Below are 115343 nucleotides of genomic sequence, written 5' to 3'. Positions count from 1 at the left end.
CCTTGGTGAAAGACGTTAAACTGCCAAATGCCGCAAACGAAGATTTGAGTCAGGTATTTGCGAATACAGACCAATTTTATGATTTTATTATCAACCGCTATACCACATATAAACAGGCACAAGAAACCATGCAATATGGTTGTAATCTAAAAGCCGCACTAGCAGATTAAAAAAAGCCCCTCAATGAGGGGCTTTTTTTACAGAAATTAGCAGCCCGTTAACTTTTCCGGTTGTGGACGTTCGCCAGGGAAGAAGATTGGACGTAGTTTGACGCCGATACCGTTCCCAATGAAGGCAAATACTAACCATAACCAGCCGTGTAAACTCCCTGAAGCAATACCGCTGAAATACGCACCAATATTACAACCGTATGCTAAACGTGCGCCATAACCCAACATCAAACCACCGATCACAGCTGCTAGCAGTGAGCGTTTTGGGATATTAAAGTTCGGTGCAAATTTACCAGCAAGGCTCGCTGCGAGTAATGCACCGAGCATGATGCCGAAATTCATCATTGACGTGATATCAAACCATAATGACTCGGTCAGTGCTTTTGCATTTGCAGGTTGCTGCCAATATGCCCAAGATGCAACATCAATCCCCATAACACTTGCTGATTTTGCGGCCCAAACGGCTAAGGCAGAGGTCACGCCCCAAGGACGGCCCGCAAGTGCGAGTGTGGCAAAGTTCAGTAAAGTCAGGATAATTCCACCCCAAACCAATGGCCATGGACCACGTAGAAAGCGTTTCCAGCCGTATTGGTTAGCTTGCGGCTCTACTTCAAGCTGACCATGGCGTTTCTTTTCAAAGTAAACTGTTGCTGCGGCAATCAATGCAAAGAACACAAAGTTTAAAACCAGTGCAGGGACTACACCAAAGCTTTTGACTAAAGAAATCGGTTCAAAGTGGGGAAGGTCAAACCACCATTGAATATGTGAAGTTGCAATCAATGAACCTGTACAGAAGAAGATCAGCGTTACAATCATACGTGCGCTACCTGCGCCCACAGTGTACAGGGTCCCTGATGCACAGCCACCGCCAAGTTGCATACCAATACCAAAAATAAAGGCACCGATCATCACGGACATTGAAACAGGATTAACGTTACCTTTGACTGGGTTGCCAAATAATTCACCCGCACCTAAAGCAGGGAAGAAGAGCAATACAGCCAAAGCCAACATGATCATTTGTGCACGTAAGCCACGACCACGGCGTTCTTTAATGAAGACACGCCAACTCGAGGTAAAACCAAAAGATGCGTGATAAAGGGTCATACCCAAAGCACCACCAATTAAAAATAGCAATGCTTGGTTAACGCCCACAACCAGATAAGCACCAATGGTGCCTAAAATTAATAAAACAAAAGCCACCCAAATCGATACATTGGATCGATTGGCTGGCGCAGCAATAACAGACATGGAGAAAAAAGCTTAAAAAATGTAGCTCTATTTTACGGTTTTTATATATTGTAAAAATGAATATTGTTGAAAAATCACACAATCATTGCTGCGTATAATTGATTTAACATATATAAAAAACTGATAAAACGAGCGTTAAACTGGATTTACATTAAATAAAGAACCAATCCAACTTGAAAATAGCATGGCTGCAATGCCCCAGAGTGCAACACGTAGACTGCCTTTCAACATAGAAGTACCTGCTGCATAACTGGCTAAGGCACCGAGGAGTGCTAGAGAAATCACACCAACGGCCATAACGGTTTTTTCAATATGCATGTCAGCACTGATCAAGATCGCAACCATCGGAAATATTGCACCAATTGAAAAGGCTAAAGCCGATGATAGCGCTGCTTGAACGGGTTTTGCTGCGGTATTGTCATGGATTCCAATTTCATCTCGGGCGTGGGCTTCAAGTGCATCATGTGCAGTTAATTGGACTGCGACTTCATGGGCCAGTGTAGGCTCTAAACCACGTTGAATATAAATTTGGGTAAGTTCTTTAAGTTCTAGCTCAGGGTTCTTTTGCAGTTCTTTATGCTCCATGTGAAGATCTGCTTTTTCGACGTCTTCTTGAGATTTCACAGAGATATATTCGCCCGCCGCCATAGAGGTTGCACCAGAGATGAGTCCTGCAATGCAGGTAATGAGTAAGGTATGGCTAGAAGCACCACTTGCAGCCATGCCCATAATTAAACTAGTGACGGAGATAATGCCATCATTTGCACCGAGTACAGATGCACGTAGCCAACCCGTACGTTCCATAAAATGTTTTTCGGCATGATGTGAGTAAGACATTATTTTCTCTAAGTTTGTTATTTATATGACCTCATAAGATTGACCTGACATCGGTTAAATTTCAAGTTAAAAATAGATTGAAACAGTAAGTTGAATAAAATACAGATATAAAAAAAGCACCCGAAGGTGCTTTTTTTATAAAATGCTTATTGCTGCGCTTTTTCTTTCACGTCAGCTGCACCTTGTTCAACAGCACCTGCTGTTGCAGCAGTTGCGTCTTTAGCTGCTTCTTTGGCATTGTGTGCAGCAGCTTCAGCATTTTCTGCAGCATTTTCGGCTGCTGTCGCAGTTGCAGTTGCAGCATTATCAACAGCAGTAGCTGTCGCAGTTGCCGCATCTGAAGTTGCATCAGCGATGTCATGGCCTGCTTGGTCAGCAGCGTTTTCTAAGTGTTCACCAGTTGTTGCACCTGTTTCTGGCGCTTTGTCTTTATTACAGCCAACAAGTGCAACAGTTGCAGCCAAACCTAAAGCAACAAGTAATTTATTCATTTTGATCTTTCCTTTTTTTGTTATGCCCGTAGCATGGGCTGAATTTATATTAGCTGAAAAAATATTCAAAAATCGATCAAAAATTGTTGATTTAGTGTTATTTTATCTAGCTTATTTTGTAGTTTGAAAGGCTTTATATCTGCTTATGGCGTTAAGGGTTTTGAGTAAATAATTCTTCAATTGAGTTAACAAGTAGATAGATAAATTCACTGTCTTCATGGCGCCATAAATATATTTCTTCCCCCAATTGTGTGTCGTCTACCGTACGCAGCAATAAATAATCGCCATCGCCGTTATGTGCAATAGCAATGCTGTTTTCAGGGAAGTCTTCAATTTCACTTATGGATTGATGTTCTGCGGCTAGATGATTCATTGTACGTTTTATTCTTTTCACATCGCTGCTGTCTTGGAAGGGAAAAAGCCACCATGCTTCGATGTCATCACCATCTTTAAATTCATCCGTGCTAGAAAAGCTAATGCCGAATTCGCCACCATTTTCAATTTGCATTTTGGCTTTATATTTATCTGGAAACTTAAATCCTAATTGTTCTTCAGTTGCAGTAATAAATTTTAAGTCTAATGGAAAGGGCATGATGTTGTTCTTAAATGATTTTGGTGATTTATGAATAAGCTAGGCGTAAATTTTAGTCAATATTTTTTTACACTCGTTATTTTTATCCTAGATGATTTAGTTATGGACATATGGGGCATAAAAAAGCCTGCAATCAATGCAGGCTTTTTTGAGAAATTAATCTATTAAGATTAAAGACCAGCAGATGCTTTAAGCGCTTCCACTTTGTCAGTTTTTTCCCATGTAAATGCGGTATCAGAACCTTCACGACCGAAGTGACCATACGCAGCAGTTTGTTGGTACATCGGTTGGATCAAGTTCAACATACGAGTAATACCGTATGGACGTAAGTCAAAGTGTTCACGTACAAGTGCAATAATCAAATCTTCAGATACTTTTGCAGTATTGAATGTGTTGATCGAGATAGATGTTGGTTCTGCAACACCAATCGCATATGACACTTGAATTTCACATTTGTCAGCTAGACCAGCAGCCACAATGTTTTTAGCAACATAACGGCCTGCATAAGCAGCAGAACGGTCCACTTTTGATGGATCTTTACCAGAGAACGCACCACCACCGTGACGAGCCATACCACCGTAAGTATCTACAATGATTTTACGGCCTGTTAAACCACAGTCGCCTACAGGGCCGCCAATCACGAACATACCTGTTGGGTTGATGTGGAATTTAGTGTCTGCATGGAACATTTCAGCAGGAATCACTTTTTTCACGATTTCTTCAATTACCGCTTCTTTCAATTGAGCTTGAGTAATTTTTGGATCGTGCTGGGTCGAAAGTACAACTGCGTCTAAACGAACTGGCATGCCGTTTTCATAAGCAAATGTTACTTGGCTTTTTGCATCAGGACGTAACCAAGCAAGTTTGCCTTGTTTACGTAGTTCAGCTTGTTTTTCCATTAAGCGATGCGCATATGAAATAGGTGCTGGCATAAGCACATCAGTTTCACGGCTTGCATATCCAAACATTAAACCTTGGTCGCCTGCACCTTGATCTTCAGGTTTTTGACGGTCTACACCTTGAGCAATTTCAGGTGATTGTTTACCGATCATGTTGATCACGGCACATGTTGAGCCATCAAAGCCAAGATCTGAATGATGATATCCGATACCATTTACGGTATTACGAACAATCGCTTCAAAGTCAACATTTGCAGTTGTTGTGATTTCACCGGCAAGTACAACCGCACCCGTTTTTACAAGCGTTTCACAAGCAACCCGTGCATATGGGTCTTCTTTTAAGATTGCATCCAAAATAGCATCACTGATTTGGTCAGCCATTTTATCCGGATGGCCTTCGCTTACAGATTCCGAGGTAAATACAGCGTACTCGCGCATAAGTCCTATCACAGTTAAATTTAAAGACGCAATATGTTACATCGAGAAAGCGTTTAGGACTAGCTCAACATGACCAAATTGGATGAAATTAATTCATTTCAATGACTTTTTAATTGATATAGGCATCTAAAAAATTGATATAAGCTATGGATTTATCAATTTAATTTTTTATGATGAGATAAAACTGAGATATTTTGTTTTGGCACAAGCAACAATGTGATTAGGCGTTAAAATGCCTAAAGTGGCATTTTAAGTGAATCAATTATAAGAAAAAATCAAATCAATATCCTGAGATTTATCAATAATGAATGTCATGAACTGCCAGAATATGACTGTAAACGACAATTATTCGTTTAATTTGAAAAATAAAACACAATAAGTGTGGGCTTTTGAGACTTGGTATGCAAATTGCCTATTTGTCATTACGTTGAATGGGGAAACGTAATGAAACAGTCTGGTTTTACACTCATTGAAATTATGATCGTGGTGGCAATCATTGGTATTTTGGCTGCAATTGCTACTGTATCTTACAATGGCTATGTCGCTCGGGCGCAAGTAGCTGAAGTATTAACAATGATTTCACCCTATAAAATTAAATTGGTGGAAAATTATTCAGCTGAGCAAAGCTGTGTAGATTTGAATACAGCGCTGAATGAAAGTATCAGTACCAAGTATATTGCAAGTAGTGAAATTACTGATGTGGCAGGAACGTGTTCAGTGGTTTTTACGTTTAAATCAACAGATGTCAATTTTGCTCTTCGCTCAAAGCAGATCTATTTTAATATTCCTGATGGTTTAAATGGTGCTTGGAATTGTCAATCGGATGATATTTCGCAGCGAAATTTACCTGCTACATGTCGTGGTATCTAAAGTTCTGTATCTAGGGTCTCGAAGATATTGGATCAGTGCTGATTTCACAGGGATGAGTATGCTCTTAGAGTTTAATAAACATTCATAAGTTTCTTTATTGATTATATTTCATATTTCTAATGGTCATTTATTTGGATCGGCTTTGGCTGCTATTTATATTCACAATTTCCATTCGATGTATTGGACTTTTATCAATTACGAAGCGTTTGCTTTCGCCACTAAACTCTAAATATGCATTGCGCTGTCATTGATTCGCCATATAAAAGCGTCACTGTATACAAAATAAACGACATGCATAGGCTTGAAATTGAGCAATAAGCGCCCAAAATACAGGTGGTGCAGGAATAATTAGCGAAAATTTGCCCCTGAGGCTTTACCCATTCCGCTTTTTTTAAGACAATATGCGCATCTTTGAATTCTTATTCATCTTACTCTTTTAAACCATTTGTTTGGACTCTGACCTATGACAACCCCGCTTAACGAACGTCGTATTGCAAACGCAATTCGTGTATTGGCAATGGATGCTGTGCAAAAAGCAAATTCAGGACATCCAGGTGCTCCAATGGGGATGGCAGATATTGCTGATGTGGTATGGCGTGAATTCCTCAACCACAACCCTGCAAACCCACAATGGGCAAACCGTGACCGTTTCGTATTGTCAAACGGCCATGGCTCTATGTTGCAATATGCGCTATTGCACTTAACAGGTTATGACCTGTCTATTGAAGATTTGAAATCTTTCCGTCAATTGCATTCTAAAACGCCAGGTCACCCAGAATTGGGCTATGCACCGGGTATCGAAACAACGACTGGTCCATTGGGTCAAGGTATTGCAAACGCTGTAGGTTTTGCACTTGCTGAAAAAACTTTAGCGGCTCAATTCAACAAAGAAGACATTACAGTTGTAGATCACAACACTTACTGTTTCTTAGGTGACGGCTGTTTAATGGAAGGTGTTTCTCACGAAGCATGTTCATTGGCTGGTACTTTGGGTCTAGGTAAATTAGTTGTTTACTACGATGACAACGGCATCTCGATTGACGGTGAAGTAGAAGGCTGGTTCTCTGATGATACAGAACAGCGTTTCCTTGCATACGGCTGGCAAGTACTTAAAGTTGACGGCCATGATGCAGACGCAATCCGTGCGGCAACTGTTGAAGCAAAAGCTGAAACTGCGAAACCAACCTTAATTATCTGTAAAACCATTATTGGTTTAGGTTCGCCAAACAAACAAGGTAAAGAAGATTGCCACGGTGCGCCGCTTGGTAATGATGAAATCGCTTTAACTCGTGAAGCTTTGGGCTGGACAGAAGGTCCATTTGAAATTCCTGCTGATGTTTATGCAGCTTGGGATGCAAAAGCCAAAGGTACTGCTTCTGAATCTGCTTGGAACGACACATTTGCTGCTTATGCTGCTAAATATCCAGCAGAAGCAGCTGAACTAAAACGTCGTCTTTCTGGTGACCTTCCTGCTGACTTCGCAGCAAAAGCGGATGCTTATATTGCTGAAGTAAATGCTAAAGCTGAAACAATCGCTACTCGTAAAGCTAGCCAAAATGCCATTCAAGCATTTGCACCACAGCTTCCAGAAATTCTAGGTGGTTCTGCTGACCTTGCAGGCTCTAACCTGACTTTATGGAAAGGCGCAGAAGGCGTTGAATCTAACCCAGCGGGTAACTACGTTCATTACGGTGTACGTGAATTCGGTATGACTGCAATTGCGAACGGTGTAGCGCTGCATGGCGGTTTCGTTCCTTATGTAGCAACATTCTTGATGTTTATGGAATATGCACGTAATGCAGTACGTATGTCAGCATTGATGAAACAACGTGTGATCCATGTGTATACCCATGACTCAATTGGTCTAGGTGAAGATGGTCCTACACACCAACCTGTAGAGCAAATTGCATCTTTACGTGGTACACCAAACCTAAATACTTGGCGTCCATGTGACACTGTAGAAGCGTCTATTTCTTGGAAATCTGCGCTACTTCGTTCAGAAGGCCCTACAGCGTTAATCTTCTCTCGTCAAAACTTGCCATTCCAAACACGTACAGCAGATCAAATTGCTGATGTTGCGAAAGGCGGTTATGTACTTGCAAAAGAAAAAGGCGAATTGAAAGCAATCATCATTGCGACTGGTTCAGAAGTTTCATTGGCAATGGATGCTTATGCACAGCTTGAAGGCGTACGTGTTGTTTCTATGCCATGTGCTGAAGAATTCGTAAAACAAGACGCTGCTTACCGTGAAGCGGTTCTTCCTGCTGCGATCCGTGCGCGTGTTGCTGTTGAAGCTGCGCATGTGGACTACTGGTGGAAATTTGTAGGTCTTGATGGCCGTGTAATCGGTATGACGACTTACGGTGAATCAGCTCCAGCAAAAGACTTGTACCAACACTTCGGTATCACAGCTGATGCTGTTGTTGCTGCTGTGAAAGAAATTACCGCTTAATCTATAAAGATTAACAGTAAAAAAGACGCCCCAGAGAAGGGGCGTTTTTTATTGCAGAGATTAAATATATTTTTTAATTGTGAAATAACGATTTGTAACGAATGAATTAAAGCATTGGTTTAAAATTAATTCATTCATGCAGTATTCAGCCACGGGTGCAATGTTGCCCCAAGTGAGGAAACGATGAGCCTTTACGATCAGATAAATGATGAAATTGTACTGATGGATGCTGGTGAACAGAAATGGATAGGCACGGACTTAGAGCTTGAAGCCATGGTTGCAGTAGAATTGATGTTGCAAGATTTGCAAGAAGACAAAGTGATTAAGATTCGCCGTAAGAACCATGAAAAGCATACAGGTTTAAAGCAGGTAGATCGGATCTTGGTTGAAAAGCTATAAGCTGAATGGTTAAAAAGTCCGAATCTTCGGGCTTTTTATTTGTCTATTGTATTTATAAAACAGATAAGAAAACGTTCTTTCAAGACTCATCATGTTTAAAAAGAGCGCATAAAATACAGTGTTTTCAACACAAAAAGCTTTATTTCAGTTATAAAAATCCAGTGATCATTTAAAAAAGACATTGAACGTGCAAATACAAATTAAAAATTTAACTGAAATTTCAAAAAGCCAATGGCAGCCGCTCTGGGAGCTGTATTTAGAATTTTATAAAAGTCAGGTGGCGGATGCAGTGACCGAGCGAACATGGCAAAGGTTACATGCTGCTGAGTGCGAACATGTGTATGGCTTTGCAGCCGTAATTGAACATCAAGTGGTTGGGATCGTGCATGTCATTGAACATGAGAGCTGCTGGACATTGCAGCCTTATGCCTATTTGCAAGATTTATATACGCTTGAAGAATATCGCGGGCAGGGTATTGGCAAGGCGCTGATCGCGAAAGTGAAAGAATATTGTGATCAGCGGCAGTGTGACCGTGTGTATTGGCTTACGCATCAGGACAATGAAACAGCACAAAAGCTGTATGATCAAATCGCGAGAAAAACTGGGTTTATCCAATATCGCTGTCATTAACTTAATGTAAAAGGCCATTCCAAATCAACAGCAGCTCTTGCGTGAAGAGCTGCTGCATCTAAGTATTAAGCTGAAACTTTAAAGTTTTTAGCTGAGTCTGCATCTTGCTGAATGATCCATTCTCCGCCTACGCGGAAAGATGATGCTGAGGCATAGGTATCTTCCATGAATTGGAAATAGCTGATTAAACCATTTTGAACTTTGGCTTTGATTGAAAAAGGCGAGGTAAATGTATTTTTAGCATACACTGAGGTGTAGGTGAATTGACCAAATACAGCTACGGTTTCATCTTCAGCGATCATATCCGTGATTTGAAAGTCGTCGATATTCCAGTAGGTCCCGACGTTGGCAAAGGTATAAATATAAATGTCTCTGCCTGTGCCAGACCCAGCCCACGGCTCAATTTGTTTCAGTTCTGGGTTGCTAAAGTTAAGGGAAACATATGCTGCGTCTTCGGCTACCAGTAGCTGAGTTGCATTTTCGACGAGTTCTTTTGAAGTATTCATAAGAAATGCCAAAACGACATCTTTGGGCATTTTAGTATTTAAGGCTTTTTCAATAGCCAGCGATTGTTCTGTCATTTTTGGGTACTCAGATTTTTATGATGTCTAAAAATCTTAAGTGGATTTGTTTAGAAAACCTACGACTCAGATAGGTTGATGTTTCCTAAATTTAGGATAAATAACTCATGGATCAATTAAATTATTAATTATTTGAAATATATGGGAAATTTAATAATTGAGAGTGGTTGTAGATGCTGCTACAGATTTTACAAAACTATCGTTCTAAACATGCAACAAAACGTTTTATCTTTAAAGCTGTAATACGGCTAAAAACCTATAGACTTAATAGTATTCGATAGTGAGATAAAAACATGAACTTTAAAGCATTAACAATCGGTTTGGCGGTAGCATCAGTTACAACAATTTCTATGGCAAAACCTGTTGCCTATCAAATTGATCCTACTCATACAGCAACAGTATTTACTTGGAATCATTTTGGTTTCTCAACGCCTTCTGCAAACTTTAGTGACATTCAAGGGACAATTAATGTCGATAATGCAAAACCTGCAAATTCGTCTGTAAATGTGACGATTCCATTATCGAGCTTAAATACCAATGTCAAAGCATTAGATGATCATTTAAAAACAGCTGATTTCTTTGATGCTGAAAAATATCCAAATATCACGTTTAAAAGTACAAAAGTTCAAGCGATCAGCAAAACTAAATACAAAATCACGGGTGATTTAACAGTTAAAAATGTGACTAAACCAGTGGTATTGGATGCTGTATTGAACAAGCAAGCCGTTCACCCAATGACTAAGGCGGAAACGATTGGTTTTAATGCAACGACTTCTTTTGATCGTTCAGCATTTGGTGTCGGTGCATATGTACCAAATGTAGGCGACAAAATTACGGTAAATATTACGACTGAAGCCGCTGTGTCTACAGCAAAGGCAGCAGCGAAATAAGATTTAGCTCCCTCAGCTAAGTTAGGAAAGCACCCATTTGGGTGCTTTTTTATGTCTCGTAGATGAGTATTTGATGAGTGGTCAATCGCGATTGAGCAGCAATAGGCAGCCAAAACTGATGAAAATTCCACCGGTAATGGCGTCAATTTTTTTACTAAATTTTTGATAGTAATGGGTCATTTTAGGTGCTGAGAATAAGACCGCAACCAATGCAAACCAAATCAAACTTTCAATAAAGACTAAAGCCAATAAAGAGCTTTGATCAAAAATACTGACCTTTGCACTGATTCCAATAGAAAATACACTACTGAAATAAACCAATGCTTTTGGATTGGCCATATTGGTCAAGAAACCTTGGAATAACAGCGTCAAAGGCGATTTTTTCTGTACAGCTTGCTCGGTTGGTTTCGTTATTGTGCCGAGGTCTTTACTCCATGCAGATTTTAATAACTGAGAGCCTAAATATAAAAGATATAAGCCACCCAAAATCATGAGGCATTGTTGTAACCAAGCCATTTTTTGAAATAGAAAATGTAAGCCACTTATTGCACAAATTGACCAAACTAAAATACTAAGTGATATACCTAATGCGGCAAATAATGCATGTGATCTGGATTGTCGAATAGCACTTTGAGTGACAAAAAAGAAGTCTGGGCCTGGGCTGATGAGAGCAAAAAAGTGGATGAGCGCAATGCTGAGTAAGGGAGTCATTCTAATGGCTTATACGTTTTGAAGTGCAACCGTTATAAGCCATTTAGCTTTAAATTAATAGCTGTTTTAAAGCTCAAGCTGTTGTAAGAATTGTTGCAAAATAAGGGGAGCAACACGTTCTAAATGAGGTGCATGTTGTTGGCTTTCCATGCGTAAATTTGGGATGTTAATTTGTGCTTTATGCAGTTCACATGTATGCCCAATTAGCCATTTTTCCATGGCCTGTGTTTCTGCTTCAATATGAAACTGTAGAGCTAGAATATTGGGCCCATAGCTAAACGCTTGATTTGGATAAATTGCTGAGCTGGCGAGTAACTGTGCATTTACAGGTAAATCAAAGGTATCACCATGCCAATGCAGTACAGGCACTTGATCTAATGGCGCTAATATATTGTCAGTAATAGCATCAAGTTCTAAGTTACTCCAACCGATTTCTTTGCTATGACCTGCATAAACTTTCGCTCCCAATGCATGCGCAATTAGCTGAGCACCTAAGCAAATGCCTAAAGTCGGTAAATTACTCTCTAAACGTACTTTAAGTAAGTCTATTTCTTTTTGTAGGAAAGGGTAGTCATTAGTTTCATAGACTCCGATCGGGCCGCCCAAAATGATGGTAAGCCCTGTATGTTGCATAGCTTTACTGAGGTCATCGATACCAGCTTCGAAGTATCTCACCCGATAACCCAGTTGATAAAATACATCTTCCAATGAACCCAAATCTTCAAATGCAAGGTGTTGAATGACGTAAATGTTTTCGTTTAATGCAGTACTCATAGGGATTTTTCAGGATTAAAATTTCAAAATAGAATGTAGCTTGAATTGTCGGAGATTAAAAAGGAAAACTGTAAATTTTTCACAATTGCGAAAAGAGATAAATATAGAAGTTGGCTGAAGCGTATTGTTTTTTTCTTTGAATGATTAGGTCTGAAAATTGAACTTAGCATTTAAAACTTTTGTATTGTGAAGTAAGGGATTCTCGAAAGGCTTTATTGGCAAAATTTATGAGAAAAAGTGCATGATATTTTGATAAAGCTTTGGTTTAGTATAAAAAAAAGATGAAAAACCAATGGAAAAGCGTTTAGAGATGCGTATGATGAAATCTTCGACAAACAACAGTTCATTTTTCTTTTAATATCATCACATAATTAGATAACTGATTTTAAAAGTAAAAAAATATAAGCCAGGGAACTTGTATGCAGTCAAAACATAATCGAGATGCCAGTCTCTTGCATGCGATACATAAAATTTTATGGAAGGAATGGGACCCGTTAGGGATTCGCCGTATTCCTGCTTTACGTGATGAATATGATGATTATTTGCCCAATATTTTTAAATTAATTCAAGAGGATTCAAGTGAATCAGAAATTTTTGAATATTTATGGTGGGTTGAGCAAAAGGTCTTAGAGAAAAAAGGGCAGAAGGAACATACCCTAAAAATTGCGAAAATGTTGAAGGCAATTGAGCGCTAGTTTGCGGTCATGTAGCTAAAAAAACCGATACGTTGTCAGTATCGGTTTTTTAGTTTAAATCTCATTGGAAGCTCTTAGAAACGGTTTAGAATTTCTTTTCTAAGGTAAACATAAAGCTTGGAATTGATTCATTGATGCGAGATTGGTATAGCGCGCCAGAACTTTGTTCTTTTAACACTTCTTTATAATCTGAGCTGAGAATATTACGTGCATTGACCGATGCAGACCAATTTTGATCAAAGCGTTTAGTAAAACTCACATCCATATTGATACGTTCATTGCTGGTGCGATTGTAAGGTTCGTTACTCAGCGCACGCGTATATTCAGGGGTGTAATTGAGGTTCACACTTGTTGCAATACGCCACGGTTGATAGTTATAAGATAAACCAGCACTTGCGGTATAAGGTGCAACATCACTTGCCAAACGATCAGAGCCGTCAGTTTCTTCAATTTTTGCACGTACAGTTGAAAGCTGAGCATTCAACATAAAAGAATGATCATTCTCCGTTTGTTTCAGTGCATAACGTCCAGCAATCTCCACACCATAAGTAGTTGCACTGTCTTGGTTATATGGACGTTCTACAAAACGGCAATCTGTATCTCCTGTTTCACAACGACTACCTGTAGCATTTTCTGACAGGATCGATTTTTCGATATAGTCATTAATTTCTCGATAATATGCAGTGATATTTACACCGCCAGCAGGGGTGTTATAACCTAAGGTTGTTTCGTAAGCATTAATAGTTTCAGGTCTTAGGTCAGGATTACCACCACGATCAGGATTGTTTAGTGTCCCTGCATCGCTATCTGTAGAAACTGAAATCGTCGGCATTAATTGATTGCTACGTGGGTTTTTAAAAGCCTGACTCAAATTGGTTTGAAGTGACCACTGGTCATTAAAGTCAAAACGGTGTGCTAATACAGGACTTAAATGCTGATCTTGATAATCCACTAAACCTGAACGATCAATCCACTCTTGGCGTACACCTAAAGTTAAGGTTTGGCGCGGCGTATATTTCCAACTTCCTTCAACATAGGCTGCATATAATTGTTCATCTAAGGTCTCTGCAATATTGCTTTCAAGTTTATTGCTTCGTAGGTCGGTACCAAATTTTATTTGGCGTTTTGAGTCGAACTTGCGGACACCGTCGTAGCCTAAACCATATTCATTAATTTGTTCATCAATATATGATTGGGAATCTCTATACTCTGTTAATTCGGTTTCATTTTGCTGCTCGATTGATAAGCGAATTTTGTCTGAATTTCCTTGGTCTTTACGCTCATATCGTGTGTTGAGTCGAATGCTGTCATTTTTATCTTTTTGGACTTGGGAGCCACTTGTGCCTTCGCTTTCATTGTTGCGATAAAACATTTCAGCGACCAATTTTTGTTGATCATCAAGTTGATATTCAACACGTGGGGTTAACATTTGCGACGTACGATTGGTGATGCGTTTCTGGGTTTTCGTTCCTGTTGCATCTTGTGTACGGATGAGCGTATCTGAGTCATTCCACATTTGGCTCCCAGATAAACTATAGATCCAAGGGTCTGAACGACCATCCATTTGAAAGTTTAAATTAGTGCGTTCTTCTTCACGTGTATTTGATTTGGTTAGGCCATAACCAGCACGTACAGATCCACTCAAGCGCGTGCCATTCAATGGTTCTTTTAAAATAATATTGATGACTGCAGAAGAAGCAACCGAGCCTTGAGCAACGCTCGGTTGTTTGGTGATTTCAAGGCGTTCGATCATTTCCGGTGTAATGCTATCAACAACTGACATGCCCCCACGAGGACCACCTTGTACAGGTTCACCATTGATTAAAAACACGGGTGCGCCACCACCACGAAAACGCATGCCGCCAGCACCTGCACCACCACGTGGACCACCGCCAGCACCGGGCAGTTGAAACCCTGCAGCACGACGCAGCGCATCATTGATTGACTGATCTCCAAATTTCAACATTTCATCACGGCTTATGATGGTTTTTGCGACAGCACTGATATCTGGGTCTTTGGGCTTAGTGCTTGCTGTTGGAACTTCAAATGTTAAAGCTTCCATTTGCTGAACTGCTGCAGATTCTTGGGGATTTTGAACAGTATCTGCGGCCCAAATTGATGTTGAGATCGTAAGTAATGCGTAACTTAAGCTGGTCAGTTTGAGTGTGGTGTGCGCGCCGTGCATTATTTGGTTGTCCAAATGTAATTTTGGCAAAGAATAACGGAAAATTATGGAGAAAAATTGAGGAAAATAACCAAGATGAGCATTTCATCAGATTATTTTTAACAGGTAGGCGAAAGGTCATTTTGCAATAAGGAAAGCCTTATTCGTTGGGGGAAAATTAAGGCCTATTAACGTCGCTACAATATAATAAATAACAGATGTTACGCAGTAGCATCAGAAGCGTACTTTGCTTCAAATAATAAAGATACGCGGTAATGTCATCCGCAATGGTTTGAGACAGGACGACTTCTAATCAAAAATGTTTTTGCGATACATTGAATCATTTGACGGTAGTGAACGAGTTTTGTCTGTGAGGTGCATTGCACCGCAAGATGGTTTCCTTGCGAAGCTTCGCATCTCATTATGCCGAATGAGCAACAACGTTTCGTAAGAGTACTTCCAGCCGAAAGCTAGTCCCTGTATTTAATACCTAAATGTAAGACTTCGTCGAATAGATTTAAATATTATTTTAAAAATGTGAAATGGCTTTCATGTGCATAACATGAGTAAATAAATCTAAAAATAAGCCTTTGAAGAAAAATTTAGACATAAAAAACCCTCATCTTTCGATGAGGGTTTTTCGTATTCTGGAGCGGGAAAGGAGACTCGAACTCCCGACCCCAACCTTGGCAAGGTTATGCTCTACCAACTGAGCTATTCCCGCAATGAGGTGAATTATAGAGAATTTCACACAACTGTCAACTCTCTATGCTTCTGTTTGCTTAATTAATCAGCACGGCGCCAAATAGTGCCTTGACGAGTATCTTCAAGAACAATCCCTTGATCTAACAAAGATTGACGAATGTCATCTGCTTTGGCAAATTCTTTGGCTTTTTTCGCATCTTTACGTTGTTGAATTAAATCTTCAATTTGCTCTTCAGAGAGACCTAGTGCTTCTTGACCAATATCTGATTTTAAAAATTCATCAACATTGTGCTGAACCAAACCTAAAATATTGGTCAAGTGACGCAATGTCGAATAATACACAGCCGCTTGTTCAGCATTTTCATCTTTTACGGCACGGTTCAATTCTTTGTTGACTTCAAACAATACCGCAATTGCTTCTGCCGTGTTGAAATCATCACGCATAGCGGCATTAAAGCGCTCAACTAAAGCATCATCCAAAGTTTCTACGGTTTTTTCACCATAGACTTGCTGATAAGCTTTAAATGAATGATAGAAACGGGAAAGGGTATTTTTCGCTTCTTTTAAAGCAGTGTCAGAGAAGTTTACTGGGCTACGGTAATGTGATGACACAATAAAGAAGCGAATCACTTCAGGGTGGAATTTATCCATCACATCACGAATAGTGAAGAAGTTACCTAAAGACTTCGACATTTTTTCGCCATCGACATTAATAAAGCCGACATGCATCCAGTAATTAACATACTGTTCGCCAGTAGATGCCTCAGATTGCGCAATTTCATTTTCATGATGCGGGAAAGTTAAGTCTGAACCGCCACCATGAATATCAAAATGGTTACCTAAGCAGCAGGTCGACATCGCTGAACATTCAATATGCCAGCCCGGACGGCCATTGCCCCAAGGTGAAGCCCAAGAAGGTTCATTTTCTTTGGCATGTTTCCAAAGCACGAAGTCAAAAGGATGTTTCTTTTCTACTTCTACATCAACGCGTTCAGAAGCACCAGCCTGCATATCGTCAAGTTTACGACCCGAAAGACGACCATATTTGGCAAACTTTTCAACTTCAAAATAAACATCGCCATTTGCAGATGGGTAGGCTGTACCTTTGTTAACCAAGCTACCAATCATATTCTGCATTTGATCGATATAGTCTGTTGCACGTGGTGCTTCATCAGGTGCTGCACAACCTAAATTGGCAGCATCTTCGTTCATGGCCTTGATAAAGCGATCGGTTAAAGCAGTAATGCTTTCGCCATTTTCATTGGCACGGGCAATGATTTTGTCGTCAATATCGGTAATGTTGCGAACGTATTTAACGTTCCAGCCCTGACTGCGCAGGAAACGGATAATGTAGTCGAATGCAACCATAACTCGAGCATGACCAATATGACAGTAGTCATACACGGTCATTCCACAGACATACATGTCGATATGTCCTTCTTTACGAGGTACGAATTCTACTTTTTTACGTTGCTCTGAGTTATATAGAACAAAAGGTTGCATAGGTCTTCAAATTGTTTCTACCAAAAGATGGCTCATCTTAACCTAAGCATTTTTATTCATAAAGTTAAAACCCAAAAAAGCAGATATTTTTTAATGCTTGATGTCTTTGCGTTGCTAAAAATAGCGTAGAAGGTTAATTGGATTCGGTCTGAATCTCATTCGAGTGCTGAATTCAATTTATCTGTTCCTAAGATAAAAAAGAAGAAATGCATCTTTTCTGCATAATTCATGAATTCTTATACATTTGGAAACGTGCTATTTGCATAGATATGATAAAATTGTGAAAATTTTTTATTTTGAAAGTGAGAGCGCACCTCTCACGGCTTAAGGTATAACAACTTTGAATCCACCAAATATGCCGAATCAAGTCGATTTTCAGAAAGTCGCATTAGAAACTTTGCGTATTGAAGAGCATGCTTTACAAGTATTAGCGACGCAAATAGATGATCGTTTTAGCCAAGCCTGCGAAATCATTTTACAGTGCAAAGGGCGTTTAGTGATTACTGGTATGGGCAAATCGGGGCATATCGGTCGTAAAATGGCCGCTACGTTTGCCTCGACCGGTACGCCATCTTTCTTCATGCATCCGGGTGAAGCTGGGCATGGTGATTTGGGCATGTTGGTTAAAGGAGATGTGCTCATTGCAATTTCAAACTCAGGTAAGAGTGATGAAATTATGATGCTGATGCCATTGATCAAACATTTGGGCATTCCTCTCATTACTATGAGTGGCGACAATAAAGGCCCAATGCCACAAAATGCCGATGTCGCATTGACCTTGGGTAATATTCAAGAAGCATGCCCTTTGGGTCTAGCTCCGACCTCCAGTACCACTGCAACATTAGCCTTAGGTGATGCCCTTGCGGTTGCTTTATTGGATGCACGTGGCTTTACCTCGGATGATTTTGCACGCTCTCATCCTGCTGGAGCGTTGGGTAAGCGTTTATTATTGCATGTAAAACATCTAATGCATACAGGTGAAGACTTACCCAAAGTGTCGCCAGAGACACCAATGAATAAAGTTCTCTACGAAATTTCAAATAAACGTTTGGGACTCACCACGATTGTCGATGAAAACGATACCTTATTGGGTATCTTTACCGACGGTGACTTACGTCGTTTGATTGATAAACAGCAAGGCTTTGATGTGAATATGAAAGTCTCAGAAGTGATGATTAAAAATCCTTTGACCATTTCACAAGAAGAACGCGCGGTACATGCTTTAGAACGTATGAACGAAAAGAAAATTACACAATTTGTAGTTGTTGATGATGTCAATAAAGTGATTGGGATTATCAGCATGCATGATTTGATTCAGGCTGGGGTAAATTAAGAAAATGGCATCGTATGTATTGCTAGAACAAGCGCGTCACATAGAAGCACTGGTACTGGATGTAGATGGAATTTTAAGTGATGGATTTGTAACGTTAACCAATAGCGGCGATGAAATCAAATCCTTTGATATTCGAGATGGCTTAGGCATGAAGTTGGTGCAAAAAGCGGGTATCAAAGTCATCATTATTACTGGCCGTAAAAGTAATATTGTTGAAAAACGCATGTCTGACTTAGGTGTGGACTTGGTTTTTCAAGGACGTGAAGATAAAGGCGTTGCCTTGACTGAAGCCTGCGCACAGTTTGGTATTGATCCTTCAGATTGCCTATATATGGGCGATGATTGGCCCGATCTTTCAGCCTTCGCTATTGCGGGGATGAAAGTGACCGTACCAAATGGACATTTAGAAGTACGTCGCCGTGCAGATCTTGTTACGCAGGCGATGGGTGGACGTGGTGCTGTTCGTGAAATCTGCGATATGCTTTTAGTTTCTAAAGGTGTATACCAGGAACTACTTGAAAAATATGCAAGTGCACCTTATTAATAAATTGATGCAGTCACTGGATTGAATCTCCGCTTATGGATACTAAAGTTTTATACGTGACAGCTGTGGTCATTGCTGCTGTAAGCGGTGGTTTTTACTATTTCGGTGGAAAGGGTAATAAGCTTCAGGCGGACTCTTCGAAAAGTATGACTTACTCAGCTGAAAACATTAACCTGACGCAGACTGATGAGCAGGGAAAATTGCATATTCGTGCGCAAGTCGATCGACTTGAGCAGGATTTGCAAAAGCAAACTTCTCATTTGGTGAATCTGAAAGCATCGACCTATCAAGATGGTGCTGTCGATGCCACGTTCTTTGCCAAACAAGCCAATGGTATGGACGATAACCAAAAAGTCGTACTGAGTGACAATGTGGTTGCGACAAAATTGATGCGTGAAGGGCAAATGGAGTTTCGTACTGAGGAACTCACTGCTTTTCCAAAACAGCGTGAAATAGAAACGGACAAGACTGTAACGGTGATTTCACCACAAGCCGAATTTGTCAGCCAAGGTTTAAAAGCAAATTTAAACGACGGTCAATACGAATTTTTTAATATTCGAGGAAAGTATGAACCATAATTTTAATCGAAAAACTGCAAAAACTTTCCTAAAACGTACAGCGCTACTCGGTTCACTGGCGTTATGTTCAGTTGCAGCTTTTGCTTTGCCTTCAGATCGTAATCAACCGATTTCATTGGTTGCCGATCGTGCAACATTTAACGAAAAAACCGGGATTACGACGTATACCGGTAATGTCATCATTGAACAGGGTTCGATGAAGCTTCAGGCAAACTCAATCGTTGCGAACTTAAACAGCAAAAAAGAGATCAGTACGATTACAGCAACGGGCGGACCAGCACATTTCCAACAAAAAACTGATCCTGCCAAAGGCTTTGCAAAAGGCCAAGCTCAGAAGATCGTCTACAATGCTGAAACGGGTATTATCACCATGACGGGTGGTGCTTTGTTACAACAAGATGGTGCAAGTATTCGTGGTAATAGCTTGAAATACAGTATGAATAAAGGCGATATCGTTGCTGAAGGTACACCAAATAAATCTGGATCTTCTTCAGGTCGTGTACAAATCGTGATCCCACCATCAAGCACTAAGTCCTTCCCAGGAGCACGTGATTAATGGAGCAAACCTCGCAAGTTCAAACTTTATGTATTAAACATTTAGCCAAAAACTACAGTAAGCGTTGGGTGGTAAAGGATGTATCCTTTAGCATGCAAAGTGGTCAAATTGTGGGTTTACTTGGTCCAAATGGTGCAGGTAAAACCACAAGTTTCTATATGGTTGTTGGCCTGGTGCGTATGGATAAAGGTGAGATTCATTTAGATGATCTTGATTTGTCTGACTTGGCAATGCATGAGCGCGCACGTAAAGGTATTGGTTATCTACCCCAAGAAGCATCTATTTTTAGAAAATTAACCATTTCTGAAAATATCATGTCGATTTTAGAAACCCGTAAAGATCTAAATAAGCAACAACGTCAGCAACGTTTAACGGAATTGCTTGCCGACTTTAAAATCACACACATCAAAGATTCTCTTGGTATGAGTGTGTCGGGTGGTGAGCGTCGTCGTGCGGAAATCGCGCGTGCGTTAGCGGCAGACCCTAAATTTATGTTGCTAGATGAACCTTTTGCAGGGGTCGATCCTATTTCAGTGGGTGATATTAAAGACATTATCCGAACATTGAAAGATCGCGGTATTGGTGTATTAATTACCGACCATAATGTGCGAGAAACCCTTGCGATTTGTGAGCATGCCTATATCGTGAGCGAAGGTTCAGTGATTGCAGAAGGTACTCCAGAAGAAGTCCTTGCGGATGAAACTGTACGTAAAGTTTATCTTGGTGATGATTTTACCGTTTAATTGAATAAAATAAGAAATTTCCCGTTGAATGGCGCTAGTTTCATTCAGCGGGTTTATGTTATTGTCTGAAATGACAAAAACTGAGCGATTAATCTAAAAAATTAACAAGAATTCAGTATACTTTAAACTAAAAATACGACCTGCAAAAATCATGCGATTACGAAAGATGAATGGTCCAGAAGTTGGGCGTCCGCGTAAAAATAAGTGCAATTTCTTTTGTATATTATTATTACCCTTTTCCATTGGTTCAGTATATGCAGCAGATACCGGCACTGCACAAAGTACCATTCAAAAGACATTAGATAAGATTTTTTTACCTAATAAGCCTAAACCTTCTGCCAAAAAAATTAACATCACAGAACTCAGTAAATATAATTTAGATACCTCACGTGTACAAGAAATGCCAGCCGTTGCTTATGGTCGAACGCAACAAGGCAGCTATAATCCAAACACAGTAGCGAAGAATCTAAGTTTTATTGATGCGATACATATCGCCGTCCAAAGACGTCCAGAAATTACGCAAAGTATTGCTACAGTTGCATCGCAAAACGCCAATATTGACCTTGCGAATGCTGCATATTATCCCCAAATTTCAGGTGGATTAAGTACCGCAGATCTGACAAAAGGCGAGCGTGGACGTCAGTTAGTGTCTTTAAATGCGACGCAGATGTTATATGACTTTGGTAAAACCAAAAGTGCTGTCGGTATCGAAGAAGCAAAAATGTTACAAGAGCAGGCTAATGTACTTGTAAATTTAGATGAAGTTTCTTTTGATGTTGCAAATGCAATTATCAACATTAAACGATATCAAGAAGTGGCTAAAATTGCGCAGCAGCAAATTGCCGGTGTGAGTCGGATTGCTGAGATTGCTAATTTACGTGCAACCGCAGGGATCAGTAGTCAAGCAGACCCTATTCAAGCCAAGTCAAATTTAGAAGCTGCGGAATCAAATTTAATTGTGCAAGAAACTCAACTTCGACAGTACCAACAGCGACTTCGTACCTTGTTAGGTTTTGATGTAAGTCAGATCAATTGGGTGATACCTGATCGGATCTTAACTGCAGCAGCTTTATATGAGGATCCGGACTTCAAGATGATTCCGAGCATGATGAAAGCACAGGCTGGGGTTGAAATTGCCAAATTGCAAAAGCAACAGTCAAAATTAAGTGCTTATCCAACCCTCAATGTCAAAGGCAGTCTGAGTCAGGCGGTGAATGGCCGTAATCCAAATAATGATGAAGATGATGGTTTATATAATTCAATCATGTTGGAAGCCACCAGTAATTTTTACCAAGGTGGGGCAATTGCAGCGCAAACACGTGCCGCTAGCTATGCAGAAGAAGCAGCAAAAGCACAAGTAAATACAGTCTATTTGGATGTGATTGATCAAGTCCGAATGATTCGAGAACAAATCGAAAATAAAAAGCGTCAAATGTCGATATTGGTGCAGCGTCGTGAAACAACTGTAAGAACTAAAGAACTGTATCAAGAACAATATAAATTAGGAACTCGAACGGTTGTCGATCTACTGAATGCAGAGCAAGCCATACATAGTGCCGCACAAGAAATTGTGACATCACAATATGATATCTACTCAGCACTTGCGCAGTACATCCAAGTGACAGGACGTTCACGAAATATTTATGAACTTAATAATATATCTATTCAGGGGTTTGAAGTTCAGCCATGAGTAATACAATAAATTATCAACCGTGGCTACAAGCGGTTATGAATATTGCAAAGCATTATCGAATTGAACCCTCTGAAGAACGTATACGGTTGCAGTTGGATTGGGATCAACACAAAAATGCCGATGAACTGGTCGCAGTGATGGCACGCCAAATTGGATTAAGTGTTCGTAAAAACAAATACGACATAAATCTACTTAATCCATGGCGCTTACCTGTATTGGTCGAGTTCATCAGTGGTGAAGTGGGTGTGGTAGAACGCATCGACGTAGACGGTAATGCCAGTGTACAATTGAGCGGAGATGAAGGCCTATCTCAAGTCTTCTCTATTGAACGATTGAGCCATGGCGTTCGCAATATTTATATTCTGCGTCCAGAGTCATCTGTACCCGATGCACGTGTTGATGAATACATCAAGCCGTTTGAAAAAAATTGGTTCTGGTCGATTGTTTTAAAAGACTGGAAACGTTATATAGACATTATGTTTGCTTCATTAATGGCGAATATTTTGGCCCTAGCCACTATTTTGTTCTCAATGAACGTGTACGACCGCGTCATTCCATCTCAATCTGTACCGACTTTATGGGTACTTGCGGGTGGGGTGTTAATTGCAGCGATATTTGAGTTTGCACTACGTGTTTCACGAATTTATTTGTCGGATATTATTGGTAAACGTGCCGATTTAAAAATATCTGATCGTGTGTTTGGTCATGCATTAAGAATTAAAAATAGCGAACGCTCAAAATCTACAGGTACTTTTATTTCACAGATTCGTGAATTAGAAGGGGTACGCGAAATGGTCACCTCGACGACTGTTACTGCGATTGCCGACTTACCGTTTTTCTTCTTGTTCCTGTTCATCTTCTGGTTAATTGGCGGCAATCTATTTTGGGTTATGCTGTTGGTGGTTCCTTTGATGATTATTCCAGGGATTTTGGCGCAAAAACCATTGGCTAAACTTGCACAAATGGGTATGCGCGAGTCTTCGATTCGTAATGCCTTATTGGTTGAATCTGTGCAAGGTATGGAGGATATCAAATTACTTCGTGCTGAATCACGTTTCCAAAACCAATGGAACCACATGAATGAAGTGTCTGCTGATGTCAGCATGCGTCAACGTAAAATTGTAGGCTTAATGTCGGCATGGACGCAAAAAATTCAGGGTCTAACGTTTGCAATTGTTGTACTTGTCGGCTGTTTTGCTGTGATGAAAGGTGAAATGACCACAGGTGCTTTGGTGGCTTGTTCGATTTTGTCTTCACGAATGTTGGCACCGATTTCTGCACTGGCAGGGGTATTAGGTCGTTTACAACAGGCTAAAGTGGCAAAAGCCGGTCTGGATGAGCTCATGAAGAAACCTGTCGATCAACCGGATTATTCTCATCTTATTCATCGACCATCAATTAATGGTCATTATGAACTCAATGGTGTGTCATTTAAGTATGGTGAAGATGACCCACGTCCAAGTCTTTTAATTCCAAAACTGGAAATTAAGGCTGGAGAAAAAATCGCAATTTTGGGCCGTAACGGTGCTGGTAAGTCTACGCTACTCCAATTGTTATCGGGTATGCAAACGCCAGTACAAGGCAAAGTTAAATTAGATGGGATTGAGCTGTCTTTAATTGACCCCGCAGATGTACGCCGTGATATGGGGCTATTGAACCAAAATGCACAGTTATTTTATGGTACGATTCGTGAAAACTTGACCTTGGGTGCTCCGCTGGCTACGGATGAACAATTGATTGAAGTACTGAAAATTACGGGTGCAATTCACTTTGTTCAAGAGAAAAAAGAAGGGCTAGACCATATCATTTTAGAAGGTGGTGTAGGCTTCTCTGGCGGTCAACGCCAAGCTTTGTTGCTTGCACGCTTATTGATTCGTCAACCCAATATTCTATTGCTTGATGAACCTACAGCAGCCATTGATGACGTATCTGAGAAGCAGTTGATCGATCATTTAAAAGGTTATTTACAAAACCGAACTATGGTGGTAGCAACACATCGCCGTGCGGTACTTGAGTTGGTTGACCGCATTATTGTGGTGAATGAAGGTAAAATTGTCATGGATGGGCCTCGTGATCAAATTCTGAATCAGAATGCTCAGAAAAAAGTAGCTGGGGCTTAAATCATGAGTGAAAATAAACAAGAAATACAACGCTCGACCAAAGTCAGCTTTAAAGAGCCACCATTACCGAAATCGAGTTTAATCATTTGGATTATTACGATTGGTCTGGCCATTCTTTTAGTTTGGGCTTGGTTGTTTAAATTAGAAGAAGTCTCTACAGGGACAGGTAAAGTGATTCCATCTTCGAAAGAACAAATTGTTCAGTCGCTTGAGGGAGGTATTTTAACCAAGTTGAATGTGAAGGAAGGTCAAATTGTTGAACAAGGTCAAGTCCTTGCGCAACTCGATCCAACACGCTTCGCATCAAATGTTGGTGAAACCGAGTCTTTACTTGTGGCATCACGTGCGACAGCAGCACGTTTACGTGCAGAAGTGAATGGTACACCATTAACCTTTCCTGAAGATGTTCAAAAGATTCCAGCTTTAGTGAAGGAAGAAACAGCTTTATATCATTCACGTCGTGCAAACTTGGAAGAATCTGTTGCCGGCTTAAAACAGGCATTGGTGTTAGTTCAACAAGAATTGGCCATGACTGAGCCGCTTGTTGCTAAAGGGGCAGCAAGTGAAGTTGAAGTACTTCGTTTAAAGCGTTCAGCGAATGACTTACAAAATCAGTTAAATGATGTCCGTAACCAATATTTGGTAAAATCACGGGAAGAATTGTCGAAAGCCAATACTGATATTGAATCACAGCAACAAGTGGTGAAAGGCAAATCAGATACACTCAGCCGTACCGTTTTTAAATCTCCAGTTCGTGGTGTGGTCAAAGAGATTGATGTGATGACATTGGGTGGTGTGATTCCGCAAAATGGTAAATTGATGACTATTGTACCTTTGGATGAACAGCTTTTGGTAGAAGCACGTATTTCACCGCGAGATATTGCTTTTATTCGTCCGGGTCAAGAAGCCTTAGTTAAAATTACGGCATATGACTATTCGATCTATGGTGGTCTAAAAGGTAAAGTGACCGTCATTTCACCAGATACGTTACGTGATGAAGTGAAACAAGATCAGTTCTATTATCGTGTTTATATCCGTACAGATAGTGATAAATTAAGCAATAAAGAAGGTAAAAGTTTTAGTATTACACCGGGTATGGTGGCAACAGTTGATATCCGCACAGGCTCGAAAACTGTACTTGAATATTTAATCAAGCCATTCAATAAAGCCAAAGAAGCACTTCGCGAACGTTAATAACGCAGTGCCAATCAAGCCTCCAGCATTGGAGGCTTTTTTGTGGATGTAAGTCTTTCAAAAAACGCTATAATATCCTTTGATACAGGATCTAAAGACGTTATGCCATTTACACTCGCCGCACAGTTTGAATATGAAGAAGACATTAAAAAAAGTCGTTTTCAAGCCATCGCAGTTCCTGTGGAAAATGAACAAGCCGTTAAAGAATTTCTCGAAGCCCATAAAAATATCTCAACAACACATCAGTGTTGGGCATGGAAAATTGGACATACCGTACGTTTTAATGATGATGGTGAGCCTTCAGGCACAGCAGGTCGGCCCATTCTAGCAACCATAGAAGGGAATGACCTAACCAACGTGTTGGTCTTGGTTAATCGTTGGTATGGCGGAATTAAGCTCGGGACAGGGGGATTGGTACGTGCCTATGGTGGCTGTGCAGGTCAATGCCTTTTACAAGCTGAAAAAATTGAACTTATTGAGAAGAAAAAAGTGCAATTTAGTTGTCAGTTTAATGAATGGGCAATTTTCCAATATGAACTCAATCAGCAGCAAATTGAATTTCAGGAAGACTATACAGCGCAGGGCGTAAATGTACTTGCAGCATTGCAAATTCATCAAATCCAACCGCTACAGTTAAAGATTCAAGATGTAACTCGCGGACGTGAACAACTGTATATCGTAGAGGCTGCTGAAGATGAATGAAATAGATCCATTATTGAAATATCGAGAGCAACATAAGCATCGTCTAAATTATATGCCTTGGTTGTATTGGTCACTCAAACCGAAAAATCGTGGTTGGGCCGAAGCTTGGCAACAGGAATATCAAGACTATCTCAAATCGATGGAAACCGTTGAAATTGGTGCAAACTGTTTTATATCGCCATTGGCTCATATTTTTGCCGAACCGGGACGTAAGATTGTTATTGGAGATAACAGCTTTATTGCGGCGGATTGCACTTTGCATGGCCCAATAGAAATAGGCAATGAAGTGGCGATCAATCATCACTGTATTTTAGATGGTGGGCGAGTGGGCATCAAAATTCATGATCAAGTTCGTATGGCGGCATATTGCCATCTATATGCTTTCGATCATGGAATGGATGTCAATCAACCGATCTATCAACAAGCTGTACGTTCACAAGGGATTGAGATAGAGCATGATGTTTGGTTAGGTGCGCATGTTGGAATCAAGGATGGTATTCACATTGCTGAGCAGGCTGTAGTCGGCATGAACAGTATGGTGACGAAAAATGTTGAAGCGCGTGCAATCATTGCGGGAAATCCTGCAAAATTCATTCGATATCGTGAATAAATAATCGCCAAATACTTCATAAATATTTTTTATGCTTACACAAATGCATGCACAGTGAAACAGAGTTGTGATAAGTTAAAAATAACAAACAACATTTTATAGCCAAGCAATAATAAAACGAGGGCTAATCATGAAACGAGTTATCGCCTGTATCGACTCTTCTCCATGCATTAATGCACTAGCTGATGCTGCTGCTTGGGTTGCTAAACAAACTCACCGTGAGTTGGTTTTACTGCAAATACTTGATTACTATCCGGCAAGTTATCACTTAGGTGAAATCAGTGGCGTGATTGGATTTGAAAGTAATGCCATGCTCTTAAAAGAACTCGCGGAGTTAGAACAAAAACAAAGTGATTTAGCGTTAGATTATAGTAATAACTTGCTCAAACACATTTCTGAAATGATCCAAGATAAGCATGGGATTCAAACCACCCATATTCAGGAAAAGGGTGACTTCTTAGAGCAAAGTTTTAATATTTTGCAAGATGACGATATTGTTTTAATTGGTCGCGTTGGTGAACGTTCAGCAGAGCGTAATAAGCCGCTGGGTAGTAATGTTGAAAACTTTATTCGTGGTGCAAGTTGTACAGTTATGACCGTAGGACCAACGTTTAAACCACCGACTCGCTTTATTTTTGCCTATGAATATTCGCCTAAATGCGTTGAGTTAATGAAGCGTGTGGCACAAAGTGATCTACTCAAACTCTTACAATGTCATTTGGTTTATGTTGGAGATCACCCACAAATCTTGGATGATCCAAAAAATTATTTAACCAATGCCGGTCTAGATGTGGTGACAGAATACCGCTATGGCGATGTTTCGGAAAATATTCTGGACTATCAACAAGAGCATGGCATTCAGTTAATCGTACTGGGTGCGTTTAGTCACAGTAAAATCCATCAGTTCTTCTTGGGCAGTATCACCACCAGTATTTTCAGAAATTCGAGTGTTCCATTGTTGGTTGTAAAATAAGTTGAGCAAATGAACAGTTGATTTAATAGACGGACAATTACGAGTAAATAAATAATAAGTTGTTGTTTTAAAAATAATCAGAGTTATCCTCAAAAATTGTGGATAACTCTGTGTGTAGTATTTGTAGGTAATTGTTTTTAAAATAAAATATTATATTGATTGTTTTTTATACCTTTATTCGAGGTGTTTAAAAAACACCTCGATTGAGATTATTTAACGATTGCAATCGCAAAACCATCATGACCTTTACAACCTACAGTTTGAAGTGCCGTGCAAGATAAAATTTTTGGATGATTTTGCATAGCTTTGAACATATCACGGATACCTTCAATGCTTGGTTTATGGTTTTCAGCGTTCAGAATCTCGCCTGCACGAATCACATTGTCTAAAACAATCACTGTACCTGAATGAGATAAATTTAAACTTAATTCTAAATATTCAGGGTAGCTCTGTTTGTCTGCATCGACAAAAATAAAGTCAAAAGCTTCTGTGTCGTCAGGAAGGGCACGTAAAATATCTGCCGCACGACCACATTTCAGTTCAATCGTTTGTGTAAGCTTTGCATTATCAATATTTTCTTGACCGAGGGCCGCGTGTGTATCACGACCTTCAATGGTCAGAATGTAACCATCATCAGGTAATGCGCGTGCTAACCACATAGTGCTGTAGGCTGCAAAAGTGCCAAGTTCTAAAACGCGTTTACACTTGTTCATTTGGATTAACATTTGTAGCAACATGCCTTGATTGGCCGCTACAGCAAGATGATCTGGAAAGCCACGTTCATCTGTATGTTGAAGTGTTTGAGTCAGTATTGGATCTTCAGGAATTAAATGTGAATCGATGTAAGCATCAATGTCTGTCCACATTTGTTGCATGTTGTCGCACCTCGTGATTGATGCAAGCATTTTAAACCTTTCCACCAACATCGCAATTTATTGTTCTATATTTGAATATTTTATGTACAAAAAAGACCTCCGAAAAGGTCTTGATATGACGATGTAATGTTTTAGTAATTACACATTGAAGAGCGACTTGAGTGATCAGGTCCCCAAGTACGGTAGCCTTGAGTATCAATATGAATTTGTCCGCTGGCATATAAACCTAATCCCATATTGAGACTCTGCCCGTGTTGTGACCAAAATTGGCATAAACGGAACTTGGTATTTTCAATATAACTGTAGTCTTCGGGCTGCGGGTACGCAGGTCCAATACGGAAATCAATCGCCGAGTTATATAGGTGACGAGATGAGCTTGCACCACCAGCACATTGGTTCAAAGGCAAATCACGATAAACCGAAGTCACTTCAAAGTCCGTTAAGATATTTGCAGCAACTAAATATTTAAAGACACGTAAGGTCGCAATTTGGTTTTGCCATAATTCACGGTTAGGCACCATATATTCTGAGCGACCACATTTTTGCCAATCACGTGCAGTACGCATCAGCTCAAATGAAGGGATGATATTGCCTACACCATTTTTCTCTAAAAAGACTTCATAGTCTCGAACGCGACGTAAATTATCAACAGACGCTACCCATGAGTTGTACGCATAAGGCACCACTTTAGGCGGGGCTTGTCTGATGGTCGTCACTTTTTCTTGAGGTATGTAAATACGTTTACCGTCGGGAGTTGTAATAGTGTGACCTTGTTTTTGTGGTGTAGTTGTACAACCAATGAAAACAAGAGGAAATATTGCAACGGACAATAATCCCTTGAGTAAATGCTTCATTATAGAAATCAATTATTTATAAACTCGTTCTATTTTAATCCAATTTGATTGAGAAAATTTGAATAATTTGCAATGAAATGTGTGCTTTAAGTATAAAAAAAGATCAGCATGTGCTGATCTTTTCATGAAAGCGTAAAATTACTTTTCAAGATATTGTAATTTATCAGCTTTACCGTTCCACTCTTCACGGTCGGCAGGTTGATCACCAATTTGAGTGATGTTCGGCCATTTTTGAGAAAGTTCAGTATTAAGTTCGATAAATACTTCTTGACCTTCAGGTAACTCATCTTCAGAGAAAATCGCGTTAGCTGGACACTCAGGTTCACATAGCGCACAGTCGATACATTCATCTGGATTAATAACAAGGAAGTTTGGACCTTCATAGAAACAGTCAACAGGGCAAACTTCTACGCAGTCTTGATATTTACATTTAATACAGTTTTCAGTGACAACAAAGGTCATGGCGACAGCTACCTAAAAAATATGGTTCTAATAAACTAATGGTGTATTTTAGGCAAAAAATAGGGTAACTAACAATTCCTTTTATTGATAATTATTATATGCAGTGCTGTTAAAATCACTAAAAACTGAACAATTTATGTAAATTTCACAATGAATGAGAATCATACTCAAAAACTGATTAAATTACATCTGTTTATCGAACAATATTTTTAATGTGTATTTTAAGCATGAAACATTTAACAACATTAATTTTTTATCAATTTATTGCTGAATAGCCGCAGTAGTAGATAGCAAATATTTACTAATTTACACATTTAAATGGAGTCAATGCAAAGAACACCTTCATAGGTGTTCTTTGCATATCTCATCTATCGCTTCTGCTAAATTTAGATCTTAAGTAAATCCTTTAAGGCGTAAAGCTGTTGTAGTGCTTCGCGTGGACTTAAGTTATCTACATCTAAATCTGCTAAGGCATCAAGTACGGGCGATGTTTTTTCAACTTCCACCACGCGTTCGATGACTTCTGGCTCTGCTAGTGCAGAGAATAAATCGGTTTGTACAGCCGTATTGAGTTGCTGCTTTTGCTGAGTTTCTAAAATGCGAAGGCGATTTTGTGCTTCTTTGATCACTGCCGCAGGAATACCTGCAAGCTTTGCCACCTGTAGACCATGACTTTGACTCGCCGGGCCTTGTTGGACTTTATGTAATAGGATCAAGTTGCCATTTAGCTCACGAGCAGTTACATGATAGTTATCGATATTAGCGTCTTTGCCTAACTCGGTGAGTTCAAAATAATGCGTTGCAAATAGGCATAAACATTTAATACGACGCGTGAGATCGAGTACACATGCCCACGCCAAAGATAAGCCGTCATAGGTACTCGTACCACGCCCAACTTCATCCATCAGTACCAGTGATTGATTGGTTGCATGATGAAGAATCTGAGAGGTTTCAGTCATTTCCACCATGAAGGTTGATTTGCCTGTAGACAAGTCGTCGGCAGATCCAATACGGGTAAATATCCGGTCGATCGGCCCTAAAATGGCAGATTGGGCAGGGACAAAGCTACCACAGTAGGCTAATAAGCTGATTAAGGCAGTTTGGCGCATAAAGGTCGATTTACCGCCCATATTTGGCCCTGTGATAATCGCCATACGGTGATTAAAGTCCAAACTGGTATCATTTGGGGTAAATGCCGATTTGCTCAGAGATTCCACAACAGGGTGACGTCCGGCTTTGATTTTGATCCCAACTTCAGGGCTATATTCAGGACGTGACCAATTGCGTAATCGAGCTTGATGGGCAAAATTAGCCAGTAAATCAATTTGCGCTATAGCGGCGCTCATCATTTGTAAGTTGCCAATATCTGCACGTAACTCATCAAGTAATAGCTCAAAGAGCATTTTTTCGCGCGCTAATGCACGTGACTCACTCGAAAGCACCTTATCTTCAAAAGATTTCAACTCAGGGGTAATGTAGCGTTCCGCATTTTTTAGGGTTTGGCGGCGAATATAATGATCAGGTGCTTGCTCAGCCTGCGCTCGAGTGAGTTCAATATAGTAGCCACTGACACGGTTATAGCCAATTTTTAAGGTTGCAATGCCGGTTTGTTCACGCTCTTTGATTTCGAGATCAATGAGGAATTGTCCTGCATGGTCACGAATTTTACGCAGTTCATCAAGTTCAGTGTCGAAACCCTCGGCAATCACATTTCCATCACGTAAAAGCACTGGCGGGTTTTCTACGATGGCAGACATGAGACGCTCATGTAAGCCGTGAAAATCACCCATTTCATCATTTAACTGAGCGATCAGCTTAGATTGGTGTGACTGAATGATCGGTTCAAGTGCATGTCGAAGATAGGGAATTTGTGCACAAGTTTGACGTAACTGAACTAGGTCTCGTGGACGAGCACTGCCGAGAGCTACACGAGATAGCACACGTTCAATATCACCAATTTCTTTGAGAACTAAGCGGATCGGAGACTCATGATAGCCTTGCAGCATCGCTTGTGATGCATCTAAACGTGCATCCAATAAAGCGGTATCTCGTAAAGGCTGCATTAAGGTACGACTTAATAGACGGCCACCCATCGCAGTTTGGCAATCATTGATAAGTTGGAACAGGGAAGTGCCATGTTCAAATAGGGGATCAATCAGTTCTAAGTTACGACGAGTGACGGGGTCGAGCGCCACAAAATCACTACTTTGTTCGAGTTGAATGCTGCGGATATGTGGTAAAGCAGTTTTTTGAGTCACTTTTGCATAGTGAATCAAAGCCGCTGCGGCAGCTTTCGCCAAAGGTAAATGGTCAATACCAAAACCTGAAAGTGTGGCAACTGCAAATTGGTCACACAGCGTTTTTTGTGCGTTATTTAAATTGAAGTCGACGTTTGGACGTTTAGTGACAGGGCAGTCTAATTGACGTTTAATTTGCTCGACAATATTCGGATCAATAAGATCTTCATCAATCAAAATTTCGCTCGGCATTAAACGTGAAAGTTCGATTGCTAATTGTTCCAGCTGATAGTCCATTTGCTGAACTTTGAAAATACCTGCACTGAGGTCTAGTAAAGCAATCCCGATCTGATTTTGTTGTAAGCAGATCGCGACTAAATTTGAACTTTGATGAGAGGCAATTAGTGCATCATCCGTTAATGTCCCCGGGGTAATGATACGAACAATGCCGCGCTCAACTGGACCTTTACCTGTTACCTCACCAATTTGCTCGCAGATAACCACCGTTTCCCCTTTTTTTACAAGGCGGGCTAAATAGCCTTCAGCTGCATGGTATGGGACACCAGCCATAGGAATTGGTTCACCATTGGCTTTACCACGATGCGTTAATGTAATTCCTAAGAGTTTTGCTGCTTTATGCGCATCTTCAAAAAAGAGCTCATAAAAATCACCCATCCGATAAAACATCAGTGAATGCGGATTTTGCATTTTGACTGACATGTACTGTTGCATCATCGGAGTCAGGGTTGAAAGGTCAACTTTGGAATTATCAGCTTGCATGAAACGAAATACCTTAAAATAAAAATTTGTGCGCTGTTAAACGAAAAACACTGTTTTGATGAAAATTGGATTTAAAAAAAGTCCTTATATTTATATTGTCTCTTCGTTCAAAACCACAGGTGTACGTTAACAAATCGTGTTGCTGATTCTAGCAAAAAAAGTGGCAGGAAAATGCCAGAAAAGGTTTGTCTGCATGTAAAAAAAGCAGTCAAAATATTATTTATAAACGCTAAAAAGTCTGTTTGTAAATTCAACAATGGATACATTTACAAAGCGATAGACTGACTCAAACATCAAGCTGCGCTTCAGCCTCAGCTAATCGATATTGGTTTCGACCGCTGCCTTTTGCAAGGTAAAGTGCACGATCGGCAGCCTATATAAATTTCTGAATTTTATCAGATTTAGATGGAGTGATCGTTTCCGTGCCGATGCTAATCGTCACAAATTTAGACATATGGCTGGCTGGATGTGGAAGTTCGAGTGATTAAATTCTGCGAAATAAATCGGCTGCCAAAGGTTCATTTTTCAGCTTCAGTTAACACCCTAAAGAGGAGTAAAAAACCTTCGCTGCCATTGTGTGCAGCTAACTCACCATTTCGATTGGTGATTTGAGACAAAACCTCAGTAATTTGTGTGAGGCAGATGTCACGCGCCTGATGACCTAAATGATCATTTTAATTTCAAAAAAATTGATATCGATCACCATGATGGTTAAAGGCTGTTGATGGCGTAGGGCATAATGCCATAGCTGTTCTAAAGCTCCTTATAACGGACGATGGTTTGCTAGCCCAGTCAGTGGGTCATGTTCTCCCAACCAACAACCATGGCAATATAAAAACGCAGACCAACAAAGGCATAGATGATGACCAAGGCATACTTCATGGCTGCATGTAATAGCGCATCATTGTGATCATTACAAATCACAGTAAAGATGATAAATATGATCGCAACAGCGCACATCGAGCTTAGACAAGTATAAACATTAAAATAAGGGTTTAATGCGGAAAAAAAGATAAATCCCATGCAATCAGAGTGATAAACACTACCCAAATATACAGAGGAATCTACAAAACTGCGTTATGGAATCACTTGATAAATCCCCGTACATGACAGGGCATACAGGAGAAAAATAATGATTCCGCGAAAACGAAATTCTTTCGGCACTTCATCACGGTAGAGCGGTTGATAAATGGATTATAAACTTGACGTAAAATATACTTAATTTTATATAGTTATGATTAGACCCTTAATTTCACAGAAGAAGTGACTTAAAGCCTTAAAATTTCATAATTCGATATGCTCATAAAAAATTAGTAAATGGGCACAATATTTTGAATTTATTTTACAATAATTTATCTCCAATATAAGGTTTATGTAAAGTTTAACGAGTGCCTTTGAGTTTTTATAATGATTAAAAAAAAGCTTATATAGTAATTACCTGAATAATGGCATATTCAAGTAAATGCAGAAATAAAAAAAACCGATCCTGAGATCGGTTTTAAAATATGTAGATCGATTTAAATGCTGTATTGCCTTATGGTTTATAGAGGCCAAGTTCAATCAAATGCAAACGTAATATACGGCGTAGTTCGAGTACAGCTTCAGGGGTTTCTTGAATCGAATGACCCCCTTTAATGATTTTTTCTGAAACAGCACCCTCTAGATGAGCACTAGTGTATGGTACGATATCATCCGTCATAATATTTTTATCTTGACTGTTGGTGTTATTTCCCATAATTGAATGAAACTTCAAACCCTTACGTGGCTGAATATCTTCAGTGAGCGCGATAAATTTTGATTGATGACTTAAGTCACTTGGTCCATTTTGGATCAAGCCATGGTCAATTTCACGAAATAAATCTTTCAGGTCTTCTTCTTGAGTTAACACATCACCCATGGCCGATAAAAAAGCTCCTGGGAGTTTAATAATTTTTCGAGCGGCTTTGGTAAACCAGCGATCTGCATATTCTGTACCGCGATGAGGTGCAGCTAAAAAAATTGCGCGGCTGAAATTTGGAATATCTTCAATCACCATACGTTGCTTCACTACTGGAATATTTCGGTACTGATTTAATTGACGTGAATTCATCATTTTCAAAGCTGCTTGTGTGGTATCGGCTTGGCTGACCAGTAGTCGTGCAATAATGCCGCCCATACTATGACCGACTAGAACAGCATCTTTTTTAGCTGCGGCATTGGCGTCTACTTTGCTAAAGGTCTGAGTCAAAATGGAATAAATTTGGAAGCGGCTTTCAATAATCGGCATATTAGTTGAATAGAAGACTTGCCATACTTGATAATGTTCACGTAGCACTGAATCGCCCATAATATCGTTAGTCAGACGAATCCATGCTTCAGGGCTGCTAGCAAGACCATGTACCAAGACGATAACTTTCTTGTCAGGATTATATGGTTCAAGCATGTAGAGATGCGGCATCGTCAGCTTTTCATCTCGGTCAATCAGTGATAAATAAGCTGCCTTACCCAAGTTATTTTGTGCTAACCAAAGACCATATGGAGCAGAAAAATTGGCAGCAAGCGCATAGTTTTTATTGGCAATATTGACCTGTTCATACTTATACGGGTCGTAAGCTTTAATTTGAAACTCATGTTGATTCAAAATTTGATCAACTGTAGTTGTAGCGCTTAGTGGTTCAGCCGTTAAGGTTGCAGCTAAATAGCGCGCTTGATGGATATTAGGATTTGAACCAGACGGATATTTAAAATCAATCGGGTTGATAATATATTTTGCTTTGCCTGTTTCAATCGTATGTTCTTCGGGTAAAACTACAAGAAATTCGGAGCCAAAACCATCTCGGCGGGTAATTGAACGTAAACCTGAGAAGTTGAGGTTATAGGTTGACATCAATTGTTCAATTTTACGATTTTTGAGTTCTGGGTAGTGGCTGAAGTCAATGTGATAGGTGGTTTGTCCGACTTTGATCTGTTGTGTGACTTCTTGCGGTTTATAACGTAGCGCGTAGCTACTAACCAGTTTGGCAATCCCTTGATTATAGAAATCTCGGATTTGAACTTGGCGGTTATCAAAAATACGATCAGCAGGCGCACGTTTGGTTTTAAACATGTACGCATAGCTATAGCGAATACTTTTATCGAGAAGTATCAATTGTTGATCTAAGCACTTATTATAAGTGTCTTGTTCAATTTTTTGTTTTTCTTCAGATTTGTGACTACTGAGCACACCTAACTTGCAGGCTGAAGAAGATTCATATTCTATAGCTTTAGCTAAATATAATTCACTTGCTGTAGAAAGTAATTGTTCATCTTGAATCTGAGGAATTTGTTGTAACTCATCAACACAGGCTTTCGGGTCTTCTGTGCAGGCTTTGGCTTCCCGACCTGTCATCGACAAGACATTTAAACTGGCTTCGCTAAGTTTGTTTCGAGAAATAATACTTTCACGTTCATTGGCAATCGAAACATTGAGTTTTTGATTTTTGACACTGACGACCTGACATCCACTCAGTACGCTTGTACTTATGATTCCAAGGAGCAGTATTTTTTTAATATTTTGCTGCATAAAGAGGCCGCGCATAAGGTTAAGTATTTTCAAATCATACGATAATTGTCAGGATTTTCAATTCACCTTAAATGAAAAAAGACCGTTAAAACGGTCTTTTTTCAAAAGAATTTTCTAAATCGTCTGATTTAAGACGCAGCTTTTGGTGGATTTAAAACTTGCCAAACATTCCAGCGACCTTGCTTTTCAATTTCTTGAATTAAACGATCAGCAACTTCTGCTTCTTGTGGATATTTAACTTTATAGTTCTTTAAAACCTGAATGGCGTTCTTTTTTTGTTCCATGGCAATATAGTTATTTGCTGCAGAAAGATACGCTTCTTGAACACCGGCTTTCATTGCTTTGTCTAAGTATGGAATCGCTTCACGTTGACCACCACCTTCAGATAAACCAAAACCGAACCAGAAGTTTGCTTCTGCATCATCTTGGTTGATTTTTAAAATACGTTGTGCGTAAGTTAATGATTTAGTTGTATACACAGAACCCAAATCAAGGTTACGTGCCATCACACTGGCTTTAAATGCACGAACTAAAATATCAAAAGAAGCATTGTCTTTAGACGCAAGCGTATCTAATTTTTGCGTAACTTCCTTGAGTTTAAGCTCAAACCCTTTGCGTTCTTGGCGTTGAACAAAACGTGGTGGATAGTGACGTGCTTTACCTTCAACAAGCTGTAAGAAATCATCAATTTCAGTAATGTCGATTTCATTGTCACCTGCTAAAGCAGCAAATTTCATCGAACGTTCTTTGCTGTCAACAGTGGGGATAATCAGGCGGTTTTCTTCAAGGGTTAATTGCTTAGATGGGTCGGTTGGGCTAGTTACCACCATCTTAGTCACAGGCTGTGCTGCAGCTTTTTGTAAATTTAATTCAAAAGGAGGTGGTGCATCGTAGTTAAATGGGTTGAGTGCGTAGAAAGGTGGAGTCAGTTCAGGCTCTACAAAAATCATGGCATCTTTAGGAGCATTATTTTTAGTTGGGGCGCTTCCACAAGCGGCAAGGGTTAAAGCAATACAAGCAACTGCCAAGGGCTTAAGCGTCATATTATTCATCCATTAAATTTATTTTATACAAAAAAGCATGTTGGTCAGTCTAAAAAAACTCTGAACAACATGCAAGTTAAAGGCAACTTATTCTGATTGCTTTTGGTTAAGCCTTAGATTGACTACTTTGAGCTTCGCATTCGCGGCGCACATCTTCAATGATTTTAAGTTCTTCCTGACTAAAAGGTTGTTCATTAAGCTGTTGCTTTTTGAACGTTGGGTCAAGGAGAGACAAACGCTGACACAAATTATTCATACGTTTTTCATTGTGCTGAATACGATCTAACAATACACGCATACCTTCTAATATCGGGTCAGTTTGGTCTTGGGTTGCAGCATAAGGCTGGAAACCAATACTTTCTGCATAGTCGCGACGACGCGTTTCCGCTTCATCTTTTGGTTTATCTTTAGTGATAAAGCGTGCTGGATTGCCCACAGCAGTAGTATTTGCAGGAACTTCTTTAGTCACGACGGCATTTGAACCGACTTTGGCATTTTTACCCACCGTAAATGGGCCTAAGATCTTTGCACCAGCGCCAACCACTACACCATCTTCCAAAGTTGGGTGACGTTTGCCTTTGTTCCAAGTCGTGCCACCTAAGGTCACACCATGGTAGAGGGTGACATCATCACCAATTTCAGCTGTTTCACCAATCACCACACCCATACCGTGGTCAATAAAGAAACGACGACCGATTTTCGCACCCGGATGAATCTCAATGCCTGTGGCAAAGCGGCTAAAAGAAGACAATAGACGAGCTGAGCCTTTACACTCTTTTTTCCAAAGTTCATGTGCCATACGATGCATGATTAAGGCATGAATTCCTGGATAAGTCGTTAAGACTTCGAGCGTATTTCGTGCAGCAGGATCGCGCGCGAATACAGCCTGTATATCTTCTTTAAGCTGCTTAAGCATTAGATTGATCCTCATTGTCTGTAGATTTTTTCCATGTTCCGTTATTTAAAGCCTGTACTCGGCTAAAGATGCCACGTAATAAGTGGTATTCCATACGATCTAATTGTATACGTCCAAATAGGCGACGCAAGCGTAAAGGTAATAATCTTGGATTTTTTGGATCCATAAATTCAATCTCTGCCAGCATTTTTTCAATATGCGGGTAGAACTGTTCCATCATTTCATGGGTCACCAAAGGTTCGTCCCATTCCATATCGATGTTATTGGTAACATGCATATTGGCATCAGGATTTGCAGTTAACTCGGTATGTGCAAGGGCGGCCATGCGCATTTCATAGCAAATGACTTGAATCGCTTGAGCAACGTTTAAGACGCCATATTCAGTATTTACTGGAATAGTGACGTGGTAGTTAGCCATTGCCAATTCTTCATTGGTCAAACCACGGTCTTCACGGCCAAACACCACGGCAATTTCTTGCTGTTGTTCACAGACCGCTTTGAGAGACATTTCGGCAGCAGGGCGAGCATCAAGTAATGGCCATGGGATGGTACGACTACGCGCACTAGTACCAAAGACAATATGACAATCTTTAATAGCTTCTTCTAATGATTCAACGATTTCAATTTGATCAATTAAATCGACAGCACCGGCAGCTAAGGCATTAATGTCCGGATGCGGGTAAGTCTTCGGTGCAACTAAGACTAACTTTGAAAGTCCCATGGTTTTCATGGCACGTAATGCACTACCAATATTTGCGGGTAATGTTGTGTTCACCATGACAATACGCACATGGGAGAGATGTGCTGAAACCGCAGCATTGTCAGTTTGATTCATGATATTTCCAATATGTTTATTTAAAAAAGCAGTTCAAACAGCGTTTAAACTTTAAGAAAATTGATTGGCTTCTGCTTGATATAAATCCATGGCATCATCCATGCTCATCCCATCTGGCGGTGGCGGAACCTGCGCAGGAATAGAGGCTTGTTCATAACTTACCGCTTTGGCAGCTTTGGATTTGACATGATATTCGACATGCAAAGATTCTTTGCCGAAGTAGTCACGCAGCTTAGACAGTAATTCATCTAGTGGGGCAACTTTCCAGTTTAAGCCCAAATGAATGTCGGCCGTCGCATATGGATAGTCTATATATAACTGCACAGGGATATGCGTACACATATCGACATTGCAAAAAGGCAGTAAAATATTTTGGATGTCGCGTGATAGCGTTTTACTAAAATGTTCAGGTGTTAATTTAATTTGAATGGCATTGGCACGTTTTTGACGGATTTCATTCAAACTGAAGGCTTTAGTTAAGCGACCCATTGGCCGATCAAAACCTTCACGTTCGTAAATTTCACCTTCAATGACCACCACTTTTTCGTTTTGAATCACATCTTTGAAGCGGTTAAAACGTTCGTGATTCGCAGATACTTCTATACGTGCAGTACCATCATCGAGCGTCACCATCATGCGGTTCGGGAAGTTGGCAATATCGACGACTAGGCCTGCAAATACTGTAGTGACACCACGTCGTGTAGGCGTAAGCTCATTAATGCGCTGTGAAATAAAGGCTTTTAGCTCTGATCGATACACATCGATCGGATGACCTGTTAGATAAAGCCCAAGAGTATCTTTTTCACCTTTAAGACGAACTTCATCTGACCACGGTTTAACAGGTTTAGAAGGTTTACGCTGAACTTCTTCAACTTCACCAAATAAATCCATCATCCCTGTTTCGCGGTTTGTACGGGCTTGGTCAGCCGCTTGTACAGCTTCTGGCAATTGCGCCATCAAGTCAGCGCGTTCTAATCCTAAACAATCCAATGCGCCACCACGAATCAATGCTTCAAGCGTGCGCTTATTGATTTTTTTTAGGTCAATACGATGACAGAAGTCAAACAGATCTTTATATGGGCCATCTTGGATACGTGAGTCAATCACAGACTGCATGGCAGCTTCACCGACACCCTTGATCGCACCTAAACCATAGACGATGGTTTTTGGATCGCTGGCATGGAAATTATATAAAGACATATTGACCGAAGGTGGTAAGACTTCAAGACCATTAATACGACAGTCATCGATCAAGAACACCACGTTGTCCGTGTTCTGCATTTCCGAGGTCATCACTGCTGACATAAATTCAGCAGGGAAATGTGCTTTTAACCAAGCGGTTTGATATGCAACAAGGGCGTAGGCTGCGGCATGGGATTTGTTAAAACCATAGCCTGCGAATTTTTCCATATAATCGAAGATATGGTTGGCCGTATCTGCATCAATACCTTTGGTTGCAGCACCTTCAGTAAAGATCTGACGGTGCTTAATCATTTCTTCGACTTTCTTTTTACCCATGGCACGACGAAGTAAATCCGCGCCACCCAAGCTATAGCCAGCACAGAACTGCGCTGCCTGCATTACCTGTTCCTGATACACCATAATGCCGTATGTCGGTTCAAGGACACTTTCTAGTAATGGATGTAAGTATTCAAACTCGCCACCATGCATTCGGTAAATAAAGTCAGGAATCAGATCCATGGGGCCTGGACGGTATAAAGACACGAAAGCAATAATTTCTTCGAACTTACTTGGACGTGCCTCTTTCAGCATTTTTTTCATGCCGACGGATTCAAACTGGAAGACTGCTGTGGTATTTGCATCTGCGAACACAGCATAGGCAGGTTTGTCATCCAAAGGAATCAAGGAAATATCGACAGGTGTAGTGATATCTGGACGGGCATTAATGTGCTTAATGGCATCTTCAATTACCGTTAAGTTACGTAAGCCCAAGAAGTCGAATTTAACTAGACCTGCAGCTTCCACATCGTCTTTATCGAATTGGGCTACACGGTTAGTTCCATCTGCATCACATAGGACAGCCGAATAGTCAGTTAACTTAGTTGGTGCAATAACCACACCACCGGCATGTTTACCTGTATTACGGGTAATGCCTTCAAGTTTGAGTGCCATTTCCCAAATTTCGGCTGCATCGTCGTTATCTGGGTTAGATGGATTGGTGACAATATCTTTGAGTTGTGGTTCGGCCTCAATGGATTCTTCCAAACTTAAACCTAAAGGCTTGGTCGGAATCATTTTAGAAATACGGTCAGCCAAACCATAAGATTTACCCAAGACACGGGCTACGTCACGAATTGCACCTTTTGCCGCCATGGTACCGAAAGTTGCAATTTGAGAGACCGCATCTCGACCATAGGTGCGTGCAACATAGTCAATAACACGGTCACGACCTGCAATACAGAAATCGACGTCAAAGTCGGGCATTGATACACGTTCAGGGTTTAAGAAACGTTCGAACAGTAGGTCATAACGTAGTGGGTCTAGGTCAGTAATTTTTAAACTATAGGCAACCAAGGAACCTGCACCCGAACCACGGCCTGGACCAACAGGGACGCCATTACCTTTAGACCATTGAATAAAGTCCATGACAATTAGGAAATAACCTGGGAATTGCATGGTCAGGATGATCCCAACTTCATAAGCCAAACGTTCATCATAAGGCTTACGAATTTCTGGCCAGTCGTCACCACGTTGTTCGACAGGGTACAAATGCGCTAAACGTTCTTCTAAACCTTCTTTTGATAAATGTTCAAAATAGGTGTCAATTGTATGACCTTCAGGAATTGGATAATCGGGAAGGTCATGGAAGCCTAAACGTAATGACACATTACAGCGTCGCGCAATGTGATAGGTATTTTCTATAGCCGTTGGAATGTCTGCAAACAGCTCCGTCATTTCCTTGGCAGTTTTAAAATACTGTTCAGGACTGTAATTTTTAGGGCGACGATTGTCACCGAGGACATAGCCATCGGCAATACAAACGCGTGCTTCATGTGCCTCGAAATCTTCTTTACGAATAAAATGCACATCGTTATGAGCAACCACACCAATGTTAAATTTCTTCGCAAGTTTTACTGCTTCGTGAATAAAGTCTTCTTCACCCGAGCGCTCAGTTCGTGTAATCGCTAGATAAACACGATTGCCAAATTTTTCGACCCATTCAGCTAACAGTGGTTCAGCTTTTTGCGGGTTGGAAGAGCAAAGCATTTTGCCGACATCACTTTGCATACCCAGTAAAACAATCAAGTCTTGGTGTTGATTTAAAATCCAATCTTTTTTTACGCAAGGAATATCAAGCTGTTGACCTGAAATATAACCTTCAGAAACCAATTCTGTTAGACTGCGCCAACCTTTATTGGTCATCGCTAGAAGAGTAGCTTTGTGTTCAGCATCATTCAGACGAATGGTTGAACCAAATATGGGTTTAATGCCTTTATCTAAGCACTTTTTATAGAATTTTACAGCAGCATGTAGATTTGAAAGGTCAGTAATGGCCAGAGCGGGCATTTCATCTGCAGCTGCAGCTTTTACAAGATCAGGTATACGTACAATAGATTCAGTAATGGAAAATTCTGTAAAAATACCAAGATGTACAAAGTGCATAGATGAGTCCCTGCGAAAACAGCTGCTGATTTTAGCATGCTCTGAGATCAAACTTGCGTTTATTGCATGGCTTTATGCAGATTTATAAATTCACTGTTTAATCAATAAACGCTGTATGACAAGCACCATTTAGCAAGCAATACCTTGATTAACTGAAAAGGCAGTTAATTTGCCATTTTTAAAGTTGAATGCTAGATTGCCAATATAGGGTAAATCATAATTTTGCGGCTCTTTCAGCACGGATTTGGCATGAGTAGGTGAGAGTAAAATCACATATGCAACTTCATTTGGATTGGCGGATTTTGCACTTTTGGGAAAGTCTTTTTTAAATTGTAGAAAGTTATATTGGCTTGTCAGATGTTTTGACCCAATTTGAATTTTATCGCGTATTTGAGTGGATTTATCCCATTCCATCCAAACATCCCCTTTGGTTTGTCCAAGTTGGGCGAAGCTGCTTTTATTTTTATAGAATGAATTATTCTTAACTTGAGGATTGTCCTCTGCATAAATTTCAAATTTTAGAAATTTACCTTTTGATGTGACATGAAATTCAGTATTGCCGGTACATTCTGAATATTCATATTTAAGCTTTACTGGACTTTTGCTGATTAATGCATTTGCTTTTGATGCAGGCAAGGGTAAGGCTAAGTCAACATCATTTACCTTAATACTAGTGACATAGTCATAATCAGCAATGGATGCAGATGCTGCAGAAGTGATGAATATCCCCGTTGTGAAAAAAGTTAAGCGGAAAATTTGTGCTGTCAGTGTAGTTTGCATGGGGAATATAAAATTCTATTCTTTTGATATTTTGTACTCATTCAAATTTTTGTAAACGTAATATTGAAGGTTATATTTTAAATTTTATGGTGTTGCTAATTTGCCGTCAAAATAATTTAAAACTAAAAAAAATTTTGGTTTAATTGCGGCATTAAAAACTAAATTTTAGAATCTAAGAAACTAAAAAGCCCTCCGAGGAGAGCTTAAATATATGAATTATGCAGGCTTAGCGCAGTTTCGATAACCAGTCCCCCAGACTTTGTACGATTTGTACCAAGATCAATAAGACAATGACGGTCATGATGACCACGCTACTATCAAAACGTTGATAACCATAAGAAATGGCAAGATCACCGATACCGCCTGCACCTACTGCACCCGCCATGGCTGTTGCACCAATTAAGCTAATGGTTGCAGTCGTTAAGTTTAAAATTAAAGAGCTACGAGACTCTGGTAGGACAAATTTAGTAATGATTTGCAGCGGAGATGCACCCATCGCTTGAGCAGACTCAATGATGCCGTCATTCACTTCAAGCAACGAAGTTTCAATCAGACGACCAATGTAAGGACCAACATAGATTGTGAGAGGAACAATTGCAGCCCAAGTACCAATTGAAGTACCCACAATGACTTTGGTCAAAGGGATGACCGCAATCAAGAGGATAATAAATGGCAATGAACGCAGCGCATTCACAATCGGGTTCAAACCATGGTAGATGACACGATTAGGCAAAATGCCTTGTGGACGTGAGACATATAAAATCACGGCCTGGATAAAACCCCAAATACAGCCAAAGAGCATGGCAAAGAACACCATGTGAAAAGTTTCTTGTAGGGCAGTGACGAACTGATCCATAGACAAAGAACTTTTCCAAAAGGGTGCTGTAATTTGAGTCAGCCATTGAACAATTAAATCTCTCATTGCTGAACTCCTGCTTGAGTGACTTCAACGCCATGTTGTTCTAAGAACGCCACCGCTTGTTGAATCAATGCTGCATCACCTAATAGCTGAACGAACATTTGTCCAATCACCGCACCATTAATTTCAGTCATATTGGCAAACAAAATATTCAGGCTAATATCAAACTGTTTAATTACCGCTTGAATGACGGTTTCCTGTGCCGAACTGCCCAGAAATTTTAAACAATAAATACTGTTATGGTTTTGATTTTCTAGATTATTTAAAATATTAACAGGAAGCTGTTGCTGCAATACAGTTTGAATAAAGTTTTTGGTTGTATTGTGTTTTGGCTGACTAAAAATCTCTAAGGTTGAGCCATGTTCGATGATTTTCCCTTGTTCCATCACCGCAACATAATCACAAACAGATTCAATCACATCCATTTCATGGGTGACCATCACAATAGTAATGCCTTGTTCTTGATTGATTTTCTTTAATAACGCCAATACCGACTTGGTGGTTTGCGGATCGAGAGCAGATGTTGCTTCATCACACAGTAAAATTTTAGGATGATTGGCAAGCGCACGGGCAATCCCGACACGTTGTTTTTGGCCACCAGAGAGCTCATCTGGATAGGCATTTTTCTTATGTTTTAGGTCAATAAATTCGAGCAACTCTTTTAAACGTTTTTGGCGTTCAGCTTTAGACACACCTAAAAGTTTAAGCGGCATTTCAATATTTTCTGCAACTGTTTTGGTTTGCAGTAAATTGAAGTGCTGGAAGATCATGCCAATATTGGTTCTTTCTTGACGTAGCTCTGCCGAATTTAAAGCAGTAAAGTCTTTATCATGAATAATAATTTGCCCTTCACTTGGACGTTCTAGCAAATTAATTAAACGGATTAAGGTACTTTTGCCTGCACCACTGTAGCCAATTAGACCGAAAATACAGCCATCTGGAATGTCCAGATTAATCTGATCCAGTGCTGTAACGGTTTGGCCTTTTAGCTCAAAATGCTTGGAGATATTTTTAAATTGGATCATAGCGTCAAAAAAGGTTCAGAAATGAAAAAACAGGCAAAGTAAACTTTGCCTGTTTATTTGAAGAAATTATATTACTATTTTGCTTCAGTGAGGTAGCTAGTTGGTTTATTTACATCAATTTTAGTACCACCAAAATGTTCATCGATGTAAGCTTTAACTGCTGGAGTGTGATAAAGCGCGCCTACTTTTTGTAGAACTGGGTCATTTTGACGGTCAGCAGCAACAGCAAGAATGTTCACGTTCATTTTTGTACTTTGGTCGATTGGCTCATAGTAAACTGCATCTTTCAGTACGTTTAAACCACCTTCCATCGCAAGGGTATTACCCAAAACAATCGCATCAACTTCGTCTTTAACACGAACCGCAGTCGCCATTTGAATTGGTTTGATTACGATTTTCTTCGCATTTTCAGTTATGTCAGCAGGTGTGCCTTTTACATCGTCAAAATCAGCTTTAAGTTTGATTAAGCCAGCAGATTGAAGTAGTAACAATGCACGTGATTCGTTTGCGCCATCATTTGGAATCGCAATTGTTGCACCTGTTTTGAACTCTTCAAGTTTTTTGACTTTGCTTGAATAGATACCCATTGGCTCTAAATAAGTAGTCGAAAGCGGTGCGATTTTATCTTTATTGTTGTCATTAAACGCGACCATATAAGCATATGATTGGAATGCGTTAACATCAATTTCTTTGTTTGCTACAGCAGTGTTCATAGACACATAGTCAGTGAAGTTTTTCACTTCAAGTTTAATGCCAGCTTCTTTGGTTTCAGGAAGCGTAGCAATATAGCGCCAAATATCAGCATCCGAACCAGTCGAAGCCATGGTGACGGTTTGCACTTCTGCAGTGTCTTTTTGTTGTGCTGCGTCAGTTGCAGGAGCTTCTTGTTTACCACAGCCTGAAAGGCCAACAGATAAACCGAGAACTAATCCTAGGAGCTTTTTCATATATTCACCCGAGTAAATTTATAAAATTAATAAATTCACAAATCATATTATGGAGAGATTTACTTAAGTCTTTTATCAGACAGGCTGATAGATGCTTAATAATTTAAAATGCTACACAGACTTATACAATTAGATCTGAGTCTATTTCCAAATGGGAAAAGATAGCCATTGCAAGCTGCTGTAAACAAAAGATTTAATAAAGCAAATCTCTATATTTCGCTAGGCATCATATCAATTTTTTATTATTCAATATAGTGATTTAAAAAGTTATGCTTAGCACCAAAATTGTATATGGAATATGTTTAATTAAATAATTTAATAAGTAAAAACAATATATTATTTATAATTAAACTATTTCAGTACATCATATATATAAGTTTAGGTCTATATAACAAATTTTAAAATGTATTGCTGAAAAAATGATAAAAATGAAATAAGTCCTGTCATACACAAAATTTGTAACATTCATATGTGAAAATAACGAAGTGCTCCAATCTAATCTGCATTGAAATCTTTATTGATACATTTACAGTTCAACTCTGATTCATGGTTTTTCAAAATCTTAGATCTAAATCTGAGGAAGATTGAATCCGCTACATTGTTTAATATAAGCTGCTTTATAATTGATCATAATAAATTGCTATGTGCGGCACGCTATGTTAAATCAGTTTGATTTCGTCTCAATTGTAAAAAGCCTACAGTACATTATGGCGGTAGATCGGTGAGCCATGTTTTAAAAGTGGAAGATGGTAGTCAAAAAACCATCGGTGTATTTTTACCTTCAGAGCAACCCATGACGTTTGAGGCGCATGTGAAAGAACGTGTTGAAATCACATCGGGGTAGTGTGTTGTGCAAATTGGGGAGCAGGGAGAGTTTGTACAATATACTTCTAGCGAAAGCTTTATTGTTCCTCAAGATTCTATTTTTAAAGTGCAATGCACCGATGTTGTCGACTATGTATGCAATTTTGATTAAGTATGCTTAGACAGGTTTACAGTTGCTTTAGCTTTACACCTTATGATTTTTAGTTCCTAGGTCATAGCAAATGATTTTTTAGAGCTGAACCCCGCACTTAGCGGGGGTTATATGATTCAATGAATGATTTAGCTTTCTTATGCGAAATGCTGCAGTAACTAAAATTAAGCTTTTTAACATCATCTATAGCCACTGTTTGGCAGAGTTAATGTACTTTAGTTTTGCCGTGAATAATTATTGAATTAGCAAAATGGAATGTGCAAATAATCACTGCGCTGAATTTCATAAAGCACGTGACGGTTTAGTGGGTGTGCAGCTGGTACACGTGGATGATTAAATTCACGGACTTTTTGCATACCAATTTTTTGCATAACATGTTCGGATGGTTTATTTAGACACGCTGTAAATGAAATGACTTTCTCAAGTCTTAGATTTCGAAAAGCATGTTTGAGAACTGCTTTCGCACCTTCGGTGGCATAGCCTTGATGCCAATATTGCGGCAGTAAGCGCCAACCAATTTCAGGGGCATCTGCGATTTCGAACTCAGGTGGATGGATATGTAAGCCGATAAAACCAATAAATTCGCCTGTGGCTTTCAACTCAACGGCATATAAACCCCAACCACGTGTTTCTATTGCATCGCGTAGGCGCTGCATAAATGTGGTGGCTTCTGAAGCATCGAGTTTTTTTAGAAAATAACGCATGACGTCGTCATCTGCACACATTTGGATAAATGGGGCAGTGTCGGAGTCTTTCCATTGGCGGAGGATGAGGCGAGGCGTTGCGATAAACTGATTCATGCTAATTCATCTTTATCTTTTAATTGCTTTGCTTTCTAATAAATATAGTTCATTAATCAATAAAAATTCACGTATTTGTTGTGAATAAGGCTTATCAACTTCACTATGTGCACGTTCATTTCTATAAGCAGTAAATATATTGGTAAATAGACAACCTAGGGCATTTGAAACCTTTTCATTGTTTGTATCCCATGAATAAATTGATTTGCGTTGTTTATCTGAAATGAATGCGGTTTTTAAAAGACTGTTAGAAAACAGACTATGATCATTAATTTTATCTTTGACAATATCTTCTAATCTTGTATATGCCGTTAAGATTGAGTAATTGGGATCATCATTAAATTTAAGAGCAAGATCGAAAATTCGAGAATCAACCAAGTGGAAAGGTAATTCTGTTGGATAGAAACGGTCATTATTGATTTGGTATTCCGTAGTTTTATAAATTGCATAGATGTATTCGTATATGTTAATTGGCCGTACAACTCTAGCTGTGAACATTGTTTCAAGATCTGCATCTGATAATGAACTATGATTTACTTTCTTCATTAATTTTTCAGAAATATTAATTTCTTCAACTTCTATATTGTGCTTTAAAAGAAGTTGCAGTGATGATGCTAATCCTTTAGGTCCTTCACCAGAATAGCCTGAACTAAAGCCTGATCTGATAATGTAAGTATTTCTATTAGATTTGATTAAATATGCATGTATTTGATTGCAAGATAAAAGTAATGCTTTTTCAATATATGTTTGAGTTTGGAGAATGACACCAATAGCGTCTAAACAATCTTGAGTATAAGGTGTCCCTAAATATTGTATTTCTTCAGATGGTCGATTAAATAAATTAAAGATCATTTTAATAAAGTATTTGTTTGATATTTAATTGAATATATCAAAAAAAACCCGCACTCGGCGGGTTGTTTATTTAATTTAAATTAATTAAGCATTTTCACGAGCAATTGCACGGTAACCAATATCTTTACGGTATTGAACACCATCAAAAGTCACTTTTTGGCAAAGCTCTAAAGCTTTCGCTTGTGCTTCACCAATGGTGTTACCAAGCGCAGTCACACAAAGTACACGACCGCCAGCAGTTACAATTTCACCATTTTCAAGTGCTTTAGTACCAGCATGGAACACTTTCGCATCCGCCATTTCAGTGTCTAAACCTGAAATTACATCACCATTGCTAGACGTTTCAGGGTAGCCCTTAGATGCAAGTACAATACCTACAGTCTTACGCTCATCCCATTCAGCTTCTTTTGGTAAGTTACCTGCAATGCCAGCTTCAACCAAATCAACTAAAGATGATTTTAAACGCATCATAATGGGTTGAGTTTCAGGGTCGCCAAAACGACAGTTGAACTCGATCACTTTAGGTTGACCTTGCTCATCAATCATCAAGCCTGCGTATAAGAAACCTGTATAAACGTGACCGTCTTTTTTCATACCTTCAACGGTAGGACGCATCACTTCATTCATGGTTTTTTCAAATACGTCAGCCGTCACCACAGGAGCAGGAGAGTAAGCACCCATACCGCCCGTATTTGGACCTTGGTCGCCTTCAAAGATACGTTTGTGATCTTGAGAAGTCGCCATCGGCAAGATGTTGTCGCCATCAATCATACAAATGAAAGATGCTTCTTCACCTGCAAGGAATTCTTCGATTACTACACGTGAGCCAGCATCGCCAAATTTGTTGCCTGCAAGCATGTCATCAATCGCATCAAATGCTTCTTGATTGGTCATGGCAACAATTACGCCTTTACCCGCAGCAAGGCCATCTGCCTTGATAACGATTGGTGCACCATTTTTTTCAACAAATGCTTTTGCTGCATCTACTTCTGTAAATACATCATAGAAAGCAGTTGGAATGTTGTGGCGTTTTAAGAAATGCTTAGCAAATGCTTTAGAGCCTTCAAGCTGTGCTGCAAATTGAGTTGGACCCCAAATTTTTACACCCGCTTCACGGCAAGCATCGACTACACCATTGACAAGCGGTGCTTCTGGACCAACCACGATTAAATCAACAGCATTGTTTTTTGCAAAGTCGATAATCGCTGCATTGTCTAAAATGTTAAGCGCAACATTTTCGCATTTATTTTCAGTTGCAGAACCCGCATTACCCGGTGCTACAAAGACTTTTGCGACTTTGTCATCTTGCGCGATTTTCCAGGCTAATGCATGTTCACGACCGCCATTACCCAAAACTAAAATATTCATCGGTTCATACTCCATGAATCGAAAATGACATAAAGTCCTCAGCCTAAAAATAGGAGAGGACTTTATGCAAGATTAGAAATCTAGTGTATTAAGCAAAAAAATGTGCTTAATTGTCATGATCAAGTTGCCAACTTAGTGACGGAAGTGACGCATGCCAGTGAAGACCATTGCAATACCAGCTTCATCAGCAGCAGCAATTGTTTCTTCATCACGCATAGAACCACCCGGTTGGATAATGCATTTGATACCTGCTTTCGCAGCGTTATCAATACCATCACGGAATGGGAAGAATGCATCAGATGCCATTACAGCACCTTCAACAACTAAACCAGCATGTTCAGCTTTGATTGCAGCAATACGAGCAGAGTTCACACGGCTCATTTGACCTGCGCCCACACCAATCGTTTGACGGTTTTTAGCATAAACAATTGCGTTTGATTTAACGTATTTCGCAACTTTCCAAGCAAAGATCATGTCATCGATTTCTTGTTCAGTTGGTGCACGTTTAGTCACAACTTTAAGGTCATCTTTAGTGATCATGCCTAAGTCTTGGTCTTGAACCAATAGACCGCCATTTACACGTTTGTAGTCAAGCTGTGCTTTACGCTCAGTGATCGCAGGAAGCTCGCCGCATACAAGTACACGTACGTTTTTCTTCGCGCCAGTCACTTCAAGGACGCCTTCAGCAACGCTAGGAGCAATGATCACTTCAACGAATTGACGGTCAACAATGGCTTGTGCAGTTGCAACGTCTAATTCACGGTTGAATGCAATGATGCCACCGAATGCAGATTCAGGGTCAGTTGCATAAGCAAGGTCATAAGCCGCTTGGATGCCGTCTAAAGATACTGCTACGCCACATGGGTTTGCGTGTTTTACGATGACACATGCAGGCTTAGCAAATGATTTTACACATTCAAGTGCTGCGTCAGTGTCTGCGATGTTGTTATAAGATAATTCTTTACCTTGAAGTTGTTTCGCAGTAGAAACAGATGCTTCAGTTGCTGTGTCTTCTACATAGAAAGCAGCAGATTGATGCGGGTTTTCACCGTAACGTAAGTCTTGAACTTTGTTCAATTGAGTATTGAAAGTACGCGCAAATTTATCTGCTTGACCTTCTTCCTTACCTACGCGAGCGCCTAAGTAAGATGCAATCATGCCGTCATACTGTGCAGTATGTTCAAATGCTTTAACCGCAAGGTCAAAACGAGTTGCATGTGAAAGTGAACCTTCAGCTTTAAGCTCAGCAACGACAGTTGCATAGTCAGATGCATTTACTACGATACCTACAGATGCATGGTTTTTCGCAGCAGCACGAACCATAGTCGGACCACCGATGTCGATATTTTCAATCGCATCAGCAAGTGAGCAGTTCGGTTTTGCAACAGTTGCAGCAAACGGATAAAGGTTAACAACTACCAGATCGATTGCATCGATGTTGTGTTCAGCCATCACAGCTTCGTCTAGACCGCGACGAGCTAAGATACCACCATGAATTTTCGGATGTAGCGTTTTTACACGGCCGTCCATCATCTCTGGGAAACCTGTGTGCTCTGAAACTTCAACTACGGCAACATTATTGTCTTTCAACAATTTGTATGTTCCGCCAGTAGATAAAATTTCTACCCCTAGAGCAGCAAGTTCTTGTGCAAATTCAACAATTCCAGTCTTGTCAGACACAGAGATTAAAGCGCGTTTAATAGTCATGATCTTCGTCACAGTTTTCAAGGAACAGATTAAAACAAAATTAGCAAAATGCAGGTTAAAAAAAATGCCTGCGGAAGCCGCAAGCATTTTATCATTTATTCACTCATTAAACCGTGAGCTTTCAACTTTTTACGTAAAGTACCACGGTTTAAGCCGAGAATCTCAGCAGCGCGGGTTTGATTACCACGTGTATATTCAAGAACTACAGATAGAAGAGGCTTCTCCATTTCCGCCAGCACCATATCGTATACCTGAGATGGTTGCTCGCCTTGCAATTGTGCAAAGTAATGGCGAACTGCGCGATCTACGTGAATACGAAGAGCGACATCAGATTGTGCAGTAAAAATAGGAGATTTGCTATTCATGCGAATTAATCCGAAAAATCAAATATCACTTGGGTAAAGTGATTTGTTAAAAGTGGTCTATAAACTTGAATGAACTCCGTTTTAGTTCCTAATGCGGAGTTCTAAAACTTGTACATTACTTGTAGCTTGACACAACTCGCAAAATTGTTCGAAAAATAAGCGTAACAATAGATTAATAATTGTTACAGCCTAAAAAACAAACAAAAAATCTACTCAATACGCAATAAATATTAAAGCGCACGGTTGGGATTGTATTTGTTGTGAAAAATTAGCGAGGAGTTTGCAGCACAAAGCTTTCGTGGCGCGTATCATACCATTGTCTAGGAAAAAGTGAGCAAGAAAACTGCATTTTTTTTATGTTTTTTTTACTTTTTTAATAGTTTTTTCCAATATTAGGGGCGAATCAACTCAATTGAATAATTATCGAAGCTCTTGCGTGCAATTGGTAGACTAAATTGGAATTTAAAAGGACTACTTTTTGGGATCCGTTGGATGCCATGCAGACTTTTGTCCAAATACTCTTCAGGTAAAAGCGTATAGTTTGCTATTTCAGTACCATTTTCTTTTAGTGAAATTTTCATATTGGGTAAGGCAAGGCTACGGTCATGAAAATTGATCATTTCACCTGTAAAACGTGTTTCATTATTTCCAATGCTACGAATTTTGACTTTTTTGGTACTAATTAAACTGTAATGTTCCTCTAGGCGTGAACAATTGAATACATCACAGACCGCAGTAAATGCAGCACCCATCACTGGACTATTTTTTAAATATTGAGGATTGAACCAGAAAAACTGGAATATAAGTGCACCAAATAAGAAAGCATTAATACAGAACCACATAAAATAATTCAGTGGTGTACGTTTTTTATCTTTTTCAGCCTGTTCTGCCCAATTTACAGCAGGCAGGTTGCCGATCGGTTCGGTGCTGAAATAATTTAAGTTATTTAAATAAGTTTTTAGATCGATATTAGAGTTTTCGACTTTTTGATCAAATAGTTTTAATAAATGGTGGGTTGGTGTTTCTTCAACAGTCACTGGTGTAAGCGTATTATTAAATTCGCTGACATTAATAATAGTATTGGAGTTTTTTTGAGGGGCATTTTCTTGCTCAGGGGTAGAAAAAGACAACGCTTTATCTACCACCAAATGAGACAGTGCATTAAAAGATGTAGAGCACTTTGGGCAACAAACCATGCCCTGAGCGACAGTAAGCTGCGGAACAGTTACTTTATATGTTGTAAAACAAGTTGGGCAGTTAGTTAATTTGTCGCTCATAAGTACACATTTTAAATTTTAATACTGTTGGCGTTTACCCGAAATTCGGCACCATGTTTCGTCACGTTTTTCTACGTCTAATATATCAAAAAATTCAGAATAAACACTAGAAACATCAGAAACTTGCTCTTCAATTACACCTGCAAGTGCGAACTCGCCCTCAGATTTAATTAAAGTTGAGAATTCTGCAGCCAAGGCCATTAGAGGGCCTGCAAGAATATTAGCAACAAACACATCGGCTTTTTGTCCAGCGAGTTCTTGGTTGAACTCTTCAGGTAGGCCTACATACAGATTTTCCAGTACACCATTCAATTCGGCATTTTGTTGTGTTGCTAAAACCGCTTGTGGGTCAATATCAGTGGCATAAACTTTTTTTGCACCCAAAAGTAAAGCTGCAACACCTAAAATACCAGAACCACAACCGTAGTCGATTACGATTTTATCCTTAAGATCAACTTTACCTAACCATTGTAGGCATAAGAATGTTGATGCATGGTTGCCAGTACCAAATGCCAGACCTGGGTCTAGTTTGATGTTTACGGCGTCTGCTTCTGGCGCTTCCATCCATTCTGGTACGATCCAGTATTTTTCACCAATTTGGATAGGCTCGTAAGCATCCATCCATGTGCGTTCCCATTCTTGGTCTTCAATGAATTCGCTACGCATTGGCGCATCAGGAAGTTGAGCTTTAATAAATGTTTCTAATGCAGCAACATCAATTTCTTCATCATCTTCTTGTGCATAGATACCAGTTACGATCACTTTATTCCAAAGTGGTGTTTCACCTGGAAGTGGTTCAAGTAAATCCTGATTTTCTGCATCATCTAGCGTGACACTGACTGCACCTAAAGAACTGAGCAGCGTTTCAGTGTAATCAACTTGAGCTTTTTCAACAGTAATATGAATTTGTAACCACTTCACGGACATAACCTAAATGAGTTTTATAAAAAGCTATTGTAACGGAACTCGGCAACTTGCAGCTAGCGATTATCAAAATTGACAAAAAATAAAAGGATGCACGTGGCATCCTTTTAACTTTTCAGCGACTTAACTTTTAATTGTTTCTGTTGTCGTTGTCGAGATCGGTGCGAAACGTGTAATTAGGAAGCCAAATACAGCGGCAAAGATGTACATAAAGATTGAATAAACCGCCGCAGGCATTGCAACGGCCGAGCTTGCCATCACTGTTAAGGCGATGGTCATGGCTAGCGTGCTGTTATGAATACCGATTTCAAATGCACATGCACGTGCCTGAGCACTATTGATGCCAAATAGTCTCGGAACAAAATAACCGATACATAAGCTGAAAATACAGAATAGAACCGTTGCTAAGCCAACTTGGGTTAGATAAGCCGCAATATTATGTCGTTCAGAATAAATAGCACCGATAATAATTAAGATGAGAAAGACCACAGCAAAGATACGGAGTGGTTTATGCAGTTTCTCAGTTAGTTTAGGTGCATAGTGACGAAGTAACATACCTATACAGACGGGGATGATAATGATGCCGAAAACTTGGAGGATTTTTCCAAATTGCAGACTGATTTGTTGGCCTTCTTGCATGAAGTGCATGATCGAAAAATTCACGATCAATGGAAGGGTTAATGCTGCAATGACAGAGTTGATGGCGGTCAGGGTAATATTTAAAGCCAAGTCACCTTTAAATAGATAGCTAAATAAGTTCGCTGTACTACCACCAGGTGAGGCTGCAAGTAGCATCAAGCCGACAGCAAGCAGTGGTGGTAATGCTAGCAGTTTACATAGTAGAAAGGCGATACCGACAAGCAACACGAGCTGGCAAAATAATGCGATCAACACGGCTTTAGGGTGCTTGGTGACACGTGCGAAATCTTTGGGGGTAAGTTCTAGCCCAAGCCCGATCATAATAAAGGCCAGTGCTAATGGCAAAAGAACCGTAATAATTCCAGAATCCATCTTATTTATTCTCCTTGAGCATATTTAATGGTGTTTCACCAAAGTCCTTATGGTGATTACGTTTGAAAAATAGTTTAGGTTTTCACTTGTTGAATTAGGTGGCTGCCACGGCGTGTCAAAATAAAACCAAATAAGGTTGCCAATAAATACATAAAAATAGAATAAACACCGGCAGGTATTGCGACTGTGGTGTTTTCAAGCACACTCAGTGCGATGGTTAGGGCGATACTGGTGTTATGAATACCAATCTCAAAGGTACACGCACGAGCCTGCTTTTCAGGCACATCCGAGAGGAATGGAATTAAGTAACCCAAAAATAGTCCACTGAAACAGAGTAAACAGGTTGCAATGCCGACGCTGGCAAAATACGTAATAATGTTGGATTGTTCGCGCAAAACTGCGAGTGTAAAGATAAGAATTAATAAGAAAATAGACAACATTCGCATCGGCTTGTTGATGTGATATGCAATGGTCGGAAAGGAGTTGCGAATAAACATACCGAAACATACCGGTATCAAAATAATCAGAAATACATGGGTGATCTTATCGATAGGCATACCAATACTGGTACTTTCACCAACAAAATGCAAAATGGATAGATTGACGATAAAAGGCAATGTAAAGCACGATACAACTGAGTTAATGGCCGTTAAGCTAATGTTTAAAGCAATATCACCTTTATATAGGTAGCTAAAAAGGTTTGCTGTGGGGCCACCGGGTGAAGCCGCAAGCAACATGAGCCCCACCGCAAGTAATGGGGGTAACTCAAGCAACTTACACAGGAAAAACGCAATACTGGTCAGTAGAATAAGCTGAGTAAATAAAGCGATGAAAATAACTTTTGGATAGCGTCCAACGCGTAAAAAGTCTTTGACTGATAGTTCAAGCCCCAAACCCATCATCATGATGGCTAAAGCAATGGGCAGAAAAAATGCAAATAATCCCGAATCCATGGAATTTCCTGATATTTTTATCCTTATAGTATTTTTTGAGTTTATCTCAGTTTAATAAATAAGCAATAAATAAAAGCGAGTAAAAACTGATGTTTTACCCGCTTTATTTTTGATCTGTTAATTGGTCGATATTTTCATCGACAACTGTTTATTTAGGACGAGGAGGAGTAAACCCTAAAGCACATTTTCCTTTAATTTCTTGTCCATTAATCGTTGCAGTAGTGGCTTTTGCATCTGCACTACATGTGCTTAATAATTCGGCTTCTTCGCCATGAAGATTTGCATTTTTGGACGAGCTAAAAAATTGTGGTTCGCAAGTACCATTCCAGATAATACCGCGATAGGCAAATGATACTTGAGCGCCTTGGCTTTTACCTTTACAGACTTGTTGATATCGCTGTGCATCATACACTTTCTCAACTTTATCATTGGCTGAGGCAGCAAGTGGTGATAAACATAAACCGCATAAAACCGTGGATAGCAAAATATTCTTATTCATGCTTATAGTCCTTATGATTCTCATGGGATCTATAACAGAATAAAAAATCATCAGAATAAAACAACAATCTTCGAGTAACATTTGCTTGAGAAATGTATATTTTTATGTGGAATATGCAAAGTATGTATGGTCATAAAGAAATATATAGGCATAAAGCAGTAGTCAATAACAATAAAATCGAGTTAATCAGTCAACTTATCGGTGAATTTTTGCTATAATCTTCCGTCATCCTTTTTTAATCTCCTTTACCACTATGCATTATCCTAAAGTTTACGATGTCATTGTTATCGGCGGCGGTCACGCGGGTACTGAGGCAGCTCTTGCTGCGGCACGTATGGGTCGACAGACTTTACTCTTAACTCATAATATTGAGACTTTAGGGCAGATGAGCTGTAACCCAGCCATTGGTGGTATTGGTAAATCACATTTAGTACGTGAAATTGATGCGCTTGGCGGTGCTATGGCATTGGCTGCCGACAAAGGTGGTATTCAATTCCGTATTTTAAACTCACGTAAAGGTGCGGCTGTTCGTGCGACTCGCGCGCAGGCTGACCGTATTCGTTATAAAGCTGCGATTCGTGAAACCCTCGAAAATCAAGCGAACTTGGATATTTTCCAACAAGCAGCTGATGACCTTATTGTTGAAGGCGATACCGTTAAAGGTGTAGTCACCCAAATGGGTATTCGCTTTGATGCGAAAACTGTTGTATTGACTACAGGTACATTCTTGGGTGGTGTGATCCACGTAGGTCTAAATAATGCTTCAGGCGGTCGTGCGGGCGATCCTCCTTCAATTTCATTGGCTGCGCGCCTTCGTGAATTGAACTTACCTGTAGGTCGTTTAAAAACTGGTACACCGCCACGTATCGATGCGCGATCAGTTGATTTCTCTGTAATGACGCCACAGCCGGGTGATTTCCCATCTCCGACTATGTCATTCATGGGTGATGCGTCGATGCATCCTGAGCAAATCAATTGCTATATCACACATACCAACGAGAAAACTCACGATATCATTCGTGGCGGCTTAGACCGTTCGCCAATGTATACTGGTGTGATTGAAGGTGTGGGTCCACGTTACTGCCCATCGATTGAAGATAAAATTCATAAATTTGCCGATAAAGATTCGCATCAAGTGTTCTTGGAACCTGAAGGTCTAGATACACATGAGCTTTATCCAAATGGTATTTCAACTTCATTACCATTCGATGTTCAGTTTGAATTGGTTCGCTCGATTCGTGGTATGGAAAATGCGCACATTTTGCGTCCGGGTTATGCAATTGAGTACGACTATTTCAACCCACAATCATTGAAATTCTCTTTAGAAACCAAATCGATTAATAACCTGTATTTTGCAGGTCAAATTAACGGTACAACAGGTTATGAAGAAGCGGGAGCGCAAGGTTTGCTTGCAGGCTTAAACGCAGCACGTCGTGCATGGGATCAAGAGCAATGGACACCAAAACGTGATGAAGCGTACATGGGTGTGTTGGTTGATGACTTGATTACTCTCGGTACTAAAGAACCGTACCGTATGTTCACGTCACGTGCGGAATACCGTTTGATGTTGCGTGAAGACAATGCGGATCAGCGTTTAACTGCGATTGGCCGTGAAATGGGGCTGGTGGATGACGCACGTTGGGATTCTTTCTGTCAAAAAATGGAAGCTGTTGAAACTGAAAAAGGTCGTTTACAACACCTTTGGGCAGCGCCAAACAATCCACTAGGCAAAAAATTCGTTGAAATGACTGGCGATGACCTGTCAAAAGAAACCAATGCAATTGATTTGCTCAAACGTCCAAATATCAACTTTGCGCAAATTGCTGAATTGACGGGTTCTGAAGTTTCAGCATTTGTGGGTGAGCAAATTGAAATTGCTGTGAAATATGCAGGTTATATTAACCGTCAGCAAGAAGATGTTGCGCAAATGAAGCGTTTGGAAGATACACGTATTCCTGCTGATTTTGATTACGATGTAGTTTCTGGTCTTTCACGTGAAATCACCATGAAGCTGAAAAATGTATTGCCTGAAACATTGGCACAAGCAAGTCGTATTCCAGGTGTAACACCTGCGGCTGTTCAATTGGTGATGATTACGATTCGTAAGAATAACCAAGCGAAAAAATCTGCATAAGATTTTGAGTTAAACAGAAAACCCGCTCTGTTGCGGGTTTTTTATTGTCAATAAATTATTGGTTGTTGGTATTTGATCGGATTAAATGAATATTTTGATCATCATTAGTTTTAGCTATGGTTTGATTATTAAAATCTTTCATAAACCTAAGTGATTGATAATTAATTATAAATACAAAAAATAAGATCTAAAAACTATTGATATACAAAGTTTTAGGTCTTAATGGTGGGCTTTTGGTCGTGTGAATTCCGACCTTTGTAGTGGTATTTATTCTACCCAATAAAGCCGAAACTTCAGGGCATGGCGTACAAGTGGGTTTACGCTACATGAATGGAGTTCGATTATGGCAAATCAACAATCGGGAAAAATGCAAAAATTTCTAACGGTATTTTTGTGTTTCTGGGTAGCATTTTTTGAAGGTTTTGACCTGCAAGCGCCCGGTATCGCAGCAAAAGGAATCGCAGCGACATTTTCCTTAGATCAAGTGCAAATGGGTTATGTGTTTAGCTTAGGTGTGTTTGGTATGTTATTTGGCGCGTTCTTTGGGGGGCGTGTCGCTGACTATTTGGGACAGAAGAAAGTCCTGATGCTGTCGATTTTTATCTTCGGTGTATTTATGTCTATCACGGCAGTTGCACCAAGTATTGAAATTTTATATATCGCACGATTCTTTACAGGTTTAGGTTTGGGTGCTGCGATGCCAACGATGATCTCGGTGGTGGGTGATGAAGCGACGGATGCTAACCGTGGGCGCTTAAATAGTTTGATGTACTGTGGCTTACCCGTAGGTGCAATCTTTGTTGCTGGCTTGGGTATTGTTTTTAAAGATATCTCATGGCATACACTATTTTTAATTGGTGGTTTAACGCCTTTAATCTTGATTCCATTCATGGCGATTATCTTAAAAGATAAGCGTACAGAAAAAGTTCAGGCAGAAACCAAAGAAGCTGTTCCAGCGATGGGGCAAATCCTGTTTGCTGAACAGCGTTATAAATATACATTGCCGCTTTGGTTGAGTTTCTTCTTTACCTTAATGGTAAACTATATTCTGATCAGTTGGTTGCCTAACTTGCTTATGGGGCAAGGGCTGGAAAAGCAACAAGCTTTTATGATCATGTTGATGTTCCAAGTGGGCGCGGTGATTGGTACGCTGGGTTTAGGCTACTTGCTGGATCGCCTAAAATTATGGCAAATGGCAGTGATTATCTATTCAGGTTTGTTTGTGGCATTATTTGTGCTGTTTACAACAAATTCCATTCCTGTACTCATTGCTGCAGGCATCATGGGCGGAATTTTCTCTACAGGTGGTCAATCGATTTTGTATGGGATCTCTCCAATTTTCTATACACCAGCTGGGAAAGTGACAGGTGTGGGAAGTGCAATTTCATGGGGACGTTTGGGTGCAATGACAGGTCCATTACTTACAGGCAAGATTTTGGCGCTAGGTCTAGGAACGACAGGTATTTTAATTGCAAGTGCGCCGGGTATTGCTTTGTCAGCTATCGCGGTGGCTGCATTATCTGCCTATAAGTCATCCCTTAAGAGATAATCGAAATCAGTCAAATTTAAAGGAGCTACGGCTCCTTTTTTATTGAATAAATATCTTTAGCTGAAACTAAGTTTTGTTAGAATAAATCTAATATTTATGAATAAATTTACTTCTATGTCTTACCAATTGATCGAACTTGATATTTCTCCTTCAGATAACATTCAGTGTCCACATTGTCAGCAACAAGTGATTGATTGGTCAGAAGAGCAGTATGTGCAGCCTTGTGAGCATGTGTTGTTTATTGCAATGGATATTGGTTTTGAGTTTATTACCGATGAATTTGAGCAAACCATGCAGCATACAGTCGATGACTTGCATGCTAATGATGATCAGTATCATATGTTTACTGAAATTACCGCCTCGAGCTTCCCTGAGTTTCTGATTTATAAGTCTGATTTAGGGGTGGAAGGTTATTCACGTTATGTCGGCTTTACGGCATAAAATATTGCTAAAAAATCTCAAAATAAAAAAGCCAGTCAAGTGACTGGCTTTTTTAATGAAAATCAGAAAATTAACTTTCTAATTCTTCTTCGACATCATCTTCGGCACTGTCCATACCGAGTTCTTTAAGTTTACGGGTTAAAGTGTTGCGACCCCAACCTAAAAGTTCTGCTGCATGGCGCTTACGCCCACGTGTTTGCTGTAGTGCAGCATTGATGAGGGTGCGTTCAAACATTGGTGTGGCAATGTCGAGAATTTTCATCTCACCATTTTTAAGTTTTTGTACGGCCCATTGACCAAGTAACTCATCCCAGTGATGTACGCCGATACGATCAATCCCTTGAGCAGCAGGGTTACCGTCTGTGCCTTGAATTGGAATCTGTTTTAATTCAGATGGTAAATCTTCTGGATACACTTCACGGCCTGTGATCATAACCGTTAACCAACGACAGGTATTTTCAAGCTGACGCACATTACCTTGCCATGGCAGTTTTTGCATGTATTCTTGCGTTTCAGGACGCAGAATCTTCGGACTCACCCCAAGTTCTTTACCTGCACTTGCAAGGAAATGCTGTGCAAGCATCGGAATATCTTCACTACGATGTGCAAGTTTTGGAATATGAATACGAATGACGTTTAGACGGTGGTACAAGTCTTCACGGAAGCGACCTTCATGTACTAACTTTTCTAAGTCTTGGTGCGTTGCCGCAACGATACGGACATCCACCTTGACTGGGATGTGACCACCAACGCGGTAGAATTCGCCATCCGCTAAAACACGCAATAAGCGGGTTTGGGTTTCAAATGGCATGTCGCCAATTTCATCAAGGAAAAGAGTCCCGCCATTGGCTTGTTCGAAACGACCTTGACGCTGTGTGTTGGCACCGGTGAACGCGCCTTTTTCATGACCAAATAATTCAGTTTCGATCAAATCTTTTGGAATTGCCGCCATGTTGAGCGCAATAAAAGGCTTGTTGCCACGTGGTGAATGCTTATGCAGCGCATGCGCAACCAATTCTTTCCCTGTACCTGATTCACCATTAATTAATACAGTAATGTGTGATTGAGAAAGACGACCAATGGCACGGAAGACTTCCTGCATAGCAGGTGATTCACCAATAATCTCTGTAGATTGAATCGGTTGAATGGTTTTAGCAGATTCTTGTTGTTGTAATTTGGCAATATGTAAAATTGCACGGTTTACAAGAGCTAAGGCTTCATCAATATCAAAAGGTTTTGGTAGATATTCAAATGCACCCGTTTGATAGCTCGACACAGCAGATTCTAAATCTGAATGTGCTGTCATGATGATCACAGGTAAGTCAGGGTAGTTGCCTTTGACTTTACCTAAAAAGGTCAGTCCATCAATACCCGGCATACGGATGTCTGTCAAAATAACATCTGGCGCATCGACACTTAACTGATCTAAAGCGGATTGTGCTTCTTCAAAACTGGTAACATCAAAACCTTCTTCTTTGAATGTTTTTTCCAGCACCCAACGCATGGCGCGATCATCATCGATGACCCAAATCTTATTACGCGACATGATCTGACTCCCAAGGTAAATATAGGCTAAATACTGTTTTTCCAGGAACTGATTGGCATTCAATCATTCCGTTATGTTGATGCATAATATTTTGTGCAATGCTTAGACCGAGACCTGTGCCTTTCGCTCGTCCTGTCACTAAAGGGTAAAATACGGATTCTAATATTTCTTGTGGGACACCCGGTCCATTGTCCTCGATGTCAATGCGCACCGCAGAACGTTTTAATACACCGTTGATGGTGACTAAACGTTGAATACGTGTGCGCAAAGTGAGTTCTGGTTGATGCTCAACAAAGAACTCTTTGTTTTCCGTCATTGCCTGAACGGCATTAACACTGATATTCAGCATGACCTGAATCAATTGATCACGATCTGCGAAAACATCCGGTAAAGAAAGGTCGTAATCACGGGTGATCTTAATTTTCTTCTTGGTTTGGTTGACGATCAGTGAACGGACGCGTTCAAGTGGTTCGTGCACATTGACTGGCTCGTAACTTGGCAATTGTCTAGAGCCAAGCATAGTGTCAGCAAGATTACGTAATCGATCCACTTCACTAATAATAATGTCGGTGAATTCGCTGTACTTCGGATCATTTAAGCTACGCGCTAAAAGTTGTGTCGCCCCACGGATACCACCGAGTGGATTTTTAATTTCATGGGCAACACCACGAATCAGTTGTCGTGCGACTTGATGCTGTTGAATCAGGTTTTCTTCTTTAGAGATTTTCAACATCCGGTCGATTTGATTCAATTCAATCAATAGCAACGGGTGGTAGGGTTTGCCAGAGTTGAGCTGTGACACAGTGTAATCGACATGAATGTCTTTAAAGTTGACATTAATCGTTGCTTCTCGGCGCGTATAGTGTTGACCAGAAGTTAATGTATTCATTAATGCATCATGCGTATTGAATTCATCATCGGGCATATGGAGTAAATTTAATACAGGCTGACCTGATGCACGAAGTAAACTGATGTCAAAAAGCGCTTCACAAGATGAATTTAAATAAAAAATATTCAGGTTGCTATCGACCAATAAAATGGCAGTGGTTAAATTATCCACTAAAAGCCGGTAATCAATCGTCATAGTCTGATCCATTAGCGAGAGGTTCCTGTCTTAAAATGGCGCAATGGCATCTTCATAAAGCAAATCGTTCAATCTAATAAGGTTCGAATTGATGCAAGTTATGCAAGATATAAGCCAACTATTTTAGAAATACGCTAAGTTTTGATGCTTATTTGAATAAATGCGCTTATTTAAGACTTTAAATAAAGTGTATAGCCGATTAAAAACAGGCTGTAAATATAAAATGCATTAAAATGGTGCAAATGAAATTATATGGATGAATTTATAGCATTATTTTGGTGCGTGATATAAAGAGTGGCCTTTTCACCTGTTTTTATGTTTTGAAAAGACATACAATACGCGGATTATAGTGGAGCGCAGATTCATGAAATCCCCCAAAGTCGGTTTTGTTTCTTTAGGTTGTCCTAAGGCATTGGTAGATTCCGAACGAATTTTAACTCAGTTAAAGACTGAAGGTTATGATGTAGCATCAGATTATGATGGTGCCGATTTAGTAGTTGTAAATACCTGTGGTTTTATTGAATCTGCAGTACAAGAGTCGCTAGATGCCATTGGCGAAGCGATGAGTTCAAACGGTCGCGTAATTGTGACTGGTTGTTTAGGTAAAGACGAAGACAAAATTCGCCAAATGCACCCAAATGTCTTAAAAGTGACAGGTGCTGCGGCATATCAAGAAGTGATGGAAGCTGTGCACGAATACGTGCCTGAGCCACCAAAACACAATCCGTTTATTGATCTAGTACCTGAACAAGGTATTCGATTAACACCAAAACATTATGCTTATTTGAAGATTTCAGAAGGTTGTAACCATCGTTGCACATTCTGCATTATTCCAAGCATGCGTGGTGATTTGGTTTCTCGTCCAGTAGGTTCAGTATTGACTGAAGCTCAAGCACTGAAAAAAGCAGGCGTAAAAGAAGTTCTTGTGATTTCTCAAGATACATCGGCTTATGGCGTAGATACTAAATACAAATTGGACTTCTGGAACGGTCAGCCCGTTAAAACCAAATTCTATGACATGTGTGAAGCATTGGGTCAATTGGGTATCTGGGTGCGTCTGCACTATGTATATCCATATCCACATGTGGATGCTGTGATTGACTTAATGGCACAAGGCAAAATCCTGCCATATTTGGATATTCCATTCCAACATGCAAGTCCTAAGATTCTAAAACTCATGAAACGTCCTGCGCACAGTGAAAATACACTGGAGCGTTTAAAAGTTTGGCGTGAAAAATGCCCTGATCTTGTGATTCGTTCTACATTTGTTGTGGGCTTCCCAGGTGAAACTGAAGAAGACTTCCAAATGTTGCTTGATTGGTTAAAAGAAGCGCAGCTTGATCGTGTGGGTTGTTTTACTTACTCACCAGTTGAAGGCGCGACTGCAAATGATTTGCCAGATCATGTGGCTGAAGAAATCAAACAAGAGCGTTATGAACGTTTCATGCAAGTTCAGCAAGAAATCTCTGCTGCGAAATTGCAAAGCCGTATCGGTCAGAAAATGACAGTACTTGTGGATGATCTTGAAGAAGAGTTCCCAGTTGCTGTTGCGCGTTCTTATGCAGATGCACCTGAAATTGATGGTAATGTTTTTGTTGAAGATATCGATAAGTCAGTGATTAAAGCAGGTGATTTACTTGAAGTAGAAATCACAGATGCAGATGAATATGACTTATTTGCAAAACTAATCTCGGTTAAGTCTGCTTAAACGATTCATTAAAAATAATTGAAATTAAATAATTCGGAGTTGATGATGCTTGATTCTAAAAAACCACGTTTTGGTCGCATCCTGCTTAAGCTTTCAGGTGAAGCTTTAGCGGGCAATAAAGAGATGGGTATCGATGCACAAGTGCTCGATCAAATGTCACTCGCAATTGCGCACCTTGTTGGTTTGGGTGTTCAAGTGGGTATCGTTGTCGGTGGTGGTAACCTTTACCGTGGTAGCCAATTACAAAAAGATGGTTTGGTTGGCCGTGTAACAGGTGACCAAATGGGTATGTTGGCCACTGTGATGAACGGTTTGGCACTGCGTGATGCTTTGGTACGTCGTAATATCAAAACTCGTCTAATGTCAGCTTTGCCCATTGGTGCTGTAGTTGAATCATATTCTAGCCGTGATGCAATTCGTCATTTAACACGTGGCGAAGTTTGTGTATTTGTCGCAGGTACGGGTAACCCATTCTTTACGACAGATACAGCAGCATGCTTACGCGGTATCGAGATTGAAGCCAATCTTATTCTTAAAGCGACGAAGGTTGATGGCGTATACAACAAAGATCCAAGTAAATATGAAGATGCAGTGAAATACGATGCATTAACATTTGACCAAGTTTTAGATGAAAAACTGGGTGTGATGGATTTAACTGCGATCTGCTTATGCCGTGACCACAACGTTCCACTTCAAGTATTTGATATGAACAAATCAGGTTCATTACTTTCAGTGGTAATGGGTGAAAAAGAGGGTACTCACGTTACTAACTAATGTACGTGGGCCCTAAAGCTCTTTATACTACAAGCTATTTTAGAATTTACATCTTTTCGAATTAAGTTAGGAAGATCACATGATTAACGATCTTAAAAAAGACGCAGAAGACCGTATGAATAAATCTCTAGATTCTCTAGAGCATGGTTTTGCTAAAGTTCGTACAGGGCGCGCGCACCCATCAATTTTAAATGGTGTTATGGTTCCTTACTATGGCTCTGATGTGCCATTAAACCAAGTAGCGAACGTGGGTGTAGAAGATTCTCGTACTTTACTTGTTCAGCCTTTTGAACGTTCAATGGTTGCTGCAATTGATAAAGCAATCCGTGAATCTGACTTGGGCTTAAACCCGATTACTGCTGATGCCATCCGTGTTCCTATGGCTGCATTAACAGAAGAAACACGTAAAGACATGCAGAAAGTTGCACGTAACGAAGCTGAAAATGCAAAAGTTGCGATCCGTAACATCCGTCGTGATGTTTTGGGTGATATCAAAGCATTGTTGAAAGAAAAAGAAATTTCTGAAGATGATGAGCGTCGTGCGGGTGATGACATTCAAAAAATCACAGACAAATTCGTTGCTGAAGTTGAAAAACGTCTGGCTGCAAAAGAAGCTGAATTGATGAAGGTCTAAGTTTTAATGACCTCATCTGAAGAAACTTCCCGTCTTCCAAAACATGTTGCCATCATTATGGATGGCAACAATCGTTTTGCCAAAAAGAATCAAATGCAAAAAGGTGAAGGGCATCGTTCTGGAAAGGACATCCTAGATCCCATCGTTGAACATTGTCGTAAAAGAAATATCCAAGCACTGACGGTTTTTGCTTTTTCGAGTGAAAATTGGAATCGTCCTCAGTTTGAGGTTGATTTGTTGATGGCTCTTCTTGAAGAAACCATTCATGAACAGTTGCCACGCATGGAAAAATTTAACATTTCCCTACGTTTTATTGGTGATCGTTCTCGTTTATCTCCTAACTTACGTGACTTAATGTTGCAAGCTGAACAAAGGACTGCTAATTTCGACAGCATGACTTTAACTATTGCAATTAGTTACGGTGGTATGTGGGATATGGCACAGGCTGCAAAACAAATCGCAGCAGATGTTTTAACTAACAAAATAAATCTTGAAGCAGTGGATGCTGAAGTCTTTGGTCAATATGTCAGTTTAAGTGATCTACCTCCGGTAGATTTGTTAATTCGTACAGGTGGTGATTTCCGTCTTTCGAACTTCTTGCTTTGGCAAGCTGCGTATGCAGAACTTTATTTTACCCAGACATTATGGCCTGAATTTACCATTGAAGAATTTGATGACGCACTAGCAGTATTTGGTGGTCGTGAACGTCGTTTTGGTAAGACCTCAGAGCAGATTCAACAAGAGCAGTTTGAGAATAAATAAATGTTAGAGCGGATAATAACCGCATTGGTACTGGTTTCAGTTGTATTGAGTTGCATGTTTGCAACCGAGTCTAAATACCCAATGCTTGTGCTGATGATTATTGCATCAGCTGTCGCTGGTTATGAGTGGTTTAAACTCATGCCGCGGAATACACAAAATGTGATTAAACCTTTCGCTTGGGGCTATGGTCTAGTCACTGCTATTCTTTCAGCACTAGCATTGCATTTTACTGATGTTGCATTGCTGCTTTGGGCAGCTTCAATCTTTACTTGGATCTTAAGTGTATATTGGGTGAAGTCTTATCCTGAATACGACAACTGGTATAACCCGAGTCTGAGTGGTATTGGTTTAGTCTTAGTTCCTGCTGCGGTAACTGCTATTTTTTCTGTGTGGATGAACTCACCTTGGTGGCTCATGTATCTGTTCCTGTTGGTATGGGGGGCAGACAGTGGTGCATACTTCGTGGGACGTAAATTTGGTAAGAAAAAACTTGCACCAGATGTGAGCCCAAATAAATCGATCGAAGGTTTATATGGCGGTCTATTCACTGCAATGCTAATTGTTATTGTTGTTGAAATTATTTATCTTGATTTAAGCATCGCTGAACATATTTTATTTTTAATACTTTCAGTAATAACAGTATTTAGTTCAGTACTTGGTGATTTATTTGAATCGATGATCAAGCGTCGTGCAGGGATCAAAGATTCTGGTCGTATTCTTCCCGGACATGGTGGTGTGCTGGATCGTATTGACTCGTTGCTTGCTGCAGCACCTATCTTTGCGGCAGGTATGTATGTTTTAAAATTAATTGGCGTAGATTTATAGATGTCACAATCTGTTTGTATATTGGGTGTAACAGGATCCATTGGTCAAAGTACTTTAAAGATTCTGCAACAGCACCCCGAAGAGTATTCAGTTTTTGCAGTCACTGCACATAGCCGAATTGTAGAACTTGTCGAAATATGCAAACAATATCGACCGAAAATCGCAGTTGTTCCATTCAATAAAGTGGATGAACTGCGCCAATTACTCGTAGCTGAAAAATTAACTGATATTGAAATCCTGCATGATGAAGCAGGATTAATCGCAGTAGCAGAACATCCACAAGTTGATGTGGTCATGGCAGCTATTGTGGGTGCGGCAGGATTGCTACCGACATTGGCTGCTGCGAAAGCAGGTAAGCGTGTCTTACTGGCAAATAAAGAAGCGCTGGTGATGTCGGGTGACATCATGATTCAGACCGCACGTGAAAATAATGCTTTGTTGCTGCCGGTCGATTCTGAACATAATGCAATCTTCCAATGCTTGCCTGAAACTTATCTACAAGGTGAGCGTCATGGTCAGCCAAAGCTAGGTGTAAAACAAATCTTACTCACCGCGTCTGGTGGTCCATTTTTACATCATAGTTTGGAACAATTACAAAGTGTGACGCCGGCCCAAGCCTGTAAGCATCCAAATTGGTCGATGGGGCAAAAAATTTCTGTTGATTCTGCAACACTAATGAATAAAGGCTTGGAATTAATAGAAGCCTGTCATCTTTTTGCAGTTGAAGAACAATTTGTAACAGTTGTTGTCCATCCACAGAGTATCATTCATTCAATGGTTCAATATGTAGATGGTTCGACTTTGGCACAAATGGGTAATCCTGATATGTGTACGCCTATTGCTCATGCATTAGCATGGCCGAAGCGTATTCAAACACATGTGCCTCCATTAGATTTATTTGTTCATTCACAGTTAAACTTTGAACAGCCTGATATACAGCGATTCCCAGCGCTAAAATTAGCACGCCAAGCCATGAAGGCAGGTGGCTTAGCTCCAACGATTTTAAATGCAGCCAATGAAATCGCCGTGGCAGCATTTTTGCATGAGAAAATTGGCTTTACTCAAATCCCTCAAATTGTGGAACATGTGTTGGGGCAAGTTGAAAACTCAGCTGCAAATAATATTGATGTTATTTTGCATGCAGATAAATCGGCACGTATGGTTGCTGAAAAAGCAGTATTAAATTCAGGAAGTTAAGACATGAATGCCTTGTTTATGATTATTGCAGCAATATTGCTACTTGGACCGCTGATAGCGATTCATGAATTTGGGCATTATTTCGTTGCACGTAAACTGGGCGTAAAGGTTTTGGTGTATTCGATTGGTTTTGGCCCAACACTGCTCAAGTGGACGTCGAAGAAATCAGGTATTCAATATCAACTGTCTGCATTGCCACTCGGTGGTTATGTCAAAATGTTGGATGAACGCGAAGGTGATGTCGCAGCAGAAGACTTACCAAAAGCATTTAACCGACAACACCCTTGGAAACGTATTGCAATTGTTGCGGCAGGGCCACTCATTAACTTGGCTTTTGCAGTAGTGTTGTTTTGGATTTTATTTTTACCAGCTCAGGAACAGCTCAATACGCGCGTAGGTAAAATTTTACCGAATACGCCAGCAGCGGCTGCGCAAATGCAGTCTGGTGATAAAATTACTGCCGTAGATGGCACTCAAGTATCCACTTGGGAGCGCTTGAATTATGCCTTGGTTGATCGTGTAGGTGAAACTGGCAATATTCAAATTCAAGCTGAACGAGCAGGGCAAATTCAAAACTTCAGTTTACCGATTCAAAGTTTCTTACGTGATCAAACTCAGTCACCACTCGATGTTCTAGGTTTTACGCCGTATCGTCCTGAAATTCCTGCAGTAGTTTCAAAACTCAGTGAAGATGGCGCAGCGATTCGCCAAGGGATGCAAGTGGGTGATCGAATTGTTTCGATCGATGGCGTAAAAATGAAAGACTGGTTTGATGTTGTACAAGTTGTACAAGCTTCTCCAGAAAAGTTACTTAAAATTGATGTTTTACGACAAAATAAAATTGTGCATTTAAGCGTGATGCCGCAAGGTAAGCGTGACCAAATGGGTAAAGTCACAGGGCTTTTAGGTGTACAAAGTGATCCGGGTAAAGTCAATATTCCAGCCGAATACAAACAAACCATTCAATACACGCCTGTAGAGGCGATGGGCAAAGCGGTAGAAAAAACAGGTCAGATATCTAGTATGATCCTGAATTCTATTGTAAAAATGGTACGTGGTTTGGTTGGTTTAGATAATTTATCTGGTCCGATTACTATTGCGAAAGTGGCTGGACAAAGTGCTGAGATGGGGTGGCAAACCTTCATTTCATTTATGGCACTGATGAGTGTAAGTTTGGGTATTTTAAATTTACTACCGATTCCTATGCTCGATGGCGGTCATTTAATTTACTATTTTATTGAATTAATTCGTGGTAAACCTGTTTCTGAACAAATACAATTGGTTGGATTAAAAATTGGTATGGTATTGCTGGGTAGCATGATGCTACTGGCTCTATTCAATGACATTATGCGTTTATAAGAACGTTATACGAAATAAATTAACAGCGGAAAAGACTGGCATGCAGCACAAACATTTATTTATGCCATTGGCACTGGTTAGTGCTATGGCCGTAGCACAACAAGTATATGCAGCAGATGATTTTGTAGTACAAGATATTCGTGTTGATGGCTTAGTGCGTTTAACTCCTGACAATGTAGCCGGAATGATCCCATTCTCCGCTGGTGATCGTGTCAATGATCAAATCATTTCAAACTCAATTCGTAGCATGTTTGCGTCGGGTTTGTTTGATGATGTGAAGTCTTCACAAGTCGGTAATACCCTTGTATATACAGTGGTTGAACGCCCAGTAATATCTAAAGTTGAGCTAAAAGGCAATAAACTTATTCCTAAAGAAGCCTTGGAAGAAGGCTTGAAGAAAATGGGTCTGTCCGAAGGTGAAGTTTTAAAGAAATCATCTTTGCAAACGGTTGAAACTGAATTAGAACAACAGTACATGCAGCAAGGTCGCTACGATGCTGATGTCAAAGTGATTACAACCGCTCAACCGAATAACCGTGTAAATGTCTTAATCGAGTTTGAAGAAGGTCAATCTGCCAAAGTATTTGATATTAATATCATTGGTAATACGGTCTTTAAAGAAAGCGAAATTAAACAAATTTTTGCATTAAAAGAAAGTGGTTGGAACTCGATCATTTCTCGTAATGACCGCTATGCACGTGAAAAGATGGCTGCGAGTTTAGAAGCGTTACGTGCGATGTATCTCAACAAAGGTTACATCAACTTCAACATTACCAATTCAAGTCTAAATTTGAGTGAAGATAAAAAACACGTCTTTATCGAAGTTTCGGTGGATGAAGGTGAACAATTTAAGTTTGGTGAAACCCATTTCTTAGGTGATACGCTTTATACGCAAACTGATTTAAACGCTTTAAAACTCTATAAAGATGGCGATTTATATTCACAAGAAAAAGTGAATGGTGTGAAACAGCTTTTACTTCGTAAATATGGTAATGCAGGTTACTACTTTGCAGAAGTGAACATTGTTCCTGAAATCAATAAAGACACCAAATTGGTTGATTTAAATTACTATGTGAATCCGGGTCAGCAAGTCACTGTTCGCCGTATTAATTTCACTGGTAACTCGAAAACAGCTGATGAAGTTCTACGTCGTGAAATGCGTCAAATGGAAGGCGCATTAGCAAGTAACGAAAAAATTGATTTGTCTAAAGTGCGTTTAGAACGTACTGGTTTCTTTAAAACCGTTGATGTTAAGCCTGCACGTATTCCGGGCACGCCAGATCAAATTGATTTAAATGTAAATGTTGAAGAGCAGCATTCGGGGACAAGTACTTTAGCTGTTGGTTTCTCACAAAGTGGCGGTGTAACTTTCCAAGCAGGTTTGAGTCAAACCAACTTCTTGGGTACAGGTAATGCAGTTTCTATCGATTTGTCTCGTTCAGAGACTCAAGATTATTACAACCTCAGTGTAACTGACCCATACTTCACTATTGATGGTGTACGCCGTGGTTATAACTTGTACTACCGTAAAACCAAGTTAGATAACGACTATAACGTTAACAACTACGTCACTGACAGTTTTGGTGGTGGTATCAACTTTGGTTATCCGATCGATGAAAACCAAAGTATAAGTATGGGTTTGAATATTGATCAAACTGATGTAACTACAGGCCCATATGTATCTACGTATGTCCGTGACTACTTACTTGCTAACGGTGGTAAAGCTACAGGGAAAGGTTCTTACTGCCCAAAAGATGCTAATGGTGAGTCTCAAAATACTGTACCTGTTTATAATGATAAAAACGAAATAATTGGTTATAAATGTGCTGTTGAAGAAATTACTTATGACAATGAATTTAAAGGTGATTTCTTAACTTATAACCTTAACTTGGGTTGGTCGTACAACACCTTGAATCGCCCGGTATTCCCTACATCGGGTATGTCACACCGCATCAATGCCGAAATTGCATTACCAGGTAGTGATGTTGAATATCAAAAAATCACTTACGACGCACAAGCTTATTTCCCACTAGGTAAAGACTTTGTGTTACGTGGTTACGGTAAGTTAGGCTATGGTAATGATTTACCATTCTATAAAAACTTCTATGCAGGTGGTTTTGGTTCAGTACGTGGCTATGACAACAGTACTCTAGGGCCGAAATATCCTGGTGTGTATTATGATGCGCAAAATCAGGTTGACTACGATCCAGAAGAAGTCGGTGGTAATGCTTTAATTCAATTTGGTACTGAATTGGCTTTACCTGTGCCATTTAAAGGCGATTGGGCGCGTCAAGTTCGTCCAGTATTGTTTGCTGAAGGCGCACAAGTATTTGACACCCAATGTGACGTTCCTAAATCTAGTGAAGACCGTCAATACTGTAAAGATAACTACGGCTTTGATATGAATAACATGCGTTATAGTGTTGGTGCAGGCTTTACTTGGATCACGATGATTGGTCCAATTTCACTGAGTTATGCATTCCCACTGAATGACAAAGCTGGCGATGAAACAAAAGAAATCCAATTCGAGATTGGTCGTACGTTCTAAGTACGACCCTTCTGGGAATAACAAAATTACAGGTTGATAAGATGAATAAATTATTTGCTGGTTTGGCGGTATTGGGTATGTCGTGTTCTGCTGTGGTACATGCAGCGGGTTACGGTGTGGTTGATTTAGAAAAGGTGGTGGATCAAAGCACTTATCTAAAACAACAAAATGCTCAAATTCAACAGCAGTTGAAACCACAAACCACTAAAATTGAATCACTGGCTAAAGAGCTGGAAGCAATGCAACAGAAAGCTCAGCAGGGTGGTGATAAGTTGACTGCTGCGCAAAAGCAGCAAATGGGTCAACAGTATCAAACTAAACTCAAAGAGCTGACTGATTTACAGCAAAAAGTTCAAGCTTCGGTTCAAGGGAATATTCAGTCCTTAAATCGCACGATGGATACTCGGATCAAGCAAGTTGCAGAACAATTGCGCACAGAAAATAAGTTAGATGTTGTTTTGAATAAAAATTCAGCACTTGCGTATGACCCTAAGTTTGATTTAACTGATAAAATGATTCAAAAGGTTAATGCAATTAAATAATCAATGAATTCTCAAAAATTCAGTTTAGAAAAGCTTGCTCAACTTGTTCAAGGTCAATGTATTGGCCAGTTAGACTTGCAATTCAGTGGAATGGCAAGTTTGGAGAGTGCTCAACCGCATCAGCTTGCATTTTTAAACGCAGATAAGTATCTGAATGAAGCTCAACAGTCTCAGGCTGGTGCGCTGATTGTGACTGCAGACATGCAGTCACAAATCCCTTCACAGCAAAACTTCATTGTTGTACCCAATCCGTATCTGGCTTTCGCTATTCTGACGCATGTTTTTGAAAAGAAATCTGTAGAAACAGGTATTGAAAGTACTGCCCAAATTCATCCTTCCGCAATCATTTCTGATACTGCTTATATTGGGCATTATGTGGTGATTGGTGCGAATAGTGTGGTGGGTGATGGGACTCGCATTGAATCACAAGTGAAGATTGATCATGGTGTTGAAATTGGTAAAGATTGTTTTATAGATTCGCATGTGACGATTACTGGTGAAGCCAAGTTAGGTGATCGTGTACGTATCCATGCAAATACGGTGGTCGGTGGTGAAGGATTTGGTTTTGCACCTTATCAAGGGAAATGGCATCGTATTGCTCAATTAGGTTCTGTACGTATCGGGAATGATGTGCGTATTGGTTCAAATTGTAGTATCGACCGTGGTGCTTTAGATGACACAATTTTGGAAGATGGTGTCATTATTGATAACCTTGTGCAAATCGCGCATAACGTCAAAGTTGGTGCAAATACGGCAATGGCTGCGAAATGTGGTATTGCCGGTAGTACAACTATTGGCAAAAATTGTGTGCTAGCAGGGGCTGTTGGTATCGTAGGTCACATTAATATTGCAGATAATGTGACAATTACCGGTATGTCAATGGTCACAAAAAGTATTTCCGTTGCTGGGAGTTATTCTTCAGGTACGCCAATGCTTGAAAGTGGTTCTTGGAAAAAGGCAGCAATCCGCTTTAAACAATTAGCAGATGTGCCATTGACCCAATTGGTCAAACGACTTGATCATATGCAGTCTCAAATTGAGTCCCTTGAATCAACATTTAAATTGCGTAAATAATTATGATGACAGAGTCGAATACCCCAGCTTTCACAAAACCTGAATTACCAATGACTATTCAGACTATTCGTGAATATTTGCCACATCGTTATCCGTTTTTATTGGTTGATCGTGTTGTTGAAGTGACTGACAACGGGATTGTAGGCTATAAAAATGTAACGATTAATGAAGAATTTTTACAAGGCCATTTCCCTGAATACCCAATTATGCCGGGTGTGCTGATTGTTGAAGCATTGGCGCAAGTATCGGGTATTTTAGGTTTCATTATGAATAATGAGAAACCTTCAGCGGGTTCGCTGTTCTTATTTGCTGGTGCAGAGAAGGTTCGATTTAAAAAACAAGTCGTTGCAGGCGATCAACTTGTATTAAAATCGGAATTAGTGATGCAAAAGCGTGGCATTTACAAATATAATTGTGTTGCCACTGTAGATGGCGTAGTCGCAGCAACCGCGGAAATTATGGTTTCGCATCAGAAAACAGAGACAGCATGAGCAATAACGAATTAATTCATCCTACCGCCATTATTGACTCATCAGCAGTAATTGCTCCGGATGTGCAAATTGGACCATATTGTATTATTGGTCCTAAAGTCACAATTGGAGCGGGCACTAAACTGCATTCACATGTTGTGGTGGGTGGTTATACCCGTATTGGTCAACATAACGAAATTTTTCAATTTGCCAGTGTTGGTGAAGTTTGCCAAGACTTGAAATATGCTGGTGAAGAAACCTGGTTAGAAATCGGTGATTATAACTCGATTCGTGAACACTGTAGTTTACATCGTGGTACTGTTCAAGATCAGGGTCTAACTAAAGTTGGTAGTCACAATTTATTGATGGTGAATACGCATATTGCACATGACTGTGTAGTAGGTGATCATAATATCTTTGCTAATAACGTCGGCGTTGCAGGTCACGTCCACATCGGTGATTATGTCATCGTAGGTGGTAACTCTGGTATTCATCAATTCTGTAAAATTGATTCATACAGTATGATTGGTGGTGCATCGCTTATTTTGAAAGATGTACCTGCTTATGTCATGGTATCTGGTAATCCAGCCCATGCTTTTGCAATGAACATTGAAGGAATGCGTCGTAAAGGTTGGTCTAAAAATGTGATTCAAGGTTTACGTGAATCTTTTAAATTGATCTATAAAGATGGTTTAACGACGAATGAAGCGATTGAGCGTATTCGCATTGAAATTTTGCCTGAAGTGGCAGAAGCGCAATTGTTGATTGACTCACTTGAGCAGTCTAAGCGCGGTATTGTGCGCTAAATGCTGCGAATAAAAAAAGACACCTTATAAGGTGTCTTTTTTTGCATTAAAAAATAGTTCTATTTTTTAACAAAGCCTGCTTCTTCAGATTTTGGATACTTTTGGGTGAGCTTGGTTTTGAGCTGCGTTGCTAAATTGCTATTTCGATCGACATCTTTTGCAATGCTATACAGTTGATATAACGCTCTAGGCGCGCGGGTCGATTCAGGGTATTGATCTACCACGATACTATAGTTCTTTTTCGCTTCCACGTAGTTGGTCGGTTCAACAGCAAGGTTGAACTCAGCTAGCCAAAAATATGCATTGCTAATATAGACACTGTTAGGATTATTCTTAATAAAGTTTTTCATCGGTGCAATGGCTTTTTTCGCACCACCTTGTTTGTATGCATCTAAAGCAACGGTATATGCCGCTTTCTCGAGCTCAAGTGAGTCACCACCTGCATTTACAGGTTGGTTTGCAGATGAGCTTAATGTTGCTTGGGTCGTAGGTTGTTTAATAGGTGTAGGCGCTGTATTAGCTGTTACTGGGTGCAGTACCTTGTTGGTTATCCTCCGCGGCCTCTGTGTCTCCACTTGGATCTACTTTTTGTTGGAGTAGTTCTAAACGTTGATCTAAATCTGCATAGCGGTTTGTAAGTTCACTTTTTAATTGTTCGATAATATTGTCTTGCTCTTCCATTTTACCGCGTAAGCTACGCAATTCATTTTCAAGCTGTTGGTTCTTCTGCATAAGCTGCCAATTCAAATTGGTTGGAATAGGGGTAGAGCCAGCACCTGTTTGAATGGCCGTATTATTTGCTGTATACACAGTACCATTATTAGCGCCACTCAAACCACGAGATTCAATTGGAATATTGGCAAATAATGCACCTGAGCAAGTCAATGTAAGGGCACACAATACATGCTGTTTAAACATCATAAAAATTCCATGTAGTTACAAGCATGTCCGTATAGAATAGTTTTATTACAGACAGCTTTAGATAAAACGATAACCACATTAAAAACGCCAAAGATCTGAATTGCAATAAGCTTTTACAATCTTGTTGTGTATTAAAGTAAAAATATAGTGATGAAGTTTCACGTTTTCTACATCATCGACCATCATATTGATTTATAAATAATCAAACAGTGTTTTCTACTCAGGAATTCTTGGTTTTAGGCTTGCATGTTTATTAAAAATCTCTATACTCTGTTCTTGCAATGGTAGCCCTGCCGGTTACTTCGCAATTGTACTCTACAAACCCCGCCAGGACCGGAAGGTAGCAACGGTAGTAGAAATATGATGTGCCGAAGTCTTGCTGGTAGGGTTGCCACCAGTTTCAATAATAATAAATTAAACGTCCTCTCATTTTTTCAATCCTATATTATTCTTTATTTTAGTTTTATTAATTCTTCATTTAGATCTATATTTTTTTTATTCGTCATCAAATTCTTTACGTGCAATCACTTTAAAAATTGTATCGAGATCAAAGCCTCGATATTGCAAAAAACGTATTTGTTTGGCTTTTTGTTTTGGATCACGTTCAACAGCTTTGCCAAATTTTTTTATCTTGAGCTGGTAGGCTTCAGTGACCCAATCTGTTTCTTTTAATTCATCCTGAATTAATTCACTGTCTACTTTTTTATTTTTTAACGCGAGCTTTATACGATTAGGGCCTTTACCTTTACGTTTTTGACTCGATAGCACCATCTCTGCTACACGCTGATCGCTTTGATAGTTCTCACGTGCGAGTTCTTCCACCAAGTGTATGACTTCTTCACGACTATCCGCATACAGTGCTAATTTTTCGATTAAATCCGCTTTTGAGTATTCTTTACGTGTGAGTACTGCAAAAGCGTACGAGCGTAGACGAGAGCCGCGCAGTCCCGATTTTTTTTCAGCATGAACATCTTTACCATTGGTGTCAAAATGCAACGCAGTGTGATCGATCACCGAAGTATTGTCATGTGAAATGTCAGTTTGTGCAGCATGATTTACGCAGGTAGTTTCTTCAGCTTCTGCAAACTGTTGTTTCAGTGCTTCATAATCAAGCAAGAGTGGAAAATGGTCTTTAGTCATGGGGTCATTTTAATACAAATTTTGAGTGCAAAACAAAACGCCCCGTAGGGCGTTTCGTCTGCTATTAAAGTATGCTGTAATTAAGCATCTAAAAAGTCTGGTTCTTCTTCGTCTTTGTCTTCTACAGGTGCTGTACCCGTAGTCAGAAGTTGTTCACGAATCAGTTTTTCGATAGTTTGCACAAGTTCAGGGTGTTCTTCTAAGTGGCGAATGGTATTGTTTTTACCTTGCCCAATCTTGTCACCTTGGTATGAATACCAAGCACCTGCTTTTTGAACAATTTCTTGTTGTACTGCGAGGTCAACAAGCTCACCTAAATGGTTCACGCCTTTACCATAAAGAATTTGGAAAATCGCTTCACGGAATGGAGGAGCCATTTTGTTTTTCACAACTTTCACTTTAGTTTCTGAACCAATGATTTCGTCGCCTTCTTTCACTTGACCAATACGGCGGATATCTAAACGTACAGATGCATAGAATTTAAGTGCATTACCACCAGTTGTGGTTTCTGGGCTACCAAACATTACACCAATCTTCATACGGATTTGGTTAATGAAGATCACCATACAGTTCGAACGTTTCGCATTACCGGTAATTTTACGCAGTGCTTGGCTCATCAGGCGAGCTTGTAAGCCCATGTGTGAGTCACCCATTTCGCCTTCAATTTCGGCGCGAGGGGTCAGTGCAGCTACAGAGTCGACAACGATCAGGTCAATGGCACCTGAACGTACCAGCATATCTGCAATTTCAAGTGCTTGTTCACCATTGTCTGGCTGTGAAACAAGTAAGTTATCAATATCTACGCCAAGTTTACGTGCGTATTGAGGGTCTAATGCATGTTCAGCATCGATGAATGCACAAGTACCGCCAGCTTTCTGACATTGTGCAATAGCTTGTAATGTCATAGTCGTTTTACCAGAAGATTCAGGACCGTAGATTTCTACGATACGACCTTTAGGCAAACCACCAATACCTAGTGCGATATCTAATGTTAAAGAACCTGTAGAGACAGCTTCAACTGCCTGTACGGTATTATCACCAAGACGCATAACGGTGTTTTTACCAAACTGCTTTTCAATTTGGCTTAAGGCCGCATTTAACGCCTTGCTTTTATTATCATCCATCTTACAACCTCAATACGATGTCACGAAACAATATACTCAAGTGGATGTATTCAGTTTAAATCTGTTCCACGAGTGTATAGTGACAGAAATCATCCTTTTGTTCTATGAAAATCACAACAGGTGCGACATGTTGTGACGCTTTAACTTAATCATCATTATAAGACCATTGCTGGTCAAACTGTTGATCATTTTCTCTTTTAAATTTACCAATATCTCGACGATCTTTTTTACTTGGTCGATGATCTGGCCGAGCTAGATTATGCAACTTTCTTTGTGATGCGAGCAATTCCCGTTTTGCAATACTGACCTCAGTTTCATCATAAAGCAGCTGAGCGGTTGGGGCAGGCCCACGAACATCCGACAGTGCTTTTACCACCACGGTTTTTTTCTCAAGGCCTTGAGCAATGGTTAATTCCATGCCTACACGAACCTCACGAGAGACTTTAACGCGTTCGCCATTATGATGAACTTTACCGCCTTCAATCGCATTTTTGGCAATAGAGCGTGTTTTAAAAAAACGTGCAGCCCACAACCATTTGTCTATACGCATACCAACCGCATCTTCGGCTAGATTTGATTTACGCATATTTTTTCTGTTCCTCGGCTTGCTCAATCATTTGAGCTTCTAAAATAGGGATTAAATCTGTTAATGCGGACAGCATTGGGTAATTGCAAGTCTCGCGAGGCGCTTTGGCAGATGAAGGCTGCTGAATCGAATAGAGCTGTTCAATCCCAAAAAGTTTTGCACCATTAAGCACTTTTTCTGTGTCATCAATGAAATAACAGTTTTTTGCATTGAAGGGGTGTTTGCTTGCTAATATTTGCCAAAACTCAATAAACTCTTTGGCATGACCGAGCGTTTCTGAACTGACGATAACATCGAAAAAATCACGAAGACCGGTTTCTTTAAGTTTGAATTGTAAGCCTGCAAAGTCGGCATTGGTTGCAAGCCAAATAGGATAGCCATTTTCTTTAAGATAGGTGAGCAGCTCGATGCAGCCTTCGCGTTTAGCCACTTTGGCTTTTTGTTCTATTTGCATTGCCAAAACATCAACGCCAACTTGTGAGGTCCAAAAGCGAGAGGAGTACCATTTTAGGGTATGATTATGTTGTTGATAAAAACTAAATAGCGTTTGCTTGCTTTGTTCGAGTGAGCACTGATGCTGTTCAGCATAGCGAATTGGCAGCAGCTCATTCCAAATGAAATCATCATAAGCAAGATCGAGTAAAGTACCGTCCATATCGAAAATGATCGTCGGCTTTTCTGAGTAATTTGGCATATAAAGGTATTCTATGTTTAAAACAACAACAGCACCGCAAGACCCACTCATTTTGCAGTTGGTTCCCATTGTGACACAAGCTTGCGAAATTTTGCGAGAAGAATATCAGCGTTATTGCTCAGGTGCGGATTTTGATGTGGAACGTAAAAGTGATGATTCACCTGTAACGCAAGCTGACTATCGTGCAAATAGCTATATTACTCAAGCATTATCCAAAGTTTCTAACTTGCCTGTATTGTCAGAAGAAGGTGACAAGTCTGAACGTATGCAATGGCAAAAATTTTGGCTGCTTGATCCTTTAGATGGTACCAAAGAGTTTTTACATAAAAGACCTGAATTTACCATTAATCTGAGTTTGGTTGAGGGTGCTAATACTACCTTTGCCATATTGGCGATTCCGGGGGAATATAGCGTATATATTTGCCCATTTGCGGGACTGCCGCTGAAATATGATAGCCAGTCAACCACATGGTATGAATATGTTCAAGCCTCTGTAGAGAATGTCGTACACGTTGGCTTGAGTCAAAGTGCCAAAAATAAGCCGATTTATACGGACTATCTAGACGCTTTAGAAAAACTCACTCCTTATCAGGCATACCATGCTGGTAGTGCATATAAGTTTTGTATGATGTTAGAAGATCGAGTTGATATTTACCCGCGTTTTCATCCCACCTGTGAATGGGATACGAGCGCTGGACAATGTTTAATCGAGCGTATTGGTGGTGGTTTGGTTGATTTTAAAGGTCGCGCTTTTTTATATAACCAGCGCAAGACTTTATTAAATGGTGGATTTATTGCATTTAAAAATGCCGAAATGAAAGAATTGGCCTTAAATGCTTTGGCAAACATGCCTGACAAAACTTGAGCTAAATCGGGTTCATGCTATAGTGTCAGCACACTCCGTTAAATCTCCTGCATATAAGAACTGTCAATTATGGCCCTAGATTTGCTCCCTCCTAGTATGCTGAAAGCAATAGACTTATTGCCGGATGAAAAGACGCCTGTAACATTGTTTACACGTCATTCCATTCGTGAAGTTGTACAAGGACAGGGGTTGGCCGGTTATGACTTACAACTGACCCATCAAGGACGTGATTTAGCCGAAGCGTGGGGCAGCTATTTGGTTGAAAATACCGATCGTGTTATTCAACACTGTATTTCTAGTCCAATTCAGCGCTGTGTGGATACGGCAGCATTGATGATTCAAGGTGCAGATAACGTCACGATTGAGCCAAATACCCACCATATCGAGATCATTGAACAAGGATTATTGGTCGAGCCGGGAAGTTTTGTGCTCGATATTAAAAAAGCAGGACCATACTTTCAAAAGCAAGGTGCTTTAGGCTTTATCAATAGTTTTGTGAATAATGCTTTGCCGGGTATGAAACAGCCCATTCATGGGGTGGTAGATGTTTTGGAGTTGATTTACAACACTCATCCAACCAATGATTATGGTCTGAGTCTAGCGGTGAGTCATGATACGATTTTGGCTGCAATTCTTGCCATTATTTCAGGTAAAAATATCGTGACACGCGAAGATTGGCCTAAAATGATGGAAGGTTTATTTGTTTGGTTTGAAGGAGATGTATTCCTTGAGTCAAAACTGAAATGGATTTGGCGTGGTGAACTAAATGAATTAAATATTCGTGAATTTCAGCAAGCTGAACAGCAACTTTAAGAAATTTTGCTAATAATAAAAAATTTATAAAAGGCATCCATGTGCGGATGCCTTTTTTATCTGTTTCAGTATTTCATTAAATAAAAGATTAAATATTGGCTTTAATTCGTGCAGGATACTGATTTAAATCAATACTTGAACCGTCGTCACTATAAGGCCAGCGGCTAGTATTGACAGGTAGATGCTGTTGGTGGATTCGACTGTATTTGTCTGCAGCAATCAATGTCGCAATGTCATGATCTTTAATGCTATACGCTTGCACGAGTTCAGCTGGATATTGTGTGCGTTCAAAAAATTCAGCTTCTGTTTCCCCTTGATGCAGTGCAAAGATACGTTCTACAGCTGGTAAGTACACGCCATATGCTAACCATGAGTCTACACCTTGAGAGGCTTGAATCTCAGCGGTCGATTTCATATTTGAAATGACTTTACCTAAAATGTCTTTTTCACCTTTAGATGTAAAATATTCAATATATTGATTTTCTGCTTCTGCAAATTTTTCTAATGATGGCAAAAATTGGTTAATCGACATTTTTATCCCTCTTTTCATTTGTACAGCAATGGCTGCCTAGGATGAAAATTAAAATACCATAAAAAATATATGGGATTAAGCCATTTCTTAAAATTTTTATTTACAAAGTTTCTAAAAATATCCTGACAATTTCTGTCGGGAATATACGATTGTATTAACAGGTCTACATCTTAATTTTAGTTGAAAAGTGAAATACCTGTCACATTAATAATGATTCTACCAATACAAAATATTTAGATTTTATTTGAATTGTTAATAAGTGACAAAACACGGCAATTGAATGATTAAAAAAAAGAAAATAGCATTAAATTTGTTGTAAATTATTGATTTATATATTTTTATGTGAGTCTCTTTATTGGATTTTTTTGTGGCTAATTGGGGAATAGTAGTGAAAAGTGTGATAGATTTTTCATATAACAAATTATCAATTTGTATTGTGTCATTAATGTTAGTTGCTTGTGGTGGTGGAGGCGGTGGTGATAGTTCAAGTGGTTCTGCATCAACTGCAAATTATCCAGAACCGACCCAAGACATAGTCGATGATACCAGTATTGGCTTTTATGACTACGATGCAAATGATGCTGTTCGTGAAATACGAAATGATTTAGTCGGCAACTTTTCAGCGCAAGTTCAATTTGGTCAAAGTCATGTCGTCGATCCGAATGCGAACGAAGCCAAGAAAATGCCACGGTTAACCAGTGAAAAAGAAGCGCTGCTTATCGTGACGCCAACACTTGATATGCAAAACATCAACCAACTCAAAGTAGAAATCTATCAAAACAATCGCTTAGTGCGCACTGCGACATTGGATGATCCAACGCAGATGCCTGTTTCAGACCAGAGTGGGCAAAGAGGTCGTCCAGATGTTTGGTACAGTAAACGTGCGTGGACCACGAAACTCAATTGGGATGAAGTTAAACCCGGTCTAAGATTAAAATTTATTGACGCAAATAAAGTCAGCGGTGAATTGGCTGAGGATAAAATCGATTTTGCTGCACCAGGGGAATTGGTTTTAAATAATATCCGTGTTGGTATGTTGGCAGATAAGCCAAATTCTACCGGCCACTATATGTTACTAGAGCCTGAAAAAGCGGGCACAGATTATTTCCAAACCATTCCTGCAGCAGAAATGACGGTTGCACAATATGATGATATGCAGTTAACACGTGCAATGGTATCTTCAGGTGTTATTTATGACAGTAAAAGTGCCGGAGAAGGAGGTGTTTATGCAGGAGACATGCGTGAGGATGTCGGTAAATCAACCTTTAGTGTTGGTATAAACCTTGCTAACTGGGGTATTACCAGTGCATCTATGGCCAACCAAAGTCAGCCACAATTAACTCAAACAGTAGTTGTCCATCATACGAAGGGGAACTATGCCAATGGTGTGCATACTCATGGACTGAGTGGTGGTAATGGCATGCTCACGCTTTATGATTCTGTAGGGAATGAATTTAGCCATGAAATTGGCCATCACTATGGTTTAGGGCATTACCCTGGTCAGGTAGGTGACAATCTATTTTGGGCTGCACATCATGCGGACAGTGGATGGGGTTATATTGCCAATCGCAATATGATGCGCGGAAATCTATCATGGACGGCGACATGGAAGTGGGATGGAGCGAATGGTATCCCAAATTTTAAAAATTTGTTTCCGTACGGAAAAGATGCCATGTCCGGCGGGTATCCTGATAGTAATGTATCACGCTACACACACTATACGGGTTACAGCACATTCCTGAAAATTCAACCGCACTTTGACCGTTATGTCTGGGATGAAACATCACCTACCGGCTACAAAAAGTGGAATAAAACCACTCGTGAAATGGAAGTCGCTCAACCGAAGATGCCAAATTCTACGGCTCCGGTTTGGTATAACGCAGATCAAAATTATCCACGACCACGGGTTTTTGGTCAGCCTGTCATTACCATTTTAGGGGGCTATGATCCAGTCAATCAAGTTGGTTTGTTGTATCCTGCTGCACGTTCAAACTGGGGTAATGTGTATGACTTAAATGCTGCCAATACCGCTTTGGATCAAGCGGCATGTTGGTTGAATGTGCAATACACGAATAAAGTCAACAATATTGCTTTAGCACCTGTACGACTAGGTAGTAATGCCAATAAACTGCATGTCAATTTAGCTTTGGCAGATCAACCACAAAAGGTCAATTTATATTGTAAAAAAGCAGGTGAAGAAGCCAAATTATTAGCAAATATTGATATTCCAGTCTACAGCACAGTGATCAAGCCGGCCGTCAAAATTGGACGTCAGCACGGTTATAGTGCTTTGCGTGCTATCGAACTACCTCAATTAGAAAGTGCTTTGGAAGCGCAAGCTGCAAATGCTGTTGTTGCTCTTAATCCAACTGAAAAAATGCTGTATGAGTCATATAAAAATGACAAGTCATTGATGAATAGTGTGGCGCGTCAGCAATTAACCCGTTATGAGTCGCAACAAAACACAGCATACCGACTAAATCGTTGGATGAATGTGTATGCACAAGACCTAACCAATCAAGTTCCTGAGGCACAAAGCGCACTCGAAGCATTTATGAAAAAGCTTTCAGTATCTCAGGAAGGTATGTTCGAGCAGGCGACATTGATCAAAAATGGTAACAACTGTTTGAAATCTGAAACCTTAACTGATGGAACATTAAATTTATACATCAGTGGCCCAAGCGGATGTACTGCGGACGAATCGGAACAGTGGGTATATGATGCCATTGGCCGTATACACAGTAAGTCAAATCCAGATCAATGCGTAACAGGCAACGGTGGTTCAGCTAAAGTGACGCTAGAACGTTGCGTGTTAAACCAAACCAACCAAATTTGGACCATGGACCCTGCGACTACAACGATTCGTCAAAGTGGTCAATGCATGGATTTAAATACGGGACGTTTGCAAAATAACCGTGCGGATTTAATTCGATATAGCTGTACCAATGGTGGCAATCAACGTTGGACAAATTTGACAGCAAGCCAAAACTTATTATGGACGTACTTATCAGCGACGAATATGAAGCTGATTAATAAATAGCCTATAATTAAAAAAATAAGGTCCATCGAGGACCTTATTTTTTTGCTTTTAAAAACCTATAGGTACAAAAAAAGCCCTAAAAAGGGCTTTTTTTATCGCAACAAATTAGTTAGCTAAAGCTTTAACTTGTGCATTTAAACGGCTCTTATGACGAGCAGCTTTGTTTTTATGGATGATGCCTTTATCAGCCATACGATCGATAACAGGAACAGCTTTTTTGTAAGCTTCTGTAGCGACAGCATAATCACCAGCAGCAATAGCAGCTACTGTGCGTTTAAGATAAGTACGAACCATAGAACGTAAGCTTGCGTTGTGTTGACGTGCTTTAACGTTTTGACGAGCACGTTTTTTTGCTTGAGCAGAGTTTGCCACTCGTGCACTCCTTGAAATAGATTGGTCTGGGCGGGCTGAAATTACATCTGAAAACCAACATCAGAAGAACTATCACCAGCCCGTAAACAAGTGCCATATTGTGATTAAACTAAGCGCTTAAGTCAAGTCTTGACATGCTTTGACAACATTTTAGATGCAGAAAAATTTTAAAGAAAACGTTAGATTAGTCTAAAGTGATTGAGATTGTATGAAAAATGACTAAAAGTATAGAGAATGCGATTGTCATCGGAGCAACAGGATTGGTCGGGCGGGAATTGGTTTGTCAGCTCAGTCAAAATGCAAGATGTAAGAATATTACGGCTGTGGTACGTCAGCGTGACCATGAACTGAATGGACTGGCAAAAGTTCAACAAATGGTGATCAGTGACTTTCTTTCTCTGACTCAGGATGATGTGAGAGATTATAGTCATGCCTTTAGTTGTTTAGGCTCGACCATTAAAAAAGCAGGGTCTAAAGATAATTTTTATCAAATTGATTTTAGCATCAATGCGCATTTTGCTGAATTATTAGAATATACAGATACACAATTGATCATTGTCAGTGCTATGGGCGCTGACGCCAATTCCGCATTTTTTTATAATCGAGTCAAAGGGGAATTGGAATATTATTTAAAAACCTTAAAGTTAAATCAACTTTCGATATTAAAGCCTTCGCTGTTACTTGGTGAGCGTAATGAATCTCGACATTTAGAGGATGCGACACAGAAGCTCTATATGCGCTTTTCGCATTTTGTACCTGACCGTTTCAAATTTAAGCCAGTGACAGCACAGCAAGTGGCTCATACTATGGTCGAGGCGGCACAAACTCAGACTGAAAAGTTCGAGATTTATGATAATTTACGCATACTAACAATTAAATGAGGGAAATACCGTGTCTACAGTTCCATTCGTCACTTGTGATTTACTTGATGATCATCCAGACAAAGAATTACAAGTGGTGATCCCGTCTTTGGATGGTAAATTCTTTCAAAGTTATGGTGCACGAAAAAGTTTTGGCGGTCAGGTGGTGACGGTTAAATGTTTTGAAGATAACTCTCGTGTTAAAGAATTATTGGCAACCGATGGTACGGGTAAAGTATTGGTTGTGGATGGTGGCGCTTCGATGCGCTGTGCCTTGATGGGCGATATGATTGCTGAATCTGCAGTCAAGAATCATTGGAATGGTGTCATTATTTACGGCTGTGTGCGTGATGTCGATGCGATAGCCGAACTTGATTTAGGTGTGCATGCTTTGGCCGCAATTCCACAAAAAAGTAACCGCAAAGGTGTGGGTGAAACAGATATTCCATTAAGTTTTGGTGGTGTAAACATTCAATCTGGTGATTTTATTTATGCTGACAATAACGGCATCGTTGTTTCAAAAGAGCAATTGGTTGTTCTATAAGTGTGTTTGAGTTTTTAGTCATGGAATGAGTGGGCATTGCTTACTTATATACGACGATACAAATCTGGAAAAATACAAACATCAGCTGAGGACTCTCGGCTGTTGTATAAAAATACGAAATAAAAAAAGAAAGGAAAAAAGTATGTTGTTGCATCAATTAAAAGTGGCGCAAGCGTTGCTCTCAGGCGTAGCAGAGGGAGGACGTGGTACAAATGGGACGCCTTATCCCAAACAACCTGAAAAAGCCCTTAAACTGTACGAATTTGAAGGTTCTCCGTATTGCCGTCGTGTGCGTGAAGTTTTGACCACACTTAATTTGGATTATGAGGTTTACCCATGTCCCAAAGGGGCTAGAAAGTACCGTTTAGAGGTACAGAAATTAGGTGGAAAACAGCAATTTCCTTTCTTGGTGGATGACAATACAGGGGATCGTTTGTACGAATCTCAGCAAATTATTCATCATTTATTTAAACATTATGGCAAAACAGGTCAGACTCCTAAGAAGTATGCCAATTATCCTAAAATTCCGTATGTTGCCTATGTTGGAACCTTAATTAATGGGGCTCAAGGCGTGTGGGTGCACCGTAAAGTCATTCATCGTGATGCTCCATGTCAACTCTTAGAACTATGGGGTTTTGAAGCGAGTCCATATACACGCATCGTACGTAGCGCATTGTCTGAAATGGAATTGGCATATACCTTTCATAATGTGGCTAAGGAACGTTGGCAAGATCAGGGATTAGCGGTAATGCGCTTAAAACCTGGTAAATATGTACCCCTGAAAGGTGGTAAGCGTGAACAAGTGTTAAAAATCATGGGGAACAATATTCAAGTGCCATATTTGAAAGATCCCAATACTGGTGTTGAACTTTTCGAATCTGAAAAAATTGTGCAATATCTGAAAAAGCAATATTTGAGCTAATCTTACTCAAGTTTAAGCTAAGTGCAGTGTATAGTCAGACAGATGGCTATACACATATTGTAATGATAAATGGGTCTAAAATTAGAAGAAAAATGCATCATAGCTGCATCAATTGAATTAGAATAAATTATTAAAAATAAGAAATTTACTTAATTATAGGGATATCCTAAAAGGATTAAACTCATTAATGTAAAAGACATTTCATTTTTTCGGGGGAAGTAAATCATGTCACCACAAGAAGTCATACTACCCGTACCGGTGCTTGTCGTTGAAGATGAGGAAATTATTCAATTACGTTTACGTCAAATTTTGACGGAGCTGGGTTATAAGCGTGAAGAGCTTATCTTCACCAAAAATGTTAAAGAATCTATTCAAGCCGTAGAGACACAACCGATATCATTAGCCTTAGTTGACTTAGGTTTGCCTGATGGCAGTGGTATCGAAATTATTGAAAAAATACGTTCCCTCGAAAGTAATACTATGATCTTGGTTGTCTCTGCATGGAGTACACAAGAAAGCTTATTTGCTGCGATTAAAGCAGGCGCAACAGGCTATGTATTAAAAGAACGTGATGATGCTGAAGTACTTTTATCTATTCGGAGTATTTTACGTGGTGGGGCGCCGATTGACCCATTTATTGCACGAGAAATCCTAAAACAAATATCCGAAGCTGAAGCACCAAGTCCAGAACAAACAGTCGCCGATGAAGCAGACTTAAACCTGCTGACCAGTCGTGAAAAAGAAATTTTATGTTTGGTTGCTCAAGGTTTGAGTAATCGTGAGATTGCTGAACAGCTTTTTGTATCACGCTATACCGTAGAAAGCCATATTAAACATATTTACCGAAAATTAGCCGTAACGAAACGAACAAAAGCCGTGAGTACAGCAAGATCTATGGGTATTTTATAATGCGTAAAGGAGGATATTTTGTATTATTTATCCTCTGTTTAGTATGGGGGAGCTTGAGTCATGCAGAGCAAGTATTCCCTGTAAATGATCAATGTAATGTAACTGTGAATAGCATTTCACGGGTGAAAACACCATCCAATCAAGAATTACCCCGAACGGGATGGAAAACCACACAATTACCTGATCGTTGGAAAGAAGATAAAGACTGGGAAGGTTATCAAGGTGGTGCTTGGTATAAACTAGACTGGTCTTGGTACTGTAAAAATAATGCCCGTTTGGCAGAACCCATCGTACTATATATTGATTATATCATTAATACGGGTTCAGTCTTTCTGAATGGCGACTTGCTGTGGACCAATAAAAATCTTCAAGAACCGATTTCTAAAAGTTGGAATGTTGCGCGCTATTGGATTTTACCGATAAGTGGAATCAAACATGATCATAATGAAACTTTGATCTATGTGTATGGTTACTCGAGTTTAAATGCTGGCTTGGGCCCAGTAGTATTTAACAATGTAATGGCAACGGTTGAGCAAGCTGAAAAAACAACGTTTACACGTCGGACCATATTACAGTTAAATATTTTTCTTTCTGGGGTCTTGGGTCTAATTTGCTTTATTATTTGGTTGATGCGTCCTCGTGATACCAGTTTTGGCTGGTTTGCGCTTTCAACAGTGCTGTGGATTTTATTTCTCAGTAATGCCCTGACTACTGAAACCTTTCCATACCCAGATTCGGTTTTTTCTGCCAAAGCTAATCTGATATTTGTAATGCTGTACTTTCAGTGCTTTAGCATTTATATCTTACGCTTTCTTGGGCGTAAGTTTCCACGAATAGAACTGTCATTTACAATGTTGACTGCTGCACTGATTGGTGTGGTGTGTATTTGGCCATTCGAACAAAATGCAGATATTTCGAGCCTTATTTTCTTTTTGTATTGTGCATTCTTTTTTATCACTTACCTCTATCTGTGTAAAATTTGTTTCAAAGAACGAAGAAAGGACTATATTTTATTAGCAATCTGTTTGACTGCGATAATTGTGATAGTCATAGCTGACATCATGGTCTTGGTACTCTTTCCAAAAGAAAATTTTACACCTTTATCACCCTTTACTTCACCGATTATAACCTTATTTATAGTGGTGATCTTGGGGGCGAGACTCAATCGAAATATACAGAAAATTGAAAAATATAATGATGATTTGGCATTTGAAGTTCAGAAAGTCAGTGATGAACTATGTAGTAGCTTGAATGATAAACATCAGCTTGAACTGAGTAATGTACGCCTGCAGGAACGGATTAAATTATCGCATGATCTGCATGATGGTCTGGGCGCATCCATTGTGCGCTCGATGATCTTGGTTGATCAGTGTGAAAGTAATATTCCAAACAGACAGTTCTTGTCGATGTTGAAATTATTGCGCGATGATTTAAGGCAAATTATTGATAGTGGATCTTCTTTAGACAGTAAAGTGCCAGATTCACCTTTGCTCTGGATCGCACCTGTTCGACATCGCTTTAGTCAGTTGATGGATGAAGTGGAAATGAATGCCAAATGGTGTATTCCTTCGCAGTGGGCGATCAAACCAACGGCAATTCAGTGTCTGACTTTAATACGAGTGATTGAAGAAAGCCTGACCAATATTGTGAAACATAGCCAAGCAAATCATGTCAATGTCACGCTGTCACAGTTCGAAAATGGCGCATTGTTATTAACTATTGAAGATGATGGCGTCGGTTTTGATGTTGAGAGTGTTTCAAATCATGGCATGAGTATCGGTATGAGAAGTATGAAAATGCGTGTGGAGCGTATAGGCGGAAATTTCAAAATTCATTCTCAGCAAGGCTATACCATTATTCAAACAGAAATTAATTTAAAATCAGCTGCATAAAATAATATGTTGAAATAATAAAAATGATGATCAATTCGATATTAAGTCATCTAAAGCGCATTGCATTCTTCTGCTGTGTCACTTTTATAGCAGCTTGTGGTTCGCAGGATCATGCGCCTAAACCAGGTGAGTATGGGCAGATTTTGTTCCAGCATGCGGTGTTAAGTACTGAAGAAATTTAACAATTACTCAGTGAAAGTCAAAGCGATACAAATATATTAAACACTAAAAATTTTGCAGTGGATTACATGGCGACATCGAGCCAAAACCCATATCGTGCAGTCTTGTTGGTCAGAGATAGGGCAATGACCAGTGGTGAGGTATCTGTAAAATTTCAAATTGATAACTACAATGCCGCTATTCAACAAACCTCAAGCAATCTTATGCAAATGGGTGCAGGTATTGATCAGGTTGAACGATTAGAAACATTGGATGCAGGACAAGAATTTACTTTTGTTATGGACGGTGCGCCTTTTTCAGTCAATGCTGCCAATGATCCAAATAGTATGACCAGTCAACTAAGTTTATTTGAGTCGAGGAATGTGGAGTTTCAAAGTATTGAATTACAAATTTGGCAAGGCAAAGGTGGTCAATATGGTGTAATGCGCTATCTTTGGTTTATTGGATTGGTGTTATTGATTGTATGGGTTTATCGTGTGATCGTGGAGAAAAAAGCCGGTCAAGTCGAAGATTTTTTAAATCGTAGAAAGCGAAAATAATGCTTTTCAGCAGTATAAAAAGGGAGCATGACGCTCCCTTTTTATTGAGTTTATTCAGCTTCCGTTGGGACGAGCATCAGCACAGATTCATTTAATAGCATGGCAATATCTTCTAAGATATCAGCATCATATAAAGATTCGTCTAGCGCTAGACTTTGGCCATCGGCAATGGTTTTTAAATGCACTGCAAATTCGTCTGAGATACAGATTCCTTCGCCATTTGCCCAAAACAAAATATCACCGTCTTGCTCTGTATATAGTAAGCGTGAAGCCGGTTCTAACATGAGCTGATAGCCTTGATCTAGAGCTTCCTCTAAATCACCAGTGCCGATTTCTTCGGCTTCAGGAATATTGTCAGGATATTTAGGTTCTGACATTAAGCTCATGATTGCATCTTCAAGTACGGTTGAATTTTGCAATTGTTCAAATAACTTTTCTTTTAAATACTCAAGTTCATTTTCAGTCACTTGGCCGATCGCACTGATTTGATCACGTAAAATATCAGTTAATGGATTTTTAAGTAGAGGATTGTCTGTGAATTTGTCTGTCACTCGATCCATCATTTCAGTGACATTTGGCATGCGGAAGCCAAATGAATAGGTCAGACATTCATCTTCAGCTACGCCATAGTGTGATAGGCCTGGTGGCACATAAAGTAAGTCGCCGGGAGCAAGCACTTCATCAAAATGTACGTCCATTTCTGGTAGTAAGCGAAGTGGTTGACCTTCTACAAATGCAGTATCTGCATCACACATCTGACCCAATTGCCAACGGCGATGACCATAGCCTTGTACGAGGAAGACATCGTAAAAATCAAAATGTTGTCCGACAGAGCCGCCTTTTTGTGCATACGACACCATGATGTCATCACGACGCCATTGCGGAATAAATGAAAACTGCTTCCAAAGCTCGGCTAGGTCAAAAGAATAATGATCGACAGCTTGAACCAATAAAGTCCACAGTTTCGGCATTTTTTGAAAATCGGCTTTAAGTAGTGGGGAAGATTTCACTGTCCATTGGTTAGGATCACGATCTTTTTGTTTGATGAGACGTGCAGTGACGTTATCTTCTAAAGCCAATTCAAGAACATCTTTCGGTTCAAGTATTTGGGTAATTTCAGGGAGTGCATTACGAACCAATAATGGTTTTTTTTGCCAATATTCGGCAAGGAATTGTTCAGCGCTGATGCCGCCGAGGATGTCAAGAGAATGAGCCATAGCTAAATACATACAATTTCAATGGATATATTGTCCCTTGAGATTCCTGTTTTTAGCAAGGCTCTATTTCATTAAATTATTGTGATTAGCTTGAGACTATTTTAAAGGATTGTCTTTGAGATATTGCATGACTAATTTTTCAACTTCCAAATCATAGCTATTGGCAGCAGCCGTAGTCGCTGAAAATTTCATGAATTGCTCAAAATGTGCATTGGTGTCAATTTTAGTATTTTCTTTGTCAGACATTAATTTAAAATGATTCGGCATGACTTTTGCCATCATTTCAACATTTTCGGTTTGTAGTTTTAGAAGTTTTTTCACTTCAACTGTTTGTGGCTGAATGCTTTCAAATTTTTGTTTGCCTAGAGCAACCAGTTTATTGATTTGTTGTTCTGGCGTGTTACTACCACCGGTTTTGGTCTTAGTGCCTAGCTGTTGAATGATTTGCTCCTGCATTGCAGCGCCTTGTTGTTCTAATTCAGCATAGATAAATTTATATTGAACCCACTCATTGACTAAGTTTTTGTTGTATTGCTGAGAGTTGGTCACAGTTTGATTCACTGTATTGGTATGACCGTTTGTCGAACAAAATAGAAGGCTAATGCTAATGAGGCTAGATGAAATTAAATTAAACGTTTTCATGTTTTCAGTTCTTGGTTGTAATAAATAAGTAAGTGACTTTTTAATCATTAGCCCATAAAGAGCTAATGATGTGTTTATTATGCTGTAACAGATAAAGATTTTAAAATTATGGGACTAAGATCTTAAGCTCACGCAAAATATTGCAGAGTTTAATCATCGGCATACCCATGAGTGTAGTTTGGTCTTGCCCGATCATTTCTTCAAATAAGCTAATCCCTAAACTTTCACATTTAAAACTGCCAGCGCAGTGTAACGGTTGTTCAACCTGAACATAACGTTCAATTTCAGGCAAGCTAAGTTTGCGAAACTTCACTTTATAGTGCTCGACAAGGGTTTGTTCAAAACCTGTCGATTTTTGTTGGACACTGAGTGCCGTACTGAAATAAACGATTTTGTCAGAATTGGCTTGAAGCTGCTTAATGGCTTTTTCATCGCAAAGCGGTTTACCGATAAAAATATCTGGTGCGCCTTCGCGCCATGCGACTTGGTCAGAACCAATCACAATCGCGTCTGGGTGTTGGTTTGCAATTGCTGAAGCTTTTTCAAATGCCAGTCGCTTTGCTAACTCATCAGCGTGGTTCTCACCACGAGGTGTTTCGTCTATATCTGGTACGATTGAGAGGTAATCAATCCGTAAACGGTCCATTAGGTCTTTACGGGTTTGGCTGCTAGAAGCCAAAATGATTTTGGAAGTACTCATTACACTGCATATTCCATAAGTACATCAAGCGGTACATAAGACAGCACCGCTTGGTGACACGCTTGTATTTTAATAGGTGGGGCAAATCCTTCTTGATACGCTTCCACCCAGCGAGTCACACAGATACACCAGAAGTCACCAGGTTGTAGTCCTGGAAAACCAACTTCGGGTAAGGGTGTGATTAGGTCATTGCCAACTTTTTGGGAAAAGTTTAAAAATTCAGATGTCATTTGTGCACACATCGTATGCTGACCAAGGTCTGTTGTTGCTGTATGGCAAAAGCCATTTCTAAAATATCCGGTAATCGGATCAAAACAACAGCTTGCCAAGGGTTCGCCTAAAACATTTAAACGATTAATATTTGGGTCTGGATGAATCGACATAAGCACTGAATCTTTATAAGGCTTTTCGCTATCATAACAAAACTTTGGCTCGACATAGCTTTTCTGCAAAAGAAGCTAACGTTTTTCTGCATAATCATTTAAAATCGTCGCGTTTTGATATCAATAAAAGAGAGTAATGCATGAACTTTCAGCGTATGACTGACCTAGATTTGGCGGGTAAACGTGTTCTGATCCGTGAAGATCTTAACGTACCAGTTAAAAATGGCGTGATTACAAGCGATGCACGTTTACGTGCGGCGTTGCCAACAATTAAAGCAGCTTTAGAAAAAGGTGCTGCTGTAATGGTGTATTCACACTTAGGTCGTCCTGTTGAAGGTGAGCCTAAAGCAGAACAGTCTCTAGCACCTGTAGCCGCTTATTTAACAGAAGCTTTGGGTCAAGATGTTCAACTGATCACTGATTATTTAGACGGTGTTGACGTTGCGCCAGGTCAAGTGGTTTTACTAGAAAACTGCCGTTTCAACGTAGGTGAAAAGAAAAACAATCCTGAATTATCTGCTAAATATGCAGCACTTTGTGATGTTTACGTTATGGATGCATTTGGTACGGCTCACCGTGCAGAAGCATCGACTGAAGGCGTAGCACGTTGTGCAAAAGTGGCTGCCGCAGGTCCTTTACTTGCTGCTGAGCTTGATGCGCTAGGCCGTGCACTTAAAACTCCTGCAAAACCAATGGTTGCGATTGTTGCAGGCTCAAAAGTTTCTACTAAATTAGATGTATTAACTTCACTATCTGACATCTGTGATCAATTGATCGTGGGTGGTGGTATTGCCAATACATTCTTAGCTGCTGCGGGCTTTAATGTTGGTAAATCACTTTGTGAAAATGACCTGATCGACACAGCAAAAGCCATTGCTGCAAAAGTATCTGTACCACTTCCAACAGATGTTGTTGTTGCTGATGCTGCTGAAATTGATTTTGCAGACTTCCTCGGTTCATTAGCTGCTGCTAAAGCTGTCGTGAAAAAAGTTGAAGATGTAACAGACAACGACATGATTTTGGATGTGGGCCCTGAAACTGCAAAAGCATTTGCAGAAATCTTGAAAACTTCAAAAACTATTCTATGGAATGGTCCAGTAGGTGTGTTTGAAGTTGATCAATTCGGCGAAGGCACCAAAGCATTGTCTTTATCGATTGCAGAATCTGAAGGCTTCTCGATCGCGGGTGGTGGTGACACGCTTGCTGCAATTGATAAATATGAAGTTGCAGACAATATTGGTTACATCTCGACTGGTGGTGGTGCTTTCCTTGAATTCGTTGAAGGTAAAACTCTTCCTGCTGTAGCAGCGCTTCTTGACCGTGCTTAATTTAGTATTATTAATAAGATAGTACAGTATTAAAAAAGGTTGGCTTCGGTCAGCCTTTTTTTATCGCCCATTCATTTTGCCGTCATCAAAGTGCAATATTTCTGCAATAAAATTCATCGCAACACCTAATTTGCAGTAGTAGGAAACAACGATGAACTTAAAACTTGCACTTGCTGTACTTTTAATCGCACCATTAACTTTGACAGCTTGTGCTAAAAAAGAGTCTGCACCAACGGAATCAGAAGCATCTGCTGTTGCCGTAGACAATGCTCAAACAACGCCAGAACAACAAAAAGCCATTGATGAACTTGATAAGCCAGTATTGGATGAAAAGAACCAAGATGTTCCTGCTGAAATTGCAAATGCACCTGCAGACGAAGCAACAGCTGACGCTGAAACAGCCGCTTCAGCAGCAGCAGCTCACTAAGATTGTTGTCTTTATTTAAAAAGTCCCTGCAAATGCAGGGATTTTTTTTTAAATAGTGTTATTTGTTGCTGAATTGAAATGATTGAGCATGTAGAATATGCGGCATTACCTGGGAGGATATTATGGCTCTTATTTCATTGCGCCAGCTCTTGGATCACGCCGGCGAACATGCTTACGGCGTACCAGCATTCAACGTAAACAACTTAGAACAAATGCGTGCAATTATGCTTGCAGCAGATGCAACAAATTCACCTGTAATTGTACAAGCATCTGCGGGTGCACGTAAGTATGCAGGCGCTCCGTTCTTGCGTCATTTGATTTTGGCAGCAATCGAAGAATGGCCACATATTCCTGTGGTTATGCACCAAGACCATGGTACTAGCCCTGATGTATGTCAACGTTCTATTCAACTTGGCTTCTCATCAGTGATGATGGACGGTTCTTTAGGTGAAGACGGTAAAACGCCAACTTCATACGAATACAACGTAGACGTGACTCGTCGTACTGTTCAAATGGCACATGCGTGTGGCGTTTCAGTAGAAGGCGAAATCGGTTGTTTAGGTAGCCTTGAAACTGGTATGGCTGGTGAAGAAGATGGTGTAGGCGCTGAAGGCGTACTTGATCATTCTCAGCTTTTAACTTCAGTTGAAGAAGCGCGTTCATTTGTAGCCGATACTAATGTTGATGCACTTGCAATTGCAGTGGGTACTTCACACGGTGCGTACAAATTTACTCGCCCACCTACAGGTGACATCTTAGCGATTGACCGTATTAAAGAAATTCACGCAGCGTTACCAAATACGCATCTTGTAATGCACGGCTCAAGCTCTGTGCCACAAGAATGGTTGGCTGTAATTAATGAATTCGGTGGTAACATCGGCGAAACTTATGGTGTTCCAGTAGACCAACTTGTAGACGCAATCAAACACGGTGTTCGTAAAATTAACATCGATACTGACTTACGTCTTGCATCTACAGGTGCTATGCGCCGTATGATGGCTGAAAAACCAGCTGAATTTGACCCACGTAAATTCTTCTCTGCAACTGTTGATGCAATGAAACAAATTTGTATCGATCGTTATGAAGCATTTGGTACAGCGGGTAATGCTGACAAGATTCGTCCAATTTCTTTAGAGAAAATGGTGAGTCACTATAAATAATTTGTCTTGAGATAGATTATTTTTGAAGAAAAGCCCACAATTAAGTGGGCTTTTCTTTGATTTGAACTTAGAAAAATTGCTTTAAATACAACTCAAGAATAAGAGCGTGTCATGGAATTGATCTTTGCTGCCGCGATTTGCAGTGTTCTCGTTTCAGTAATTCTAAAACTCTGTCGTGATCGGGGTTTTAACCCTGCACAAATGATCACATGGAATTATGCATCTGCGAGTATTTTATGTTTTCTATGGTTTAAGCCGCATCTAGCGCATATTTCGATTAATAAAACGCCGTGGGTTTTAATTGCGGCTTTGGGTGTATTACTGCCGACAATTTTTTATTGCTTAGCACGCTCACTGCAAACAGCGGGTATTTTAAAAACCGAATTGGCTCAGCGCTTATCTGTTGTGCTTTCTCTTAGCGCAGCCTATTTTATTTTCAGTGAATATTTTAATGCCATTAAGCTCATTGGTATTGCACTTGGTGTACTTGCGGTATTGCTGATTTTATTTTCACAGCGCAAGGGAAGCATTGATGGAAAGCAGGGGATTTTATTTTTATTAAGCGTTTGGGCAGGCTATGCACTGATTGATGTGTTATTAAAATTTGCCTCAGGTTTGGGCATGCAGTTTGCAGTGACTTTAAATCTGGTGTTTATTTGTGCATTTTTACTTTCGAGTATTTATAACATCGTACAGCACGGCAGTTTGGGGCAGACCAAAAATATCCTCGCTGGATTGGGCTTAGGTCTCTTAAACTTTGCCAATATTGCACTGTATGTGAAAGCCCACATGTTGCTTAAAGACACACCTGCAATCGTGTTTGCTGGAATGAATATTTTGGTCGTGGTTTTAGGTGTGGTTGCGGGCCTTATCATCTTTAAAGAAAAATTGAGAGTCGCAACCGTATTTGGTTTGATTGCAGGGATCATGAGTGTGGTTTGCTTAGCATATGCCATGTCTGTCTAAGATAATTTTTAGCAAAAACGATCGGGTGCTGTAGTACATCATCCCATTCAGCCACGCCCATGAGCAGTCCTTGATCTCGACAGGTTGGACACTCAGGGCAGTGATGATCAGTATATTGATAAGTATGCAGATACATTTGATGGCAATGACCGCATTCAAACTTCATCGGCATTTGTAGTAAATATGACATGTCCCACCTCTGCTTGATTTGTTGTTTTGATTCAATTTATTCAGCAAAGTTCAGACCAATTTATAAATTTTATATTTTCACATTGTTGCTAAATATGTCGTTATAAAAAAAGCCCTCGATTTGAGGGCTTTTAGTTTTAGATGCATAGTTAACGTGTGAGTTGTTGAAAACGTTGTAAGGTGTTTTCAAAATAACATTTACCCACAGCAACAGGGTGCTTCAGGAAATCTTGAGTTTCAATGGTGCCTTGTAACTGACCCGGTTGTTTACAGTTTGGGCAGTTTGGATAGCTATGGAGCATATCGCCCGCGTATTTTTGTAAATAAACCGTATTGCACGCTTCGCAATGAAATTTCATGGGTAATTTTATAGCTGTAGGCATAGGGAGAGACCTGAGTATATTTTGAGCAGAATATACTCGATAATTGTTTAAATAATAAGTCCCGAAATGACAAAAAAGAGGCAAAATTGCCCCTTTCGTCGGTTTTATGGAAAGCTTAGAGGTGTGTAAAAATTTCTTCAGCATTCAGACGTGATTTAGGTAATTTCGCATTGAAATCATTTTCGCTACGATAGCCTAAAGTCATCAGTACAGAAGGAATCAAGTTTTGTTCAACTAAGCCCAATTCTTCAGAGATGATCGCTTCGTCAAATCCGCCAATTGGAGTTGCATCCACACCTTCAATGCCTGCTGCCAAAAGCATTTGACCTAAAGCAATAAATGTTTGGTTTTCAGCCCAACGTTGAATATCACCTTTTTCATTACGATAATAATCGACATAACCTGTACGGCTGTCTTTTTGACCTTGTTTGGCTTTGTCATCTTTAAAGCGACCACTACGATCATCCTGATTTAAAAGATTATCTAAATGCTCTGCAGTGATGTCTGCTTTAGTACAGAATAAAATCGTATGTGATGAATCTAAAACTTTTGGGGCATTGTAGGCATATTTTCCTACTAAGGCTTTGGCAATGCGTTGTTTGGCTGCATCATGATCTGCAATAAAAAAATGCCAAGGCTGAATATTGATGGAAGATGGTGTTAAACGGAGTATTTGTAATAAACGCTCAAATTGTTCCTGTGGAATTTTTTTAGCAGGATTATATGCTTTCGTGGTATAGCGTTGTTTTGATACGTTTAACAGATCCATCGAATATCTCCAGATATAGTTTGCTGTAGTTTAGCGGATAAATGGACAAATGGTCTAAGGAGAAAATTTTCCAAAGATAGATCTTAGTCGTATATGCTGGACTCAATGGCTAAAAATTAACAGATTTAAGCTGTATGAAGTGCGAATTAGAGTTATATAAAATCATAAGATAGATAAATGCTATTGGTAGTTTTTGCCAAAAGGCGTTTAATCAATTGTAGTTAATCATAGTTTAAGCATGAGACAGCAGCGATGGATTACACCAATCATTTCAAGAAAAAATTAAAAACCGAACAGCAGATTGGTTTGTGGGTCGGTTTAGCCGATGCTTATGGTACTGAAATAGCTGCAAATGCAGGTTATGACTGGTTGCTCATTGATGGTGAGCATGCGCCAAGTGACTTGCGGACGACATTGTCGCAATTGCAAAGTATTGCAGCATATCCTTCGCAAGCTGTGGTTCGACCTCCAATTGGTAGTTTGCAACTTATTAAACAATTGTTGGATATAGGTGCGCAAACCTTGCTCATCCCTATGGTCGAAACTGTTGAACAAGCTCAACTTATGGTTAAGGCAGTACGTTATCCACCCGAGGGTATTAGAGGTGTTGGTGCAGCATTAGCACGTGCAACACGTTGGAACAGTATTGCTGACTATTATGCAAATGCACATGAAAATATTTGTTTACTGATTCAGATTGAGTCGGTTGAAGGGATTAAAAACTTAGATGAAATACTGAAAATTGATGGCATCGATGGGGTGTTTATTGGTGCAGTAGATTTGTCGGCGACGATGGGTTATCAAGGGAATCCGAATCATCCTGAAGTACAAAAAACCGTGATTGATGCGATTCAGCGCATACGTAAGGCGGGTAAAGCTGCAGGTATTTTGTCGACACAACATGATGTGACTCAAAAGTATATCGAGTTAGGCACAGAATTTGTTGCCGTGGGTGTCGATACCAGTGTGCTCATGAATTCGTTACGTGAACTTTTATCGAAATACAAAAATGATACCCCAGTAATGAAAACAGAAGGTGGTTACTAAGCGATACAGCCTTCGTTATATTATTCACTGTATGGGTAATTAATTTACTCGATGGTTAAAATTTTAATTCAATAATTTTAGCAAAAGTAGTGGCTTAGAGTATATGTAAACTCTACTTTTGCTAATCAAAGCACAATATTGTATACTTCTGCTTAACTCGAAGCGGGTAATGTTCCTGCTTATCTTTTTTATTTAGCTGATTGTGATTTATCTGTATTCAAGCTTCTGACTTGAATCTTATCTTTGTAACTACAGAATTATTATTCCAAACCCGATTGATTAATCTCTTTGTTCTGTCACAAAAAGCTCACATGTTGAGTAAATCTTTTGAATATTTTAAATACTTGGCAAACTGCCAAAGCTGTAAATGGCGATGAAATTAATGTGAAATTGGTGCCTTTGAAACGTCAACAAAATACCAATGCTGGTTTAATTTGGGTTGATGTTGGGCAAATGATTGAATTAGAAACAGGTGAGACATTTAACCTGAATCTAGATGGTAAAAGCTTCTATACTGGCCCAAACCAGCTATATCGCTTAGCCTGAAAGCAAAAAACAGCAGATCATCTGCTGTTTTTTTGCCTAAAAAAAGCGGCTTAAGCCATTTCAAGGTGTTGATGCTTGTTCGCAACTTGAGCGTGATTTTTATATCGGTATTGCGCCGCACGGTGGTTGTCGGGCAATTTCGCGCCTTGGCCGAAGAGTTTTTCACGCAAGGTTCCGTCAGCATATTCTGTTTGATATACACCACGACGTTGTAATTCTGGTACCACGTATTCCACAATATCTTCAAAACTCTTATGCGCCAATATGTAGGCTAAGTTAAAGCCATCGATACCAGTGTACTCAATCCACTCTTGTAAGCGGTCTGCCACGGTAGTTGGTGAGCCAACAATGACTGGGCCGTTACCGCCGACACTGGTCCATTTTGCAATTTCCTGAATCGTCCAAATTTTATCAGGATCTGCCTCTACATAAGATTGCAGCATGGATTGAATGGCATTGGTCTGAATGTATTCAACTTGATCGGTTGGTTTAAACTGCGAAAAGTCGACACCTGACCAGCCCGAAGCAAGCGTCAAACCACCATCATAGCTGCCATATTGCTGATATTCACAGAATTTTGCTTGGGCTTTTTCATCGGTCTCATCAACCACTATGGCCAGCATGGTATAGATCAGGACAGAATGGGGATCTTTGCCTTCTTTTACTAAATTATGCCGAATACCATTGGCCAGTTTTTTTACTGCAATTTGAGTCGGTGCCGAGATGAAAACACATTCTGCATTTTGACTGGCAAACTGCTGTCCGCGTGCGGATGCGCCAGCTTGATATAAAACCGGTGTACGCTGGGGTGAAGGTTCGCAAATATGAATGCCAGGAACAGTAAAGTATTTTCCTTCATGTTGAATTGGATGCACTTTGCGGTGATCAGCAAAGATACCATTTTGTTTATCGCGCAGCACGGCATCATCTTCCCAAGAGCCTTCCCAAAGTTTATAGAGGACTTCTAAGTATTCATCTGCAATGTCATAGCGGTTGTCATGACTGACTTGGGTTTTTAGGCCTAAATTTTTAGAGCCGCTTTCTAGATATGAAGTCACAATATTCCATCCGGCACGGCCTTTCGTCAGGTGATCTAAAGTACTCATACGCCTTGCGAAAGGATAGGGGTGCTCAAATGAAATTGAAGTCGTGACACCAAAGCCTAAATGTTTGGTGACAGCTGCCATTGCAGGAACAATTTGCAAAGGATCATTCACAGGTACTTGGATAGCGCCAGTCAGCGCATGTTCAGCAGAACCGTGGTAGACATCATAAATACCCAAAACATCTGCTATAAATACGCCATCAAATTTTCCGCGTTCTAAAATTTTTGCTAAGTCGGTCCAATATTCTAGGTCTTTGTATTCTGTAGAACGGTCTAATGGATGATGCCACAGACCGGGTGACTGATGTGCAATACAGTTCATTTCAAAGGCATTGAAGCGAATATTTTTAGACATGATTTTTTACTGGGTTATTTAATCTCTTGCATAAGAGGGTATATAAAAATACAGCTGCATTTATTAATAAAAAGTCAAAAACAAATCTGAATAAATGCTAATCATAATTTTTGAATACTTCATATATTCATATGGATAAGCAGATATTTTTTTTGTTTGGTACGGCTTATAAAGATTTTGTTTGACAATTAAAAATGTAAATTCAATGTCATCAAAACTGATTTGTTTTGATGATAATTCTATAAATAATCAAAATAAAAAGTGCTAGCTTATTTGAATAATATCTAAACTGAGCATTTTAATAATGACTTCAAAAATTGAAATTAAACTAAAAGAGGCGCAAAACATTCCGCGCGATTTCTATCAATCTAGCGGTTTAGCGCATATTATTCGATCTGATCAAGAAGCTATCGAGGTTGCTGAACAATTAGCTGTGGAATTTACAAAAGAATCAGCTAAACGCGATCATGAACGCCGCTTACCTTTACAGGAAGTACAGCAATATTCAGCATCAGGCTTGTGGGGCATTACTGTACCGCGTCAATTTGGTGGTGCAGGAGTGAGTTATAAAACCCTTGCAGAAGTGGTCAAAATTATTTCTAGTGCAGACTCATCCCTAGGACAAATTGCTCAAAACCATTGGGCCTTTGTTGAGCATATTCGTTTGGATGCAAATCCATCACAGCAAGAGTTTTTCTTTGATCAAGTCTTACAAGGTAAACGCTTTGGCAATGCATTTTCAGAAAAAGGTTCCAAAACAGTTGCAGAATTAACAACAGCCATTGAGTTTAAAGATGATCATGCGCTCATTAATGGTCAAAAATTCTTTGCAACAGGCGCTTTGCTTGCACATTGGATACCTGTTGTTGCTGTGAATGATGGAAAGCCTTATGCAGCCTTAGTACCCCAGCATACGCCGGGTTTAACCATTATTAACGACTGGAGTGGTTTTGGACAAAGAACGACAGTCAGCGGTTCTGTACTGTTAGACAATGTCAAAGTGGATTTAAATCACATTGTACCCATTCATCAAGCTTTTGAACGTCCAACTGCTGCGGGCGCTATTTCTCAATTCATTCAATCTGCTGTCGATGCTGGTATTGCGCGCGGTGCGATTAATGAAACGATTCAATATGTGCGCCAACATGCACGTCCTTGGATTGACTCAGGCTTAGAAACGGCGGTGCAAGATCCGTATACGATTGCCAACATCGGCGAGTTGAAAATTAAACTCCGAGCTGCAGAGGCAGTGTTGGCTTTGGCGGGTGAAGCGATAGACCGAGCCGTAGAGAACCCAACAGAAGAAACGGTGTCAGAGGCAACACTACTGACAGCAGAATCTAAGGTCCTGACGACTGAAATTGCGTTACTTGCGGCGAATAAACTATTTGAACTCTCAGGCACACGATCAACGTTGTCTGAGCTGAATTTAGACCGTCATTGGCGTAATGCGCGCACGCATACTTTGCACGATCCCGTACGTTGGAAGCTGAATATTGTAGGCAACTACTATTTAAATGATGTACCACCGCCGCGCCATGCTTGGAGTTAAGAGGAGAAGATTATGACGATTCAAAATAATAAACAGCCCTTATCTTTAGGTGCTGACTATGATCAAGTGGCCGCTAAGTTCCGTCCGATTTTTCAGAGAATTGCAGAAGGCGCTTTGGCGCGGGAACAAAATAGGAAACTGCCGTATGATGCAATTTCATGGTTAAAACAAGCTGGATTTGGTGCGGTCCGTGTACCCGTGGCTTTTGGCGGTGAAGGGGTTTCACAAAAACAGTTGTTTCAGCTGTTAATTGAATTGGCTAAGGCCGATTCTAATGTTGTACAGGCATTAAGAGGTCATTTTGCTTTTGTAGAAGACCGTTTAAATGCGCAAAAAACACAAGATCAAACGGTTTGGTTTAAGCGCTTTCTGCAAGGCGATTTGGTCGGTAATGCTTGGACAGAAATCGGAAAAGTTGAAATTGGAGATGTTGTTACCCGAGTTACTGAAAATGCGCAAGGTCAGCTAAGGGTCAATGGTCAAAAATACTATTCTACCGGAACAATCTTTGCAGATTGGATCGATCTATTCGCTTTAGATGAAACAACGAATCAACATGTTATAGCCGCAGTTTCAACACATGACGCTGGCATAAAAGTATACGATGATTGGGATGGCTTTGGCCAAAAAACCACAGGCAGCGGCACACTGAATATTCAAGATGTTAGTATTGATCGTGATCATATTTTGCCGTTCGATCAGCGCTTTAAATATCAAACGGCGTTCTATCAGGTCGTGCATTTGGCAACGCTGGCAGGTATAGCACAAAATGCTGTGGACGTTTTCAGTAATGAAGTCCGTGAACGCACACGTATTTACAGCCATGGTAATGCTGATTTAGTTCGAGATGATGCACAAATTTTACAAGTGATTGGTAAGGCGTCGGCACAGTCTTATGCAGCTGAAGCAATTACACTTCGTGCAGCAGAAGCTTTAGATGTCGCATATTTAAGTCATTTTCAGTCTGATACCCAGTTGGATCAGCAAGCGAATGACCGTGCGGAGCTAGAATCCTCTAAAGGGCAAGTGGTCATATCAGAGTTGGTACTAAATTTGAGTAGTGAGTTGTTTAACGCCTTGGGCGCTTCAGCAAGCTCGACAACTAAACAGTTAGACCGCTTTTGGCGTAATGCTCGTGTAGTGTCATCGCATAATCCATTTATTTATAAACAGAAAGTCATTGGTGATTGGGAGGTTAATCAAACGCCGCTACCATATGTATGGCAAATTGGTAATAGTCCAGCAGTTAAGCAACCTGTCATTGCTGCTTAATAAATATCTGAAGATGTTCACTGTGGATGAAAGTAAGTCCATAGTGAATTCCTTGTGAAATTATTTTTAAGTTTAAACTTTGTTTTTTTTAAGATTTTAAATGACGTTAATCTGCTATATGTAGGATGCAGTTCAATTGATAATCTGTTGAGATAGTCTGGTAAAAGGCTATGTCTTGATATATGGATGTGTTGTTTTAACCAAATTTGACGACAGGATTAACTAAAGTCTAAGGGTTAGTAAGACCATTTTTTTAATTTTAAATCACTCACAGATGGGTTTTCACCAACCTCTAATATTTGAGCTTGTTCTGCGCGCCAGTCCCCTAAAACGATACGTAGTTTTCCATGCACATCATGTATTTGGGGCCGGTGGGTATGTCCATGAATCAGTAGATCGGCTTGGTCTAAAGCTTTTTCTACAGCTTCAGCATTTACATCCATGATGTCATAAGATTTAACTTGCTTAGTTTCTGTACTTTTTTTGCGGAATCCATTGGCTATTTTTTGTCGAATGCTAAGCGGTAAGCTTTTTAAGAAACCTAAAAGCAAAGGATTACGAATCACTTTACGAAACTTTTGGTAAGACACATCATCGGTGCAAAGTAAATCGCCATGTTCGAGACGAATTTTATAGTTGCCAATGTGGAGATAATCCACGTCTTGTAATAATTGACCGTGAAATTTATTTAAAAACTTTTGACCCAATGCAAAGTCACGATTACCCACTTGGAAATAAATTTGATTTCCCAAAGAAGTAAAATCTTTAAGCGCTGCAATGATTTCGTCTAACCATGGGGCAGTAAAGTCATCACCAATCCAAGCATTAAACCAATCACCTAAAATATACAGCTGGGTATTTTGAGTTTTGTATTGTTCTAACAAAGCTAAAAACCCCCGAACGAGTCGAGGGTGTTCAGGTGACAAATGTAAATCAGCGATAAACAGATAGGTCACAAATCTTTTCCTTATCATCCTCAAGGTTTCTCTAGAAAGAGAAACCTTTTTTCATTACTCCATTTTAAAGCGATGCTTTAAAACTCATAAAGAATGGAGAGGACGTTTTTTACTCAGAAATGATTTTAGCTGATTCAATTACAACGTTCTCTAGAGGAACGTCTGCGTGGTAGCCACGGTTACCAGTGCGAACGCTTTTGATTGCGTCAACAACGTCAAGACCTTCAACTACTTTACCAAATACTGCATAGCCCCAACCTTGCGCTGTTTTACCAGTGTGGTTAAGGAAGGTGTTGTTTTTCACGTTAATGAAGAATTGAGCTGAAGCAGAGTGAGGTGCTTGAGTACGTGCCATAGCGATCGTACCAACATCATTGCTTAAACCGTTGTCAGCTTCGTTTTCAATAGAATCACGAGTTGTTTTTTCTTTGAAGTTTTCATCCATGCCGCCGCCTTGGATCATGAAACCATCAATAACACGGTGGAAAATCACGCCGTCATAGAAACCATCGCGAACATACTGTAAGAAGTTTTCAGCAGTTTTAGGTGCTTTTTCAGTGTTAAGCTCAAGAACAATACGACCTTTATTGGTGTTTAATTCGACTTGAGGAAAACTCATTGTGTAATCTCCTGTACATGGACATGAAAGCCATGGGTTTTTTGGTTGTGAGAAGCATAAGCAAACTGTAAACTACAAGGCAAGTAAAAACGTTACTTTCTTTGTTAAAAATAAAGAAAAGCGTTTTAATTATCCTAATTTTATCTTTATAGAAGTGATTTTATTACCATGAAGCCAAACGATGTTGTTTCATCCCTGCCTAACAATCCGACAACCAAGAACAATGCCCCTGTCGAAGCTGCGCAGCAGGAACAACAGCCAGGCTTAGATTTTGTACGTCAAGTCATTACAGATGATTTATCTGCAGGTCGTACCGAACAAGTTGTAACACGTTTTCCACCAGAGCCAAATGGCTACCTACATATTGGTCATGTAAAAGCCATTTGTTTGAACTTTGGTATTGCTCAAGAATTCGCAGGTCTATGTAACCTCCGTTTCGACGATACAAACCCGGATGCCGAAGAACAAGAGTATGTAGACGGTATTGCCAATGACGTGAAATGGCTAGGTTTTGAGTGGAACGGCGAGCCACGTTATGCATCAAGCTATTTTGATCAGCTTTACACTTGGGCAGTGCAATTGATTGAACAAGGTGATGCTTATGTGGATTTGCAGAGCCCTGAAGAAATCAAACTAAACCGCGGTAATTTTGTGGAGCCGGGTAAAAATTCGCCGCAACGTGATGCTAGCGTAGAAGAAAACTTAGCGCGTTTTGAACAAATGCGTAATGGTGAGTTGGGAGAAGGTCAGGCAGTACTACGTGCCAAAATTGATATGACTTCACCTAACATCCATATGCGTGATCCTATTTTGTATCGTATTTTGCATTCTGAACATCACCAAACTGGTGATAAATGGAAAATGTACCCAATGTACGACTATGCGCATCCATTATCAGATGCCATTGAAGGGGTTACGCATTCACTGTGTACACTAGAGTTTGTTGATCACCGTCCATTCTATGACTGGGTTGTCGAGAAAGTTAAATCACCATCTGTACCACATCAGTATGAATCAAGCCGCCTAAATGTAGATTACACCATTACCTCTAAACGTAAATTACGTAAATTGGTTGAAGGTGGTTTTGTGAATGGTTGGGATGACCCACGTATGCCTACCGTTGTGGGTATGCGCCGTCGTGGCTTTACTCCAGAAGGTCTACGTGACTTCTGTAAACGTGTAGGTGTAACGAAAGTTGATGGCAGTATCGTAGATGTTGCAATGCTTGAATACTGCATCCGCCAGTCTCTAGAAAATACTGCTGCTCGTGGTATGGCTGTGTTGAATCCACTCAAAGTGACTTTAACTAACTTGCCTGAAGCAATGGATTTGGTGCATGCACGTCATCCTAACGTTGACATGGGTGACCGTATCATTCCGTTGACTCAAGACATTTACATTGATCGTAAAGACTTTGAAGAAGTTGCGCCTAAAGGCTTTAAACGTTTGATTCCGGGCGGTGAAGTGCGTTTACGTCATGCGTATGTGATTAAGTGTGATGAAGTGATTAAAGACGAGAACGGTGAAGTGGTTGAATTGAAATGTTCAATCGACCCTGAAACTTTAGGTAAAAACCCTGAAGGCCGTAAAGTGAAAGGTGTTGTACATTGGGTTTCTGCAAGCAAGGGTATTGCTGCGGAAGTTCGTATCTACGACCGTTTATTCACTGAATCAGACCCTGAAGTGGGTGATGACTTCCTTGCAAACTTAAATCCAGAATCACTTAAAGTGGTTCAAGCGGTCATTGAGCCTGCATTGGCAGAAGCAAAACCTGAAGATCGTTTCCAATTTGAACGTGAAGGTTACTTTGTTGCAGATCAGTTTGATCATACAGCTGAAAAACCAGTGTTTAACCGCATCTTAGATTTGAAAGACAGTTTTAAACCGGGTAAATAAAATCTTAGTTTTTAAAGGGATTCATCTTTGAATCCCCAATAGGTTAAGATCAAGTAGGTTAAGATTAAGCTCAACTTCGGTTGGGCTTTTTTCATGCTTGAGATGGTTCATTAAGGCAGTACAGAGGGGAAATAAGTGATCATTCGAAATAAAAATAATAGCTTTAAACTTTTATTTGCATGGCATGGCACGATACTCCCAAAAGTCATGCCTGCGTTGGCTGTCGTCGTGAGTTTGTCGGCGATTTTGGTGTATCTAAGCGCTGCACACTACCTAAATACGCCTGAAGTTCCAGCCATCGGATTTACCATCTTTGGGGTAATTCTGTCGATTTTTTTGAGCTTTCGAAATACTGCCTGTTATGACCGTTGGTGGGAAGGTCGCAAGCTTTGGGGCTCATTGATTGCCAATACACGCCACATGATTCGTGATAGCCATGTACTTGAAGATGAGCAAAGAACCGTGTTGATGCACCGTATCATGCTGTTTTGCAACTTATTACGTGATCGTTTACGCCATGAATCACAAGATATTGTGCATTTTAAAGATGGTGTAGCTTTGACAGATCAGCAATGGCAGCAATGCCGAGACAATATCAATGCACCTCAATATTTACTTGAAATTATTCAAAAAGATTTAGTCAAAGCCTATAAGCAAGGTCAGATTACAGACATTATCTACAGCACGCTTACACGTCATACCGTAGCTATGGGTGATATCCATGCAGGCTGTGACCGTATTATGACCACGCCATTGCCATTTTCCTATTCGGTGCTTTTACATCGCGCGGTGTATTCATTTTGTCTGATTTTGCCGTTTAGCCTAGAGGCCAGTTTAGGGATTTGGACACCTGTTATTGTGGCTTTGATTGCGTATTTATTTTTAGGTTTGGATGCGTTAAGTGCAGAGCTGGAGGAGCCTTTTGGCTTGCAGGAAAATGATTTGCCGCTGGACTCGATTGTACGAAACATTGAGCGTGAAATGTTTAGCAGCTTAGAAGTTGAACTTCCGCCGCTGATTAAGACTTTTAACAGTAATTTAAGATAAATTCTTGGCCTAATTTTCAGATAAATTCGGCGATACGTACCAAGCATACTGATGCTGAAAAAAATCGTCCAAGTGTCGCATAAAAGCCTGTACTTTAGGCGGAACAAAATGTCGATGCGGAATTACCACATAGATTGCTGTACTTTGAACAGGGATCTTGGGTAGAACTTGGATGAGCTGGCCAGATTGTAAATCTTCCTCCACATGCCAGATGGAGTGGTTTGAGATGCCTAAACCTGCAAGTGCTGCTTGGCGTACGCCTTCACCTGAGTTGATATGAACTTGTCCTGAAACAGGTATATTTATGTTGTGTTGATCTTGGACGAATGTCCAAAGCTGCGAAACACCCTTAGGGTATTTCTGTAAAATGCATTGGTGTATAGAGAGCTCTTCTAGGGAGTGAGGTTCGCCATGTTGTTCGATATAGCTAGGCGAGGCACACAAAATACGACGGTTTAAGCTGAGCGGTTTAGCAATTAGTGATGAGTCTTCTAACTGTCCAATACGTATCGCAACATCTATACCTGCGGAGACCAAATCTAAATTTTGATCGGTCTGTTCAATATCTAAAGTCAATGTTGGGTGTAGATTGGCAAAGGCTGCAAATACTGGCCCCATGATACGATTTCCAAAAACTTCTGAACAGGTGATTTTTAATACGCCGCTGAGTCGTTGTGGTTCAGGCTGAAATTGGCTCAGGAGAGAATTAAATTGTTCGAATAAGGGAAAACCTTGCTGCAATAAAACAGCACCTTCCTGTGTTAAATGTAGCTGCCGTGTAGTGCGATGAAATAAGCGCAGCCCTAAACTATGTTCAAGTCTGTGTAGACGGCTACTAGCGACAGAAACAGAGAGATTGGCTTCTTTGGCAGCTTGACTGATTGAACCCAGTGCCGCCATTCGTGTGAATAAGTCGAAATCTTCAGTTAGCATTATCAATATAATCAAGAAAGTCTTTCTCGATATTCAGGGTTTTTCTGATAAATATCTGTGCCTATTCTGTGTATAAATTAAACACAGGAATTCACCATGAACTATCACAACCTAGGGCAATCTGGCTTACAAGTTTCAGAGTTCGGCTTTGGTGCAGGTACATTTGGCGGGCAAGGCCCTATTTTCTCTGCATGGGGGCAAGCGAGCTTAAATGATGCTCAGCGCATGATTGATCTGTGTATTGATCAAGGCGTGAATTATTTCGATACCGCAGATGCTTATTCAAATGGTGCCTCTGAGCAGATGCTCGGTGCATTACTTCAATCAAAACGCCAAGAGGTGATTATTTCCAGCAAAGTGGGTATCCGATTGAATGATGGAATCAATCAAGGTGGATATTCTAGAAGCTATTTAATTCAAGCCGTGGAGGCGAGTTTAAAGCGGTTAGGTACGGATTATATTGATGTGCTGCAACTGCATCAGTTTGATAGCACGACGCCACTTGAACAGCTGATGCACAGTTTAGATGACTTGGTACGTAGTGGAAAAGTTCGCTATATCGGTGCATCGAATTTTTCAGGCTGGCAGCTCATGAAAGCTCAGTCGATTGCCCAACAGCATGGCTATGAAAAGCTGAGTGTGCATCAAGTCTATTATTCTTTGATTGGACGTGACTATGAATGGGAGTTAATGCCTGCGCAGCATGATCAACAGATTGGTGCAGTGGTTTGGAGTCCGCTGGGCTGGGGGAGATTAACAGGGAAATTTGATCGTGAGCACGCGATTCCAAAGCAAAGTCGGCTGCATGAAACAGCACAATTCGCACCGCCAGTTCGACATGAAAAGTTATTTGCAGTGTTAGATGTAATGCAAGAAATAGCCATGGAAACAGGGCACTCTATCCCGCAGATTGCATTGAATTGGCTGAAAACCAGACCGACAGTTTCTAGTATTTTGATAGGCGCACGTAATGAACAGCAACTGTTGGAGAACCTTGCGGCGAAGGAATGGTCATTAAGCGTAGAGCAGTTAGCCCGATTAGACGTAGTCAGTGCAGTGTATCCACCTTATCCATACTATCCCTATTGGAATGGGCAATTTATAGAGAAGAATCCCACGCTAGTGACATCAGCATTTATTTCAGAACATACAGCAGAATAGGGCAATAACAATTCAGTGGTAGGCAATGATCAGTTCTCTGTGCTATCACTGAATAAAATTAAAATACTGTAGGAATGCAGATGAGTGTCGTGATTGAAACCCAGATGTTAATTCGTAAGTCCATCAATATCGTATTTAATGCTTTTGTTGATCCTTTAATAACACAGCATTTTTGGTTTAGTGCATCGAGTGGCTATCTAGAAGAAGGTAAAACCGTGCAATGGACTTGGCAAAAATATAATGCAGTCGCCGATGTAGACGTGCTGAGTATTAAGGAAAACAAATTAATTCAAATACAGTGGGGAGAACCAAAAACTCAGGTCGATTTTATTTTTGAGCAAATTAGCCCGATGGAAACCTACGTTCGTATCAAAAACTCACAGATTCCTCTGCAAGGTCAGGCATTGATTGATTTTATTATCGATAGTACAGGGGGTTTTACAACGGTTTTGGATGCAGCCAAAATTTATTTAGAACATGGCCTGCAAAGCAATTTGGTTGAAGATAAATTTCCACCTTTTAGCAATGTGAAGAGTGACCAAAATTAAGCATTACATCTGATACGCCGTAAGCAAAATCTTGTGTATTGGCACAGGATCTCTAAGCAATGTGCTGATGTATTGAAATTTGATAAAGCCACGGTTCAATGCTGCTGCAGTGAATTAACGATTTTTATGTTCTTCACGCTTTAAATAGGTATAAACCGGCATTTGCATTTTGGCTTTTTCGCGCAGTTTCTTTTTAATATAGAACACCAGTGCAAAGCAAGTGGTGGTCACGGTTAGCATCATACTGCTCATAAAGCTCATCAGAGAACTGACATAACCAATCGTGGTGAGTCGGTTCATCATACGGAACACTTGAGGACTACTTTCAACGCCGGTAATAGCCCATGTGCATAAGTGTTCACAGTTATTAATAATCAGATGATAGTTGTTTTCATGCATGCGAGAGCGCATACGACGCACCACTTTACGCCCTTTAAATTTTGGATTGCTATATGACTGAACGATAATTTTTTTGCCGTGGCTGAATTTTTCGATCGAAGTCATTTCAATTGGATGTTTTTTGAAAAGGTGTGCAAAACCAGAGTAGTGAATGACTCTACCACGGCCGGCATATATACCATGATGGCTATAACCGAAGTGTTTAACAATCAGATGTGTTCCAAGAGGAAAACCATCTTTCTGCACATGCATGAATTTACCAGTCCTACTTTAAATCCGAATTATTTTTAAAGATTAGTCTACTTTTAATCTGTGAATTAATCGACTATTTTAGCGATGATTTAGCTAAAATTTGTTCGATTTTTAACGCGCGCTATGGATAGGGTCATGCTTAGTCTTCATTTAACCTCAATGTTTAAAAAAATGCGCTTTATGATGCTGCTCGGTCTGATTTTCTCACCGACTATTTCCTATGCCAATATTCAAGCGAAACGTGTCAGTCAGCCCATTGCAGTGGATGTGGTTGAAATTTCGGATTTGAGTAAACTAGAGCTCTATTTATATGATGCAGAGCAGCAGCCATATCGAGACCTACAGCGTTTAAAGCAGTCATTAGCGCGTAAATGTAATACGATGAACTTCGCAATGAATGCAGGGATGTATCATGCAGATTTAGCGCCTGTTGGTCTTT

General features: G+C 40.0%; 110 protein-coding genes, 1 tRNA gene, 1 other RNA gene and 3 pseudogenes (2 of these 115 cut by a window edge). 58 read left to right on the top strand and 57 right to left on the bottom strand.

Features of this window, described 5'->3' with window-relative positions:
• Positions 1-170: the 3' portion of a hypothetical protein gene (locus tag FTV50_RS06075; protein ID WP_180023839.1), read on the top strand. The gene continues 352 nt to the left of window position 1, outside the view; 170 of the gene's 522 nt are visible here — the last part of the coding sequence; the start codon falls outside the window, past its left edge; it ends in the stop codon at positions 168-170.
• A 36-nt stretch (positions 171-206) separates the two neighbouring features.
• Here the strand turns inward: FTV50_RS06075 and FTV50_RS06070 are convergent, their stop codons facing one another.
• The 5 genes from FTV50_RS06070 to metK all read right to left on the bottom strand — a co-directional run bounded on the left by FTV50_RS06070 (position 207) and on the right by metK (position 4675).
• Positions 207-1418, bottom strand: coding sequence for a YeeE/YedE family protein (locus FTV50_RS06070; protein WP_180023838.1), 1212 nt, complete (start codon positions 1416-1418; stop codon positions 207-209).
• 135 nt (positions 1419-1553) lie between these two features.
• The gene (locus FTV50_RS06065) at positions 1554-2255 is read right to left on the bottom strand and encodes a VIT family protein (RefSeq protein ID WP_180010154.1); all 702 of its coding nucleotides are present in this window, start codon (positions 2253-2255) and stop codon (positions 1554-1556) included.
• A gap of 146 nt (positions 2256-2401) precedes the next feature.
• Positions 2402-2746, bottom strand: a complete 345-nt coding sequence (locus FTV50_RS06060; protein ID WP_078193577.1) for a hypothetical protein — start codon at positions 2744-2746, stop codon at positions 2402-2404.
• A 151-nt stretch (positions 2747-2897) separates the two neighbouring features.
• Entirely contained in the window at positions 2898-3338 is a 441-nt protein-coding gene (locus FTV50_RS06055; RefSeq protein ID WP_180023837.1) for an SMI1/KNR4 family protein, read from the bottom strand.
• A 170-nt stretch (positions 3339-3508) separates the two neighbouring features.
• A complete protein-coding gene (gene metK / locus FTV50_RS06050; RefSeq protein ID WP_078188779.1) occupies positions 3509-4675 on the bottom strand; it encodes a methionine adenosyltransferase in 1167 nt (388 codons plus the stop codon).
• 444 nt (positions 4676-5119) lie between these two features.
• Between metK and FTV50_RS06045 the strand changes: the two genes are divergently transcribed.
• From FTV50_RS06045 to FTV50_RS06030, 4 genes are all read left to right on the top strand, one after another.
• Complete coding sequence (locus FTV50_RS06045; protein ID WP_180023836.1) at positions 5120-5545, top strand: pilin; 426 nt, start codon at positions 5120-5122, stop codon at positions 5543-5545.
• A 463-nt stretch (positions 5546-6008) separates the two neighbouring features.
• A complete protein-coding gene (tkt, locus tag FTV50_RS06040) occupies positions 6009-7997 on the top strand; it encodes a transketolase (RefSeq protein WP_180023835.1) in 1989 nt (662 codons plus the stop codon).
• Between the two features lie 183 nt (positions 7998-8180).
• The gene (locus FTV50_RS06035; protein WP_078188774.1) at positions 8181-8396 is read left to right on the top strand and encodes a hypothetical protein; all 216 of its coding nucleotides are present in this window, start codon (positions 8181-8183) and stop codon (positions 8394-8396) included.
• A 187-nt stretch (positions 8397-8583) separates the two neighbouring features.
• A complete protein-coding gene (locus FTV50_RS06030; RefSeq protein WP_373683674.1) occupies positions 8584-9027 on the top strand; it encodes a GNAT family N-acetyltransferase in 444 nt (147 codons plus the stop codon).
• Between the two features lie 65 nt (positions 9028-9092).
• Here FTV50_RS06030 and FTV50_RS16670 read toward each other — a convergent pair whose 3' ends face one another.
• Positions 9093-9608, bottom strand: coding sequence for a nuclear transport factor 2 family protein (locus FTV50_RS16670; protein WP_249735018.1), 516 nt, complete (start codon positions 9606-9608; stop codon positions 9093-9095).
• Between the two features lie 293 nt (positions 9609-9901).
• Here FTV50_RS16670 and FTV50_RS06020 point away from each other — a divergent pair, with 293 nt between their 5' ends.
• Positions 9902-10498, top strand: a complete 597-nt coding sequence (locus FTV50_RS06020; RefSeq protein WP_078188771.1) for a YceI family protein — start codon at positions 9902-9904, stop codon at positions 10496-10498.
• Positions 10499-10579: 81 nt separating this feature from the next.
• Here the strand turns inward: FTV50_RS06020 and FTV50_RS06015 are convergent, their stop codons facing one another.
• Both FTV50_RS06015 and FTV50_RS06010 read right to left on the bottom strand, forming a co-directional pair.
• Positions 10580-11209 (bottom strand): LysE family transporter, encoded by a 630-nt coding sequence (locus tag FTV50_RS06015; protein WP_180023833.1) that lies wholly within the window; start codon positions 11207-11209, stop codon positions 10580-10582.
• A 66-nt stretch (positions 11210-11275) separates the two neighbouring features.
• Complete coding sequence (locus FTV50_RS06010; RefSeq protein WP_180023832.1) at positions 11276-11983, bottom strand: glutamine amidotransferase; 708 nt, start codon at positions 11981-11983, stop codon at positions 11276-11278.
• Positions 11984-12402: 419 nt separating this feature from the next.
• On the opposite strand from FTV50_RS06010, the gene FTV50_RS06005 reads away from it, so the two are divergent.
• The gene (locus FTV50_RS06005) at positions 12403-12678 is read left to right on the top strand and encodes a hypothetical protein (RefSeq protein WP_180023831.1); all 276 of its coding nucleotides are present in this window, start codon (positions 12403-12405) and stop codon (positions 12676-12678) included.
• Positions 12679-12763: 85 nt separating this feature from the next.
• Here FTV50_RS06005 and FTV50_RS06000 read toward each other — a convergent pair whose 3' ends face one another.
• The 3 genes from FTV50_RS06000 to cysS all read right to left on the bottom strand — a co-directional run bounded on the left by FTV50_RS06000 (position 12764) and on the right by cysS (position 17050).
• A complete protein-coding gene (locus FTV50_RS06000; protein ID WP_180023830.1) occupies positions 12764-14863 on the bottom strand; it encodes a TonB-dependent siderophore receptor in 2100 nt (699 codons plus the stop codon).
• Positions 14864-15490: 627 nt separating this feature from the next.
• Positions 15491-15566 (bottom strand) — tRNA-Gly (locus FTV50_RS05995).
• A 62-nt stretch (positions 15567-15628) separates the two neighbouring features.
• A complete protein-coding gene (gene cysS / locus FTV50_RS05990; protein WP_180023829.1) occupies positions 15629-17050 on the bottom strand; it encodes a cysteine--tRNA ligase in 1422 nt (473 codons plus the stop codon).
• Between the two features lie 355 nt (positions 17051-17405).
• Between cysS and FTV50_RS05985 the strand changes: the two genes are divergently transcribed.
• From FTV50_RS05985 to FTV50_RS05935, 11 genes are all read left to right on the top strand, one after another.
• Complete coding sequence (locus tag FTV50_RS05985) at positions 17406-18383, top strand: SIS domain-containing protein (RefSeq protein WP_078193567.1); 978 nt, start codon at positions 17406-17408, stop codon at positions 18381-18383.
• A gap of 4 nt (positions 18384-18387) precedes the next feature.
• The gene (locus FTV50_RS05980; RefSeq protein WP_078188762.1) at positions 18388-18927 is read left to right on the top strand and encodes an HAD family hydrolase; all 540 of its coding nucleotides are present in this window, start codon (positions 18388-18390) and stop codon (positions 18925-18927) included.
• 35 nt (positions 18928-18962) lie between these two features.
• A complete protein-coding gene (gene lptC, locus FTV50_RS05975) occupies positions 18963-19505 on the top strand; it encodes an LPS export ABC transporter periplasmic protein LptC (protein WP_078188761.1) in 543 nt (180 codons plus the stop codon).
• Positions 19495-20061, top strand: coding sequence for a lipopolysaccharide transport periplasmic protein LptA (lptA, locus tag FTV50_RS05970; protein ID WP_168377635.1), 567 nt, complete (start codon positions 19495-19497; stop codon positions 20059-20061). Before lptC ends, lptA begins: the two co-directional genes overlap by 11 nt.
• Positions 20061-20804, top strand: a complete 744-nt coding sequence (gene lptB / locus FTV50_RS05965; RefSeq protein WP_078188759.1) for an LPS export ABC transporter ATP-binding protein — start codon at positions 20061-20063, stop codon at positions 20802-20804. The genes lptA and lptB overlap by 1 nt, the downstream gene beginning before the upstream one ends.
• A gap of 166 nt (positions 20805-20970) precedes the next feature.
• Positions 20971-22494, top strand: a complete 1524-nt coding sequence (locus tag FTV50_RS05960) for a TolC family protein (protein WP_180023998.1) — start codon at positions 20971-20973, stop codon at positions 22492-22494.
• On the top strand, positions 22491-24617 hold the full coding sequence (locus FTV50_RS05955; RefSeq protein ID WP_180023828.1) for a type I secretion system permease/ATPase: 2127 nt from the start codon (positions 22491-22493) through the stop codon (positions 24615-24617). The genes FTV50_RS05960 and FTV50_RS05955 overlap by 4 nt, the downstream gene beginning before the upstream one ends.
• Positions 24618-24620: 3 nt before the next feature.
• Positions 24621-25811: an HlyD family type I secretion periplasmic adaptor subunit gene (locus FTV50_RS05950; protein ID WP_078193562.1), complete on the top strand. Its 1191-nt coding sequence runs from the start codon at positions 24621-24623 to the stop codon at positions 25809-25811.
• Between the two features lie 102 nt (positions 25812-25913).
• Positions 25914-26513, top strand: coding sequence for a YigZ family protein (locus FTV50_RS05945; RefSeq protein WP_180023827.1), 600 nt, complete (start codon positions 25914-25916; stop codon positions 26511-26513).
• Positions 26506-27123, top strand: coding sequence for a DapH/DapD/GlmU-related protein (locus FTV50_RS05940; RefSeq protein WP_180023826.1), 618 nt, complete (start codon positions 26506-26508; stop codon positions 27121-27123). The genes FTV50_RS05945 and FTV50_RS05940 overlap by 8 nt, the downstream gene beginning before the upstream one ends.
• Positions 27124-27253: 130 nt before the next feature.
• On the top strand, positions 27254-28096 hold the full coding sequence (locus FTV50_RS05935) for a universal stress protein (RefSeq protein WP_078193559.1): 843 nt from the start codon (positions 27254-27256) through the stop codon (positions 28094-28096).
• A 209-nt stretch (positions 28097-28305) separates the two neighbouring features.
• On the opposite strand, the gene FTV50_RS05930 is transcribed toward FTV50_RS05935, so the two are convergent.
• From FTV50_RS05930 to FTV50_RS05865, 15 genes and pseudogenes are all read right to left on the bottom strand, one after another.
• Positions 28306-28971 carry an O-methyltransferase gene (locus tag FTV50_RS05930; RefSeq protein ID WP_180023825.1) on the bottom strand — a complete coding sequence of 222 codons (666 nt, stop codon included), beginning with the start codon at positions 28969-28971 and terminating at the stop codon, positions 28306-28308.
• Between the two features lie 131 nt (positions 28972-29102).
• Complete coding sequence (locus tag FTV50_RS05925) at positions 29103-29825, bottom strand: D-Ala-D-Ala carboxypeptidase family metallohydrolase (RefSeq protein ID WP_078188751.1); 723 nt, start codon at positions 29823-29825, stop codon at positions 29103-29105.
• A gap of 138 nt (positions 29826-29963) precedes the next feature.
• The gene (gene fdxA, locus FTV50_RS05920) at positions 29964-30287 is read right to left on the bottom strand and encodes a ferredoxin FdxA (RefSeq protein ID WP_004651686.1); all 324 of its coding nucleotides are present in this window, start codon (positions 30285-30287) and stop codon (positions 29964-29966) included.
• A gap of 386 nt (positions 30288-30673) precedes the next feature.
• Positions 30674-33304, bottom strand: coding sequence for a DNA mismatch repair protein MutS (mutS, locus tag FTV50_RS05915; RefSeq protein WP_180023824.1), 2631 nt, complete (start codon positions 33302-33304; stop codon positions 30674-30676).
• 518 nt (positions 33305-33822) lie between these two features.
• Positions 33823-33966 (bottom strand): annotated as a pseudogene (locus FTV50_RS16665) (GGDEF domain-containing protein); the annotation flags it as partial.
• A 130-nt stretch (positions 33967-34096) separates the two neighbouring features.
• The gene (locus tag FTV50_RS16660) at positions 34097-34264 is read right to left on the bottom strand and encodes a hypothetical protein (protein ID WP_257223862.1); all 168 of its coding nucleotides are present in this window, start codon (positions 34262-34264) and stop codon (positions 34097-34099) included.
• A gap of 574 nt (positions 34265-34838) precedes the next feature.
• Positions 34839-36845 carry a triacylglycerol lipase gene (locus FTV50_RS05905; protein ID WP_180023823.1) on the bottom strand — a complete coding sequence of 669 codons (2007 nt, stop codon included), beginning with the start codon at positions 36843-36845 and terminating at the stop codon, positions 34839-34841.
• Positions 36846-36973: 128 nt separating this feature from the next.
• Complete coding sequence (locus FTV50_RS05900; protein WP_078193555.1) at positions 36974-37888, bottom strand: ABUW_2363 family tetratricopeptide repeat lipoprotein; 915 nt, start codon at positions 37886-37888, stop codon at positions 36974-36976.
• A gap of 106 nt (positions 37889-37994) precedes the next feature.
• The gene (gene cysE, locus FTV50_RS05895) at positions 37995-38804 is read right to left on the bottom strand and encodes a serine O-acetyltransferase (protein WP_180023822.1); all 810 of its coding nucleotides are present in this window, start codon (positions 38802-38804) and stop codon (positions 37995-37997) included.
• The gene (locus FTV50_RS05890) at positions 38797-39639 is read right to left on the bottom strand and encodes an RNA methyltransferase (protein ID WP_180023821.1); all 843 of its coding nucleotides are present in this window, start codon (positions 39637-39639) and stop codon (positions 38797-38799) included. The genes cysE and FTV50_RS05890 overlap by 8 nt, the downstream gene beginning before the upstream one ends.
• 51 nt (positions 39640-39690) lie before the next feature.
• Positions 39691-43263, bottom strand: coding sequence for a DNA polymerase III subunit alpha (gene dnaE, locus FTV50_RS05885; RefSeq protein ID WP_180023820.1), 3573 nt, complete (start codon positions 43261-43263; stop codon positions 39691-39693).
• Positions 43264-43392: 129 nt separating this feature from the next.
• Positions 43393-44043 (bottom strand): hypothetical protein, encoded by a 651-nt coding sequence (locus FTV50_RS05880; RefSeq protein ID WP_180023819.1) that lies wholly within the window; start codon positions 44041-44043, stop codon positions 43393-43395.
• Between the two features lie 226 nt (positions 44044-44269).
• Positions 44270-44965 (bottom strand): methionine ABC transporter permease, encoded by a 696-nt coding sequence (locus FTV50_RS05875; RefSeq protein WP_078188742.1) that lies wholly within the window; start codon positions 44963-44965, stop codon positions 44270-44272.
• On the bottom strand, positions 44962-45987 hold the full coding sequence (locus FTV50_RS05870; protein ID WP_180023818.1) for a methionine ABC transporter ATP-binding protein: 1026 nt from the start codon (positions 45985-45987) through the stop codon (positions 44962-44964). The genes FTV50_RS05875 and FTV50_RS05870 overlap by 4 nt, the downstream gene beginning before the upstream one ends.
• A 74-nt stretch (positions 45988-46061) precedes the next feature.
• A complete protein-coding gene (locus FTV50_RS05865; protein ID WP_180023817.1) occupies positions 46062-46934 on the bottom strand; it encodes a MetQ/NlpA family ABC transporter substrate-binding protein in 873 nt (290 codons plus the stop codon).
• A 656-nt stretch (positions 46935-47590) separates the two neighbouring features.
• Here FTV50_RS05865 and FTV50_RS05860 point away from each other — a divergent pair.
• Positions 47591-47910: pseudogene (locus tag FTV50_RS05860) on the top strand (pyrimidine/purine nucleoside phosphorylase).
• A gap of 242 nt (positions 47911-48152) precedes the next feature.
• Here FTV50_RS05860 and FTV50_RS05855 read toward each other — a convergent pair.
• From FTV50_RS05855 to FTV50_RS05810, 10 genes are all read right to left on the bottom strand, one after another.
• Positions 48153-48710, bottom strand: coding sequence for a GNAT family N-acetyltransferase (locus FTV50_RS05855; protein ID WP_180023816.1), 558 nt, complete (start codon positions 48708-48710; stop codon positions 48153-48155).
• A gap of 12 nt (positions 48711-48722) precedes the next feature.
• Positions 48723-49562 (bottom strand): TIGR02391 family protein, encoded by an 840-nt coding sequence (locus tag FTV50_RS05850; RefSeq protein WP_180007760.1) that lies wholly within the window; start codon positions 49560-49562, stop codon positions 48723-48725.
• Positions 49563-49646: 84 nt separating this feature from the next.
• On the bottom strand, positions 49647-50930 hold the full coding sequence (gene purD, locus FTV50_RS05845) for a phosphoribosylamine--glycine ligase (protein ID WP_180023815.1): 1284 nt from the start codon (positions 50928-50930) through the stop codon (positions 49647-49649).
• A 132-nt stretch (positions 50931-51062) separates the two neighbouring features.
• On the bottom strand, positions 51063-52637 hold the full coding sequence (purH, locus tag FTV50_RS05840; RefSeq protein ID WP_180023814.1) for a bifunctional phosphoribosylaminoimidazolecarboxamide formyltransferase/IMP cyclohydrolase: 1575 nt from the start codon (positions 52635-52637) through the stop codon (positions 51063-51065).
• A 95-nt stretch (positions 52638-52732) separates the two neighbouring features.
• Positions 52733-53002 carry a DNA-binding transcriptional regulator Fis gene (gene fis / locus FTV50_RS05835; protein WP_001086304.1) on the bottom strand — a complete coding sequence of 90 codons (270 nt, stop codon included), beginning with the start codon at positions 53000-53002 and terminating at the stop codon, positions 52733-52735.
• Positions 53003-53394: 392 nt separating this feature from the next.
• Positions 53395-54279, bottom strand: coding sequence for a DUF3426 domain-containing protein (locus tag FTV50_RS05830; protein WP_180007762.1), 885 nt, complete (start codon positions 54277-54279; stop codon positions 53395-53397).
• An 18-nt stretch (positions 54280-54297) separates the two neighbouring features.
• Positions 54298-55200, bottom strand: coding sequence for a 50S ribosomal protein L11 methyltransferase (gene prmA, locus FTV50_RS05825; protein ID WP_180021694.1), 903 nt, complete (start codon positions 55198-55200; stop codon positions 54298-54300).
• A gap of 126 nt (positions 55201-55326) precedes the next feature.
• Positions 55327-56214: a bile acid:sodium symporter family protein gene (locus tag FTV50_RS05820; protein ID WP_180003877.1), complete on the bottom strand. Its 888-nt coding sequence runs from the start codon at positions 56212-56214 to the stop codon at positions 55327-55329.
• Between the two features lie 74 nt (positions 56215-56288).
• Entirely contained in the window at positions 56289-57167 is an 879-nt protein-coding gene (locus FTV50_RS05815) for a bile acid:sodium symporter family protein (protein ID WP_180023813.1), read from the bottom strand.
• 148 nt (positions 57168-57315) lie between these two features.
• Positions 57316-57666 (bottom strand): hypothetical protein, encoded by a 351-nt coding sequence (locus tag FTV50_RS05810; RefSeq protein WP_078188731.1) that lies wholly within the window; start codon positions 57664-57666, stop codon positions 57316-57318.
• Positions 57667-57919: 253 nt separating this feature from the next.
• Here FTV50_RS05810 and mnmG point away from each other — a divergent pair, with 253 nt between their 5' ends.
• The 3 genes from mnmG (at position 57920) to FTV50_RS05795 (ending at position 61790) form a co-directional block, all read left to right on the top strand.
• Complete coding sequence (gene mnmG, locus FTV50_RS05805; RefSeq protein ID WP_180003879.1) at positions 57920-59800, top strand: tRNA uridine-5-carboxymethylaminomethyl(34) synthesis enzyme MnmG; 1881 nt, start codon at positions 57920-57922, stop codon at positions 59798-59800.
• Positions 59801-60143: 343 nt separating this feature from the next.
• A complete protein-coding gene (gene mhpT / locus FTV50_RS05800) occupies positions 60144-61349 on the top strand; it encodes a 3-(3-hydroxy-phenyl)propionate transporter MhpT (protein ID WP_180023812.1) in 1206 nt (401 codons plus the stop codon).
• Positions 61350-61463: 114 nt separating this feature from the next.
• A complete protein-coding gene (locus tag FTV50_RS05795) occupies positions 61464-61790 on the top strand; it encodes a hypothetical protein (RefSeq protein WP_078193710.1) in 327 nt (108 codons plus the stop codon).
• Between the two features lie 70 nt (positions 61791-61860).
• On the opposite strand, the gene glnG is transcribed toward FTV50_RS05795, so the two are convergent.
• Together glnG and glnL are read right to left on the bottom strand one after the other, a co-directional pair.
• Complete coding sequence (gene glnG, locus FTV50_RS05790; RefSeq protein ID WP_180023811.1) at positions 61861-63336, bottom strand: nitrogen regulation protein NR(I); 1476 nt, start codon at positions 63334-63336, stop codon at positions 61861-61863.
• Positions 63326-64432, bottom strand: a complete 1107-nt coding sequence (gene glnL, locus FTV50_RS05785; RefSeq protein WP_078193537.1) for a nitrogen regulation protein NR(II) — start codon at positions 64430-64432, stop codon at positions 63326-63328. Before glnL ends, glnG begins: the two co-directional genes overlap by 11 nt.
• Before the next feature lie 352 nt (positions 64433-64784).
• On the opposite strand from glnL, the gene rimO reads away from it, so the two are divergent.
• The 12 genes from rimO (at position 64785) to lpxA (ending at position 77119) form a co-directional block, all read left to right on the top strand.
• Positions 64785-66128 (top strand): 30S ribosomal protein S12 methylthiotransferase RimO, encoded by a 1344-nt coding sequence (rimO, locus tag FTV50_RS05780; protein WP_180023810.1) that lies wholly within the window; start codon positions 64785-64787, stop codon positions 66126-66128.
• 45 nt (positions 66129-66173) lie between these two features.
• Positions 66174-66902, top strand: coding sequence for a UMP kinase (gene pyrH, locus FTV50_RS05775; RefSeq protein ID WP_078193535.1), 729 nt, complete (start codon positions 66174-66176; stop codon positions 66900-66902).
• Positions 66903-66981: 79 nt separating this feature from the next.
• Positions 66982-67536, top strand: a complete 555-nt coding sequence (gene frr / locus FTV50_RS05770; protein ID WP_078188724.1) for a ribosome recycling factor — start codon at positions 66982-66984, stop codon at positions 67534-67536.
• A gap of 6 nt (positions 67537-67542) precedes the next feature.
• Positions 67543-68298, top strand: a complete 756-nt coding sequence (gene uppS, locus FTV50_RS05765; protein ID WP_111883757.1) for a polyprenyl diphosphate synthase — start codon at positions 67543-67545, stop codon at positions 68296-68298.
• Positions 68299-69123 carry a CDP-archaeol synthase gene (locus FTV50_RS05760; RefSeq protein ID WP_078188722.1) on the top strand — a complete coding sequence of 275 codons (825 nt, stop codon included), beginning with the start codon at positions 68299-68301 and terminating at the stop codon, positions 69121-69123.
• Entirely contained in the window at positions 69124-70320 is a 1197-nt protein-coding gene (ispC, locus tag FTV50_RS05755; RefSeq protein ID WP_168377611.1) for a 1-deoxy-D-xylulose-5-phosphate reductoisomerase, read from the top strand.
• Between the two features lie 3 nt (positions 70321-70323).
• The gene (rseP, locus tag FTV50_RS05750; RefSeq protein WP_078193531.1) at positions 70324-71679 is read left to right on the top strand and encodes an RIP metalloprotease RseP; all 1356 of its coding nucleotides are present in this window, start codon (positions 70324-70326) and stop codon (positions 71677-71679) included.
• Positions 71660-74227 (top strand): outer membrane protein assembly factor BamA, encoded by a 2568-nt coding sequence (bamA, locus tag FTV50_RS05745; protein WP_373683673.1) that lies wholly within the window; start codon positions 71660-71662, stop codon positions 74225-74227. Before rseP ends, bamA begins: the two co-directional genes overlap by 20 nt.
• A gap of 41 nt (positions 74228-74268) precedes the next feature.
• On the top strand, positions 74269-74769 hold the full coding sequence (locus tag FTV50_RS05740) for an OmpH family outer membrane protein (RefSeq protein ID WP_180023808.1): 501 nt from the start codon (positions 74269-74271) through the stop codon (positions 74767-74769).
• Positions 74770-74772: 3 nt separating this feature from the next.
• Entirely contained in the window at positions 74773-75843 is a 1071-nt protein-coding gene (gene lpxD, locus FTV50_RS05735; protein ID WP_180023807.1) for a UDP-3-O-(3-hydroxymyristoyl)glucosamine N-acyltransferase, read from the top strand.
• Between the two features lie 5 nt (positions 75844-75848).
• Positions 75849-76334, top strand: coding sequence for a 3-hydroxyacyl-ACP dehydratase FabZ (fabZ, locus tag FTV50_RS05730; RefSeq protein WP_171263789.1), 486 nt, complete (start codon positions 75849-75851; stop codon positions 76332-76334).
• The gene (gene lpxA, locus FTV50_RS05725) at positions 76331-77119 is read left to right on the top strand and encodes an acyl-ACP--UDP-N-acetylglucosamine O-acyltransferase (RefSeq protein WP_180023806.1); all 789 of its coding nucleotides are present in this window, start codon (positions 76331-76333) and stop codon (positions 77117-77119) included. The genes fabZ and lpxA overlap by 4 nt, the downstream gene beginning before the upstream one ends.
• A gap of 59 nt (positions 77120-77178) precedes the next feature.
• Here the strand turns inward: lpxA and FTV50_RS05720 are convergent.
• Positions 77179-78040, bottom strand: a pseudogene (locus tag FTV50_RS05720) (YbgF trimerization domain-containing protein).
• A gap of 291 nt (positions 78041-78331) precedes the next feature.
• Here FTV50_RS05720 and ffs point away from each other — a divergent pair.
• Positions 78332-78428, top strand: an RNA gene (gene ffs, locus FTV50_RS05715) — signal recognition particle sRNA small type.
• Between the two features lie 107 nt (positions 78429-78535).
• Here ffs and FTV50_RS05710 read toward each other — a convergent pair.
• The 4 genes from FTV50_RS05710 to FTV50_RS05695 form a co-directional block, all read right to left on the bottom strand.
• Positions 78536-79180 carry a regulatory protein RecX gene (locus FTV50_RS05710; RefSeq protein WP_180023805.1) on the bottom strand — a complete coding sequence of 215 codons (645 nt, stop codon included), beginning with the start codon at positions 79178-79180 and terminating at the stop codon, positions 78536-78538.
• 80 nt (positions 79181-79260) lie between these two features.
• Positions 79261-80304, bottom strand: coding sequence for a recombinase RecA (recA, locus tag FTV50_RS05705; RefSeq protein ID WP_078193524.1), 1044 nt, complete (start codon positions 80302-80304; stop codon positions 79261-79263).
• Between the two features lie 145 nt (positions 80305-80449).
• Positions 80450-80890, bottom strand: a complete 441-nt coding sequence (locus FTV50_RS05700) for an RNA-binding S4 domain-containing protein (RefSeq protein WP_168377604.1) — start codon at positions 80888-80890, stop codon at positions 80450-80452.
• Complete coding sequence (locus tag FTV50_RS05695; RefSeq protein WP_180023804.1) at positions 80883-81584, bottom strand: HAD-IA family hydrolase; 702 nt, start codon at positions 81582-81584, stop codon at positions 80883-80885. Before FTV50_RS05695 ends, FTV50_RS05700 begins: the two co-directional genes overlap by 8 nt.
• Positions 81585-81597: 13 nt before the next feature.
• Between FTV50_RS05695 and FTV50_RS05690 the strand changes: the two genes are divergently transcribed.
• Together FTV50_RS05690 and FTV50_RS05685 are read left to right on the top strand one after the other, a co-directional pair.
• Entirely contained in the window at positions 81598-82449 is an 852-nt protein-coding gene (locus FTV50_RS05690; protein WP_180023803.1) for a 3'(2'),5'-bisphosphate nucleotidase CysQ, read from the top strand.
• A gap of 69 nt (positions 82450-82518) precedes the next feature.
• A complete protein-coding gene (locus tag FTV50_RS05685) occupies positions 82519-83262 on the top strand; it encodes a histidine phosphatase family protein (RefSeq protein ID WP_078188709.1) in 744 nt (247 codons plus the stop codon).
• Between the two features lie 88 nt (positions 83263-83350).
• Here FTV50_RS05685 and FTV50_RS05680 read toward each other — a convergent pair whose 3' ends face one another.
• Positions 83351-83794 carry a hypothetical protein gene (locus tag FTV50_RS05680; RefSeq protein WP_078193520.1) on the bottom strand — a complete coding sequence of 148 codons (444 nt, stop codon included), beginning with the start codon at positions 83792-83794 and terminating at the stop codon, positions 83351-83353.
• Between the two features lie 445 nt (positions 83795-84239).
• Here FTV50_RS05680 and FTV50_RS05675 point away from each other — a divergent pair, with 445 nt between their 5' ends.
• Positions 84240-86834, top strand: a complete 2595-nt coding sequence (locus tag FTV50_RS05675) for a M66 family metalloprotease (protein WP_180023802.1) — start codon at positions 84240-84242, stop codon at positions 86832-86834.
• Positions 86835-86939: 105 nt separating this feature from the next.
• Here the strand turns inward: FTV50_RS05675 and rpsT are convergent, their stop codons facing one another.
• A complete protein-coding gene (gene rpsT, locus FTV50_RS05670) occupies positions 86940-87206 on the bottom strand; it encodes a 30S ribosomal protein S20 (protein ID WP_078188707.1) in 267 nt (88 codons plus the stop codon).
• Between the two features lie 215 nt (positions 87207-87421).
• On the opposite strand from rpsT, the gene FTV50_RS05665 reads away from it, so the two are divergent.
• From FTV50_RS05665 to FTV50_RS05635, 7 genes are all read left to right on the top strand, one after another.
• Positions 87422-88087 (top strand): NAD(P)H-binding protein, encoded by a 666-nt coding sequence (locus FTV50_RS05665; RefSeq protein WP_180023801.1) that lies wholly within the window; start codon positions 87422-87424, stop codon positions 88085-88087.
• A gap of 10 nt (positions 88088-88097) precedes the next feature.
• Positions 88098-88610, top strand: a complete 513-nt coding sequence (gene rraA, locus FTV50_RS05660; RefSeq protein WP_180023800.1) for a ribonuclease E activity regulator RraA — start codon at positions 88098-88100, stop codon at positions 88608-88610.
• A 142-nt stretch (positions 88611-88752) separates the two neighbouring features.
• Positions 88753-89532, top strand: coding sequence for a glutathione S-transferase N-terminal domain-containing protein (locus FTV50_RS05655; protein WP_180023799.1), 780 nt, complete (start codon positions 88753-88755; stop codon positions 89530-89532).
• Between the two features lie 225 nt (positions 89533-89757).
• Positions 89758-90441 carry a response regulator transcription factor gene (locus FTV50_RS05650; RefSeq protein ID WP_078188703.1) on the top strand — a complete coding sequence of 228 codons (684 nt, stop codon included), beginning with the start codon at positions 89758-89760 and terminating at the stop codon, positions 90439-90441.
• Complete coding sequence (locus FTV50_RS05645; protein WP_180023798.1) at positions 90441-92333, top strand: ATP-binding protein; 1893 nt, start codon at positions 90441-90443, stop codon at positions 92331-92333. The genes FTV50_RS05650 and FTV50_RS05645 overlap by 1 nt, the downstream gene beginning before the upstream one ends.
• A gap of 23 nt (positions 92334-92356) precedes the next feature.
• Positions 92357-92515 carry a hypothetical protein gene (locus FTV50_RS05640; RefSeq protein ID WP_180023797.1) on the top strand — a complete coding sequence of 53 codons (159 nt, stop codon included), beginning with the start codon at positions 92357-92359 and terminating at the stop codon, positions 92513-92515.
• A gap of 66 nt (positions 92516-92581) precedes the next feature.
• Entirely contained in the window at positions 92582-93052 is a 471-nt protein-coding gene (locus FTV50_RS05635; protein WP_180023796.1) for a hypothetical protein, read from the top strand.
• A gap of 50 nt (positions 93053-93102) precedes the next feature.
• Here FTV50_RS05635 and FTV50_RS05630 read toward each other — a convergent pair whose 3' ends face one another.
• From FTV50_RS05630 to FTV50_RS05615, 4 genes are all read right to left on the bottom strand, one after another.
• Complete coding sequence (locus tag FTV50_RS05630; RefSeq protein WP_180023795.1) at positions 93103-94269, bottom strand: cupin domain-containing protein; 1167 nt, start codon at positions 94267-94269, stop codon at positions 93103-93105.
• Between the two features lie 96 nt (positions 94270-94365).
• Complete coding sequence (locus FTV50_RS05625; protein WP_162689708.1) at positions 94366-94911, bottom strand: hypothetical protein; 546 nt, start codon at positions 94909-94911, stop codon at positions 94366-94368.
• Positions 94912-95017: 106 nt separating this feature from the next.
• The gene (locus tag FTV50_RS05620; protein ID WP_078193512.1) at positions 95018-95611 is read right to left on the bottom strand and encodes a nucleoside triphosphate pyrophosphatase; all 594 of its coding nucleotides are present in this window, start codon (positions 95609-95611) and stop codon (positions 95018-95020) included.
• On the bottom strand, positions 95611-95994 hold the full coding sequence (locus FTV50_RS05615) for a DUF2237 family protein (protein WP_078193708.1): 384 nt from the start codon (positions 95992-95994) through the stop codon (positions 95611-95613). The genes FTV50_RS05620 and FTV50_RS05615 overlap by 1 nt, the downstream gene beginning before the upstream one ends.
• Positions 95995-96134: 140 nt before the next feature.
• Between FTV50_RS05615 and FTV50_RS05610 the strand changes: the two genes are divergently transcribed.
• From FTV50_RS05610 to FTV50_RS05595, 4 genes are all read left to right on the top strand, one after another.
• Positions 96135-97322 (top strand): phosphoglycerate kinase, encoded by a 1188-nt coding sequence (locus FTV50_RS05610; RefSeq protein ID WP_180023794.1) that lies wholly within the window; start codon positions 96135-96137, stop codon positions 97320-97322.
• A gap of 151 nt (positions 97323-97473) precedes the next feature.
• Positions 97474-97749 carry a hypothetical protein gene (locus FTV50_RS05605; protein ID WP_078193510.1) on the top strand — a complete coding sequence of 92 codons (276 nt, stop codon included), beginning with the start codon at positions 97474-97476 and terminating at the stop codon, positions 97747-97749.
• 122 nt (positions 97750-97871) lie between these two features.
• Positions 97872-98909, top strand: a complete 1038-nt coding sequence (gene fba / locus FTV50_RS05600) for a class II fructose-bisphosphate aldolase (protein WP_078193509.1) — start codon at positions 97872-97874, stop codon at positions 98907-98909.
• 111 nt (positions 98910-99020) lie between these two features.
• Positions 99021-99875: an EamA family transporter gene (locus tag FTV50_RS05595; RefSeq protein ID WP_180023793.1), complete on the top strand. Its 855-nt coding sequence runs from the start codon at positions 99021-99023 to the stop codon at positions 99873-99875.
• On the opposite strand, the gene FTV50_RS05590 is transcribed toward FTV50_RS05595, so the two are convergent.
• From FTV50_RS05590 to nfsB, 3 genes are all read right to left on the bottom strand, one after another.
• Positions 99835-100065, bottom strand: coding sequence for a hypothetical protein (locus tag FTV50_RS05590; RefSeq protein ID WP_257223861.1), 231 nt, complete (start codon positions 100063-100065; stop codon positions 99835-99837). The genes FTV50_RS05595 and FTV50_RS05590 overlap by 41 nt on opposite strands.
• A gap of 148 nt (positions 100066-100213) precedes the next feature.
• Positions 100214-100447: a hypothetical protein gene (locus FTV50_RS05585; RefSeq protein WP_078188692.1), complete on the bottom strand. Its 234-nt coding sequence runs from the start codon at positions 100445-100447 to the stop codon at positions 100214-100216.
• Positions 100448-100562: 115 nt separating this feature from the next.
• Positions 100563-101216 (bottom strand): oxygen-insensitive NAD(P)H nitroreductase, encoded by a 654-nt coding sequence (gene nfsB, locus FTV50_RS05580; RefSeq protein WP_180023792.1) that lies wholly within the window; start codon positions 101214-101216, stop codon positions 100563-100565.
• A gap of 252 nt (positions 101217-101468) precedes the next feature.
• On the opposite strand from nfsB, the gene hpaI reads away from it, so the two are divergent.
• Together hpaI and FTV50_RS05570 are read left to right on the top strand one after the other, a co-directional pair.
• Positions 101469-102263 carry a 4-hydroxy-2-oxoheptanedioate aldolase gene (gene hpaI / locus FTV50_RS05575; RefSeq protein ID WP_180023791.1) on the top strand — a complete coding sequence of 265 codons (795 nt, stop codon included), beginning with the start codon at positions 101469-101471 and terminating at the stop codon, positions 102261-102263.
• 327 nt (positions 102264-102590) lie between these two features.
• A complete protein-coding gene (locus tag FTV50_RS05570) occupies positions 102591-102809 on the top strand; it encodes a transposase (RefSeq protein WP_111883736.1) in 219 nt (72 codons plus the stop codon).
• Positions 102810-102859: 50 nt separating this feature from the next.
• On the opposite strand, the gene FTV50_RS05565 is transcribed toward FTV50_RS05570, so the two are convergent.
• The gene (locus tag FTV50_RS05565) at positions 102860-104269 is read right to left on the bottom strand and encodes an LLM class flavin-dependent oxidoreductase (protein ID WP_180023790.1); all 1410 of its coding nucleotides are present in this window, start codon (positions 104267-104269) and stop codon (positions 102860-102862) included.
• A 304-nt stretch (positions 104270-104573) separates the two neighbouring features.
• On the opposite strand from FTV50_RS05565, the gene FTV50_RS05560 reads away from it, so the two are divergent.
• Both FTV50_RS05560 and FTV50_RS05555 read left to right on the top strand, forming a co-directional pair.
• On the top strand, positions 104574-105821 hold the full coding sequence (locus FTV50_RS05560) for an SfnB family sulfur acquisition oxidoreductase (RefSeq protein ID WP_180023789.1): 1248 nt from the start codon (positions 104574-104576) through the stop codon (positions 105819-105821).
• A gap of 12 nt (positions 105822-105833) precedes the next feature.
• Positions 105834-107093 carry a monooxygenase gene (locus FTV50_RS05555; RefSeq protein ID WP_180023788.1) on the top strand — a complete coding sequence of 420 codons (1260 nt, stop codon included), beginning with the start codon at positions 105834-105836 and terminating at the stop codon, positions 107091-107093.
• Between the two features lie 236 nt (positions 107094-107329).
• On the opposite strand, the gene FTV50_RS05550 is transcribed toward FTV50_RS05555, so the two are convergent.
• On the bottom strand, positions 107330-108049 hold the full coding sequence (locus FTV50_RS05550; RefSeq protein WP_180023787.1) for a UDP-2,3-diacylglucosamine diphosphatase: 720 nt from the start codon (positions 108047-108049) through the stop codon (positions 107330-107332).
• 109 nt (positions 108050-108158) lie between these two features.
• Positions 108159-108668 carry a peptidylprolyl isomerase gene (locus FTV50_RS05545; RefSeq protein ID WP_180023786.1) on the bottom strand — a complete coding sequence of 170 codons (510 nt, stop codon included), beginning with the start codon at positions 108666-108668 and terminating at the stop codon, positions 108159-108161.
• Positions 108669-108836: 168 nt separating this feature from the next.
• Here FTV50_RS05545 and FTV50_RS05540 point away from each other — a divergent pair, with 168 nt between their 5' ends.
• On the top strand, positions 108837-110564 hold the full coding sequence (locus FTV50_RS05540; protein ID WP_180023785.1) for a glutamine--tRNA ligase/YqeY domain fusion protein: 1728 nt from the start codon (positions 108837-108839) through the stop codon (positions 110562-110564).
• Between the two features lie 135 nt (positions 110565-110699).
• On the top strand, positions 110700-111611 hold the full coding sequence (locus FTV50_RS05535; RefSeq protein ID WP_180023784.1) for a bestrophin family protein: 912 nt from the start codon (positions 110700-110702) through the stop codon (positions 111609-111611).
• Between the two features lie 9 nt (positions 111612-111620).
• Here the strand turns inward: FTV50_RS05535 and FTV50_RS05530 are convergent, their stop codons facing one another.
• Positions 111621-112544 carry a LysR family transcriptional regulator gene (locus FTV50_RS05530; protein ID WP_180023783.1) on the bottom strand — a complete coding sequence of 308 codons (924 nt, stop codon included), beginning with the start codon at positions 112542-112544 and terminating at the stop codon, positions 111621-111623.
• A gap of 96 nt (positions 112545-112640) precedes the next feature.
• On the opposite strand from FTV50_RS05530, the gene FTV50_RS05525 reads away from it, so the two are divergent.
• Together FTV50_RS05525 and FTV50_RS05520 are read left to right on the top strand one after the other, a co-directional pair.
• Complete coding sequence (locus tag FTV50_RS05525; RefSeq protein ID WP_180023782.1) at positions 112641-113705, top strand: aldo/keto reductase; 1065 nt, start codon at positions 112641-112643, stop codon at positions 113703-113705.
• Positions 113706-113779: 74 nt separating this feature from the next.
• Positions 113780-114253 (top strand): SRPBCC domain-containing protein, encoded by a 474-nt coding sequence (locus FTV50_RS05520; protein WP_180023781.1) that lies wholly within the window; start codon positions 113780-113782, stop codon positions 114251-114253.
• A gap of 114 nt (positions 114254-114367) precedes the next feature.
• On the opposite strand, the gene FTV50_RS05515 is transcribed toward FTV50_RS05520, so the two are convergent.
• The gene (locus tag FTV50_RS05515; protein WP_078193494.1) at positions 114368-114904 is read right to left on the bottom strand and encodes a lecithin retinol acyltransferase family protein; all 537 of its coding nucleotides are present in this window, start codon (positions 114902-114904) and stop codon (positions 114368-114370) included.
• A gap of 135 nt (positions 114905-115039) precedes the next feature.
• Here FTV50_RS05515 and FTV50_RS05510 point away from each other — a divergent pair, with 135 nt between their 5' ends.
• A protein-coding gene (locus FTV50_RS05510) for a phosphodiester glycosidase family protein (RefSeq protein WP_257223860.1) crosses the window boundary here: on the top strand, positions 115040-115343 show its start. The gene runs 473 nt beyond the window's last position; only the first 304 of its 777 coding nucleotides appear in the window; the start codon lies at positions 115040-115042; its stop codon lies beyond the right edge, outside the window.

The sequence above is a fragment of the Acinetobacter sp. YH1901134 genome (genome assembly GCF_013416965.1).
Lineage (GTDB): Bacteria > Pseudomonadota > Gammaproteobacteria > Pseudomonadales > Moraxellaceae > Acinetobacter > Acinetobacter amyesii.
Note: the sequence above shows the minus strand (reverse complement) of the source record. Positions and strands in the feature narration are given on the sequence as shown.

What these genes read in the sequence shown, in the direction of transcription:
- FTV50_RS06070 (WP_180023838.1), bottom strand. Translation starts at nt 1,418, where the DNA reads ATGTCTGTTATTGCTGCGCCAGCCAATCGATCCAATGTATCGATTTGG.
- FTV50_RS06065 (WP_180010154.1), bottom strand. Translation starts at nt 2,255, where the DNA reads ATGTCTTACTCACATCATGCCGAAAAACATTTTATGGAACGTACGGGT.
- FTV50_RS06060 (WP_078193577.1), bottom strand. Translation starts at nt 2,746, where the DNA reads ATGAATAAATTACTTGTTGCTTTAGGTTTGGCTGCAACTGTTGCACTT.
- FTV50_RS06055 (WP_180023837.1), bottom strand. Translation starts at nt 3,338, where the DNA reads ATGCCCTTTCCATTAGACTTAAAATTTATTACTGCAACTGAAGAACAA.
- metK (WP_078188779.1), bottom strand. Translation starts at nt 4,675, where the DNA reads ATGCGCGAGTACGCTGTATTTACCTCGGAATCTGTAAGCGAAGGCCAT.
- FTV50_RS06045 (WP_180023836.1), top strand. Translation starts at nt 5,120, where the DNA reads ATGAAACAGTCTGGTTTTACACTCATTGAAATTATGATCGTGGTGGCA.
- tkt (WP_180023835.1), top strand. Translation starts at nt 6,009, where the DNA reads ATGACAACCCCGCTTAACGAACGTCGTATTGCAAACGCAATTCGTGTA.
- FTV50_RS06035 (WP_078188774.1), top strand. Translation starts at nt 8,181, where the DNA reads ATGAGCCTTTACGATCAGATAAATGATGAAATTGTACTGATGGATGCT.
- FTV50_RS16670 (WP_249735018.1), bottom strand. Translation starts at nt 9,608, where the DNA reads ATGACAGAACAATCGCTGGCTATTGAAAAAGCCTTAAATACTAAAATG.
- FTV50_RS06020 (WP_078188771.1), top strand. Translation starts at nt 9,902, where the DNA reads ATGAACTTTAAAGCATTAACAATCGGTTTGGCGGTAGCATCAGTTACA.
- FTV50_RS06015 (WP_180023833.1), bottom strand. Translation starts at nt 11,209, where the DNA reads ATGACTCCCTTACTCAGCATTGCGCTCATCCACTTTTTTGCTCTCATC.
- FTV50_RS06010 (WP_180023832.1), bottom strand. Translation starts at nt 11,983, where the DNA reads ATGAGTACTGCATTAAACGAAAACATTTACGTCATTCAACACCTTGCA.
- FTV50_RS06005 (WP_180023831.1), top strand. Translation starts at nt 12,403, where the DNA reads ATGCAGTCAAAACATAATCGAGATGCCAGTCTCTTGCATGCGATACAT.
- FTV50_RS06000 (WP_180023830.1), bottom strand. Translation starts at nt 14,863, where the DNA reads ATGCACGGCGCGCACACCACACTCAAACTGACCAGCTTAAGTTACGCA.
- cysS (WP_180023829.1), bottom strand. Translation starts at nt 17,050, where the DNA reads ATGCAACCTTTTGTTCTATATAACTCAGAGCAACGTAAAAAAGTAGAA.
- FTV50_RS05985 (WP_078193567.1), top strand. Translation starts at nt 17,406, where the DNA reads ATGCCGAATCAAGTCGATTTTCAGAAAGTCGCATTAGAAACTTTGCGT.
- FTV50_RS05980 (WP_078188762.1), top strand. Translation starts at nt 18,388, where the DNA reads ATGGCATCGTATGTATTGCTAGAACAAGCGCGTCACATAGAAGCACTG.
- lptC (WP_078188761.1), top strand. Translation starts at nt 18,963, where the DNA reads ATGGATACTAAAGTTTTATACGTGACAGCTGTGGTCATTGCTGCTGTA.
- lptA (WP_168377635.1), top strand. Translation starts at nt 19,495, where the DNA reads ATGAACCATAATTTTAATCGAAAAACTGCAAAAACTTTCCTAAAACGT.
- lptB (WP_078188759.1), top strand. Translation starts at nt 20,061, where the DNA reads ATGGAGCAAACCTCGCAAGTTCAAACTTTATGTATTAAACATTTAGCC.
- FTV50_RS05960 (WP_180023998.1), top strand. Translation starts at nt 20,971, where the DNA reads ATGAATGGTCCAGAAGTTGGGCGTCCGCGTAAAAATAAGTGCAATTTC.
- FTV50_RS05955 (WP_180023828.1), top strand. Translation starts at nt 22,491, where the DNA reads ATGAGTAATACAATAAATTATCAACCGTGGCTACAAGCGGTTATGAAT.
- FTV50_RS05950 (WP_078193562.1), top strand. Translation starts at nt 24,621, where the DNA reads ATGAGTGAAAATAAACAAGAAATACAACGCTCGACCAAAGTCAGCTTT.
- FTV50_RS05945 (WP_180023827.1), top strand. Translation starts at nt 25,914, where the DNA reads ATGCCATTTACACTCGCCGCACAGTTTGAATATGAAGAAGACATTAAA.
- FTV50_RS05940 (WP_180023826.1), top strand. Translation starts at nt 26,506, where the DNA reads ATGAATGAAATAGATCCATTATTGAAATATCGAGAGCAACATAAGCAT.
- FTV50_RS05935 (WP_078193559.1), top strand. Translation starts at nt 27,254, where the DNA reads ATGAAACGAGTTATCGCCTGTATCGACTCTTCTCCATGCATTAATGCA.
- FTV50_RS05930 (WP_180023825.1), bottom strand. Translation starts at nt 28,971, where the DNA reads ATGCAACAAATGTGGACAGACATTGATGCTTACATCGATTCACATTTA.
- FTV50_RS05925 (WP_078188751.1), bottom strand. Translation starts at nt 29,825, where the DNA reads ATGAAGCATTTACTCAAGGGATTATTGTCCGTTGCAATATTTCCTCTT.
- fdxA (WP_004651686.1), bottom strand. Translation starts at nt 30,287, where the DNA reads ATGACCTTTGTTGTCACTGAAAACTGTATTAAATGTAAATATCAAGAC.
- mutS (WP_180023824.1), bottom strand. Translation starts at nt 33,304, where the DNA reads ATGCAAGCTGATAATTCCAAAGTTGACCTTTCAACCCTGACTCCGATG.
- FTV50_RS16660 (WP_257223862.1), bottom strand. Translation starts at nt 34,264, where the DNA reads ATGTGCGCTGTTGCGATCATATTTATCATCTTTACTGTGATTTGTAAT.
- FTV50_RS05905 (WP_180023823.1), bottom strand. Translation starts at nt 36,845, where the DNA reads ATGCAGCAAAATATTAAAAAAATACTGCTCCTTGGAATCATAAGTACA.
- FTV50_RS05900 (WP_078193555.1), bottom strand. Translation starts at nt 37,888, where the DNA reads ATGACGCTTAAGCCCTTGGCAGTTGCTTGTATTGCTTTAACCCTTGCC.
- cysE (WP_180023822.1), bottom strand. Translation starts at nt 38,804, where the DNA reads ATGCTTAAGCAGCTTAAAGAAGATATACAGGCTGTATTCGCGCGCGAT.
- FTV50_RS05890 (WP_180023821.1), bottom strand. Translation starts at nt 39,639, where the DNA reads ATGAATCAAACTGACAATGCTGCGGTTTCAGCACATCTCTCCCATGTG.
- dnaE (WP_180023820.1), bottom strand. Translation starts at nt 43,263, where the DNA reads ATGCACTTTGTACATCTTGGTATTTTTACAGAATTTTCCATTACTGAA.
- FTV50_RS05880 (WP_180023819.1), bottom strand. Translation starts at nt 44,043, where the DNA reads ATGCAAACTACACTGACAGCACAAATTTTCCGCTTAACTTTTTTCACA.
- FTV50_RS05875 (WP_078188742.1), bottom strand. Translation starts at nt 44,965, where the DNA reads ATGAGAGATTTAATTGTTCAATGGCTGACTCAAATTACAGCACCCTTT.
- FTV50_RS05870 (WP_180023818.1), bottom strand. Translation starts at nt 45,987, where the DNA reads ATGATCCAATTTAAAAATATCTCCAAGCATTTTGAGCTAAAAGGCCAA.
- FTV50_RS05865 (WP_180023817.1), bottom strand. Translation starts at nt 46,934, where the DNA reads ATGAAAAAGCTCCTAGGATTAGTTCTCGGTTTATCTGTTGGCCTTTCA.
- FTV50_RS05855 (WP_180023816.1), bottom strand. Translation starts at nt 48,710, where the DNA reads ATGAATCAGTTTATCGCAACGCCTCGCCTCATCCTCCGCCAATGGAAA.
- FTV50_RS05850 (WP_180007760.1), bottom strand. Translation starts at nt 49,562, where the DNA reads ATGATCTTTAATTTATTTAATCGACCATCTGAAGAAATACAATATTTA.
- purD (WP_180023815.1), bottom strand. Translation starts at nt 50,930, where the DNA reads ATGAATATTTTAGTTTTGGGTAATGGCGGTCGTGAACATGCATTAGCC.
- purH (WP_180023814.1), bottom strand. Translation starts at nt 52,637, where the DNA reads ATGACTATTAAACGCGCTTTAATCTCTGTGTCTGACAAGACTGGAATT.
- fis (WP_001086304.1), bottom strand. Translation starts at nt 53,002, where the DNA reads ATGAATAGCAAATCTCCTATTTTTACTGCACAATCTGATGTCGCTCTT.
- FTV50_RS05830 (WP_180007762.1), bottom strand. Translation starts at nt 54,279, where the DNA reads ATGAGCGACAAATTAACTAACTGCCCAACTTGTTTTACAACATATAAA.
- FTV50_RS05820 (WP_180003877.1), bottom strand. Translation starts at nt 56,214, where the DNA reads ATGGATTCTGGAATTATTACGGTTCTTTTGCCATTAGCACTGGCCTTT.
- FTV50_RS05815 (WP_180023813.1), bottom strand. Translation starts at nt 57,167, where the DNA reads ATGGATTCGGGATTATTTGCATTTTTTCTGCCCATTGCTTTAGCCATC.
- FTV50_RS05810 (WP_078188731.1), bottom strand. Translation starts at nt 57,666, where the DNA reads ATGAATAAGAATATTTTGCTATCCACGGTTTTATGCGGTTTATGTTTA.
- mnmG (WP_180003879.1), top strand. Translation starts at nt 57,920, where the DNA reads ATGCATTATCCTAAAGTTTACGATGTCATTGTTATCGGCGGCGGTCAC.
- mhpT (WP_180023812.1), top strand. Translation starts at nt 60,144, where the DNA reads ATGGCAAATCAACAATCGGGAAAAATGCAAAAATTTCTAACGGTATTT.
- FTV50_RS05795 (WP_078193710.1), top strand. Translation starts at nt 61,464, where the DNA reads ATGTCTTACCAATTGATCGAACTTGATATTTCTCCTTCAGATAACATT.
- glnG (WP_180023811.1), bottom strand. Translation starts at nt 63,336, where the DNA reads ATGTCGCGTAATAAGATTTGGGTCATCGATGATGATCGCGCCATGCGT.
- glnL (WP_078193537.1), bottom strand. Translation starts at nt 64,432, where the DNA reads ATGGATCAGACTATGACGATTGATTACCGGCTTTTAGTGGATAATTTA.
- rimO (WP_180023810.1), top strand. Translation starts at nt 64,785, where the DNA reads ATGAAATCCCCCAAAGTCGGTTTTGTTTCTTTAGGTTGTCCTAAGGCA.
- pyrH (WP_078193535.1), top strand. Translation starts at nt 66,174, where the DNA reads ATGCTTGATTCTAAAAAACCACGTTTTGGTCGCATCCTGCTTAAGCTT.
- frr (WP_078188724.1), top strand. Translation starts at nt 66,982, where the DNA reads ATGATTAACGATCTTAAAAAAGACGCAGAAGACCGTATGAATAAATCT.
- uppS (WP_111883757.1), top strand. Translation starts at nt 67,543, where the DNA reads ATGACCTCATCTGAAGAAACTTCCCGTCTTCCAAAACATGTTGCCATC.
- FTV50_RS05760 (WP_078188722.1), top strand. Translation starts at nt 68,299, where the DNA reads ATGTTAGAGCGGATAATAACCGCATTGGTACTGGTTTCAGTTGTATTG.
- ispC (WP_168377611.1), top strand. Translation starts at nt 69,124, where the DNA reads ATGTCACAATCTGTTTGTATATTGGGTGTAACAGGATCCATTGGTCAA.
- rseP (WP_078193531.1), top strand. Translation starts at nt 70,324, where the DNA reads ATGAATGCCTTGTTTATGATTATTGCAGCAATATTGCTACTTGGACCG.
- bamA (WP_373683673.1), top strand. Translation starts at nt 71,660, where the DNA reads ATGACATTATGCGTTTATAAGAACGTTATACGAAATAAATTAACAGCG.
- FTV50_RS05740 (WP_180023808.1), top strand. Translation starts at nt 74,269, where the DNA reads ATGAATAAATTATTTGCTGGTTTGGCGGTATTGGGTATGTCGTGTTCT.
- lpxD (WP_180023807.1), top strand. Translation starts at nt 74,773, where the DNA reads ATGAATTCTCAAAAATTCAGTTTAGAAAAGCTTGCTCAACTTGTTCAA.
- fabZ (WP_171263789.1), top strand. Translation starts at nt 75,849, where the DNA reads ATGACAGAGTCGAATACCCCAGCTTTCACAAAACCTGAATTACCAATG.
- lpxA (WP_180023806.1), top strand. Translation starts at nt 76,331, where the DNA reads ATGAGCAATAACGAATTAATTCATCCTACCGCCATTATTGACTCATCA.
- FTV50_RS05710 (WP_180023805.1), bottom strand. Translation starts at nt 79,180, where the DNA reads ATGACTAAAGACCATTTTCCACTCTTGCTTGATTATGAAGCACTGAAA.
- recA (WP_078193524.1), bottom strand. Translation starts at nt 80,304, where the DNA reads ATGGATGATAATAAAAGCAAGGCGTTAAATGCGGCCTTAAGCCAAATT.
- FTV50_RS05700 (WP_168377604.1), bottom strand. Translation starts at nt 80,890, where the DNA reads ATGCGTAAATCAAATCTAGCCGAAGATGCGGTTGGTATGCGTATAGAC.
- FTV50_RS05695 (WP_180023804.1), bottom strand. Translation starts at nt 81,584, where the DNA reads ATGCCAAATTACTCAGAAAAGCCGACGATCATTTTCGATATGGACGGT.
- FTV50_RS05690 (WP_180023803.1), top strand. Translation starts at nt 81,598, where the DNA reads ATGTTTAAAACAACAACAGCACCGCAAGACCCACTCATTTTGCAGTTG.
- FTV50_RS05685 (WP_078188709.1), top strand. Translation starts at nt 82,519, where the DNA reads ATGGCCCTAGATTTGCTCCCTCCTAGTATGCTGAAAGCAATAGACTTA.
- FTV50_RS05680 (WP_078193520.1), bottom strand. Translation starts at nt 83,794, where the DNA reads ATGTCGATTAACCAATTTTTGCCATCATTAGAAAAATTTGCAGAAGCA.
- FTV50_RS05675 (WP_180023802.1), top strand. Translation starts at nt 84,240, where the DNA reads ATGTTAGTTGCTTGTGGTGGTGGAGGCGGTGGTGATAGTTCAAGTGGT.
- FTV50_RS05665 (WP_180023801.1), top strand. Translation starts at nt 87,422, where the DNA reads ATGACTAAAAGTATAGAGAATGCGATTGTCATCGGAGCAACAGGATTG.
- FTV50_RS05655 (WP_180023799.1), top strand. Translation starts at nt 88,753, where the DNA reads ATGTTGTTGCATCAATTAAAAGTGGCGCAAGCGTTGCTCTCAGGCGTA.
- FTV50_RS05650 (WP_078188703.1), top strand. Translation starts at nt 89,758, where the DNA reads ATGTCACCACAAGAAGTCATACTACCCGTACCGGTGCTTGTCGTTGAA.
- FTV50_RS05645 (WP_180023798.1), top strand. Translation starts at nt 90,441, where the DNA reads ATGCGTAAAGGAGGATATTTTGTATTATTTATCCTCTGTTTAGTATGG.
- FTV50_RS05640 (WP_180023797.1), top strand. Translation starts at nt 92,357, where the DNA reads ATGATGATCAATTCGATATTAAGTCATCTAAAGCGCATTGCATTCTTC.
- FTV50_RS05635 (WP_180023796.1), top strand. Translation starts at nt 92,582, where the DNA reads ATGGCGACATCGAGCCAAAACCCATATCGTGCAGTCTTGTTGGTCAGA.
- FTV50_RS05630 (WP_180023795.1), bottom strand. Translation starts at nt 94,269, where the DNA reads ATGGCTCATTCTCTTGACATCCTCGGCGGCATCAGCGCTGAACAATTC.
- FTV50_RS05625 (WP_162689708.1), bottom strand. Translation starts at nt 94,911, where the DNA reads ATGAAAACGTTTAATTTAATTTCATCTAGCCTCATTAGCATTAGCCTT.
- FTV50_RS05620 (WP_078193512.1), bottom strand. Translation starts at nt 95,611, where the DNA reads ATGAGTACTTCCAAAATCATTTTGGCTTCTAGCAGCCAAACCCGTAAA.
- FTV50_RS05615 (WP_078193708.1), bottom strand. Translation starts at nt 95,994, where the DNA reads ATGTCGATTCATCCAGACCCAAATATTAATCGTTTAAATGTTTTAGGC.
- FTV50_RS05610 (WP_180023794.1), top strand. Translation starts at nt 96,135, where the DNA reads ATGAACTTTCAGCGTATGACTGACCTAGATTTGGCGGGTAAACGTGTT.
- FTV50_RS05605 (WP_078193510.1), top strand. Translation starts at nt 97,474, where the DNA reads ATGAACTTAAAACTTGCACTTGCTGTACTTTTAATCGCACCATTAACT.
- fba (WP_078193509.1), top strand. Translation starts at nt 97,872, where the DNA reads ATGGCTCTTATTTCATTGCGCCAGCTCTTGGATCACGCCGGCGAACAT.
- FTV50_RS05595 (WP_180023793.1), top strand. Translation starts at nt 99,021, where the DNA reads ATGGAATTGATCTTTGCTGCCGCGATTTGCAGTGTTCTCGTTTCAGTA.
- FTV50_RS05590 (WP_257223861.1), bottom strand. Translation starts at nt 100,065, where the DNA reads ATGTCATATTTACTACAAATGCCGATGAAGTTTGAATGCGGTCATTGC.
- FTV50_RS05585 (WP_078188692.1), bottom strand. Translation starts at nt 100,447, where the DNA reads ATGCCTACAGCTATAAAATTACCCATGAAATTTCATTGCGAAGCGTGC.
- nfsB (WP_180023792.1), bottom strand. Translation starts at nt 101,216, where the DNA reads ATGGATCTGTTAAACGTATCAAAACAACGCTATACCACGAAAGCATAT.
- hpaI (WP_180023791.1), top strand. Translation starts at nt 101,469, where the DNA reads ATGGATTACACCAATCATTTCAAGAAAAAATTAAAAACCGAACAGCAG.
- FTV50_RS05565 (WP_180023790.1), bottom strand. Translation starts at nt 104,269, where the DNA reads ATGTCTAAAAATATTCGCTTCAATGCCTTTGAAATGAACTGTATTGCA.
- FTV50_RS05560 (WP_180023789.1), top strand. Translation starts at nt 104,574, where the DNA reads ATGACTTCAAAAATTGAAATTAAACTAAAAGAGGCGCAAAACATTCCG.
- FTV50_RS05555 (WP_180023788.1), top strand. Translation starts at nt 105,834, where the DNA reads ATGACGATTCAAAATAATAAACAGCCCTTATCTTTAGGTGCTGACTAT.
- FTV50_RS05545 (WP_180023786.1), bottom strand. Translation starts at nt 108,668, where the DNA reads ATGAGTTTTCCTCAAGTCGAATTAAACACCAATAAAGGTCGTATTGTT.
- FTV50_RS05540 (WP_180023785.1), top strand. Translation starts at nt 108,837, where the DNA reads ATGAAGCCAAACGATGTTGTTTCATCCCTGCCTAACAATCCGACAACC.
- FTV50_RS05530 (WP_180023783.1), bottom strand. Translation starts at nt 112,544, where the DNA reads ATGCTAACTGAAGATTTCGACTTATTCACACGAATGGCGGCACTGGGT.
- FTV50_RS05525 (WP_180023782.1), top strand. Translation starts at nt 112,641, where the DNA reads ATGAACTATCACAACCTAGGGCAATCTGGCTTACAAGTTTCAGAGTTC.
- FTV50_RS05520 (WP_180023781.1), top strand. Translation starts at nt 113,780, where the DNA reads ATGCAGATGAGTGTCGTGATTGAAACCCAGATGTTAATTCGTAAGTCC.
- FTV50_RS05515 (WP_078193494.1), bottom strand. Translation starts at nt 114,904, where the DNA reads ATGCATGTGCAGAAAGATGGTTTTCCTCTTGGAACACATCTGATTGTT.